76 protein-coding genes, 1 tRNA gene and 1 riboswitch are annotated in these 94,842 nt (G+C 73.5%); of the genes, 53 read left to right on the top strand and 24 right to left on the bottom strand.

Annotated features, from left to right (window positions below; genetic code table 11):
• Positions 1-45: 45 nt before the first annotated feature.
• Positions 46-966 carry a UTP--glucose-1-phosphate uridylyltransferase GalU gene (galU, locus tag ACFOVU_RS02545; RefSeq protein WP_378529626.1) on the bottom strand — a complete coding sequence of 307 codons (921 nt, stop codon included), beginning with the start codon at positions 964-966 and terminating at the stop codon, positions 46-48.
• A gap of 163 nt (positions 967-1,129) precedes the next feature.
• Here galU and ACFOVU_RS02540 point away from each other — a divergent pair, with 163 nt between their 5' ends.
• From ACFOVU_RS02540 to ACFOVU_RS02525, 4 genes are all read left to right on the top strand, one after another.
• Positions 1,130-1,705: a 5-formyltetrahydrofolate cyclo-ligase gene (locus tag ACFOVU_RS02540; RefSeq protein ID WP_378529625.1), complete on the top strand. Its 576-nt coding sequence runs from the start codon at positions 1,130-1,132 to the stop codon at positions 1,703-1,705.
• A gap of 167 nt (positions 1,706-1,872) precedes the next feature.
• Complete coding sequence (locus ACFOVU_RS02535) at positions 1,873-2,235, top strand: FmdB family zinc ribbon protein (RefSeq protein WP_378529624.1); 363 nt, start codon at positions 1,873-1,875, stop codon at positions 2,233-2,235.
• Positions 2,236-2,306: 71 nt separating this feature from the next.
• On the top strand, positions 2,307-3,026 hold the full coding sequence (locus ACFOVU_RS02530) for an RcpC/CpaB family pilus assembly protein (RefSeq protein WP_378529623.1): 720 nt from the start codon (positions 2,307-2,309) through the stop codon (positions 3,024-3,026).
• 94 nt (positions 3,027-3,120) lie between these two features.
• Positions 3,121-3,582, top strand: a complete 462-nt coding sequence (locus tag ACFOVU_RS02525) for an MscL family protein (protein ID WP_378529622.1) — start codon at positions 3,121-3,123, stop codon at positions 3,580-3,582.
• Between the two features lie 64 nt (positions 3,583-3,646).
• Here ACFOVU_RS02525 and ACFOVU_RS02520 read toward each other — a convergent pair whose 3' ends face one another.
• A complete protein-coding gene (locus tag ACFOVU_RS02520; RefSeq protein ID WP_378529621.1) occupies positions 3,647-4,783 on the bottom strand; it encodes a D-alanyl-D-alanine carboxypeptidase family protein in 1,137 nt (378 codons plus the stop codon).
• Positions 4,784-5,172: 389 nt separating this feature from the next.
• Here ACFOVU_RS02520 and ACFOVU_RS02515 point away from each other — a divergent pair.
• Positions 5,173-5,245, top strand: a tRNA-Arg gene (locus ACFOVU_RS02515).
• Between the two features lie 112 nt (positions 5,246-5,357).
• On the opposite strand, the gene ACFOVU_RS02510 is transcribed toward ACFOVU_RS02515, so the two are convergent.
• On the bottom strand, positions 5,358-5,840 hold the full coding sequence (locus ACFOVU_RS02510; RefSeq protein WP_378529620.1) for an Lrp/AsnC family transcriptional regulator: 483 nt from the start codon (positions 5,838-5,840) through the stop codon (positions 5,358-5,360).
• A gap of 99 nt (positions 5,841-5,939) precedes the next feature.
• On the opposite strand from ACFOVU_RS02510, the gene ACFOVU_RS02505 reads away from it, so the two are divergent.
• Entirely contained in the window at positions 5,940-6,569 is a 630-nt protein-coding gene (locus ACFOVU_RS02505) for a LysE family translocator (RefSeq protein ID WP_378529619.1), read from the top strand.
• 6 nt (positions 6,570-6,575) lie between these two features.
• Here the strand turns inward: ACFOVU_RS02505 and ACFOVU_RS02500 are convergent, their stop codons facing one another.
• Positions 6,576-8,459: a KedN5 family methylcobalamin-dependent radical SAM C-methyltransferase gene (locus tag ACFOVU_RS02500; protein ID WP_378529618.1), complete on the bottom strand. Its 1,884-nt coding sequence runs from the start codon at positions 8,457-8,459 to the stop codon at positions 6,576-6,578.
• Between the two features lie 638 nt (positions 8,460-9,097).
• Here ACFOVU_RS02500 and ACFOVU_RS02495 point away from each other — a divergent pair.
• Complete coding sequence (locus ACFOVU_RS02495; protein WP_378529617.1) at positions 9,098-9,541, top strand: DUF2000 domain-containing protein; 444 nt, start codon at positions 9,098-9,100, stop codon at positions 9,539-9,541.
• A gap of 48 nt (positions 9,542-9,589) precedes the next feature.
• Positions 9,590-10,399 (top strand): SAM hydrolase/SAM-dependent halogenase family protein, encoded by an 810-nt coding sequence (locus ACFOVU_RS02490; protein WP_378529616.1) that lies wholly within the window; start codon positions 9,590-9,592, stop codon positions 10,397-10,399.
• Positions 10,400-10,493: 94 nt separating this feature from the next.
• On the opposite strand, the gene ACFOVU_RS02485 is transcribed toward ACFOVU_RS02490, so the two are convergent.
• On the bottom strand, positions 10,494-11,759 hold the full coding sequence (locus ACFOVU_RS02485) for an activator-dependent family glycosyltransferase (RefSeq protein ID WP_378529615.1): 1,266 nt from the start codon (positions 11,757-11,759) through the stop codon (positions 10,494-10,496).
• Between the two features lie 238 nt (positions 11,760-11,997).
• Here ACFOVU_RS02485 and ACFOVU_RS02480 point away from each other — a divergent pair, with 238 nt between their 5' ends.
• Genes ACFOVU_RS02480 through ACFOVU_RS02445 form a run of 8 tightly spaced genes read left to right on the top strand, consistent with a single transcriptional unit; the run spans position 11,998 to position 21,412 of the window.
• Positions 11,998-12,435, top strand: coding sequence for a pyridoxamine 5'-phosphate oxidase family protein (locus ACFOVU_RS02480; protein ID WP_378529614.1), 438 nt, complete (start codon positions 11,998-12,000; stop codon positions 12,433-12,435).
• 36 nt (positions 12,436-12,471) lie between these two features.
• Positions 12,472-15,579, top strand: coding sequence for an amino acid adenylation domain-containing protein (locus tag ACFOVU_RS02475; RefSeq protein ID WP_378529613.1), 3,108 nt, complete (start codon positions 12,472-12,474; stop codon positions 15,577-15,579).
• 38 nt (positions 15,580-15,617) lie between these two features.
• A complete protein-coding gene (locus ACFOVU_RS02470; RefSeq protein WP_378529612.1) occupies positions 15,618-16,412 on the top strand; it encodes a class I SAM-dependent methyltransferase in 795 nt (264 codons plus the stop codon).
• 30 nt (positions 16,413-16,442) lie between these two features.
• Positions 16,443-17,240, top strand: coding sequence for a class I SAM-dependent methyltransferase (locus tag ACFOVU_RS02465; protein WP_378529611.1), 798 nt, complete (start codon positions 16,443-16,445; stop codon positions 17,238-17,240).
• The gene (locus ACFOVU_RS02460) at positions 17,237-18,496 is read left to right on the top strand and encodes a cytochrome P450 (protein WP_378529610.1); all 1,260 of its coding nucleotides are present in this window, start codon (positions 17,237-17,239) and stop codon (positions 18,494-18,496) included. Before ACFOVU_RS02465 ends, ACFOVU_RS02460 begins: the two co-directional genes overlap by 4 nt.
• Before the next feature lie 47 nt (positions 18,497-18,543).
• Positions 18,544-19,776 carry a cytochrome P450 gene (locus ACFOVU_RS02455; RefSeq protein ID WP_378529609.1) on the top strand — a complete coding sequence of 411 codons (1,233 nt, stop codon included), beginning with the start codon at positions 18,544-18,546 and terminating at the stop codon, positions 19,774-19,776.
• Entirely contained in the window at positions 19,773-20,261 is a 489-nt protein-coding gene (locus ACFOVU_RS02450; RefSeq protein WP_378529608.1) for a sugar 3,4-ketoisomerase, read from the top strand. Before ACFOVU_RS02455 ends, ACFOVU_RS02450 begins: the two co-directional genes overlap by 4 nt.
• On the top strand, positions 20,258-21,412 hold the full coding sequence (locus ACFOVU_RS02445) for a DegT/DnrJ/EryC1/StrS family aminotransferase (protein WP_378529607.1): 1,155 nt from the start codon (positions 20,258-20,260) through the stop codon (positions 21,410-21,412). Before ACFOVU_RS02450 ends, ACFOVU_RS02445 begins: the two co-directional genes overlap by 4 nt.
• Positions 21,413-21,431: 19 nt before the next feature.
• Here the strand turns inward: ACFOVU_RS02445 and ACFOVU_RS02440 are convergent, their stop codons facing one another.
• Both ACFOVU_RS02440 and ACFOVU_RS02435 read right to left on the bottom strand, forming a co-directional pair.
• A complete protein-coding gene (locus ACFOVU_RS02440) occupies positions 21,432-22,148 on the bottom strand; it encodes a class I SAM-dependent methyltransferase (protein WP_378529606.1) in 717 nt (238 codons plus the stop codon).
• 28 nt (positions 22,149-22,176) lie between these two features.
• On the bottom strand, positions 22,177-23,442 hold the full coding sequence (locus tag ACFOVU_RS02435) for an activator-dependent family glycosyltransferase (protein WP_378529605.1): 1,266 nt from the start codon (positions 23,440-23,442) through the stop codon (positions 22,177-22,179).
• A 265-nt stretch (positions 23,443-23,707) separates the two neighbouring features.
• Here ACFOVU_RS02435 and rfbA point away from each other — a divergent pair, with 265 nt between their 5' ends.
• Positions 23,708-24,580, top strand: a complete 873-nt coding sequence (rfbA, locus tag ACFOVU_RS02430) for a glucose-1-phosphate thymidylyltransferase RfbA (RefSeq protein ID WP_378529604.1) — start codon at positions 23,708-23,710, stop codon at positions 24,578-24,580.
• A gap of 79 nt (positions 24,581-24,659) precedes the next feature.
• On the opposite strand, the gene ACFOVU_RS02425 is transcribed toward rfbA, so the two are convergent.
• On the bottom strand, positions 24,660-26,012 hold the full coding sequence (locus ACFOVU_RS02425; protein ID WP_378529603.1) for a helix-turn-helix transcriptional regulator: 1,353 nt from the start codon (positions 26,010-26,012) through the stop codon (positions 24,660-24,662).
• A 539-nt stretch (positions 26,013-26,551) separates the two neighbouring features.
• Here ACFOVU_RS02425 and ACFOVU_RS02420 point away from each other — a divergent pair.
• The gene (locus tag ACFOVU_RS02420; protein WP_378529602.1) at positions 26,552-27,772 is read left to right on the top strand and encodes a methyltransferase domain-containing protein; all 1,221 of its coding nucleotides are present in this window, start codon (positions 26,552-26,554) and stop codon (positions 27,770-27,772) included.
• Positions 27,773-27,824: 52 nt separating this feature from the next.
• On the opposite strand, the gene ACFOVU_RS02415 is transcribed toward ACFOVU_RS02420, so the two are convergent.
• Positions 27,825-28,940, bottom strand: a complete 1,116-nt coding sequence (locus tag ACFOVU_RS02415) for a DegT/DnrJ/EryC1/StrS family aminotransferase (protein WP_378529601.1) — start codon at positions 28,938-28,940, stop codon at positions 27,825-27,827.
• A 295-nt stretch (positions 28,941-29,235) separates the two neighbouring features.
• On the opposite strand from ACFOVU_RS02415, the gene ACFOVU_RS02410 reads away from it, so the two are divergent.
• Positions 29,236-30,588: a nucleotide sugar dehydrogenase gene (locus ACFOVU_RS02410; RefSeq protein WP_378529600.1), complete on the top strand. Its 1,353-nt coding sequence runs from the start codon at positions 29,236-29,238 to the stop codon at positions 30,586-30,588.
• A 5-nt stretch (positions 30,589-30,593) separates the two neighbouring features.
• The gene (locus ACFOVU_RS02405; RefSeq protein WP_378529599.1) at positions 30,594-31,568 is read left to right on the top strand and encodes an NAD-dependent epimerase/dehydratase family protein; all 975 of its coding nucleotides are present in this window, start codon (positions 30,594-30,596) and stop codon (positions 31,566-31,568) included.
• Between the two features lie 54 nt (positions 31,569-31,622).
• Here ACFOVU_RS02405 and ACFOVU_RS02400 read toward each other — a convergent pair whose 3' ends face one another.
• Positions 31,623-32,348: an SDR family NAD(P)-dependent oxidoreductase gene (locus ACFOVU_RS02400; RefSeq protein WP_378529598.1), complete on the bottom strand. Its 726-nt coding sequence runs from the start codon at positions 32,346-32,348 to the stop codon at positions 31,623-31,625.
• A 70-nt stretch (positions 32,349-32,418) separates the two neighbouring features.
• On the opposite strand from ACFOVU_RS02400, the gene ACFOVU_RS02395 reads away from it, so the two are divergent.
• From ACFOVU_RS02395 to ACFOVU_RS02370, 6 genes are all read left to right on the top strand, one after another.
• On the top strand, positions 32,419-32,970 hold the full coding sequence (locus ACFOVU_RS02395; RefSeq protein ID WP_378529597.1) for a MarR family winged helix-turn-helix transcriptional regulator: 552 nt from the start codon (positions 32,419-32,421) through the stop codon (positions 32,968-32,970).
• A 217-nt stretch (positions 32,971-33,187) separates the two neighbouring features.
• Positions 33,188-33,295, top strand: a riboswitch (SAM riboswitch).
• Positions 33,296-33,383: 88 nt separating this feature from the next.
• Complete coding sequence (locus ACFOVU_RS02390) at positions 33,384-34,589, top strand: peroxidase-related enzyme (RefSeq protein WP_378529596.1); 1,206 nt, start codon at positions 33,384-33,386, stop codon at positions 34,587-34,589.
• Positions 34,590-34,665: 76 nt separating this feature from the next.
• On the top strand, positions 34,666-35,742 hold the full coding sequence (locus ACFOVU_RS02385) for an ABC transporter substrate-binding protein (RefSeq protein ID WP_378529595.1): 1,077 nt from the start codon (positions 34,666-34,668) through the stop codon (positions 35,740-35,742).
• 5 nt (positions 35,743-35,747) lie between these two features.
• On the top strand, positions 35,748-36,848 hold the full coding sequence (locus ACFOVU_RS02380) for a FecCD family ABC transporter permease (RefSeq protein ID WP_378529594.1): 1,101 nt from the start codon (positions 35,748-35,750) through the stop codon (positions 36,846-36,848).
• Positions 36,845-37,651, top strand: coding sequence for an ABC transporter ATP-binding protein (locus tag ACFOVU_RS02375; protein ID WP_378529593.1), 807 nt, complete (start codon positions 36,845-36,847; stop codon positions 37,649-37,651). Before ACFOVU_RS02380 ends, ACFOVU_RS02375 begins: the two co-directional genes overlap by 4 nt.
• Positions 37,648-39,648, top strand: a complete 2,001-nt coding sequence (locus ACFOVU_RS02370; RefSeq protein ID WP_378529592.1) for an FAD/NAD(P)-binding protein — start codon at positions 37,648-37,650, stop codon at positions 39,646-39,648. Before ACFOVU_RS02375 ends, ACFOVU_RS02370 begins: the two co-directional genes overlap by 4 nt.
• A gap of 37 nt (positions 39,649-39,685) precedes the next feature.
• Here ACFOVU_RS02370 and ACFOVU_RS02365 read toward each other — a convergent pair whose 3' ends face one another.
• Positions 39,686-40,456 carry an SDR family oxidoreductase gene (locus tag ACFOVU_RS02365; RefSeq protein ID WP_378529591.1) on the bottom strand — a complete coding sequence of 257 codons (771 nt, stop codon included), beginning with the start codon at positions 40,454-40,456 and terminating at the stop codon, positions 39,686-39,688.
• Positions 40,453-41,340 carry an NAD(P)-dependent oxidoreductase gene (locus tag ACFOVU_RS02360; protein WP_378529590.1) on the bottom strand — a complete coding sequence of 296 codons (888 nt, stop codon included), beginning with the start codon at positions 41,338-41,340 and terminating at the stop codon, positions 40,453-40,455. The genes ACFOVU_RS02365 and ACFOVU_RS02360 overlap by 4 nt, the downstream gene beginning before the upstream one ends.
• Positions 41,341-41,613: 273 nt before the next feature.
• On the opposite strand from ACFOVU_RS02360, the gene ACFOVU_RS02355 reads away from it, so the two are divergent.
• From ACFOVU_RS02355 to ACFOVU_RS02340, 4 genes are all read left to right on the top strand, one after another.
• Positions 41,614-44,835, top strand: a complete 3,222-nt coding sequence (locus tag ACFOVU_RS02355; protein ID WP_378529589.1) for an AfsR/SARP family transcriptional regulator — start codon at positions 41,614-41,616, stop codon at positions 44,833-44,835.
• 383 nt (positions 44,836-45,218) lie between these two features.
• Complete coding sequence (locus ACFOVU_RS02350; RefSeq protein ID WP_378529588.1) at positions 45,219-46,319, top strand: WD40/YVTN/BNR-like repeat-containing protein; 1,101 nt, start codon at positions 45,219-45,221, stop codon at positions 46,317-46,319.
• Between the two features lie 4 nt (positions 46,320-46,323).
• Positions 46,324-46,632, top strand: a complete 309-nt coding sequence (locus tag ACFOVU_RS02345) for a MoaD/ThiS family protein (RefSeq protein ID WP_378529587.1) — start codon at positions 46,324-46,326, stop codon at positions 46,630-46,632.
• An 895-nt stretch (positions 46,633-47,527) separates the two neighbouring features.
• The gene (locus ACFOVU_RS02340; RefSeq protein WP_378529586.1) at positions 47,528-47,659 is read left to right on the top strand and encodes a hypothetical protein; all 132 of its coding nucleotides are present in this window, start codon (positions 47,528-47,530) and stop codon (positions 47,657-47,659) included.
• An 85-nt stretch (positions 47,660-47,744) separates the two neighbouring features.
• Here ACFOVU_RS02340 and ACFOVU_RS02335 read toward each other — a convergent pair whose 3' ends face one another.
• Positions 47,745-48,518 carry a bestrophin-like domain gene (locus ACFOVU_RS02335; protein WP_378529585.1) on the bottom strand — a complete coding sequence of 258 codons (774 nt, stop codon included), beginning with the start codon at positions 48,516-48,518 and terminating at the stop codon, positions 47,745-47,747.
• Positions 48,519-49,249: 731 nt separating this feature from the next.
• Between ACFOVU_RS02335 and ACFOVU_RS02330 the strand changes: the two genes are divergently transcribed.
• Together ACFOVU_RS02330 and ACFOVU_RS02325 are read left to right on the top strand one after the other, a co-directional pair.
• On the top strand, positions 49,250-50,170 hold the full coding sequence (locus ACFOVU_RS02330; RefSeq protein ID WP_378529584.1) for an anti-sigma factor RsbA family regulatory protein: 921 nt from the start codon (positions 49,250-49,252) through the stop codon (positions 50,168-50,170).
• 429 nt (positions 50,171-50,599) lie between these two features.
• Entirely contained in the window at positions 50,600-51,805 is a 1,206-nt protein-coding gene (locus ACFOVU_RS02325; RefSeq protein ID WP_378529583.1) for a cytochrome P450, read from the top strand.
• 28 nt (positions 51,806-51,833) lie between these two features.
• On the opposite strand, the gene ACFOVU_RS02320 is transcribed toward ACFOVU_RS02325, so the two are convergent.
• The 6 genes from ACFOVU_RS02320 to ACFOVU_RS02295 all read right to left on the bottom strand — a co-directional run bounded on the left by ACFOVU_RS02320 (position 51,834) and on the right by ACFOVU_RS02295 (position 58,628).
• On the bottom strand, positions 51,834-52,778 hold the full coding sequence (locus ACFOVU_RS02320) for an oxygenase MpaB family protein (RefSeq protein ID WP_378529582.1): 945 nt from the start codon (positions 52,776-52,778) through the stop codon (positions 51,834-51,836).
• Between the two features lie 97 nt (positions 52,779-52,875).
• A complete protein-coding gene (ddaH, locus tag ACFOVU_RS02315) occupies positions 52,876-53,742 on the bottom strand; it encodes a dimethylargininase (RefSeq protein ID WP_378529581.1) in 867 nt (288 codons plus the stop codon).
• 239 nt (positions 53,743-53,981) lie between these two features.
• Positions 53,982-55,796: a phosphoenolpyruvate carboxykinase (GTP) gene (locus ACFOVU_RS02310; protein WP_378529580.1), complete on the bottom strand. Its 1,815-nt coding sequence runs from the start codon at positions 55,794-55,796 to the stop codon at positions 53,982-53,984.
• A 181-nt stretch (positions 55,797-55,977) separates the two neighbouring features.
• On the bottom strand, positions 55,978-57,114 hold the full coding sequence (locus ACFOVU_RS02305; RefSeq protein WP_378529579.1) for a DUF1996 domain-containing protein: 1,137 nt from the start codon (positions 57,112-57,114) through the stop codon (positions 55,978-55,980).
• Positions 57,115-57,223: 109 nt separating this feature from the next.
• On the bottom strand, positions 57,224-57,862 hold the full coding sequence (locus ACFOVU_RS02300; RefSeq protein WP_378529578.1) for a DUF4142 domain-containing protein: 639 nt from the start codon (positions 57,860-57,862) through the stop codon (positions 57,224-57,226).
• A gap of 154 nt (positions 57,863-58,016) precedes the next feature.
• A complete protein-coding gene (locus ACFOVU_RS02295) occupies positions 58,017-58,628 on the bottom strand; it encodes a hypothetical protein (RefSeq protein ID WP_378529577.1) in 612 nt (203 codons plus the stop codon).
• 477 nt (positions 58,629-59,105) lie between these two features.
• Between ACFOVU_RS02295 and ACFOVU_RS02290 the strand changes: the two genes are divergently transcribed.
• A complete protein-coding gene (locus ACFOVU_RS02290; protein WP_378529576.1) occupies positions 59,106-59,810 on the top strand; it encodes a hypothetical protein in 705 nt (234 codons plus the stop codon).
• The gene (locus ACFOVU_RS02285) at positions 59,807-61,285 is read left to right on the top strand and encodes an NADH-ubiquinone oxidoreductase-F iron-sulfur binding region domain-containing protein (RefSeq protein WP_378529575.1); all 1,479 of its coding nucleotides are present in this window, start codon (positions 59,807-59,809) and stop codon (positions 61,283-61,285) included. Before ACFOVU_RS02290 ends, ACFOVU_RS02285 begins: the two co-directional genes overlap by 4 nt.
• A 178-nt stretch (positions 61,286-61,463) precedes the next feature.
• On the opposite strand, the gene ACFOVU_RS02280 is transcribed toward ACFOVU_RS02285, so the two are convergent.
• From ACFOVU_RS02280 to ACFOVU_RS02265, 4 genes are all read right to left on the bottom strand, one after another.
• Complete coding sequence (locus ACFOVU_RS02280) at positions 61,464-62,621, bottom strand: anhydro-N-acetylmuramic acid kinase (protein WP_378529574.1); 1,158 nt, start codon at positions 62,619-62,621, stop codon at positions 61,464-61,466.
• Positions 62,622-62,645: 24 nt separating this feature from the next.
• Positions 62,646-63,458 carry a dioxygenase family protein gene (locus ACFOVU_RS02275; protein ID WP_378529573.1) on the bottom strand — a complete coding sequence of 271 codons (813 nt, stop codon included), beginning with the start codon at positions 63,456-63,458 and terminating at the stop codon, positions 62,646-62,648.
• A gap of 90 nt (positions 63,459-63,548) precedes the next feature.
• Positions 63,549-64,451, bottom strand: coding sequence for a universal stress protein (locus ACFOVU_RS02270; RefSeq protein WP_378529572.1), 903 nt, complete (start codon positions 64,449-64,451; stop codon positions 63,549-63,551).
• Between the two features lie 141 nt (positions 64,452-64,592).
• Entirely contained in the window at positions 64,593-66,248 is a 1,656-nt protein-coding gene (locus tag ACFOVU_RS02265; RefSeq protein ID WP_378529571.1) for a glycine/sarcosine N-methyltransferase, read from the bottom strand.
• A gap of 416 nt (positions 66,249-66,664) precedes the next feature.
• Between ACFOVU_RS02265 and ACFOVU_RS02260 the strand changes: the two genes are divergently transcribed.
• Both ACFOVU_RS02260 and ACFOVU_RS02255 read left to right on the top strand, forming a co-directional pair.
• Positions 66,665-67,978, top strand: coding sequence for an aminotransferase class I/II-fold pyridoxal phosphate-dependent enzyme (locus ACFOVU_RS02260; RefSeq protein ID WP_378529570.1), 1,314 nt, complete (start codon positions 66,665-66,667; stop codon positions 67,976-67,978).
• Positions 67,979-68,078: 100 nt separating this feature from the next.
• A complete protein-coding gene (locus ACFOVU_RS02255) occupies positions 68,079-68,789 on the top strand; it encodes a DUF6069 family protein (protein WP_378529569.1) in 711 nt (236 codons plus the stop codon).
• 29 nt (positions 68,790-68,818) lie between these two features.
• On the opposite strand, the gene ACFOVU_RS02250 is transcribed toward ACFOVU_RS02255, so the two are convergent.
• Positions 68,819-70,054: an ROK family transcriptional regulator gene (locus tag ACFOVU_RS02250; protein ID WP_378529568.1), complete on the bottom strand. Its 1,236-nt coding sequence runs from the start codon at positions 70,052-70,054 to the stop codon at positions 68,819-68,821.
• A 114-nt stretch (positions 70,055-70,168) separates the two neighbouring features.
• Between ACFOVU_RS02250 and ACFOVU_RS02245 the strand changes: the two genes are divergently transcribed.
• The 17 genes from ACFOVU_RS02245 to ACFOVU_RS02165 all read left to right on the top strand — a co-directional run bounded on the left by ACFOVU_RS02245 (position 70,169) and on the right by ACFOVU_RS02165 (position 94,780).
• Positions 70,169-71,308, top strand: coding sequence for a Gfo/Idh/MocA family protein (locus tag ACFOVU_RS02245; protein WP_378529957.1), 1,140 nt, complete (start codon positions 70,169-70,171; stop codon positions 71,306-71,308).
• A 32-nt stretch (positions 71,309-71,340) separates the two neighbouring features.
• A complete protein-coding gene (locus ACFOVU_RS02240; protein ID WP_378529956.1) occupies positions 71,341-72,822 on the top strand; it encodes a sugar ABC transporter ATP-binding protein in 1,482 nt (493 codons plus the stop codon).
• A complete protein-coding gene (locus ACFOVU_RS02235; RefSeq protein ID WP_378529567.1) occupies positions 72,819-73,925 on the top strand; it encodes an ABC transporter permease in 1,107 nt (368 codons plus the stop codon). The genes ACFOVU_RS02240 and ACFOVU_RS02235 overlap by 4 nt, the downstream gene beginning before the upstream one ends.
• A complete protein-coding gene (locus ACFOVU_RS02230) occupies positions 73,922-74,962 on the top strand; it encodes an ABC transporter permease (RefSeq protein ID WP_378529566.1) in 1,041 nt (346 codons plus the stop codon). The genes ACFOVU_RS02235 and ACFOVU_RS02230 overlap by 4 nt, the downstream gene beginning before the upstream one ends.
• Before the next feature lie 13 nt (positions 74,963-74,975).
• Complete coding sequence (locus ACFOVU_RS02225; RefSeq protein ID WP_378529565.1) at positions 74,976-76,181, top strand: substrate-binding domain-containing protein; 1,206 nt, start codon at positions 74,976-74,978, stop codon at positions 76,179-76,181.
• A complete protein-coding gene (locus ACFOVU_RS02220) occupies positions 76,181-77,047 on the top strand; it encodes a sugar phosphate isomerase/epimerase family protein (RefSeq protein WP_378529564.1) in 867 nt (288 codons plus the stop codon). The genes ACFOVU_RS02225 and ACFOVU_RS02220 overlap by 1 nt, the downstream gene beginning before the upstream one ends.
• A 138-nt stretch (positions 77,048-77,185) precedes the next feature.
• Positions 77,186-81,973 (top strand): ThuA domain-containing protein, encoded by a 4,788-nt coding sequence (locus tag ACFOVU_RS02215; RefSeq protein WP_378529563.1) that lies wholly within the window; start codon positions 77,186-77,188, stop codon positions 81,971-81,973.
• Between the two features lie 554 nt (positions 81,974-82,527).
• Entirely contained in the window at positions 82,528-83,160 is a 633-nt protein-coding gene (locus tag ACFOVU_RS02210) for a hypothetical protein (RefSeq protein ID WP_378529562.1), read from the top strand.
• A 682-nt stretch (positions 83,161-83,842) separates the two neighbouring features.
• Positions 83,843-85,024: an inositol-3-phosphate synthase gene (locus tag ACFOVU_RS02205; protein WP_378529561.1), complete on the top strand. Its 1,182-nt coding sequence runs from the start codon at positions 83,843-83,845 to the stop codon at positions 85,022-85,024.
• A gap of 155 nt (positions 85,025-85,179) precedes the next feature.
• On the top strand, positions 85,180-86,028 hold the full coding sequence (locus tag ACFOVU_RS02200; RefSeq protein WP_378529560.1) for an SCO3242 family prenyltransferase: 849 nt from the start codon (positions 85,180-85,182) through the stop codon (positions 86,026-86,028).
• A 109-nt stretch (positions 86,029-86,137) separates the two neighbouring features.
• The gene (locus ACFOVU_RS02195) at positions 86,138-87,019 is read left to right on the top strand and encodes a sugar phosphate isomerase/epimerase family protein (protein ID WP_378529559.1); all 882 of its coding nucleotides are present in this window, start codon (positions 86,138-86,140) and stop codon (positions 87,017-87,019) included.
• Entirely contained in the window at positions 87,016-87,921 is a 906-nt protein-coding gene (locus ACFOVU_RS02190; RefSeq protein WP_378529558.1) for an EboA domain-containing protein, read from the top strand. The genes ACFOVU_RS02195 and ACFOVU_RS02190 overlap by 4 nt, the downstream gene beginning before the upstream one ends.
• Positions 87,921-88,805, top strand: a complete 885-nt coding sequence (locus ACFOVU_RS02185) for a TatD family hydrolase (RefSeq protein ID WP_378529557.1) — start codon at positions 87,921-87,923, stop codon at positions 88,803-88,805. The genes ACFOVU_RS02190 and ACFOVU_RS02185 overlap by 1 nt, the downstream gene beginning before the upstream one ends.
• A gap of 4 nt (positions 88,806-88,809) precedes the next feature.
• A complete protein-coding gene (gene eboE, locus ACFOVU_RS02180) occupies positions 88,810-89,979 on the top strand; it encodes a metabolite traffic protein EboE (RefSeq protein WP_378529556.1) in 1,170 nt (389 codons plus the stop codon).
• Between the two features lie 121 nt (positions 89,980-90,100).
• On the top strand, positions 90,101-91,486 hold the full coding sequence (locus ACFOVU_RS02175) for a nucleotide pyrophosphatase/phosphodiesterase family protein (protein WP_378529555.1): 1,386 nt from the start codon (positions 90,101-90,103) through the stop codon (positions 91,484-91,486).
• A gap of 119 nt (positions 91,487-91,605) precedes the next feature.
• The gene (locus ACFOVU_RS02170; RefSeq protein WP_378529554.1) at positions 91,606-92,610 is read left to right on the top strand and encodes a sugar phosphate isomerase/epimerase family protein; all 1,005 of its coding nucleotides are present in this window, start codon (positions 91,606-91,608) and stop codon (positions 92,608-92,610) included.
• A 46-nt stretch (positions 92,611-92,656) separates the two neighbouring features.
• The gene (locus ACFOVU_RS02165) at positions 92,657-94,780 is read left to right on the top strand and encodes a PQQ-dependent sugar dehydrogenase (RefSeq protein ID WP_378529553.1); all 2,124 of its coding nucleotides are present in this window, start codon (positions 92,657-92,659) and stop codon (positions 94,778-94,780) included.
• Positions 94,781-94,842: the final 62 nt, after the last annotated feature.

Raw genomic sequence — 94,842 nt, 5'->3', positions numbered from 1 at the left:
AGGCCGCGTCTCCCCCGCCGTCCCGCACCCCGCCACCACCGCGGGTCAGGCCCCCGGTGCCCCCTGCTCCGCCACGAACTCGCGCAGCCACGGCAGGAACTCCGCGGCGAGGTCGGGACGGGCACATGCGAATTCCACCACAGTGCGGAGGTAGTCCACCTTGTTTCCGGTGTCATAGCGCTGGCCCCGGAACAGGACGCCGTGCACGGGCCCGCCGTCGTCGGGCTTGCTCCGGGCCAGCTCGCGCAGCGCGTCGGTCAGCTGGATCTCGCCGCCGCGGCCGGGCGGGGTCTCCCGCAGCACGCCGAACACCGCCGGGTCGCAGATGTAGCGGCCGATGATGGCCCAGCGGCTGGGCGCCTGGTCGGCGGGGGGCTTCTCGACCAGGTCGGTGACCACGACGACGTCGTCGTCCCCGGTGGGCTCGATCGCCGCGCAGCCGTAGAGCGAGACCTGCTCGGGCTCGACCTCCATGAGCGCCACGACGCTGCCGCCGTAGGCGGCCCGCACCTCGGTCATCCGCTTGAGGAGCGCTCCGCTGTCGCCGATGATGTCGTCGCCGAGGAGCACCGCGAACGGGTCGTCGCCGACGTGCGCGGCGGCGCAGAGCACGGCGTGGCCCAGGCCGCGCGGCTCCCCCTGGCGGACGTAGTGGATCTGGGCGAGCTCGCTCGACTCGCGGACGGAGTGCAGGCGCTGGGTGTCGTTCTTCGCCCGCAGCGCCTCCTCGAGTTCGTAGGCACGGTCGAAGTGGTCCTCGATGGAGCGCTTGCTGCGCCCGGTGACCATGAGGACGTCGTCGAGGCCGGCGGCGACCGCCTCCTCCACCACGTACTGGATCGCCGGCTTGTCGACGATCGGCAGCATCTCCTTGGGCGTCGCCTTGGTGGCGGGCAGGAAGCGGGTGCCCAGACCCGCCGCCGGCACGACGGCCTTGGTGACGAGGGCGCGTTGCGAATCTGTCATGTCGGCACTTTAGGACAGTGCTCCCGTGATCCCGCCCCGGCACGCGCCACCGACCTGTGGTGCGGTGCGAATCAGCCGGTCAGGGGCGTGCAGGGCACGAGAGATTCATCCGCCTTTCCGCCGGTGATCACCCGGTGCGGCGGGTGCTGGGACACTCGTGGGCATGGACACGCCGACGAAGCGCGAGACGCGCGCCCGGATCCTCGCCGCCCGGCGGGCGATGCCCGAAGCCGAGCGGGCGGCGGCCGGGCCCGCGATCCGCGACGCCCTCGCGGCCGAGCCGCTGCTCACCACCGGGGGCACGGTGGCCGTCCACGTCTCCGTGGGCACCGAGCCCGATACGCGCAAGCTGATCGCCACGCTGTGGAAGCAGGGGACCTATGTCCTGCTGCCGGTGGCCCTGCCGGACGGCGACCTGGACTGGGCGGCCTACGACGGCCCGGACTCCCTCGCCCCCGCGGGCCGCGGCCTGCTGGAGCCCACGGGGCACCGGTACGGCCCCGGCGCCATCCGGCGCGCGGCGGCCGTCATCTGCCCCGCGCTGGCGGTGGACCGGACCGGGGTGCGGCTGGGCCGGGGGGCGGGCTACTACGACCGCGCCCTCACGCGGGTCGGCCCGCACACCCTCGTCCTCGCCGTGATTTACGACACAGAGTTGCTGGACACGGTTCCCACCGAGCCCCACGACCGCCCCGTGCACGGGGTCGTCACCCCCGGCCGCGGCGTACACCTGTTCTGACCGGCGCCACCGGGCGTGACGCGGGGAACACCGGCGCCGCGGAGCGCGTTACACGCATCCGGCGGCGCCACCAGCAACGGCGCTCCGCCCCCGATGTCGCGGCCGTGCCGCCGAAGCGCGTACTATTTGGCAGTCGGCGGGTGAGAGTGCCAATGAGGAGGACCCCCGTGCCCACGTACCAGTACGCATGCACCGAGTGCGGCGCCCAGATGGAGGTCGTGCAGAGCTTCACCGATGACGCCCTGACGGTCTGCCCCGAGTGCCAGGGCCGGCTGCGCAAGGTGTACTCGGCCGTGGGCATCGTCTTCAAGGGCTCGGGCTTCTACCGCACCGACAGCGGCTCCTCCGGCTCGGCGCCGGCGGGATCCGCCAAGAACGGCGCGAAGAGCGACTCCGGCTCGGGCTCCGACTCCTCCTCGTCCTCGGGCGACTCCGCCTCCAGCAGCTCGTCGTCCGGCTCCGCCGACTCCGGCTCCTCGTCGAGCACCAGCGGATCGACCGGCAGCACGGCCAAGGCCGCCTCCGCCTGACCCCCGGCGCCGCCGCACGGCGGCTGTGGACAACCCGCGCACCCGCCGGGCCGGACTCCTAGCGTGGGGGCATGCCCTTCTCGCGTCCTCGCGTCCTGCCCACCGACCGCGGCACCGCCCCGCACAGGGCTGCGCGGGTGCTGGCCCGCTACCGACGTACCGCCGGGGCGGTGTGTGCCGTGCTGGCCGCGGTTGGTGCGGTGCTGCTGATCCGGCCGCCTCCGGCGGCCACCACCGACGTTCTCGTCGCGGCGCGCGACCTCAACGGGGTGGCGCCGATCGCCTCCGGCGACCTCGTCGCGCGGTCGCTGCCCGCCGCCGCGGTCCCCGATCGTGCCGTGCCCGCCGGGTCCGATCCCTCAGGGCGCTCCCTGGCCGGGCCCATGTCCCGCGGTGAGGTCCTCACCCGCACCCGCCTGGCCGATCCGCCCGCCGCCGCGCACGGGCCCGGGATGGTGGCGGCCCCGGTCCGCGTCGCCGATCCCGGCGTGGTGGCGCTGCTGCACCCCGGGAGCAGGGTCGACATCCTCGCCGCCGCGTCCGATCCGCTCTCCGCCGACCTCGGCGGCGGACCGGCCCGGCCGGCCGAAACCGTCGCCGCCGACCGCCCGGTGATCGCCGTCCCCGGCCGCGGCGGCTCGGGAACCGGTCCTGGCGGCTCCGGGGTCGAGGCGGGCGGCTCCGGGGCCGATACCGGGGGTCTCCTGGTCGTGGCCGTCACCCCGCGCGAGGCCCGCGACCTCGCGGGGTATGCGGTTGCGGGATCATTGTCCATAACCATTCGCGGTTGACCGGCGACCCTTCGTGGGTCGGCGCCGGACCGCGGACCGCGCCGCCGCCCCCGCACCGGCGGACGCGGCACGCACGACCCGAGGAGGGGCATCCATGAGCGGATTCAAGAAGTTCCTGTTGCAGGGGAACATGGTCCAGTTGGCGGTGGCGGTGGTCATCGGCGCACTGTTCTCCGAACTCGTCACCGCGTTCGCCGCGGGGTTCATCACCCCGCTGATCGGCGTCTTCGGCGGCGTGCCGACCTTCGGCGACCTCTACTTCGAGGTCAACGGCAGCCGCTTCCTCTACGGCCAGTTCATCGACGCCCTGGTCGGCTTCGTGCTGACCGCCGCGATCGTCTACTTCTTCGTGGTGCTGCCCATGACCAAGCTGATGGAGCGCTTCGCCTCGGAGGAGGAGGCCACCACGCGGCCGTGCCCGTACTGCCACAGCGAGATCAACAAGGCCGCCACCCGGTGCGCGTTCTGCACCTCCGAGGTCGCCGCGGAGACCCCCGCGGCCCCCGTGGCCTCTGCCGCCACCGACGACACCGCCAAAGCCCCGGCCGGTTCCTGAACCCGGACGGCGGTGCCGGCGGCCCCGCGGATGGGGCCGCCGGCACCGCCGGGGGCTCACGGCACTACTGCTCGGTCCCGTACTCCCAGTGCCAGGGCTCGAACGGGCTGGAGTACGCCCATGACGGATGGAACCAGCCCCACTGCTGGGAATTGCTCTCCAGCCAGTTGAACTCCGGGCTCCCCTGGTTCTGCACGCCGCCGCACAGGTCGACCGCCTGTCCCAGGCCGTGGTTGCTGGTGCCGGGCACGGCCGCGTTGCCCGGCGGCTGCTCGGCGTAGACCCGCTGCTGGTTGGGCAGGTCGCGGTAGGAGCTGGTCACGCAGATCGGCTTGCCGAAGTTCTCGGTGAACGCCTGGTTCATCGCCAGGAACTCCACGGCGGCGTCGGCACGCAGGAAGTGCCCGGGCTCGTGCAGCTCACACAGGGCCTCCGTAGGCAGCAGGCCGTTGGGGTAGCCCGACGCCGCCGAGCCCGCCTCGGGGTCGCACTCCACGCCGGCCATGTAGGCGTCGGGGTCGAGGCCGCGGTCCTCCAGCTCCTGCATCAGCGCGTTGGTGCTCTCCTCCGACTGCTCCCGCAGGGCGTCGAGCTCGCCCTTGAGCTCCACGCGCTCCAGCTGAGTCTGCGCCTGGAGGTTCTGCGCATCGGCGGTGAGGTCGCCCTGCTCCTCGCGCAGGGCGTTGGCCTCCTCCAAGAGGGCTTCCTTGTCGTCGGAGAGCTTGACGACGTGCGATTCCACCGCGAGGTCCTCGTTGAGCGAGCCCGAGGTCACCAGTGCGAGGGTGCCGCTGTCGGGCTGCTGGTAGAGGGTGCTGGCGAGCTGGGCCAGCGGTTCGCGCATGTCGGCGAGTTCGAGCTCGGTCTGCTGGAGGTCGTGCAGCGTGCCGATCAGCTCGTCCTGGGCGGCCTCAAGGGCCTCTTCGCGCTCGGTGTAGTCGTTGGTCGCGGCTTCGAGTTCTTCCTTCGCCGCCTCGGCCTGCTCGCTGAGGCTGTCGAGGTCGTTGTCCGCCGCGGCCGGCGAGGTCGCGGGCGACATGGCGATGTCGGCGCCGGGGACCAGTAGCAGTGCCCCGAGAACCGTGAAGATCACCGCCTGCGCGCTCCGCCGCCGTGCGGCCGGCGGCAGCGCCAGGAAGCACGCGATCCCGCTTCTCGGCACGCGGGATCCTTGCCGCGTCGAATCGAGAATGAACGGCACGAGATGTCCTCCGGCTGCCTGTTTCGGTCGTTCGCGTGGCCGCATCGCAAGGTACTACATGTCCACAACCGGACGTGTTGGACTGGTCGCGCTCGCGTGATGCATCTCGGACGCGGCATGCGTCCCAGGTAGCGGCCGATCACCCGCCGCCCATGGAGCCGCTGCTCACCAGGCGGCCACTGCAGATTCCCACTTACGGGCGACAAACCACCCGTACCACCCGCATGTGACCAGAGTCACCCATACGTTATGGCAACCCCGGCACCATGAAGGGTACTCAAATATGTGCGCCCTCGCTCGCTTCGCACGGGTTCCCCTGTCCCCACGGGCCTCAGGCGTTCCGACCCCGCACCCCCGGCGATCCTCCGCTACCCTGGTAGCCCGGACAGGGCCTCATAGCTCAGGGGACAGAGCACCGCTCTCCTAAAGCGGGTGCCGCAGGTTCGAATCCTGCTGGGGCCACACTACTTGACCAGGCAAAATGGGCCGGGATCGCGCGATGGCGCAGCCGGGGCCGCCTGCGTTGGGTCGCTCTGGCGGCCGCCCGGGGGTGCTCTCTCCCGGGCGCGGGCGCTCACGCGCCGGGGGCCGCCGGGTCGGCCGGGCCGCCGCGCCACTTCTGGAATATGAGGTTGGTGTGCACGAACGCGACCTCGTTGCGGGCGGCGAAATGCTCCAGGACGAGGGTCTGGAGTGCGCCCACGCTCTCGGCCGACACGCGCACCAGGAAATCGTCGGGCCCCGTGAGGTGGCAGATCTCGCGGACCTCGGGGCGCATCAGCGTATGGCGGATGAACGGCTCCACGAGCGCCTGGCGGTGGGGGTTCATCCGGACGGCGAGGAACGCCTCGACCGGGCGGCCTAGTTTCTCCTCGTCGACAACGGCGGAGAACCCCTGGATCACGCCGGTCTCGCGCAGCCGTTTCACGCGTGAGAGGCACGTCGACGCGGCGACCCCGGAGATCTCCGCGAGTTCCTTGTTCGTCACGCGGGCATTCTTCTGGAGCGCGCGTAGGATCTTCCTATCCACCGAATCGAGTTCAATCGGCTGGGACATGCCCCGAAGAATATGCGGCATCGCACCGAACCGGCAACGGAGCCGACCATACTGGGCCGCACCCGCCGACAAGGTATCGGTCCGCCCATGGAGTGATCTTTGCCCAGCAACGTCGCGCTTTTCATTTCGGTCACGCTGATCATGCTCGTCGTGCCCGGACCGGATTTCGTTATCGTCACGCGGAATTCACTTTCCGGCGGGAGATCTCAGGGATATCTGACCCTTATCGGAATATGCTGCGGCCTGGCCTTCCTGACCGTCCTCGCCGGAACGGGCGCCGCGGCGGCGATCGCGGCGAACGCGTCGCTGCTCACCGCCCTGCGGATCATCGGCGGCGCGTACCTGGCGCTGCTGGGCGGCTTCCTCGCCGTCGGCGCGCTGATCCGCGCCCGCGGGGGCACGCCGCCCCCGATCGAGGGCACCACCCCGCGGGCGCCGATCGCCCAGGGCTTCCTGAACAACATCCTCAACCCCAAGGCGCTGGTCTTCTACGTCACGTTCATGCCGCAGTTCGTCAGCCCGAACGGCTCCGCTCTCGCGCAGACCCTGATGCTCGGTGCCATGGTGGTCGCCTGCGCCGCCCTGTGGTGGAGCGTCTACGTCACCGCGGTCACCCGCATGAGCGCGCTGTTCGCCCGGCCGCGGGCGCGCGCGATCATCGATGTCGGCGCCGGGTCGGCGCTCGCGCCCCTGGGCATCTGGATGGCGCTGACCTCGGAGTTCGGGTGAGGGCGGTCAGCTCACCGCCCGGACCTTCGCGATGTAGTGCGCGGTCTCCTCGTGGTTGGTCGACGCCGCCAGCTCGGCGAACCCGTGGCGGAACGCGAACCGGAACCGGGTGTCCGCGCGCTCCGGGGGCTTGTCGGCGAGCGCGCCCGCCGACGCGGCCCGCACCAGGCCCGGGACGTCGTAGCGGTAGTCCCGGTGCACGACCCAGTGGGCCACGCCGTCGATGTCGCGCAGCCGGGCGTCGGTGAACCCGCGGCCGGCGGGCTCCGGCAGCGGGCGCGTCTCCAGGTCGAAGCGGGCCACCTCGGCGACCGCCTCGCGCCACGGGCCGGGGACCCGCCCCGCCAGCGCCTCCTCGCACCAGCGCAGGACCGTGCGGTCGAACTCCGCGGAGGTGAAGCAGTACTCCAGGGCCGGCGCCAGCGAATCGGGGTCGGCGGTGCAGTTCTCCGCCGACTGCGTGAGCAGCCGCGCCCCCGGCAGGTCCTGGACCTCGGCGAAGCCGGCCAGCGAGAGGATGGCCTCGGACTGGCGCATGCCGCAGACCTCGCGGACGACCGGGAACAGGTTGCGCAGCACCAGGTTCTCCCCCAGCAGCCGCGCCCAGAACAGGAAACGCTGCATGCGGAGGTTGTCGGCCAGGCTCATCCCCTTGTGGGCGAGCACGTACTCGAAGTCGTCGCGCTCGCCGCGCACGGTCACGAACCCGTAGAGGTCACGGCGCTCGGTGTAGTCGGTGTTGGGCAGGAGCAGCAGCGGGTAGGCGGCGATGCGCGACACGTACCGGGAGAGCTCGTCGTAGCCCGCCAGGAAGGACTCCGGGGTCTCGCCAGGTGCACCCCAGATGAGCTCGGCGTAGGCGTCGACCCCTTCGTCCGCCAGCCATTCGGCCAGCTCCTTCCACCGGTTGATCTTCATGTTGCGGCGGTTCATGCCGTCGAGCGCCTCGTCGTCGAGGGTCTGCAACGCGAGCGTGAACGAGCTCTGGAGGCCGGCGTCGCGCATGAGCCGCACGATGCGGAAGAACAGCGCGTTCTTGTTCTTGGCCCACGAGGTCTCCAGCGCGAGCGGGTACCCGTAGCGCTCCCTGACCTCGATCAGGGTCTCGACGAACGCCATGTCCTGGGGGAGCATCCCGAAGTTGGCGTCGCACAGGACGACGGTCTCGGCCCGCGCCTTGGCCAGCTCGACGAGCTCGGCGCGCAGCCGCTCGCGGGAGAAGCACCGCACCCGCTGGCCCACGGCGCCGCCCCAGTAGCAGAACGAGCAGTGGTAGGGGCAGCCCCGGTTGGTCTCCATCAGCGCGACGTCGTAGCGGAACCGCCCGCCGTCATCGAGCAGCGGGAGCACGCCGGTGAGGATGGGCGACGGGATCGAATCGAGGTCGTCGATCCGCGCACGCTGCGGGGTGGTGGCGACCGCGCCGCCGGGCCGCGGGAGGGAGATCCCGGCGATGGCCTCGAAGCCCGTGCCGTCGAGCACGGCGCCGATGATCTCCTGGATCGTGAACTCGCCCTCGCCGTTGACGACGATGTCGACCTGCGGGCAGGTGCGGAACACCCGTTCGGCCTGGTTGGCGACGTGGTTCCCGCCGAAGACGACCACGGCGCGGGGGTTGGCCCGCTTGACCGCCTCGGCCACCGCGGAGAACTGCCGGACGTTCCAGCCCAGGACGGAGAACCCCACCACGTCGGGAGCCCCGCTTTCCAGCAGGCGCACCGCCATCTCCCAGGGGGTGGCATCGCCCGGGAAGTTCTCGATCGACACCCGGCAGTCCCGGTTCAGGCGCTCATTGGCCTGGACCGCGGCCGCCATGTATCCGCTCGCGAGCGGCATGGACTCTTTCGACATGTGCCAGACACCCTGCTGGACCAATGTGACGTTGAGCATGGAGATCACACATTCGCGGACGGAGGTGAAACGCGCGCGATCGGTGCGCGCGCCATGCGGAAAACCCGGTGTTCCTGCGCAGTGCGGGACCGGCGGGAGGGCACCGGAAAAGAAAGGGACCGGAAGGCGGTTTTCGTTGTTCCTCGACGGCGGAAGGGCTAATGCGCGCCCACCGCGGTGCGGTGATTCACATACTCCGCGTATCCCCCACCGCGTGTCAACAGACGCGTCAAGGCCATCGGGCGAATGAACCGGGACTCCATCCCCATATGCACCGGGCGGGGCACTCGGCCTCTCCGTAATCCTCCGCATCAGAATGGCACGTGTGCGATTTACCGGTGACAGAACGCCACATCGGGTGGAATATCGCTCTTCGGCGGTGAATCAACGGATCACGGCGACCCCGGGCGCCGCCGAATATCATTCGCGGCATCCGCGGGATTCTCCGGCGATCATTGGAGAATGATCCGCCCTTCGGCGACCCGGGCGAATATCCTTCGATCCGCTTACGGTACGGCGCCGGGAACTGCCAGCCTGGGCGTGCGGCCGGTGACCGCCGTCCGCGCCGCCACCGCGAGGGCCGGTGTCCCGACACACGCCGGCCCTCGCGACCTCCCCGACCACCCATGGAGCCACCTGTGGACGAAGGCCGACCCGCACCGGCACCGGGCACCGCCGCCGAAGCGGACCCCGCCGCCTGCGTACTGATCGTCGACGACGCCCTGCCTCGCTGGCTGTCGGCGAACACCGCGGCCGTCCTGGGCGTCGCGCTCGGCGCGCACGGGCTGATCGGGCTCGGGCCGGAACTCCCGGACGCCGACGGCATCCTCCACCCGGGCATCGGCGACACCCCGCTGCCGGTCCTCGCCGCCGCCCGCGAACAGATGCCGTCCCTGCGGGCGAAGGCGCGCGAGGCCGGCCTGTTCGTCGTCGACTTCAACGATGCCGCCCGCCTGAGCCGCAACTACGGCGAGTACAAAGAGCGGCTGGCCGCCGGCTCCGCCGGGTACCTCGGCCTTGCCCTGCACGGCGGCAGGAAGGCCGTCCGATCGGTCTCCGGTAACCTGAAGAGCCTTCGCTGAGCGCCTTTTCCGGGCGCCGCCCCGTGATCACCCGGGAGGAGATCGGGATTGCCCGATAGCACGTGGATCACCTTCCTCACCGACTACGGCCTGGAGAACAAGTTCATCGGGGTGTGCCACGGCGTCATCGCCCGGATCGCCCCCGCGGCGCGGGTCCTCGACATCACGCACCTGGTCCCGCGGGGCGATGTCCCCCACGGCGCCGAGGTCTTCCGCCAGGCCGTCCCCTACCTCCCCGTCGGGGTGCACCTCGCCGTCGTCGACCCGGGCGTGGGCACCGGGCGCAAGCCCGTGGTCCTCGTCGCCGGCGACCACCTCATCGTCGGCCCCGACAACGGCATGCTCCTGCGCGCCGCCGACGAGCTGGGCGGTGTCGACGCCGCCTACGAGCTGGCCGATCCCCGCTACCGCCTGAGCGACATCTCCACGACCTTCCACGGCCGCGACATCTTCTCGCCCGCCGCCGCGCACCTGGCGGCCGGCGTCGCCCCGTCCGCCATGGGGCCGCCCATCGACCCCGCCGGCCTCGTCCGCCTCCCCGACCCCGTCCGGTCGGTGGACTCCGGTGTCTTCCGGGGCGAGGTGCTGATCGAGGACCGGTTCGGCAACCTCCAGACCTCGCTCGACTCCGCGTTCCTGCGCGAGGGAGGGGTCGGGATCGGCCACACGGTCGCGGTCGCGACCGCCCGCGGGAGCCGCGAGCTGCCGTTCGTCGAGACGTTCGGCAGCGTGGGCGAGGGCGAGGCGCTCGTCCACATCGACTCCGCCGACCGCCTGGCCCTCGCGGTCAACCTCGGCAGCGCCGCCGACCTCTTCGGGCTGCACGAGCGCGACACGTTCACCCTGCGGGCCGTCTGAGCGCGCGGGTCGTCCACCGTCCCCTGAATCGGACGCCACGGGGATTCAGGGGACCCGTACGGGTCGCCGCCGCTTGACCCGCCGCCATCCGCCGCTACCCGCCGCAGCGGCCGTCCCGGGTGAGCTTCTCCAGGATCGGGACCAGTTCCGCCGGCGACGGGTAGGCCAGCATCTCGTCGCGCAGGCGGCCCGCGCCCTCGGCGAACGACGGGTCCTCCAGCATCCGCGTGACCGCCGCGCCCACGTCGGCGGCGGCGAAGCCCGCCGAGGGCAGCGCGGCCCCCGCCCCCAGGGCGGTGATGCGGTCCCCCTTCAGCCGGGTGTCGAACATCTTCGTGAACAGCAGCTGCGGGACCCCGTTGACGAGCGCCGTGGAGAAGGAGCCCGCGCCGCCGTGGTGGATGACCGCCGAACAGGTCGGCAGCAGCGCGTCCAGCGGGACGAAATCGACCACCCGGACGCCGTCGGGGATCTCGCCGACCGCCCGCACCTGGTCGGCGGAGAGGGTGGCCACCAGCTCGACGTCCAGCGCGCCGACGGTGCGCAGCACGTCGGCGATCGCCGCGGTGGAGGGGCCCGAGAAGTAGCCGTCGTACTCGCGGCCGCTCAGCCCCATGGTCAGGCACACGCGCGGCCGCTCGGGCGGCGCGGTCAGCCAGTCCGGTACCGCGGCCGGCCCGTTGAACGGGACGTAGCGCACGGGGACGGTGCGGGAGCCGGAGCGTGTGCGGACCGGGGCGGGCAGCGGGTCGATCGTCCACTGGCCGGTGACGGCCTCCTCGTCGAACGAGCACCCGTGGCGCCGGAGCGCCTGTGTCAGCCAGTCGGTGAACGCGTCCGAGCGCTGTCCGGCGGGCTGCCGGCCGCGCAGTTCGCGGAAGCGTTCGCGCACCGGGGCCCAGATGTCCAGGCCCCACAGCATGCGGGCGTGTGCCGCGCCGCAGGCCCGCGCGGCCACCGCCCCGGCGTAGGTGAGCGGCTCCCAGATGACCAGGTCGGGCCGCCACGCGCGGGCGAACTCCACGAGCCCGTCCAGCATGGGCTCGTTGATCTGGCGGACCCCCATGTTGGTCATGACGTCGTAGCCCTCGCGGATCTGCGCCCAGCCCAGGGTCGCGGGGTCGGCGTCGAAGATGTTGACCGGCTCGTCGTCCTCCGCCGCCGACGCCTCGCCGATGTCGTCGACCTCGATGTCGCCGCCGACGGCCACGGCCGGCAGCCCCGTGTGCGCGATCGTCTCCGCCAGCTCCGGCTGGCTGGCGACGCGGACCTCGTGGCCCGCCGCCCGGAACGCCCACGCCAACGGCACCATTCCGTAGAAGTGCGACTTAACGGAAATCGTGGCGAATAAAATGCGCATTCATATCCCATCCCCGGATTGCAATTCGGCCAGGATACTGAATTAAACCCCTCACTGGAACCGAGAATCCGGAGACTGGGGTATATAGGGGCTTTCATTAGGGGTGACCGTCTCCTAGTGTCACCCCCGTGACTGCGTGGCGCGGGCATTCGTGTTCCCGTGCGCCATTATCTGCGGACGTTTATGCGCGGCGATTGCTTTCCGCCGCACCGGCTGGAGGATTGCGATGGACCTGGCGATGTCGAGGGACGAGCGCGAAGCGTTCCTGGCCGATGTGCACGTGGGCGTCTTCGGCGTGGCCGACCCCCGCGGCGACCGAGCCCCGCTGCTCGTCCCCGTCTGGTACGCCTACGAGCCCGGCGGCGGGATCACCGTCTTCACCGGCCGCGAATCCGTCAAGGCGGACCTCGTGCGCGCGGCCGGCCGGATCAGCCTGTGCGTGCAGGACGAGACCGCCCCCTACCGCTACGTCAGCGTGGAGGGGCCGGCCGTCATCGAGGACCGGGTCGACCCCGGCGAGCGCGCGGCCATGGCGCACCGCTACCTCGACCCCGTGACCGCCCCCGCCTACCTGGAGGCCAACAGCCACCAGCTGGAGGGCGACGTCACCGTGCGGATGCGCCCCGAGCGCTGGCGGACCGCCGACTTCAACGCGTTCGCCAAGGAATTCAGCTAGCGGCCGTCCCGGCTCCGGAGCAGAAGGAACCCTGACATGCCCTACCCTGACGACCCCCCGGCTCAGTCGCCGCCTCCCGTCGCCGGCGCCGGCGCCACCGCCACCCCCTACCCTCGCGAGTCCTGCCTGCACGACCTCTTCGACGCGCAGGCCCGCGCCCGGCCCGAGGCCGTCGCCGCCGTCCACGGCGGACGCCGCATGACCTACGACGACCTGCGGATGCGGTCGGACGCCCTCGCGGAGCGGCTGGCCGGGGCCGGGGTCCACAGGGGCGAGTGCGTCGGGGTCTTCGGCACCCGGTCCCTCGACGCGCTGGTCGCGTTCCTCGGCATCCTCAAGGCCGGCGCGGCCTATGTCCCGCTCGACGCGACCTCACCGCCCGCCCGGCTCCAGGCCATGGCCGAGGACGCCGGTGTGCAGGTGGCGGTGGTCCTTCCCGGGCACACCTGCCGGATCCGGCGGCTGCGCACCCGCATCGACCTCGCCGCGGTGCCCCTTCGGCCCACGGGCGCGCCCCGCCCCGGCACCGGGGTCACCGCCGGCGAATGCGCCTACACCATGTTCACCTCCGGGACCAGCGGGCGCCCCAAGCCCGTCGCGATCCCGCACCGCGGGGTGGTCCGGCTGGCGGTCTCCGACCCCCGGCTCCGGCCGCCGGGCCCCGGCGACCGGGTGCTGCACGCCTATGGCCTGTCCTCCGACGCATCCACGATCGAGATCTGGTCCGGCCTGCTCGGCGGAGCCCGCCTGGTGCTGATCGACCGCGAGGACCTGCTCTCGCCCGCTGCGCTGGAGGCCCGGCTGTGCGAGCACGCGGTCACCGTCGCCTACCTCACCACCAGCGTCTTCCACCAGGTCGCCAAGGCGCGGCCCGCGGCGCTGAGCGGGCTGCGCTTCGTCTCGGCGGGCGGCGAGGCCCTGGACCCCGGGCTCGCCCGCGCCGTGCGCGACGCCTGCCCCGGCGCGATGGTCGTCAACTTCTACGGCCCCACGGAGAACACCGTCGTCTCCACCGCCCACATCGTCGAGGACGTCCCGCCCGGCGCCACGGCCCTGCCCATCGGCCGCCCCATCGCGAACTCCACCTGCCAGGTCTGGCGCGCCGACGGCACCCCGGCCAGCCCGGGTGAAGAGGGCGACCTGCTGGTGGGCGGCGACGGCCTGGCCCTGGGCTACCCGGGCGACCCCCGGCTGACCGCCGAGCGGTTCATCGAGGACCCCAGACGCCCCGGCCGCCGCCTCTACCGCACGGGGGACCGCGCCGCCTGGCGCGCCGACGGCGAACTCGACTTCCGCGGCCGGACGGACCGCCAGGTCAAACTGCGGGGCCACCGGATCGAGCTCGACGAGGTCGAGGCGCGGCTGCGCGCCCACCCCGGCGTGGGCGAAGCAGCGGTCGACCTGGTGCGCGAGGCCGGCCGCGCCGACACGCTCATCGCCTACCTGACCCCCGCCGTTCCCGGCCGCGCCGTGCCGGTCGACGCGCTGCGCGCGGACCTCGCCGGGTGGCTGCCCGCGCAGGCGGTCCCCTCCCGGTTCGTCGAGATGCCGCACTTCCCGGTGGGCCGGGCCGGCAAGGTGGACCGGGCCGAACTCGCCGCCCGGGCGCACGCCCAGTCGCCCGCCGAGGCCCCGCCGCCCGGCACCGCCGCCGCGGGCGGCCCCGCCGGGCGCATCGCCGCCCTGTGGGAGACGGTGCTGCACCGGCGCCCTGCCCCCGGCGACGACTTCTTCGCCATCGGCGGCGACTCGCTCCTGGCGGCCGAGGTCGTCACCCGGACGCTGGCCGCCGAGGGCATCGACGCCCGGCACGGGACCGAACTCGTCCGCTGCCTGCTCGACAGCCCCACCCTCGCCGGATACGCCGAGGCCGTCGAGCGCGTGCGCACCACCGGGTCCGGCGACGAGGAGGCCGCGGTGGACTGGGCGGACGAGGCGCGTCTCGGGTTCGCCCTGCCCGCGCAGCGGAGCGGACCCGGGGCGCGGTGGGACCGGCCGCGCGACGTGCTGCTGACCGGCGCCAGCGGGTTCGTCGGCGCCTTCCTCCTCGACCGGCTGCTCGCCGGCACCGATGCGCGCGTGCACTGCCCCGTGCGGGCGCGCGACGCCGCACACGCCCGGCGCCGCGTGCGCGCCAACCTCGAACGGTACGGCCTGGACCCGGCGATCGCCGGCGACCGCGTCGTGTGCTTCCCCGGCGACATCGCCGCCCCCGGCCTGGGCCTGGCCGAACACCACTGGGCGGAGCTGTCGGACACCCTCGACCTCGTGGTGCACGCGGCGGCCCACGTCAACTTCCTCTACCCCTACCGCGCGCTGCGCCCGGCCAACGTCGATTCGGTCCGCGAGATCGTCCGCCTCGCGGCGCCGCGCCGGGTCCCCGTGCACTTCCTGTCCACCATCGCGGTCATCGCCGGGTTCGGCACAGCGGGGGTGCGCCACGTGCCCGAGGACCTGCCCCTGGACCACGCCGACCACCTCACCATGGGCTACGCGGAGAGCAAGTGGGTGGCCGAACGGGTGCTCCTCGACGCCGCGGACCAGGGGCTGCCCGTCGCCGTCTACCGCCCCTACGAGATCACCGGCGACGCCCGCAACGGCGCGTGCAACACCGAGACGGCGATCTGCTCGCTCTTCAAGACGGTGGCCGACACCGGCCTGGCACCCGACATCGCCCTGCCCATGGACTTCGTCCCCGTCGACCACCTCGCCGCCGCCGTGGTGCACATCGCCACCAGCAGCCGCGCCGGGAACTCCGTCTACCACCTGACCAACCCCGAGCCCGCCCGCTTCGCCGACATGCTGGACCGCATGCGCGCCGCCGGGTGCGAGATCGCCACGCTGCCCTACGCCGACTGGGTGGCCGAACTGGTCCGCCACGTCGCGGGCAATCCCACGAGCCCTACCGCGCCTTTCGTCTCCCTGTGCGTGGACCGGAGCAACAAGTCGGAGATCTCGGTCAAGGAGATGTACTTCGAGGAGCACTTCCCCGCGATCGGCCGCTCCAATGTCGAGCGCGCCCTCGCCGACAGCGGGCTGGACTGCCCGCCGGTCGACGCCGCTCTGCTCGACCGGTACCTGGAGTACTTCTTCGGCATCGGCTACCTCACCCGGCCGGAGGCCGCGCCCGCCGCCCGGCGGTGAGCGCGCCCGCCCCACTGCGACAGGAAAGGACCCGCTCCATGAGCGCACCCGGAGCCGCCCCCTCCCCCGGCGAGCCCGATCCGCCCGGCGGCGCCCCGGCCGGGGCCGCGCGGCCCTCGCTCGCCGAGATGTACGGCCACGCCTACCGCCGCGCCTACGAGACCGGCGCGAACGCGGGCGCCACCCTGCTGACCTATCAGCACAGGGACGGCTTCACCCACGTCCAGGACGTGGCGGAGTACTTCGCCGAAGCCGGCGAGTGGTGGTCGACCGACGTCCTGGCCTGCGGCATGGCCGCCGGGCGGGTGCTGGACATCGGCTGCGGCGCCGGGCGGCACGCGCTGGCCCTGGCCGCGGCGGGGCACGAGGTGGTGGGCGTCGAGCCGTCCGTCGACGCGGTGGCCGTCGCCCGCCAGCGGGGGGTCGACGCCCGCGTGGGCAGCATGCTGGAGCCGCCCGGCGGTATCGGCACCTTCGACACCCTGATGCTCGCCGGGGGCGGCCTGCACCTGCTCTACCTGCCCGAGCACGGCCGCACCGCGCTGCTCCGGCTGGCGGAACTGGCCGGCCCCGGCGCTCGGCTGGTCGGCACCTGCCCGGCGCCGCCGGAGCCCGAGGGACCGGAGGAGCCGGAGCACTCCTGGGACTACCGGCTGCGGGTGGAGCACGGCGGCGAGCGGACCGGGTGGAGCGAGTGGGGCGCCACGGTCCTGCTGCCCGCCGACCGCCTCGGCGCCCTCGTCGACGGCACCCCGTGGAAGATCGCCGAGGTCGTCCACGCCGAGCCACCGGACGTCCCCGGCTACGTCGCCCGCCTGGACTTCACCGGCTGACCCGCCCGTCCCCCATTGAGGAGCGCATCCGTGAGCGCCACACCGCCCGGAGGCCCGACGCCCGCAGGCCCGCCGCCGACGATGGCCGAGGTCTACGGAAAGGCCTACCTGCTGGTCGAGGCGGACGGCGAGCGGCCGGGCCGGACCCGGCTGGTCTATGAGATGGAGTCCGGCGCGACCTACAGCGAGGACGCCGCGGAGTACTTCGCCGGCCCCGAAGGGTGGTTCCCGCCCGATGTGATCGCCTGCCGCGAGGCCGCCGGCCGGGTGCTGGACATCGGCTGCGGGCCGGGCCGCCACGCCCTGGCCATCGCGGCCGCCGGGCACGAGGTGGTCGGGCTGGACGTGTCGGCGGACGCGGTGGCCGTGGCCCGGCGCCGCGGCGTGGACGCGCGCCTCGGCAGCCTCCTGGACCCGCCGGGCGGCATCGGGACCTTCGACACGCTGCTGCTGCTCGGTGCGAGTCTCGCGCTGCTGACCACCTACCCCCGCCTGCGCGCCGGCCTGGCGGCGCTGGCCGCCGTCGCCAACCCCGGCGCCCGGCTGCTCGCCTCCGATGTGGCGGTCGACACCGCGCAGGAGCCGTCCCGGCTGCGGGTGTGCATCGAGCGCGACGGCCGCCGCTCGGGCTGGAGCGCGTGGTCCGGGGGCGAGCCCTATATGGGGCCGGAGGACCTGGCGGGCGCGGTCGGCGGCACCGCCTGGCGCGTCGAGGACATCGTGTACCCGCAGGAGGAGGCGCGCGGCGGCTACCTGGCCCGGCTGCGCCTGACCGCCGATCCCGCCGCCCCTGAGGGCGGCCCGTCGCACCACGGAGGAACAACGTGAACACCGAAGCCCGCACGGGCGGCCCCGCGGCGCAGGAGGCGGAACCGGCGGCCGCGCACCCGGCCCGCGCCTTCCCGCTGCCGCCGCCCGGCGGCATGGGGCCGCCTGCCGAGTACGCCGAGCTCCAGCAGGGCTGCCCGGTGGCCCGGGTCCGGGCCATCCACGACGTGCCCGGCCTGGACACCACCGGCTGGTTCGTCACCCGCTACGACGACGTGCGCGACCTGCTCGCCGATCCCCGGCTGATCCGGCCCGACGTCAACGACTGGCCGGTCACCCCCGACGACTGGCCGCGGATCGAGCCCGACATGGTCACCCTCATGGAGCTGGAGGGCGAGGAGCACGCGGCCCTGCGCCGGGCGGTCGCCGATGCGTTCAGCGTCCGCGCGGTCCGCGGGCACGCCGAGCGCATCCGCGGCATCGCCGACGAGCTGCTGGACGCGCTGGAGGAGGGCGGCGGGCCGGCCGACCTCGTCGCCGGGTTCACCGAGCCGTTCCCGATCCGGGTCATGTGCGAGATCACCGGCATCCCCTACGCCGGCCACGAGACGTTCACGCGGCTGTCCAAGCACCTGCTGTTCAGCGTCGACCTCGACGATGACGACGACGACATCACCCAGGTGATGCGCGACCTCGTGCTGGAGTGGATCGCCCTGCGGCGGCGCGAGCCCGGCGACGACGTCCTCACCGACCTCATCGGGCGCTGCGACGCCGGCGAGCTGACCGAGGAGGACGTGGTCCGGTTCGGCCGGTCCATGATCATCGCCGGTTTCCTGCCCAGCACCATGTTCCTGGGCAACGCCGCGCTGGCGCTGCTCACCCGCCCCGACACGGCCTCGGCCCTGCGCGCCGACCCCGGCCTGATGCCGGGCGCCGTCGAGGAGCTGCTGCGCCACCTGCCCGTGCTCAACGGCAACGTGCTGCAACTGGCGACCGAGGACATCGAGGTCGGCGGGCAGGCGATCCGCGCCGGGGAGCTCGTCATCCCGGTCATCGCCGCCGCCAACCGCGACCCCTCGGTGTTCCCCGACCCCGGCCGCCTGGACCTGTCGCGCATCGACAACCCGCACCTCGCCTTCGGCCGCGGCACCCACAACTGCCTGGGCGCCCACCTGACCCGGACCAAGTTCGCCATCGGGCTGGGCCGGCTGCTGGAGCGCTTCCCGGAGCTGCGCCTGGCCGTCGGCGAGGACGAGATCCCCTGGCCCAGTGGGCGCAAGTTCTCCTCCCCGCTGGCGCTGCCGGTGCGCTGGTGACCCCGCTGCCCCACCCCGTCCGTGCCCCAGCGAACAGGAGCGCCGCGATGCACCCGCAGCCCGACCCCGCACCCCCCTCCGCCCCGCCGCCTGCGCCGGCGGCGATGGAGGTGCCCCTGCCCGCCCCGGGGACCATGGGCCCGCCCGCCGAATACGGCCGGCTGCGGCGCGAGTGCCCTGTCGCCCGCGTCCGGCTGCCCGTCGACGCCGACGGGTGGTTCGTCACCCGCTACGACGACGTGCGCGCGCTGCTGGCCGACGACCGGCTGACCCGGCCCGAGATCACCGAATGGCCCGTCCGCCCCGGGCAGGCCCCCTGGGACGGCCCCGGGCTGGCCACGATGATGGAGCTGGAGGGCGAGCGCCACACGGCCCTGCGCAAGGCCATCGCCGAACCCTTCAGCGCGCGCTCCATCCGGGCCCGGCGCCCGCGGATGCGCCGGCTGGCCGACGGGGTCCTCGACGCCTTCGAGCAGGGCGGCAGCCCCGGCGACCTGGTCACCGGGTTCGCCGAGCCGTTCCCGCTGCTGGTCGCCTGCGACCTCACCGGCATCCCCTACGACGAGGCCGACCGGTTCCTGGAGCCGGCCGACTCCGCGCTGGGCGCCATGATGACCCTGGAGCAGGGCCGGGAGGCGACCGGCGTGCTCCGCGGCTACCTGAGCGAGCTGATCGGCCGCAAGCGGCGCGAGCCCGCCGACGACGTGCTCACCGACCTCGTCCGCCGCTGCGACACCGGCGAGCTGACCGAGGAGGACGTGATCTGCTTCGGCCTGTCCGTCCTGGTCGCCGGCTACCGCACGAGCACGATGTTCATCGCCGATGCGGCTCTGGCCCTGCTCACCCGCCCCGACCGCCTGGCGGCCCTGCGCGCCGACCGCTCGCTGCTGCCCTCCGCAGTGGAGGAGCTCCTGCGGTTCCTGCCGGTGATGAACGCCAACGTGCTGCTCCTGGCGACCGAGGACATCGAGGTCGCCGGGCGGCCGGTCCGCGCCGGCGAGGCCGTGCTCCCCGCCATCGCCTCGGCCAACCGGGACCCCGAGGTGTTCCCCGACGCCGACGACCTCGTGCTCGGCCGGGACCCCAACCCGCACCTCGCGTTCGGGCGGGGCACGCACAACTGCGTCGGATCCCACCTGGCGCGGGCCGAGCTGGAGATCGCCCTGGAGGCGCTGCTGGACCGCTTCCCGGAACTGACGCTCGCCGCCGGCCCCGGCGACCTGCCGTGGGAGGACGACTCCCCGGCCAAGTCCCCGCTGTCCCTTCCGGTCGCCTGGTGACCGGCGGCGACCCGGCGGCCCCGTCTGCTCCGGCACCGGAGCCGGCCGCCGTGCACGACGTCGGGCGGATCGGCCGGATCCGCCCCTGCCGCCCCGTGCGGCTGTCCGAGCACGCCGACGACCGGGGCCGGCTGTCCATCGCCGAGACCGGGCGGGAGGTCCCCTTCGGCATCGCGCGCGCCTACTGGCAGCACGCCACACCAGCGGGCGCCGCCCGGGGCGCCCACGGCCACCGGCGGCTGGAGCAGGTGGTGGTCGCCGTCAGCGGGGGGTGCGACATCCTGCTCGACGACGGGCTGCGGCGGTGCCGGTACCGGCTGGAGGACCCGGCCGCCGGACTCTACATCGGCCCCATGGTCTGGCGCGACTACGTGGACTTCGCGCCGGGAACGGTGGTGCTGTTCCTGGTCTCCGAGCCCTACGACGAGGCCGAGTACCTGCGGTCCTATGACGAGTTCCGGCGCGCGGCGGCGGGGCTCCGGTGACCCGGCCCGCTGTCCCCTTCCTAGACCTGCGGGCCGCGACCGCCGAGGTGCGCTCCGCGGTCGACGCCGGGTACCGGCGCGTCCTGGACTCCGGGCGGTTCCTGCTGGGGCCCGAGACCGAGGCCTTCGAGGCGGAGTTCGCGGCCTACTGCGGGGCCGCCCACTGCGTCACCGTGGGCAGTGGCGGCGCCGCCCTCGAACTCGCCCTGCGCGCCCTGCACATCGGGCCCGGGGACGAGGTCGTCGTGCCCTCGCACACGTTCATCGCCACCTGGCTGGCGGTGTCGGCGACCGGGGCCGTCCCGGTGCCGGCCGAGCCCGGCGACCCCGCGCTGGCGGTCGCCGACCCCGGCCGGATCGACGCTGCGGTCACCCCCCGGACCCGGGCCATCGTCCCGGTGCACCTGAACGGGCACCCGGCCGACATCGACGCGGTGACCGACGTCGCGGAGCGCCACGGGCTGGCGGTGGTGGAGGACGCCGCCCAGGCGCACGGCGCGCGCTACCGGGGCCGGCGGATCGGCTCGGGGCCGCACGCGGCCGCGGTCAGCTTCTACCCGGGCAAGAACCTGGGCGCCCTGGGCGACGGCGGCGCCGTCGTGACCTCCGACGGCGAACTCGCAGATCGCCTGCGCGCGCTCCGCAACTACGGCGCGCGCGCCAAGTACGAGCACGCGGTCCGCGGCACCAACTCCCGCCTGGACGAGTTCCAGGCGGCGGTGCTGCGCGCGAAGCTCCCGCTCCTGGACGACTGGAACGCGCGGCGCTCGGCGGTCGCCCGCCGCTACCTAATGGAGCTGGCCGATGTCCCGGGGCTGGGCCTGCCGCGGGTCGCGCCGTGGGCGCGGCCCGTGTGGCACCTGTTCCCGGTGCGCCATGCGCGGCGCGATGCGCTGCGCGTGCTCCTGGCCGAGCGGGGGGTGGAGACCCAGGTGCACTACCCCGTTCCGGTCCATCTGAGCGGGGCCTACGCCGGCGCGGGGTGGCCCGCGGGGTCCCTGCCGCTGGCCGAGGGCCTGGCCGCCGAGCTGCTGAGCCTGCCGATCGGGCCGCACCTGTCCGGCGGCCAGGTGAGCGCCGTCGTGGACGCGGTCCGGGCGGCGACGGCGGCCGCACCGTCGCCGCCGCCCGAGCCGGGCCGGGCGCCGTGAGCCCGCCCGGCGCCGCGGCTCAGCCGGTCACGGCGACGAACAGGCCGCGCCCCGAGGGCCCGCCCTCGATGTAGTCGGCCGGGCAGCCGGCGGCCGCGAACGCCGCTTCGTAGCGCTCGCGCGTGAACAGCGTGATGGTGTGGGTGTCCTTGAGGTGGCGGGCGCCCGACTGCGGATCGGCGACGATGTAGTGCACCTCCATGTGGGTGGTGTCGCCCCGCCGGGTCGAGTGCGATACCCGGGCCAGCGTGCGGCCGCCCACGGTGAGCAGGTCGCTGCCCACGTATCCGGGCAGGAAGGTCTCGGGGAACCACCAGGGCTCCACCACGACCACCCCGCCCGGCACGGTGTGCGCGGCCATCCGGGCGACGGCGGCGGCGAGCTCGGCGTCGTCGGCCATGTGGCCGATGGAGCTGAACATGCAGGTGACCGCGTCGAATCGGGCGTCCAGCTCGAAATCGCGCATGTCGGCGCGGTGCAGCGGCACATCGGGCAGCCGCCGCCGGGCCAGGGCGAGCATGTCGCCGGACAGGTCCACCCCGGCGACGGTGGTGAACTCGCGCGCGAAGCAGCGCAGGTGGGCGCCGGTGCCGCAGGCGACGTCCAGCAGCGAGCCGGCGCCGGGGCGGCGCTCGCGGATCAGTGCGGCGACCTCGGCGGCCTCGGCGGTGTAGCCGCGGCCGCGGCCCTCGTAGACGGCGTCGTAGACCTCGGCGAGTTCGGCGTCGTAGCCCACTGGTGGCGTCCCTTCCGGTGTCGTGGGGTCACGCGCGCGCGGCGGCGAGCCGGGCCACGCGGCGTTCGATCTGCGTGACGACGTCGTTGGGGCTGGGCTGGGCGAGGATCTCCCGCCTCAGCCGCGCGCTGCGGTCGCGGAACGACGGGTCCGCCAGCAGCCGGACGACGCCCGCGCGGATACCGCTCCCGGTGATCTCCTCGCCTTCCAGGCACAGCCCGGCCCCCAGTTCCGCGAGGCGGCGGCCCTTGGCCGGCGCGTCCAGCAGCCACGGCAGCACGAGCTGGGGGACCCCGTTGAGCGCGGCGGTGAGGTGGGTCCCCGAGCCCCCGTGGTGAACGATGGCCGAGCACGAGGGCAGCAGGGCGTGCAGCGGCACGAACTCCACGATCCGGGTGTTGGCGGGCACGCGGGCCAGCCCCTCCTGCTGGTCGGCGGCGAGGGTCACCACGATCTCGGCATCGACGTCGGCGAGCGCGTCGACGACCTCGTGGACGGGAACCTCGTAGCCGCCGAGCCGGTCGGTCGCCGAGGTGCCCAGGGTGACGCACACGCGGGGGCGCTCCGGCGGCTCCCGGAGCCAATCGGGCACCCGGGCGGGGCCGTTGTAGGGCACGTAGCGCATGGGCAGGTAGTCGAGGTCGACGTCGAGCGCCAGGGAGGCGGGGTGCTGGTGGACGGTGAAGTGCCCGCTGGCCATGGCCTCGGTGAACCCCACGCCGTGGGGCTTGCCGGCCTCGGCGAGCCACTGGGCGAGCGGGTCCTCGCGCTGCCCGGGCGGCTGCTGCGCCATGACCCGCAGGTAATGGGCGCGCATCCGGCCGAAGAGGTCGAGCCCCCACAGCAGCCGGGCGTGCACGGCGCCGGACGCCTCGGCCGCGACGGCGCCCGCATACGTCATCGGCTCCCAGACGACGAGGTCGGGGCCCCACTCGCGGCAGAAGGCGGTGAGGTCGTCGGTCATCGTGTCGTTGATGATCCGCCACCAGTCGGGGACCAGCTGGGTGCCGTAGCCCCACTTCAGGTACTCCCAGGTCAGCTTCTCCGGGCGGTCCTCGTCGAGCTCGAACCACTCGGCCGCGGCGACGTCGTCGCGGAAGTCCGCCATGTCGTCGTAGAGGGTGTGGTCGGTGCCCACCGGAACGGCGGTCAGGCCGGCCTGGACGACCGTCGGCGTCAGTTCGGGCTGGCTCGCGATCCGGACCTCGTGGCCGGCCGTGCGCATCGCCCATGCCAGCGGCACCATGCTGTAGAAATGCGTTCTCTCCGAGAATGTGGCGAATACGACGCGCACGGAGCTGCCTCTCGATCGTCGGCGGCGGATGGGGAAACCGGATCATCGGCACGATAATGGCGGCTTCCGCACGGCTCCAACCCCTAGCCACCCCTCCTCACCTGCGGAGCAGGGGCCACTAGGGGCTGACACGGCGATTCGGCGGCAGTAATTTCCTCGATATCCGCATTCGGGGTCCGTGTCCACGCCCGGACGCGGCGACTGCACGAGCGCGCACGCCATCCCTTGGCGGGGCGGCCTTGTTCCCATTCCCAGGAGTTGTGCGATGAAGGGGATCATCCTCGCGGGCGGAAGCGGGACCCGGCTGCACCCGATCACTTTCGCGACGTCGAAACAGCTGATCCCCATTTATGACAAGCCGATGATCTATTATCCGTTGTCGGTCCTGATGCTGGCGGGGATCCGCGAGATCCTCATCATCTCCACGCCGGCCTCGGTGCCCGCGTTCCGTACCCTGCTCGGCGACGGCGCGCACCTGGGGCTCGACCTCACCTACGCCGAGCAGCGCGAGCCCGCCGGGATCGCCGAGGCGTTCCTCATCGGCGAGGACCACATCCGGGGCGGGCCGTGCGCGCTGATCCTCGGCGACAACCTGTTCCACGGGGTGAACTTCTACGCGACGCTCGCCCGCAGCCGGGCGGAGCTGGACGGCTGTGTGCTGTTCGGCTACCCGGTCACCGATCCGCACCGCTACGGGGTCGCCGAACTCGACGCCGGCGGCAAGCTCGTGTCGATCACGGAGAAGCCGGCCGATCCGCGTTCCGACTGCGCCATCACGGGGCTGTACCTCTACGACGACCGCGTGGCCGGCATCGCCCGGGAGCTGCGGCCCTCGCCGCGCGGCGAGCTGGAGATCACCGACGTCAACCGGGCCTACCTGGACGAGGGGCGGGCCGCCCTGGTCGAGCTGGGGCGCGGGTTCACCTGGCTGGACGCCGGGACGCAGGAGTCGCTGCTGGAGGCCGGCCAGTACGTGCAGATCCTGGAGCGCCGGCAGGGGGTGCGCATCGCCTGCATCGAGGAGATCGCGCTGCGGATGGGCTTCATCGGCGCGCAGGAGTGCGCGGAGCTGGGCGCGCGCATGGGGAACTCCGCCTACGGGCGCTACGTGATCGATGTCGCCCGCTCGCTGGGGTGACCGCGTGCGGGACTCCGCCCGGACCGCCGCGGGCCGCCGGGGCACGGCCCGCCCGCCTCGGTGCCGGACGGCACCTGCGTCACAGGGCCATCAGCTCGTCGCCCTCCAGGTCGTCGGGCAGGCCTCTGCGGTCGGTCACACCGAGCTTGCGGTAGGCACGGGTCAGGTGCTGCTCGACCGTGCTGACGGTGATGAAGAGCTTGCGGGAGATCTCGCGGTTGGTGTGGCCGCGCGCGGCGAGCTCGGCGACGCGCCGTTCGGCGTCGCTGAGCGCCCCCACCCCGCATGCGGTGTCGACGGCGCCGGCGCGGCCTGGGGAGCCGTCCTGCCCGGGGCCGCCGTCATAGGGGGCCGATCCGAGGCCGGCCTCGGCGCCGTCCCAGCCCGGGTGGGCGGTGCGGGTCTTCGGCGGGAACCCCTGGCCGGCCAGGTCGGCGAGGAGCGCCGCGCGGATCTGGGGGTGCCGGAACTCCCCCGCGTGCACGAGCCCGACCTCGTGCAGGGTGGTCAGCGCCTGGGCGGAGGTCCCCGCCGGGACCTCGAGCAGCCGGTCCAGCAGGGTCGCGCTCGCCAGGCTCGGCAGCAGCGCCAGCCCTTGGACGGTGCGGGTCAGCGCGGGCTCCACCCGGTGCAGCAGCGTGGTCACGGCCTCCTGGTAGTGGGGGCCGACGGTGACGGCCCCGTCGACCCGGCCCGGCGCCGCGTGCTGGTCGGCGATGAGTGCGTGGACGAGGAGGGGGTTGCCGCCGCTCACCCGGTGGATATCGGCCGACAGGCCGGGGTCCAGCCGCGGGTCGGCGCGCAGCAGCAGCTGCTCGACCCCGGCGCGGCTCAGAGGGGTGAGGCGGAGGCGGTGCAGGTGCCCTTGGCGGAGGGGTTCGGCGCTCCAGATCGAGGGGGCGGGCGGCGCGTTCTCGCGTTCGGCCAGCAGCATGAGCAGCGGCACCGAGTGCAGGCGGCGCATGGCGTAGACGAGGAACTGGAGCGAGACCCGGTCGATGTCGTGGACGTCGTCGACCTTCACGATCACGGGCGTGTGCTCGGTCAGGCGGGCCAGGATCCGCTGGAACCCCTCCAGCAGTTCCGGAGGCACGTCCACGGGTTCGAGCGAGCCGACGGGCGGGCACTGCGCCGCGTCGCGCCCGGCCCGGATGAGGGCGGTGGCGTCGTCGCGCAGGTCCGCGGGCAGCCGGGTCCACGACAGCAGCTGGCCGAGGGCGCCGAGGGGGATTCCGCGTTCCAGCCGCGAACAGCTCGCGGCAAGGGTGAGCGCGCCGTATTCCTCCCCGAAAGCCGCGACGTGATTCAGGAATTCGGTTTTTCCCTGCCCTTCTGCTCCCGTCACCAAAACGGCGCCCCCGTGGCCGCTTCGGCACTTTTTCAGTAAGTCGCCGACAAAGTCGGCCTGGGACGATCGTTCAATCGGATTCAATCTCAGGGCCCCCTTGATCAGGACTGGACCTCTACGGCACGAGTCACCTTACGTTGACAACCATAAAGGCGACTAGTCATATTTTGGGACGTTCTGACCGGTTTCGGCCGACATACGCGCGTACACTGGGACGACGGACCGGCGATCATCCCTGCTTCATACCCGAGCCCCTTAAGCGCGAGATGAGTTTGTTTGGGTTCGTTTCCACGTGGGAGTGATTGCGTTTGGCGCGACCACCCTGATCAGCAGGGGCGACACCCGCCCGGCACCCGTCCTGCCGATCGATGAAGTGTGACGCACATCACACACACCCTCGCCTCATGGGTACCCACGCCTGCGCAATCGTCGCACTTTCCACCGAAAGCACACGGCGGATGAACGCGAATCGGATCGCCGTTCCTTCGGGAAAAACCGTTCGACGGCGGGACGCCGATCCACGGAACCCGGTCCGCAAAACCGGCGATACGCACGGTCCACCACCCCCACCTCCACCCCTTAAGGGTTGCCGCAATCATCGAGCGATCACTACCGTATTCACCATGAATGCATGTCGCATATGCGGTGAAAAAAGCATTGTCGAATTCTTCGACTTCGCACGCCAGCCGCTCTCGAATTCCTTCGCGGATGCGGCCGCGGGCGGCCGGGAGTTCGCCTTCCGGCTCGCCGCGGGGTTCTGCACCGGCTGCACCATGGCCCAGCAGCTCGAAGAGGCGCCGCGCGACCGCGTGTTCCCCGCGGACTACCCGTACCGCTCGTCGGAGTCCGCCGGCTCGCGCCGGCACTTCACCGAGGCCGCCAAGACCCTCATCGCCACGGAGCTGACCGGCTCCGACCCCTTCATCGTCGAGATCGGCAGCAACGACGGCATCATGCTGCGGACCGTCAAAGAGGCGGGGATCCGCCACCTGGGGGTCGACCCCGCGAAGGACGCCGCGGAGCTCGCCGCGGCCGAGGGGGTCCGCGTCCGCGTCGGCCTGTTCGCCGAGCCCACCGCCCTGGAGATCCGCGCCGCGGACGGGCCCGCGAACGTCGTGTACTCCGCCAACACCATCAGCCACATCCCCGGCATCGAGAGCATCTTCGACGGTGTCCGGGCGCTGCTCGCCCCCGGCGGGGTCTTCGTGTTCGAAGACCGCTACGTGAGCGACATCGTCGAGAACACCTACTTCGACCAGATCTACGACGCGCACTTCTACCTCTTCGCGGTGCGCTCCGTGCAGGCCATGGCGGCGCGCTTCGGCTTCGACCTGATCGACGCCGAGCACCTGCCCGTCCACGGCGGATCCATCCGCTACACCGTCGCCCGCAGCGGCGAGCGCCGGCCCCGCGCCTCGGTCGGCGAGTTCCTCGCCAGGGAGCGCGAGCGCAACCTGTCCGACCCCGACGTGTACCGGGCGTTCGGCGCGCGGGCCCGGGCCACCTGCGGCAACCTCACCGCCCTGCTCCGGGACCTGCGCGCCGCCGGGCGCAGCGTGGTCGGCTACGGCGCCACCGCCAAGAGCGCCACCGTCACCAACTACTGCGGCATCGGCCCCGACCTGGTCCCGTTCATCTGCGACTCCACCCCGGCCAAGCAGGGCACGCTCACCCCCGGCTCGCACATCCCCGTGCGCCCTCCGGAGGCCTTCTCCCGGCCCTACCCCGACTACGCGCTGCTGTTCGCGTGGAACCACGCCGAGGAGATCATGGCCAAGGAGCGCGGGTTCCGCGACGCCGGCGGGAAGTGGATCCTCTACGTCCCCGACGTGCACATCGTGTGACGGCCGGCGGGGACGCGACCCGCCGCGCCCGCGCGCGGCGTCCCCTTCCGGCTCAGCCGACGTCGGCCAGCACCTCGCGCAGCGCGTCGATGACCCGCTGCTGGGTCCCGGCCGCCAGCGAGGGGTACATCGGCAGCGAGAAGATCTCCCCGGCGAGGCGCTCGGTGACGGGCAGCGACCCCGGCCCGTAGCCCAGGTGGCGGAAGCCGGCCGCCGTGTGCACGGGCCACGGGTAGCTGATGTTGAGCTCGATGCCGCGGGACCGCAGCTCGGCGAGGATCCGGTCGCGCTCGGGGTGGCGCACCACGTAGAGGTAGTAGACGTGCTCGTTGCCCTCGGCGACCGTCGGCAGCGTGAGCCCGGTCCCGCCGAGGCCCTGCGCGTAGCGCCCGGCCACCGCGCGCCGCGCCGCGATGTAGGAGTCGAGCCGGCCCAGTTTCCGGTACAGGATCTCGGCCTGGACCTCGTCGAGCCGGCTGTTGTGGCCGGGGGTGCGCACGACGTGGTTGCGGTCCTCCTCCATCCCGTAGTGGCGTAGCCGGCGCAGGGTGTGCGCGATGTCGTCGCGCGAGGTGAGCGCGGCGCCGCCGTCGCCGTAGGCGCCCAGCACCTTGGTCGGGTAGAAGGAGAACGCGGCGGCGTCGCCCATCCCGCCCGCTGTGCGTCCGCGGTGGCGGGCGCCGTGCGCCTGGGCGCAGTCCTCCAGGACGGCGAGGCCGTGGCGGCGCGCGATCCGTTCGAGCGGGGCCATCTCCACGCACTGGCCGTACAGGTGCACGGGCAGCAGGCAGCGCGTGCGCGGGGTGACCGCGGCCTCCACCGCTCCGGTGTCCATGAGGCAGGTGTCCGCGTGGACGTCGACGAACACCGGTGTGGCCCCCACCGCGTCGATGGCGAGCACGGTGGCGGCGGCGGTGTTGGAGACGGTGATGACCTCGTCGCCGCGACCGACGCCCAGCGCTTCCAGCCCCAGCTTGACCGCGTTGGTGCCGTTGTCCAGGCCGACGCAGTGGACCGCCCCGTGGCGCGCGGCGAACGCGCTCTCGAACCGCGTCGCGCTCGGCCCGAGGACGAGCCGCCCCGAGCTGAAGACCTCGTCGACCGCCGCGAGGATGTCCGCGCGCTCCGCCGCGTATTCGGCGGTATAGTCCCACACCGTTATCGCCACGAGGCAATTCCCCTTCGATTCCTGCTGCGTTTTCGCACCCGCCCGGGTGATTCCCGAACCACCGATCCACCGTGAGCTAAGCGCGGTTTTTTCCGTGCGCGCAACCCCTATCCGCCCACACTCCTGCGGCCCCTATCATCGTCCCTTCTCATGGACGCGCTCCCGGTGCCCGCCGGCATTTCCCACGGCCCCCGCATTCTGGGGGCGGCAGGGGCGTATAGGGGCTGTCCTGAAAACGGCCCGCGTGCAACAGTGGCGGTGATTCTGTCCCCATCGCCGGAACAATGGAGTTCGCATGCCCTTTCCCCGCGATGACTCCGTGCCGCGGGTCGCGGTCATCGGCTTCGGATACATCGGCTCCTGTATCGGCGTGACCCTGGCGGACCTCGGGATGCGGGTGACCGGAATCGACCGCGACGCCGCGACGGTCGAGGCGTTCGCCCGCGGGGAGTGCCCCGTTCCCGAACCCGGCCTGGCCGAGGCGGTCACCCGGCTGCACGGGTCGGACCGGCTCGCCTTCGCCACCGGGTACGCGGCCGCGGCGTCGGCCGACGTCGTCCTCATCACGGTCGACACCCCGGTCGACGACGCGGGCGGCCTGGTGCCCGGCCCGCTGGAGGCCGTCTGCCGGTCGCTCGCGCCCCTGCTGCGCTCCGGCCAGCTCGTGATCGTCAAGAGCACCGTTCCGCCCGGCTACACCCGCAACGCGGTGCTGCCGATGCTGGAATCCGGCGGCGGCCGCCACGGGACCGACTTCCACCTGGCGTTCTGCCCCGAGCGCCTCTCCGAGGGCACCGCCCTCGCCCAGATCCGGCAGCTGCCCATCGTCATCGGCGGGTGCGGCCCGGCGAGCGCGGAGGCGGCCGACGCGTTCTGGCAGGGGGCGCTCCAGGTGCCCACCCGCGTGTACCCGGTCCCCGAGATCGCCGAGCTCGTCAAGCTGGCCGACAACTGGTGGATCGACCACAACATCGCCATGGCCAACGACCTCGCCCGCCTGTGCGACGGCTACGGCGTGGACGTCCTCGACGTCATCGCGGGGGCCAACTCGCTGCCCAAGGGCAACGGCAACGTCAACATCCTGCTGCCCAGCGTGGGCGTCGGCGGGGCCTGCCTCACCAAGGACCCGTGGATGGCCGCGCGCTCGGCGCGCGACCGCGGCGCGCGGCTGCAGACGGTCGAGACCGCCCGGCGCGTCAACGACGAAATGCCGGAGTACGCCGCCCGGACCATCACCGACCAGCTCATCAAGCTCGGCAGGGAGCCGAGCGGGGCGGTGGTCGCCGTGCTGGGGGCGGCGTTCAAGAACGACACCGGCGACCTGCGCGCGACCCCGGCCGCCGGCGTGGTGGAGCGGCTGCGCGCCGCCGGGGCGCGGGTGCGCGTCTTCGACCCGCTGGCCGACCCCGCCGAGATCCGCTCGGTGTTCGGCCTGCCCGCCGAGACCGCGTGGACGGACGCCGTCGCGGGCGCCGACTGCGTCGCGGTGCTCGCCGGGCACACCCCCTTCCGGCGGCTGGACTTCGCCGCCCTCAAGGAGCGGGTGGCCGACCCCTGCCTGGTCTACGACGGGCGCGCATACTACCCGCCCGAGACCATCGCCCGCCTGCGCGAGCTGGGCTTCACCTACCGCGGCGTCGGGCGGTGAGGGCGGTGGGTTCGATCCGCAGGGCCGTTGTCACGGGCGGCTCCGGGTTCATCGGGGGCCACCTCGCCGAACGCCTCGCCCGCGAGGGCGCCGAGGTCGTGGTCTTCGACGTGGCGCCGCCGCCCCCGGAGGCGCTGAACAGTGGGGCGGTCGCCTATGTCAAGGGGGACATCACCGACGAGGCCGCCGTGGCCCGGGTGATCACGCCCGATGTCGACACCGTCTTCCACATGTCGGCCGTGGTGGGGGTGGACCGCTACCTGAGCCGGCCGCTCGACGTCCTCGACGTCAACATCCTGGGGACCCGCAACGTCCTGCGGCGGGCCCTGGACACCGGCGCCCGGGTGATCATGGCCAGCACCAGCGAGGTCTACGGCAAGAACCCCGCCGTGCCGTGGGCGGAGGACGACGACCGCGTCGTGGGCCCCACCTCGGCCGAGCGCTGGACCTACTCCTCCAGCAAGGCCCTGGCCGAGCACATGGCCTTCGCCCTGGCCCGCGGCCACGGGCTGCGCGCATCCGTCGTCCGCTACTTCAACGTCTACGGGCCGCGGCAGCGGCCGGCCTATGTGGTCAGCCGCAGCATCCACCGGGTGCTCAACGGGCTGCCGGCGGAGGTCTACGACAGCGGGCACCAGACCCGCTGCTTCACGTTCATCGACGACGCCGTCGAGGGCACACTGCGCGTGGCGGCCGAGCCCGGGGCGGCCGGTGAGTGCTTCAACATCGGGGGCCACCGCGAGACCACGATGGCCGAGGCCGTCGGCCTGGTCACCCGCCTCGCCGGCGCGGACCACCCGCCGCGGACCCTGGTGACCGCGACGGCCCTGGGCGACGGCTACCAGGACATCGACCGGCGCGTGCCCGACACCGCCAAGGCGCTGCGCATCCTGGGCTGGCGCGCCGAGACACCCCTCGACGAGGGGATCGCCCGCACCATCGCGTGGGCCCGCGCCGCCCCCGGGTGGCTGGCCTCGTGACCGGCCCGGCGCGGGCGCGCGCCGGGCCGGAGGGCGCAGAGGATCGAGGGGCGTTCAGCGGGTGGGGTGGGCGCCGCCGTTGACCGCGAGGACCTGGGCGGTGATCTGGCGGGCGGAGCCGGAGGCGAGGAAGTGGACGGTCTCCGCCACTTCATCGGGGGTCCCGACGCGGCCGGTCCGGGTCATGGCGATGAGCTGTTTGCGGCGCTCCTCGGACAGGCTGCCGCGGAAGAACTCGGTGTCGTCGATGAGGCCGGGCGCGACCACGTTCGCGGTGACCCCGCGCGGCCCGAGCCGGCCGGATTCGTAGACGTTCCAGGATGCGAGGGCCGCCTTGGCCACGCCGTAGGGGCCGGAGCCCTTGTCGGCGGCGATGGAGCCGATGCTGATCACGGACCCGCCGTCGGCGAGCCGGTCGCGCACGGCCTCGGTCATGAGCACGGCGGTGAGCAGGTTGGCGTCCATGTTGGCGCGCCAGTTCCCCGCGAGGGTCGCGAGGTCGCGCGCCGGCTCCCGGTCGAAGTCGGTGTTGCCGCCGGCGCAGTTGACCAGGACGTCGACCCGGCCGGGGAGGTCATCGGCGAACGCGCCGACCTGCTCGGGGTCGGTGCCGTCGCAGACGGCGGCGCTGACGCTGCCGCCCTCCTCCTTTGCCGCGGCCTCGATCGGGCCGCGACGGCGGCCGGTGATGATGACGGAGTCGCCGGATCGTGCGAACGCCGCGGTGATGGCCCGGCCGATTCCCGTTCCGCCTCCGGTGACGATGACGGTTCGTGCCATTTGGCCCCTCCTCAAGGTAGGGTTCAGACCTAAACGAAATATATCATTTAGATCTGAACGTAGGCCTTGCATGCCGAACGACCGCCTGGACCCCGACGACCCGATCGACGCCATCTCCCTGGCGTGGCTGCGCGAACGCCCGGAGACCCCCGTCACGAGCATCGGGATCGTCACCCGGATCTGGCACGCCGCCAAGCTCCTGGGCGAGGAGCGAAGACGCGTCCTCGCCGCAGCGGGGGCCGACCCCGCCACCCTGGACCTGCTCAGCGTCCTGCGGCGGAGCGGGCCGCCCTACCGGCTGACCACCCGCGACCTCGCCGAGCGCACCATGGTGACCCCCGGGGCGATCTCCCAGCGCATCACGCGCGCCGAGCGCGACGGCCTGGTCGAGCGCAGCCCGCGCGGCGACGGCTCGCGCGCGGTCGACGTCACCCTCACCCCGGCCGGGCACGACACCGTCGAGCGCCTGGTGGACCGGGTCCTCGGCCGCGAATCCGAGCTGGTGGCCGGGCTCGCCCCCGGCGACCGGGACGCACTCGACCGCCTTCTGCGCGCGCTCCTGGGCGACCTGCACACGGAACTGGGCACCGCGAGCCCCACCCAGGTCGGAACCGGCGGCTGAGGGGCGGCCGGGACCGCCCTGCGAAGGCGTTCCCGCTGCGGTCGGCGGACGCCGCGGACCGCGGTGACTGCGCCGCCCAAGGCGGCGTCGGCCGGCGGCTGGACGCGCTCCCACACCCCTGGAACCGGTCAACGGTCGCAATTCCTACCAAATGTGTCGCATTTGTCACCTTCAACCGGCTTGTGCGCGTTTGGCGAGATCGTTTACGTTCGTCGCAGGTCAAGAGTGCCAGCGCGAAGATCCGGCTTGCTGGCCGGCAACCTCCTGCACGGCGGGGTGCCTCCGGAGTTACGACCCGGCTGCGGGAACGCGGCATGCGTGCACGATCGGGGCACCCCGGACCGTCCGGTCCGCAGCCCCCGCCCGGCTCCTGCCCTCCCTCCCGCCTCCGGCACGATGAGAGAGCGGAGACAGTGAGCAGCGCGCACAGCACCGATGCCGCGGCGGGCGACGCCGCCGCCCCCGACACCGTGGGCGGCCTGGCCCGCCTCAGCACAGCCGTCGAGGCGGCCCGCAACGCCAAGCCCGAGTTCCCCCGCGAGGTCCAGGCGGCCTATGACGCCCTGTTCACCGTTGCGGGCCCCGTGGCAGCCCCGGTGCGCCGGGGCCTCGCCGCCCTCGCGGCCCGCCGGCACGGAGCGGCCGACATCGTCGCCCACCACGCCGGCCTCGGCGCCGACCCCGCCCTCTACGCCGACGAACCGCCGGCCGACCCCGCGCTGCGGGCCGCGGCCGAGCACGTCGACCTGCTGACCACCTCCCCCGCCCTGGTGCGGCGCGAGGACACCGACCGGCTCGCGGCAGCGGGCTGGACCCCCGACGAGATCATCGTGATCTCCCAGGTCGCCGCGTTCACCGCGTTCCTGGTGCGGCTCGTGCACGGCCTGCGCCTGGTCGACGGCGCCGCCCAGGCCACGGACGCCCCGCTGGAGCGCCCGACGCCGGCGCGCGGCCGGACCAAGAGCACCGCCACCACGGCGGCCAACGGCGCCGAGCGCCCGGTCGCCTACACCCAGGAGCTGCTGTCGTGGACCCCGTGGGTCCCGCCCGTGGAGCCCGGCGACCTCACCGACGAGCAGAAGGAGGCGTTCGCCGGCAAGACCAACGACGCCTACTTCCGGCTGCTGTCGCGCGCACCCGCCCTGCTGCGGGCGCGCACCGCGGTGGACTACGCCGTCTTCTACACCCGCGACGGCCTCCCGCGCGCCGAGCGCGAGCTCGCCGCGGCCGCCGCCAGCAAGGTCAACGACTGCGTGTACTGCGCATCGGTCCACTCGCGCAAGGCGTCGCAGATGTCCAAGCGGACCGCCGACGTCCAGCGCGTGCTGGACGCCTCGCTCCCCCGCGACCACGACTGGAAGGCGCTGGACCTGTCCCCGCTGTGGGACGGCCAGGACGCCCGCTGGTCCGCCGTCGTCGCCTTCGCCGCGGCGCTGTCGACCACCCCGGCGTCGGCCACCGAAGCGCACCTGGCCGACCTGCGATCGCACGGGATCACCGACGTCGAACTGGTGGACCTGGTGGGGTCGGTCGCGTTCTTCGCCTGGGCGAACCGGCTGATGCTCACCCTCGGCGAACCGTTCCGGCCGGGCACCGAGCCCGCCGCCGGCCCGGCCTGACCCGGCCCGACCCCGCCGCGCCCCCTGCCCCCGCGCCGGTCGTCCCACCCCGCACCACACCCGGAAGAGGCACCCCATGCCACAGATACGCCGCCGCACCCGACCATTCACCGCCCTCGCCGCCGCGGGCGTGCTCGCGACCCTCATCGCGGGCTGCGGCGAGGTCGTCCCCGAATCCGACGGCGCCGCCGCCGAGTCCATCACCGTGGTCGACGACGCCGACCGCGAGGTCACCATCGAGGGCCCGGTCGAGCGCGCGGTGGTCCTCAACAGCTACGGCAACGAGTTCGTGCGCGCGATCGGCGCGGGCGACACGATCGTGGGCGTCGACAAGGTCTCCGCCGAACGCCTCCCCTACATGGGGTTCGGCGAGGACGAGGTCGTCAGCGAGGACCTGTCGGAGATCAACTTCGAGGCGGTCGCCGAGCTCGACCCCGACGTGTTCATCCTCCCCCGCAACGGAGCCTGGGAGGAGGCCGCCGCCCAGCTGGAGTCCTTCGGGATCCCGGTGGTCGTGGCCACCGCCTGGGACTTCGACGTCTTCCACGAGACGATGGACCTCCTCGGCGAGGTCTTCGACCGCCCGGACCAGGCCGCCGAGGTCGCCGGGTTCTACGACGAGATCTTCGGCGTGATCGACGAGCGGGTCGAGGGCACCGAGCCCGTCCCCGTGTACTGGGAGACCGTCCAGCCCTACCTGACCGTGCTGCCCGGTTCCGGCTTCGACCAGATCATCACCGCGGCCGGCGGCGAGAACGTCTTCGGCGACGTCGAGACCGGCGGCGACGTGCAGTCGGAGACGACGGTCGACCCCGCCGCCGTGGCCGAGCGCGACCCCGCCCTGATCATCCACGAGTTCGACCCGGCCGCGGAGCCGACCGGCTCCGGCCGCTTCGACGACCTCGGCGACGACCTGCTGGGCCGCCCCGGCTGGCAGGACATCGCCGCCGTCCAAGACGGCGAGGTCTACGTGAGCAACGGGTGGGCCACCAGCGGCCTGTCCAAGGCCATCGGCGCCCTCTACCTGGCGACCTGGCTGCACCCCGACGAGTTCGCCGACATCGACCCCGAGGAGTACCTGCGCCGCTGGGTCGAGGACTACCAGCAGACCGAGTTCGCCGGCGCCGACGAATACATCCGGAAGGTCGGGTGACCGGTATGGCGACCACGACTCCACCGAAAGCGGCGGAGCCGGAGGATGCAACGGCCGGCGGCGCACGCGCCCCGAGGCGCCGGGGCGCGCTGCGCGGCGCCGTCCTGGCCGCGGGGGCGGCGGCCTCGGTCCTGGCGGTCGCATGGTGCGTGACCATCGGCACCGCCGGGATCACCGCCGTCGATGTGGCGAGCGCGGTGCGGCTGTCGCTCTTCGGCGGCACGCTCGCCGCCGACTTCGAGCGGTCCTACTCCATCATCACCGAGCTGCGCCTGCCCCGGGCGCTGCTGGCCTTCGCCGCCGGCGCCGCCCTGTCGGTGGCCGGCGCGGTCATGCAGGGCCTGCTGCGCAACCCGCTGGTCAGCCCGTTCACCCTGGGGGTGTCCCCGGCGGCGGCGTTCGGCGCCTCACTGGCCATCCTGCTCACCGGCGGCGCATCCGGGTCGGCGTCGTGGCTGGTGATCCTCAGCGCGCTGGGGACGGCGCTGCTGGTGTCGGCCCTGGTGCTGGGCCTGGCATCGGCGAAGTCGCTGGCCACCGCGACCCTGCTGCTGCTCGGCATCGCGCTGACACAGCTGTTCGAGGCCATGACGGCGGCGCTCCAGTTCGTCGCCGACGAGAACACCCTCCAGGCGATCGTGCGCTGGACGTTCGGGTCGGTCAACGACGCCACGTGGACCGAGGTGCAGATCGTCGGCGCGGTCGCGCTGCTCGCGCTGCCCGTCCTGCTGTGGTTCGCCAAGGACCTCAACGCCGTGGCGTTCGCGGGCGACGACGCGGCCAAGAGCCTGGGCGTGAACGTGACCGCGCTGCGCATCGGCCTGATCGCGCTGTCGGTCGTGCTCGCCGCGGTCGTGGTGTCCTTCTGCGGGGTCATCGGCTTCGTCGGGCTCGTCGGCCCGCACATCGCGCGCCTGGCGATCGGCGCCGACCACCGCTACCTGCTGCCGTTCTCCTTCCTCACCGGCGGGCTGCTGCTCCTGGTGGCGGACACGATCGGCCGCACGGTGCTCGCGCCGTCGGTCATGCCGGTCGGCATCGTGGTGGCGTTCATCGGCGCCCCGATCTTCATCAACCTCATCCTGACCCGGAGGGCGGCGGCGTGAGCGGCCTGGAAGTCTCGGCGGTGGAGTTCGGCTACCGGCGCCACCGCGTGCTCGACGGGGTGGGCCTGACGGTGGCCGAGGGCACGTTCTGCGCGCTGCTCGGCCCCAACGGCTCCGGCAAGTCGACCCTGACCAAGATCATCGCGCGGATCCTGGCCCCGCAGGCGGGGAAGGTGTCGTTCGACGGCCGCGACCTGCTGCGCACGCCGCGGCGCGAGCACGCCAAGGTCGTGTCCTATGTGCCGCAGTCGAGCGAGGCGCCGTTCGAGCTGACCGTCCAGGAGGCCGTGATGCTCGGCCGCACCCCGCACATGGGGCTGCGGCCGACCGCACACGACCAGGCGGCGGTCGACGGCGCCATCGGACGCCTGGGCCTGGCCGAGCTCGGGGAGCGGCGGCTGTCGGAGCTGTCCGGCGGGCAGGCGCAGCGGGTGCTGATCGCCCGGGCGCTGGCCCAGGAGCCGCGGGTGCTGCTGCTCGACGAGCCGACATCGGCCCTCGACCTGCGCTACCAGATCGAGACGTTGCAGATCGTGCGGTCGGTGACCCGCGAGCAGGGCGTCACCGCCCTCATCGCCATCCACGACCTCAACCACGCGGCGCACTTCTGCGACCAGGCGGTCCTGCTCAGCGGGGGCCGGATCGTCGCCGACGGGCCCCCGGCCGAGGCGTTCGACGCCGACGTCCTGGGGGAGGTCTACGGGCTGGAGGTCCGCGTCGAGCGCAGGGGCGCCGACGTGGAGGTCCGGCCGGCGGTGCTGGGCGACACGGCGGCGGTGGCGCCGCAGGGAGGAGGGGCGTGACCGGGACGGCCGGTACAGCGGACGCGGGCGCGGGCACGGGCACGCGCGGCCCCGAGGACCCCGCGGCGGCGGACGGCTTCGACGTCGTGGCCGTCGGCGCGGGCCCGCGCGGCGTCGCGCTGGTCGAACGGCTCGCCGCCCGCGTACCCGACGGCGACCCGCCGGTGCGGGTGGCGCTGATCGACGCGGTGGAGATCGGCGCGGGCGCCACTTGGCGCACCGACCAGTCCCCGCTGCTGCTGAACAACACCTACAGCGCGCACACCACGATCTTCACCGACCCCTCCACCCCGATGTCGGGGCCCGTGGTTCCCGGCCCCGACCTGGTGGAGTGGGCGCGCGACCCGCACGCCCCGCTCGGCCGCCCGGCGTGGGTGGCCGAGGAGGCCGCCGCCATCGAGCCGTGGTCCTACCCCTCGCGGCGGCTCCAGGGCGTCTACTACCGCGAACAGCTCGCCCGCGCCGCATCGGGCGGGCGGGTGCGGGTGACCGGCATCCTCGGCACCGCCACCGATGTCACCGCGGCCGCCGGCGGCGACCGGCGCACCGTGCGGCTGGCCGACGGCCGCGAGGTCACCGGCACCGTCGTCGTCCTGGCCCAGGGCATGGTGCAGGGGGCCCGCTCGGCGCGGACCACCGCCCTGGTCGAGGCGGCGCGCGCCGAGGGGCTGGTCTACGTCGAGCCGGGGATGCCCGCCGAACGCGACTGGGACGCCGTGCCCGCGGGCGAGACCGTGCTCGTCGCCGGCCTGGGCGCGAACTTCTTCGACGTGGTGGCGCTGCTGACCGAGGGCCGCGGCGGCCGGTTCGAGCCCGCCGGCGACCCCGGGCGCCCGGCGCGGCTGCGCTACCTGCCCAGTGGCCGGGAACCGCTGCTGGTGGCCGGGTCGCGGCGCGGCCTGCCCTACCGGAGCAAGGCCGTCTACCCCGACGGCTTCCCGCCGCGCTACCGGCCCGAGATCGCCACCCCGGAGTGGTTCGCCGAGGTGGCCCGCACCCCGTTGCAGGACTTCCGCACCGCCGTGTGGCCGCGGCTGGCGCAGGAGTTCGCGTGGGCGCACCTGTCCACCCTGCTGGCCCACCACCCGGAGGCGCTGCGGCCGGGCACCGCGGCCGGCCCGCTGCGCGACCGGCTGGCCGCCGCACCGGCCGGCGACATCGACCGCATCGTCGCCGACACGGTCACCGACCCCCGCTGGCACCTCGCCGTGGAACGGCTGGACCGGCCCGACCCGGCCGGCCCCCTCTCCGCCGAGGACTGGGACCGGTGGGTCGCCCACTACGTCGACCGCGAGCTCGACACCATCCACCGCCCGCTGGAGCACCCGCGCAACGCCGTGAACCGCGCCATGGCGGTGCTGCGCGGCCACGTGGCGCGCCTCGTGCGCTCCGGCGCCATCGAGGGCCGCAGCGTGGTCCGCGACGTCGAAGGGTGGTTCATGCCGCTGGGCCTGGCGCTGGCATCGGGGCCGCCGCCCGGCCGCACCGCCCAGGTCCTCTCCCTGGTCGACGCCGGCCTGCTGGCGTTCCTCGGCGAGGACTCCGCCATCGAGTTCGACCCCGGTGTGCCGGGGGAGCCGGCGGGCGCCGCCGGGCCCGCCTTCACCGGGCGCTCGGCGGTGCGCCGGCCCCCGGTGCGGGCGCGGGCGTTCATCGAGACGCGCATGTCCAAGGGCAAGGTGTCGGTGACCGCCGACCCGCTGCTGCGGTCGCTCCTGGACAGCGGGCGGGCGCGGCTGCACTCGCGGCCCAACGCCGACGGCACCCGCACCCACGACGCCAGCATCGACGTCACCCCGGAGGGGTTCCACCCGGTCGACGCCGACGGCGCCGCCGACGAGCGGATCGTGGTGCTGGGCATCCCCGCGGAGGGCGTCCAGCCGGGATCGGCCATCGGCGCCACACCCGGCGTCCCCTCGCCCCTGCTCGCAGGCGCCGACGCCGCCGCGGCCCACGTCCTGGCCCTGCGGCACCCCGCCCCCCTCGGCTCGCGCTGACCCCGGCCCCCGCCGGGGTCAGCGTGGCCCCGGGGGATCAGGCCCCGGCGACGATGCCCTGGGCGAGGCCGCCGTCGACGGGGAACTCGATGCCGGTGGTGAACGTCGCGTCGAACGCCAGGAACAGGACCGCCGCGGCGAACTCCCCGACGGTGCCGTGCCGCCGCATCGGGGTGGTCGCGTCGCCCTCCTTCTTGAAGGCGGCCCGCTCTGCGTCGGTCCAGGACGCGACGGCCATGGTCGGGGTGTCGATGTAGCCGCCGCTGACCGCGTACACCCGGACACCGCGGGGCAGCAGCTCCGCGGCGAAGGACCGGGCGAACGAGGCGACGGCGGCCTTCGCCCCGGAGTACGCCGACATCCCGGGGTAGCCCATCGAGCTCGCCACCGAGGTGCTGAAGACGATCGCCCCGCCGTCGGCGACCAGCGGGGCCAGGCGCTGCACGGTGAAGAAGGCGCCCTTGGTGTTGACGTCGAATGTCCGGTCGTAGCTCTCCTCGGTCACCTCCTCCAGCGTCTCGATGCTCGCCACGCCGGCGTTGACGAGCAGGAGGTCGACCGTGCCGAGCCCCTGCTCCACCGTGGCGCCCAGCGCATCGATGTCGGCCGGGCTCGCGATGTCGGAGCGGACGGCGTGCACCGCTGTGCCGCGCGTGCTGCGCACCGCCTCGATGTTGCGCTCGTTGTACCCCGTGAGCAGCACCCGGGCGCCACCATCGAGGAGCGCGTCGACCACGCCCAGCCCCATGCCGTGCGTCCCGCCGATGACGACGGCGTTCCTGCCCGCGTACCGGCCCGCCCCGCTCACTGCGCCTCCGCCCGGATCGACTCGATCGCGCGCGAGAGACTCGCGCCGCCGTGGCCCTCGGCCACCTGCCGGTCGATGATGTCCTTGAGCGGGGTGAGGCTGTCGAACGCGACCCCCTGCGCCTTTCCGGCGGCGAGGATGGCGGCGATCCCCCACTGGTTGATGTTGAGGGTCGACACGTCGGTGTCGTAGTCGCCGGCGTCGATCTCCCGGGCGAACTGCGGCAGGACCGCGGCGGCCCCCGCCAGCCACGTGACGAGGACGTCGGTGATCTCGGCCGCCGCGATCCCCGAGGACTCGGCGAGGGCGACGCTCTGGAAGAAGCCGCCGAACATGCCGTACATCCCGGCGAGCACCGCGACGTCGTACACCGATGCGGTCTCCGGGGCGGCGCCGACGTGCCGGCCGGGGCCCAGCAGGTCGAGGCTGTCGCGGTGGGCCGCGTAGGCCTCGGGGTCGCCGCTGAACAGGATCGTCGCGTCGGGGGTGCCGAGCGTCTCGGGCACCGCCAGGACCGCGGCGTCGATGTAGGTGCCGCCCTGCCCGGCGATCCGGGCCGCCGCCTTGCGCGCGAGGTCCGGCGAGCCCGATGTGACGTTGACCAGCACACGGCCGGCGAACGCGCCGTCGGCGGCGTCGAGGACGGCGTCCAGCGCGGGGTGGTCGACCACGACCGCGATCACCAGGTCGCTCGCCGCGACCGCCTCGGCGACGGTGGCGGCGACGGCCGCACCTTCGGCCGCCAGGGCATCGGCCCTGCCCGGCGTCCGGTTCCACACGGTGGTGGGGTGGCCGTCACGGAGCAGGCCCGCGGCCACCGCCCGCCCCAGGTTCCCGAGGCCGAGGACGGTGACGGCCGCCTTCGCCGTTGTATCCGTACCCATCGTGGTCCTTCCGTTCCCGGCGGCCGGTCCCATACCCGCCGCTCACGACGGACCCGACTCTGCCGGGCCACGCTGTCGGCCTGCTGCCGGTCCGCTGCCGGACGGGAAGGCGGCCGTGCCGCGGCGGCGCGCGAGGGGCACACGTCACGGCGAGCCGACGAGCGAGCGCAGGCGGCGCCGCCCCCGGCCGAAGGCCCACTCGCGGGGCCGTTGGAGCGGAGCGAGAAGGCGAGCGTGACCAAGAGAACACGTCGCGGCGCATATGCTCACGACATGCGATTCGGCGTGCTCGGCCCGCTCGACGTGCGGACGGCCGCCGGCTCGCCCGTCCCGGTCCCCCAGCTGAAGGTGCGGGCGCTGCTGGCCGCCCTGCTGGCGGCCTCCGGTCGCCCCCTTGCGGCGAGCCGGCTGATCGACGACCTGTGGGGCACCGACCACATGCCGCGCCATCCGGGCAACGCGCTCCAGGGCAAGGTCGCGCGGCTGCGGCGGGCGCTGGACGACGCCGAGCCCGGCGCTGGAAAGCGCGTGGTGGCGCAGGCCGGGGGCTACCTGCTGCGGACCGGCCCCGATGACGTCGACGCCTCCCGGTTCACCGACCTGGCCACGCGCGCCCGCGCAGCGGGCGATCCCGCGGCCCGGGCGGCGCTGCTCACCGAGGCGCTGGAGCTGTGGCGCGGCCCCGCCTTCGCCGACTTCGCCGACGAACCGTTCGCCCTCCCGGCCACCGCCCGTCTGGAGGAGGACCGGCTCCTCGCGTTGGAGGATCTCGCCGAAGCCCGGCTGGAACTGGGCGAACACGGTCCGCTGGCCGCCGAGCTCGGGGACCTGGTGGCCCGCCACCCCCGCCGGGAACGGCTCCGCGCCGCGCACATGCGCGCCCTCTACCGTGCGGGGCGCCAGGGCGACGCGCTCGCCGCCTACGCCGACCTGCGCCATCGCCTCGCCGAGGAGCTGGGCGCCGACCCCGGCGCCGACATCGCCGCCCTGCACGAGGCGATCCTGCGCCAGGACCCCGATCTGGCCGCCGCCCCCGGGCGCCACCGGACGAACCTGCCCGCGCCGGTCACCGACCTGATAGGCAGGGACGCCGACCTCGCCGGCACGCGGGAGCTGCTGGCGTCGGGCCGGCTGGTCACCTTCACCGGCCCCGGCGGGGTCGGCAAGACCCGCTTGGCGGTGGAGGCGGCGTCGCAGCTGCTGGACCGCTTCCCCGATGGGGTGTGGCTGGTCGAACTGGCGGGGATCGGCCCCTCCGACGAGGCGCAGGTGCTGTGCACCGTTGCCGAGACGGTGCTGGCCATCCTCGGGATCCGCGAGACCGGGTCCGGCCCGTCGCACGAGAACGGGCCGCGCGCCATGGCCGACCGGCTGGCGAACGCACTGCGCGGCCGGCGGCTACTGCTCGTCCTCGACAACTGCGAACACGTCGTCGCCCCCGTCGCGCGGCTGGCGGAGCGGCTGCTGCGCGGCGCCCCGGACCTGCGGATCCTCGCGACCGGCCGGGAACCGCTCGGGCTCAGCGGAGAGCTGGTGCGCGCCGTCCCGCCCCTGGACACGCCACCACCGGACGCCGGCAACGACCCGGCGGCGCTGCGCGCCTCCGGCGCCGTCCGCCTCTTCCTGGCGCGGGCCGCCGCCGCGTCCGGCTTCACGCTCGACAGCGGCAACGCCGCAGCCGTCGCCGACCTGTGCCGGCGCCTGGACGGGATCCCGCTGGCCCTGGAGCTGGCGGCCTCCCGGGTCCGGACGCTGGGCATCCACGGGCTGACGGCCCGGCTGGACGACCGGTTCGGGCTCCTGGTCGACGGCTACCGCGACGCCCCGGAACGTCAGCGGACCCTGAGGGCGGTCATCGACTGGAGCTGGGAGCTGCTGACGGCGGCGGAGCGCACCGTCCTGCGCAGGCTCGCGGTGCACGCCGACGGCTGCTCCCTCGAAGGGGCCGAAGCCGTCTGCGCGGGCGGCGGGGTGCGGACCGGCGACGTGCTCGAGCTGGTGGGACGGCTGGTGGACCGGTCGCTGGTCACCCTCACCGACCGTGCGTCCGGCCCCCGCTACCGGCTGCTGGAGTCGGTGCAGGAGTACTGCGCCGAGCGGCTGCGCGAATCCGGGGAGCTGTCGGCCGTGCGCGAGCGGCACCGCGACCACTACATCGAGCTCGCCGAACGCGCCCTGCCGCACCTGCGCGGCCATGACCAGCGCGCCTGGCTGGAGCGCCTGGACGACGAGAGCGCCAACCTGCGCCGGGCGCTGGAGCACGCCGTCCACGAGGGGGCGGCCGAGCCCGCATTGCGGCTGGTGAACGCGCTCGCGTGGTACTGGGTGCTGCGCGGCCGGCTCGCCGAGGCGCGCAGGTCGGCGGAGTCGGCCATGGCCCTGGAGGGCGGCGACCCCGCGGAGCGCGCGGCCGCGATGGCGTGGCGGGCCGGGTTCACCTACCTGGAGGGCGACCGCGCCGCCGGCGCCGACCGCGCCCACGAGGTCGCCGCCCTCTACGAGCGGGCCGGAACCCCGGCCGGGCGCGCCGCCGCCCTGTGGTTCCTCGGCTTCGCGCAGATGGGCGTCGACCTGGAGGGCGGCGAACGCCTGGTCGACCGGGCCCTTGCGGACTTCCGCGCGCTCGGCGACGACTGGGGCACCGCTGCGGCGCTGAGCCTGCGCGCACGGCACGCGCTGGCCCGCAGCGACCTGCCGTCGGCGCGCCGCGACGGGGAGGACAGCGCACGGCTCTTCGGCGGGCTCGGCGACCGCTGGGGGCAGGTGCAGACGGTGTTCCCGCTGGCGACGCTGGCCGAGATCACCGGCGACCATGCGGAGGCCGCCCGGCTGCACCGTGAAGGGCTGCGCCTGTCCGAGGAGCTCGGCCTGTGGACCGATGCGGTCAAGCAGCTGTGCGGGCTGGGCCGGATCGCGCTGCTGACCGGCGATCACGATCGTGCGCGGGCGCTGCACGAGCGGGCCCGCGGTTTGGCCGCGGAGCAGAACTTCCGGTCCGGGGAGGTGAACGCGGAGATCGGTCTCGGCCTCGGCGACCGGCGGGACGGGCGCCTCGACGCCGCCGAGGCGCGGATGCGCGGGCTGCTCGACTGGTTCCGCGCGGTCGACTTCGGGCCGGGCGGCACGCTGGTACTGGCCGAACTGGGGTTCATCGCCGAGCAGCGCGGCGACGCCGCGGCGGCCTGGAGGCTGCACCTGGACGGGCTGGCAGCCGCGCGCGGCCTGGGCGACCCGCGGGCCGAGGCGCTCGCTCTGGAGGGGCTGGCCGGTGCGCGGGCGCTGGCCGGGCACCCCCGGCACGCCGCCGTCCTCCTGGGTGCGGCGGCCGCGGCCCGCGCATCCGTCGGCGCCCCGCTGCCACCCGCCGAACGCGGCGACGTCGACCGCACCACCACACGGGCCCGCACAGCCCTGGGCGCCCCCGCCTTCACCACGGCCTTCACGACCGGCACCGGGCTCACCCCCGAAGCCGCCGTCGAAAAGGCCACCCCCTGAACCACCGACCGGCCGCCGCCACCCGAAAGCGGACCCGGAAGAGCGATGCGGAAGCGGCCGCCACGATGGCCTGCGGGCCCCCGCGATGGGCGAGGCCGGGCGCCGCTTCAGCGGGTCCGGGCGGGTTCCTGCCCTCCTGCTCAGGCCCACGTCGATGACGCGTCGTGCCCGGTCGCGCGCTCTACCGGGGTGAGGCGACCACCGCGGCCCCCTCCGTCCACGGCTCCGCTCCGTCCACGGGCCCGGTCTCGGGCCCGCGACATGCCGCGCCCCGCCGCAGCGCCTGCGGTGCATGGGTGCCGTGCGCATCGGTGCAGATGGACGGTGAAATGTCGCACAGGCGTGCGAGAGTGGGGGCGACAACTCGACTCCCGGAGGCCGTCATGGCATTTCTCCTGCTCATCGGGACCCGGAAGGGCCTGTTCACCGCGACCAGCGACGACCGGCGCACGTGGCGTGTCAGCGAGCCGCACCGGCTCGACACCGAGGACTACGCGAACATGTCGGGCGTCTACGCCATCGGCATCGACCCGCACACCCGGCGGATCCTCGTGGGCGCCGAGAGCTCCCACTTCGGCCCCAGCGTCTGGCACAGCAACGACCTCGGCGAGACCTGGCACGAGCCCGAGACCGCCCCCATCGCCTTCCCCGACGACGTCGACGCCGCATTCACCCGCGTCTGGCAGTTCGCCTTCGGCGCCGAGCCCGGCACCGTCTACGCGGGGGTCGAGCCCACCGCGCTGTTCCGCTCGACCGACGGCGGCCTGACCTACGAGCTGAACCGCCCCCTGTGGGACCACCCCCACCACGCCGACTGGTTCCCCGGGGCGGGCGGCGCGGCCGTGCACACCGTCCTGCCCGGCACGGTGCGCGCCGACTCCACCGACCCCCACTCCATGACCATCGCCATGTCCACCGGCGGCGTCTACCGCACCACCGACGACGGCGCCTCGTGGGAGCCCGCCAACAAGGGCATCAGCGCCGATTTCCTGCCCGACCCGTACCCGGAGTACGGCCAGTGCGTGCACAAGGTCGTCACCGACGCCGACGGCGTCTTCTTCACCCAGAACCATCACGGCGTGTACCGCTCCGCCGATCCCGCGCAGGGCTGGACCTCCATCGCCGAGGGCCTGCCGAGTGATTTCGGCTTCACGCTGGTCGCCCACCCGCACGTGCCCGGTGACGTCTGGAACTTCCCGGTCGTCAGCCAGATGGTGCACCTGCCGCCCGACAACCGCCTGCGCGTGCTGCGCACCCGCGACTCCGGTGCCACGTGGAAGGCCCACGAGGAGGGCCTGCCCACGGGCCCCTACTACGGCATCGTGCTGCGCGACGCCTCCTGCACCGACGGCGCGCGGGTCCCGGGCTTCTACTTCGGTACCCGCAGCGGCGACGTCTTCGTCACCACCGACGACACCGGCACATGGACCCCGGTCGCCGAGCACCTGCCCGATGTGCTGTGCGTGCGGGCCGTGGAGGTGTAGCGCCATGAGCGTCCTGGTCTTCATCCCCGAAACGCTGCGCCCGGAGTGCGACGGCGCCGCGCGTATCACCGTCTTCCCCGACGAAGGGCCCGCCGCGGGCGGCGTGCAGGACGTCCCGCTGCGCGAGGTGCTCGACGAGCTCACCCGGCTGCACCCGCGCCTGCGGGGCCGGCTGCGCGACGAGAAGGGCGCGCTGCGGCGCTACGTCAACGTGTTCGTCGACGACGACGAGTGCCGCGCGGTCGACGGCCTCGACACCCCGGTCCGCCCGGGTGCCGAGGTCCGCGTCCTCCCATCGGTCGCGGGCGGCTGACCGGGCCGGGTCGCGTGCCCGAAAGTCACGCGGCCGACCTGGTGTCCGGGTCGGACGCTCGGCGCGGGGCACGTGCACATCGGGTGCACCGTGCGTCACGGGAGGAAAAGGCGGGAAAGCGGCGGTGCGATGCGGTACCGATCCCGGCATCGTCGCCCGCCGCACGACCGCGGCGTGTTACAAGGTGGGAACCGAGTGAAACCGGCCGCACTGAGGAGCCGCGCTCTCCATGCCGCACGATCGCCCCGCATCCCGCCACCGTCCGAGGACCGGCGCCGTCCTCGTCGCCGCCTGCTGCCTGCTTCCGGCGGCCCTCATCGCCGGGCCCGCGCACGCCGGGGTCCGGGACGGTGCCGACGCCGTCACCGGCGACGGAAGCGCCGCCGGAACCGGAAGCGCCGTCGAGGCGGCCGCGCCCGGGGCGCCCCCGTCCGGACCCCGGCGCCCACCGTGCCCGCCCGTTCCGCCGCGGCCGCCGGTACCGCCCGAACCGGACGATCCGCACCACCCGCCGCACCGGCCGGTACCCCCCGATCCTCCGGGGCCTCCGGGACCGCCGCACCCTCCAGAACCGCCGGAACCCCCAGAACAGCCCGAACCCCCTGAACCTCCCGAGCCACCCGAGCCGCCCGAACCCCCTGAACCCCCTGAACCTCCCGAGCCACCCGAGCCGCCGGAGCCGCCCCTGCCCCCCGGGCCGGAGCCCCCGGCCGATCCCGGGCCCGAACCCGAACCGCCCCCTGAGCCGGAACCCTCCGCCGAACCCGGCCCGGACGCGCCGCCCGATTCGACGGAGGCCCCGCCGCTGCCGGAGGAGGTCCCCGACGCCCCCGCGCAGCCCGGGCCGGCGCCGGAGGCCGACGGACCCGGCCCGGAGCCCGAACCCGTCCTCGTCGTGCCGCCCGTCCCCCTGCCCGACCTCCGCGAGCGCAGCTCGCTCGACGGGTTCAACCCGTTGCAGATCATGGTGTTCGTGGTGCTGATCGCCGTGGCCGCCGCCGTTGGCGCCTCGCGCGCACGCCGCTGACCGCTGCGCGGGCAGGCGCCGCCGCCGGGGCCCTGCCCGCGCCGTTCACGCGCGGCTCCCGCCGCCTGCGCCGGCCGGGCGCCGCTCACGCTCCGGGCATCGAGGCGTCGATCCGGTCGAACCCGGCGAGCGCGTCCTCCATGGACTCCGGCCCGATGGCGAGCGCCCCCGCATACGGGTTGTCGAGGTAGAGCAGCAGGACCACGGTCGCCGCGACGAACACGAGGTTGAGCACCGACCAGAAGATCCGGGCGCGCGACCCCCGCACGCCCATGCCGAACGGCAGGACCACCACCGCGAGGGCGCTGATGGTGGCCGCGATGGTGATGATCCGGGGGATCTCACTCGCGGCGGCGTCGCCGCGCTGGACCCGCATCTCCGCGAGCCGGCCGGCTTCCTCGCGCGCGGTGAAGCGGTCCAGGGCCACGATGGGGTCGTCGGTCGGCACGGCGTTGACCGCGGCGCGCAACCGGTCCAGTGCGGCGTCTCCGTCAGGGCTGAGGTCGCGGTGGCGCATCCGCGGCCAGTCGCTCGCGATCGTGGTCTCGACGTAGTCGCGCAGGTCGGAGCGGATCCGTTCGCCGTCCTCGGCCGGCAGGGCGGCGGTACTCCAGTAGAGGGCCGTGGCCGCCGCGGCTTCGTCGACGGCGATGTCGGTCGCGCTCTGGTTGCCCTCCCAGCCGATGACCAGGCCCATGGCCATGGCGACGAGGAAGATGGACAGCACGCACGGGGCGATCAGGATGCCGATGGCACCGTCGGAGTCGGCGGTCGAGATCCCCACCTTGCGGGCGACCACCACCCCCGCGATGAGCAGGAGCACCAGGACGAAGAAGACGAGGAGGAGGCTGAGGGTCATCGTTCTCCCATGGGGTCGAGGAACGTCGGAAGGACATCAAGGGGCACCGGTGCCGCCGGCCCCGGCCCTGCGGCCGACCTGCGGAAGCGCCCGTTTTCCCCCTACCACGCCGATCCGGCCCTCTTCCGGCACTTCCGGCATCCCGCGGAGCGCGCGGCCCGGACCCGGTGAATTCGGTCGGCCATTGATCCCGATAAGCGAACACGCCGTTTTCCGCTGACGTCGGCGGACGGCCTGCATTCCCGATTCCGGGCACACGGCGATTTTCATCACAGGAGAACCTCCCGCCCCGGTCGCACGACGCCGCTCGTCGCGGGCACCCCGACGACCTGGACGCCAGGTGGCCGCGCAATTCGGCGGGCGCACATGCCCATAAGCCGGAGTCCGGAGTGCGACGGACGATGAATTTTCGAATTTCCAACCGGGGGGCCGGGCGGAATCGGTATCTTGACGGCTCTGTTCCCGCTCCGGGCGGCCTCCCCGGACCGTGGTGCCAGGGCCGGGACACAACTCGTCCATGAACACCCCAGACGCCGTTGAGGAGGCGTCCAGCATGGCGGCACAGACGCCCGAGTCGGCTTCCTCAGGCGGGAGGCGGCCGACGACGCGCCGCGCGCTGCGCCCCTGCGCGCCGGGCCCCCGGGGGCGGCCGTCGCCGCGGACCGGCGCCCGCGCCCCATCCTCCGGCGGCCGGCACCACCATGTTTGACCAGTCCACCCACCGTCGGCTCGTGCACCAGACCTGCGTCTACGGCTCGGACGAGGAGTTCCTGTCGATGGCGCTGCCGTTCATCGACAACGGCCTGGCCGCCGACGACCCGGTGCTCGCCGCGACCACCACGGCCAACGTCGAGCTGCTGCGCCGCGCGCTGGGCACGCGGGCGGGGCGCATCGACTACATCGACTCCCTGGCGTTCGGCCGCCGCCCGCCCGAGCGCCTGACCGCGGTCGACCGCTACTGGCGCCGGCACGCGCCGCGCACCGGGGGCCGCGTGCGGATCATCGCCGAGCCCATCTGGCGGGGGCGGTCGCGGCGCGAGGTCACGGCATGGACCTGCCTGGAGTCCACCCTCAACGTCCTCTTCGGCGGCCGCGACATCCAGGTCGTCTGCCCCTACGACTCCCGGGTGGTGCCGGAGCCCATCATCGCCGACGCGCAGCGCACCCACCCCGAGATCCTGGTGGGCGAGCGCACCATGGCGAGCGGCGAATACGTGCACCCCACGGTGTTCACCGCGAAGGGCCCGGAGCCGGAGTCGCTGCTCGTCCCCGCCAACCCCATGGGCGGCCGGTTCGACGCGGTCGACCTGGCGGGGGTGCGCGACGAGGCGATGTCGTACGCGCGGCGCCTGTACGTGCCGGGTGCGCGGGCGCGCGACCTGGTGTTCGCCGTCAACGAGGTGACCACCAACGTCATCCTGCACGGCGCGGGGTACGGCAACGTGTGGTTCTGGACCGAGGAGGACGAGCTGATCTGCGAGGTCACCGACGACACCGTGCACGGGCCGCTGGCACCGTTCGAGGGGTCGCCGCCGCCGCTGGACCAGCGGGGGCGCGGGCTGTGGCTGGTGCGTCAGCTGTGCGACCGGGTGCACATGGCGTCGTCGGACGGGCGGACCGTGGTGCGCATGCACATGCTGCTGCGGAGCTGAGCCCCTTCCGCCGTTCCGTCCCTCCCGTTCCGGCCGCGGCCCCTCCCCTCGGGAACGGGCCGATGTGCTGCCCCTCCGCGCGGACGTCAGGGTCTCGGAAGGCCACGGAAGGTCGCGGAATATCCGGAAAACGATCGCTTCTCTATATAATTATCCCAAGTGATCCACTGAAAGCAATTTCCCTCGTGACTCATTCCGACCGCGATGGGTCGATCAACTTTTTTATACGAGCAATCCCGTTATAACCGGCAAGGGAGATGACGACCGAACTACGGCGAATTATGGTGAACGGGACGCACCTGTTTTCACAGCCCGGATTCCGATGCCGGATTCCGGGCTCCCTCTTTCGCTTCCCCCTCACCCGTGATCGTGCGCGGCCGGGCATGATGGCGCGCGCCGCGCGGGGTCCCGGACGACAGGACCCAGCCCATGACGGCCGACCCCGAACCCTCCGCCTTCCCTTTTCCCAACGCCGACCCGCTCAGCGTTCCGCGTGCCCTCGGCAGGGCACGCACCGCCGGCGCACCCATTCGCGTGCGGCCCCCGTACGGGCGGCCCGCCTGGCTGGTCACCGACCACGAGGACGCCAGGACGGTCCTCGCCAGCCCCGACTTCGGACGCGACGCCGCCCGTGCAGGGATCCCCGATGACGACGTCCCCCGGATCACCCCCGTGGACCCCATCAGCGGTTCCATCCTGGCCATGGATCCGCCCGACCACACCCGGGTGCGCCGGCTGATCGGGCGCGTCTTCACGCCGCGCCGCGTCGAGGGGCTGCGCCCCCGCGCCCAGGGGATCGCCGACCGGCTGGCCGACGACCTGATCGCGGACGGCCCTCCGGCGGATCTGCTCGACCGGTTCGCCCTGCCGATCCCGTTGGAGGTGATCTGCGAACTGCTGGGCGTGCCCCACCAGGACCGTGCCCGCTTCGCCGCGTGGAGCGACGCGTTCCTCAGCACCAGCGGGCTGACGGTGGAGGACGCGCTGCACAGCCTGTCCCTGCTGAACGGGTACCTCAGCGGGCTGATCGCCCAGCGCACCGCGCACCCCACCGACGACCTGATCGGGGCCCTGACCCAGGTGCACGACGAGGGCGGGCCGGTCACCGCCGAGGAGGTGCTGGGCCTGGTGCGGGGCCTGCTGGTCGGCGGCTACGAGACCTCGTCCTTGCAGATCGCCAACTTCGTGCTCCTGCTGCTGCGGGGGGACGGCTACACGAGGCTGGCCGCCGATGCCTCGCTGATCCCGAATGCGGTCGAGGAGCTGCTGCGCTACGTGCCGCTGTCCCCGCTGGGATCGCTGCCGCGCTACGCGCTCACCGACGTGGAGGTGGGAGGGGTGCTGATCCGCGCGGGTGAGTCCGTCCTCGTGGAGCTGTCCGCCGCCAACCGCGATCCCGGGGTCTTCGACGACCCCGAGGTCCTGGATCTGGAGCGGCCGGCGGCGGGGCACCTCGGCTTCGGCCACGGCATCCACCACTGCGTGGGCGCCGCGCTGGCCCGGATGGAGTTGCAGGTGGCCGTGGGCACCCTGACCCGGCGGTTCCCGCACCTGGCCCTCACCGTCGCAGAAGAGGCGATCGAGTGGCGGGAGAACTTCATCCGCGGTCCGCAGCGGCTCCCGGTCACCTGGTAGCCGTGAACCCGCCTCGGTGCCGCCTGCGTCAGTCGGCGTCCGCGCCGGCCTTCTCGCGGAGCCGGGCGGGATCGACGCCGGCCGGCGGCCCGGCGCCCAGGTCGGCGACCGCGTAGCCCTGGGGGTAGCCGGGGTAGGTGCGGTTCTTGGGGTCGGCGGCCAGGCGCGAGACCCGGCGCGGGGGGAGCTGGGTCTCCAGGCGGCCTCTCACCACGAGCGCCCGTTGGACGGCGCGGACGACCCAGGCCGGGGCCGGGGCGAACCCGAACGCCTCCCGGGAGCGGTCGTCCAGGAGCGCCCGCACCGCCACCCCTGCCAGGGGGCGCACCGGTTCGGGGAACCACGAGGCGAACAGGTCCACCGTCGCCCCGCCCACGCGGGCGTTGGACTCCGCGAACCGGAAGTGCTCGCGCTCGTAGGCGTCCTTGAACGCCGCGAACGCCTCGAACGACGGCGGGATGTCCCGGATGCCCATCCGCCGCCCCACCTCGCTGTAGTAGTGGAAGGCCGCCAGCCGCTCGTGGCGGGTCAGCCGCCGCCAGCCGTACCGGTCGATCCAGTCCACCGGTTCGTAGACGAACGTCGACAGCACGTACCGCATGTCGTCGTTGGAGATCGCGAACCGGCCGTGCATGCGGTTGACGGAGCGCAGGGCCTCCCGGCCCCGGGGCGAGTCGTATCCGTGGGCGGCGATCTCGGCCATCAGCAGCGCGGTGTCGTCGTAGCGCTTCTGCGCCCGCAGCGCGAACTCACCCGTGGCGTCCAGCAGCCCCGATATCGAGGGCACGCAGTAGGTCTTGAACAGCGCGAGCTCCAGGGACCGGACGTAGTCCCAGGGGAACTCGTGCCCGGACGAGATGCGGTAGATCTCCTGGTGGTCGGCCTCGGGGTCCAGCGCGGCGATCCGGCGCAGCCAGTACCTCCGGTCGGCGCGGTGGGGGGCTTGCGGCACGGGGGCGGGGTGACGGGGCACGGTCGTTCCTCTCCTGGGTGAGCGCCTGGCCGGCGGCGGGCGCCGCCGGCCGTTGCTGTGCCCGATCGTGTCACGTACCGCGCCCCGCAATGGGCGGTCACGCCGCCCGGATCTCCTGGGTGCAGCACTTGGGGCCGCCGCCCGCACGGGCGAGTTCGCTGGTGTCGACCCCGATCGGGTGGTAGCCGCGCGCACGCAGGAGGGCGGCGAACCCCGTTGCCTGGCGGGGCAGGACGACGTTGCGGCCGTCGCCGACCGCGTTGAGCCCGAACACGAGCGCGTCTGCCTCCGCCACGCGCACGGCGTCCGGGAAGAGCAGCCCGAGCACCCGTTGCGCGGCGCCGGAGAACGCCCCCGGGAAGTAGGCGATGTCGGCGCGCCCCGACACGCGGCCGTCGTCGAGAACCGTGAGGGCGGTGTCGAGGTGGTAGAAGCGGGGGTCGACGAGCCGCAGCCCGACGACCGGGACCCCGAAGAGCTCCTGGGCCTCCATGTGCGCCGCCTGGTCGGTGCGGAAACCCGTGCCCGCCAGGATCAGCGACGACGTGACGGCGAAGTCCCCCTCCCCCTCGTGCACGGTGCCGGAGGGGTGCACGTCCAGGCCGCGGCCGCGCAGCCAGGCGAGGTGGGCGGCCTCCTCGGCGGTGCGCTCCGGGTTGCGGAAGCGCGCGGCGAAGGCGGTGCCGCCGACCACCACCGCGCCGTTGGCGGTGAACACCATGTCGGGCAGATCGGGGCGGGGGTCGAGCAGGCTCACCCGGTGGCCGAGCCGGGTGTAGACGTCGCGCAGGCGGTCCCATTGGGCGATGGCGCGGCCCCGGTCGACCGGGCGGCCGGGGTCCATCCACGGGTTGATCGCGTAGCGGACATCGAAGTGGGTGGGCGGGCACATCAGGTAGTGCCGGGGGGTGGCGGTTCGCTCCTGGGCCGCAGGGCCGGTCAGGGAAACGGCGGGTGTCGTCACGATTCGACGGTACGATCAGCGGTCTTGCCCGCCCAAGAGGCATTCATTGCACGTCGGCGGCCGATCGTTGCGTGGTCTGCGCCCGCATCGGCGGTTCCGCGCGCGGTGTCCGTTCCGGGTGCGGACGGCGCCCGCAGCGCGGAAAAAAGATGACCTGTTTCACACCCGCGCTGCTGCGGCCGGACGCGCCCCGGCCCGCCCGCCGCAGGACGGGCGGGGGCGGGCCGGGGGTGCTCCGGTCAGGCCAGGCGGTCGGTCAGTGCGCTGTACTCGTCCCACAGCGCGTCGGGCAGCTGGTCGCCGAAGGTCTTGAAGAACTCCGGGATGAGCCCGGCCTCGCGCCGCCAGGTGTCGCGGTCGACCGACAGCAGGAACTCCAGATCGCCGGGCGGCAGGTCCAGGCCCTCGGTGTCGATCCCGCCGGCGACCGGGAGCCGGCCGATCGGGGTGTCGACCGCGTCCGCCGTGCCCTGGAGCCGCTCCACGATCCACTTGAGGACCCGGCTGTTCTCGCCGAAGCCGGGCCACACGATGCGGCCGTCGTCGTCCTTGCGGAACCAGTTGACGTAGAAGATGCGCGGCAGCTTGTCCGCGTCGCCGGTGGCGCCGATCTTGAGCCAGTGGGCGAAGTAGTCGCCCATGTTGTAGCCGCAGAAGGGCAGCATCGCGAACGGGTCGCGGCGCAGCTCGCCGACCGTCCCCTCGGCCGCGGCGGTCTTCTCCGAGGCGACGTTGGCGCCGAGGAAGACCCCGTGCTGCCAGTCGAACGCCTCGCTGACCAGCGGGACCGCCGTGGCGCGGCGCCCGCCGAACAGGATCGCCGAGATCGGCACGCCCGCGGGGTCCTCCCACTCGGCGGCGATGGTCGGCGCCTGGCCGGCCGGGGTGGTGAACCGGGCGTTGGGGTGGGCGGCGGGCTCGGCGGACGCCGGTGTCCAGTCGCGCCCCCGCCAGTCGGTCAGGTGCGCGGGCGGCTCGTCGGTGAGCCCCTCCCACCACACGTCGCCGTCGTCGGTGAGCGCGACGTTGGTGAAGATGCTGTTGCCCCACAGCGTGGCGATGGCGTTGGCGTTGGTCGCGGCGCCTGTCCCCGGGGCGACGCCGAAGAAGCCGGCCTCGGGGTTGATGGCGCGCAGCCGCCCGTCGGCGCCGAACCGCATCCACGCGATGTCGTCGCCCACGGTCTCGACCGTCCAGCCCGGGATGGTGGGTTGGAGCATGGCCAGGTTGGTCTTGCCGCAGGCGCTCGGGAAGGCCGCCGCGATGTAGCGGGGCCCGCCCTCGGGCGGGGTGACCTTGAGGATGAGCATGTGCTCGGCCATCCAGCCCTCGTCGCGGGCCATGACCGACGCGATGCGCAGCGCGTAGCACTTCTTGCCGAGCAGGGCGTTGCCACCGTATCCGGATCCGTAGGACCAGATCTCGCGGGTCTCCGGGAAGTGCGAGATGTACTTGGTGGTGTTGCACGGCCAGGCCACGTCGGCCTGGCCCGGCTCCAGCGGGGCCCCGACGGAGTGGACGGCCTTGACGTAGTCGCCCCGCTCCTCGATCAGGCGCAGCGCCGCGGTCCCCATCCGCGCCATGATCCGCATCGACACCACAACGTAGGGCGAGTCGGTGATCTCGACGCCCAGCTGGGAGATGTCGCCGCCCAGCGGGCCCATGCAGAACGGCACCACGTACATGGTGCGGCCGCGCATGCTGCCGGCGAAGACGTCGGCGAACGTCGCCCGCATCTCGGCCGGGGCGATCCAGTTGTTGGTCGGCCCGGCGTCCTGCTCGCGCTCGGAGCAGATGAACGTGCGGTCCTCGACCCGGGCGACGTCGCCCGGGTCGGAGCGGCAGTAGAAGCTGTTCGGCCGCAGCTCCGGGTTGAGCCGGATGAACGTGCCCTGCTCGACCAATAGACCGGTCAGGCGCTCCCACTCCTCGTCGGACCCGTCGCACCAGACGATTTCGTCGGGCCGGGTCAGGTCCGCCACCTCGCGGACCCACGCGATCAACTCTCTATGGCCAGTGGGGGCGGCCTCATCACCAGGGACACTCACAGACACAGCGGCTCCTTTTCGTCGGTCTGCTCCGCATCATCGGTGATACCCACGTGATCAGGCCAGTTGGCCTAGACAAGAGGTAGAGACCAATGGTCTATTGCGGGCGACCGGGAGGAGGCCCCGGACACGACGGCGCCCGGCGGCCGGGAACACCCCGTTGGCCGCCGGGCGCCTACCGCGATCGTCAGCAGTCGCGTCCGCTGTTGATGCATTCGACCGCGGTGGCCATCAGCTCCTCCGGCATCACGTTGATGAAGTCGGAGTGGTCGGTGATGGGTTTGTGCTGCTCCTCAGGGAACCCGTCCACGGCGAAGTTGGTGCCCTCCGGCACTTCGTAGACGAGGGTCTGGCGGAGCTGCGGCACCGCCTGCGTGCCGCCGGGGCAGGCGCCCGATTCGTCGGGGAAGACGATGTGGGTGCGCTTGTCCTCGCTCGTGATGTTCTGGCCGTCCCAGCAGCTCGGGAAGTCGAAGGTCCGCAGCACGTCGCTGCCCTCGGGGCACAGCGGGTACTTGTCACCCGAGACCTGATCCTCGAACCCGGTGCAGCTCCACTTGGCGTTGGCGTTCTGGCCGTTGGTCGTGAACGCCCGCGCGTTGCCGGTGATGATCTGAAGGAACTGCGGCATCTCCGTGACCTCGGACACGGGGTTGCCGCGGAACTCCAGGGTCGCCTGCGACGGCGTGATGATCCGGCCGACGTTGCCGTCCAGGCCGCCGCCGGAGACGTCGGCGTCGGCGCCTTCCTGCGTGGTGTCGCGCAGCACCGGCCAGTAGTGCATGGACTGGTCGCCGTTGTCGCAGCTGGTCTCGCCCTGGAGGAGCAGCTGGTTGTTGCCGTCGACGTCCTCACTGAACTGGTTGACGTTCTGGTTGCCGACGTAGTCGTGTGTGTGCTGGGCCCCGTGCTCGACGCCGGGGGCGACGATCACGTTCTCGGAGTTGAACAGCCCGTTGGCGTTGACCCCGCAGTCGGTGACGAACGTCCCGGTGGAGCCGCCCTCCTGGGCTTCGGGCGGGGGCTCGGCCGCGCCGACCTGGGCGATGTCGATGAAGTCCTCTTCGACGGGCCCGTTGCCCTCGGGGCCGATCCCGCCGGCGTCGCCGCCTTCTCCGCCGTCCTGGCCGCCGTCGCCGCCCTCTTCACCGCCCTGCTGCGTACCGTCGCCGCCCCATGCGGCTTCGTTGCCGTCGTGGCCGTCGCCGTGACCGCTCTGGCCGAAGCCGACGTTCTGCGCGAGGGAGCCGCCGTCGTTCACGGGTGCCATGAAGATGATGCCGAGCACCAACGCGGCCGCCGCGGTGACCCCGATCACGGGCATGGCCCGGATCCCGTTCCAGGATCCGGGTCCCCGGCTCTTACGGTCGTTTCTCCAGGGTTCTCGCATCTCTCGCTTCTCCTCTCTCCTCCATCACGGTGATGAAGAAGGGTCAGGCCGGGCGCCGCTCGGGCGGCAGGGGTTCGGGCAACCTCTCGTATTCGACGAGCCCGGTGCTCTCCAGATGGGTGATGTGGCGCATGACGACCAGCAGGCCGCTCTGGATGAAGCTGCGGACGAGTTCGTTTCGGGTGCCCGCGCGGACCTCGGCCAGCGCCTCGTAGACCGACCCGTGCGCCGCACGGAGCCGGTTCACGAACACCCGGTCGAACTCCTCGCCGGACAGCCCCGACAGCTCGTCCATCCAGACCTGCTGCTGCGGGTTGGGCAGGCTGGGCAGGACGACATCGAGCTGCTCGGCGACGTCGCGGACCGTCTCGTCGAGCTTGATGTGGTCGGCGGCCAGCAGCGCTCCGACGTCCTTGACGTCGTCGCTGGCCGCGCGGTCCTGCGCCTGCTGGCCAACGGGGATCTCCCACAGACCCGCCTGCCTGACCTTGATCAATGCGTCGACATCGGCGGGCCCGAGGGGGCCGAATTCGGTCTGCTTCCAGTCCTGCCAGAAGACTCCTGAGACCGAGGTCGCCCCGTTGGGAACGACCATGAAAATGGTCAGCGACGAGACGATGAGAAACGCCACGACGCCCGCGAATTCGATGTACCTCAACGACCGGATCTGGAGCTTGCGCACTGGCCGTTTCCTTTCCGGGGGGTTTTCCGTGAAGCTCTGGGGGATCGGGGATATCGGCTGGTCAGAGCCTGATAAGTGCGGGTCGGGCACCGATCGGAACCGTTTCCGCGGTCACCGATATCCGGAGTCCGGCACACTACACGGCGGTCTCGCTCTAGTAACCCCCGCCGCTGTAGCCGTCTCCGCCACCGGTGGTGTCGCCACCGCCTTCGGCCTCGCCTCCCCCTCCCGCCTCACCGGCGGGCTCGCCTCCGCCGGTCCCCTCGACCATCTGGCCCTCGGGGGTCACGGCGTACCACTGGTCGCCGAACGCCTGTCCGTTGACGTCGCCGGGGGCGGCGTCGCCGGCGTAGCGGTACAGCGGCCAGCCGGCGATGGTGAGCTGCTCGGTGCCGTCCTCGCGCTGGGTCGACGCGAACAGCGCCTGCTCGACCCCATTGGCCGTGACCTCGCCTTCCGCCAGGACCGGGGGCCACTGTTCGGCGCAGTCGTCGGCGCAGTTGGAGGTCGGGGGCTCGGTGGAGTCCTCGGTGAAGACGTAGAGGGTCCAGCCCTCGGCGTCGGTGATGACCGATCCGAGGGAGGTCTCGGGATCGACGCTGATCTCCGTTGCGCCGCCTCCTCCCGCGGGGGCGTCCCCGGCCTCGCCGGCCGGAGCGGGGTCGCCGGTCGCCCCTGCGTCGTTGCCGTAGCCGCAGCCCGCGGCGGTGAGGATGACGACGGCGCCCCCGGTGAGCAGCAGGGTTCTCGTGGTGCGTGCGTCCACAGTCTCTTCCATTCCGGGCTTCGAGTAGGTGGCCCCTCGACGGGCCGTTATCGGTTGGAGATACGTAAGAGCGCCGCGATCGGTTCAATGCCGGCGGAAGAAGTTACACGCGGGTCTCGTGAGCTGGGCGTTCTCCGAGAAACATCTTTGTGAAGGGACGAAGGGCCCCTCTTGTGGCGCGTGAGGACGGACACGATTCAACGACAAAACCGGCGTAGCTGGTGCTAGTGTCGTCCAGCGCGCAGCCCTTCCATTCCATGAACCCCAGCGGAACAACGGTGTCCCCGCACAGGGCACCCATTCGAACCGCGACGGTGGAGGACGGACATGTTCGAAAGGCGCCAAACGCGGCCCCCACAAAACACCACTACAACCCCCACGGAAGCCGCCCCGAGAGACGTAGAGCGCTCGTTCCAGCGCCCATGGATATGGGCGGCGCTCCTGCTCGGAGCGATCGCCGCCAACAGCGTCATCGCGGTGGCGGCCCCCAACCAGGTCAACTTCCTCCGCATCGTCCAGGACTTCCTGTGGACGTACTCCGGGGTCTTCGCCCTGGTCGGGCTGACCGGCGCGGTCGTCTTCGGGCTCGCCGCCACCGACCGGCTCATGGCGACGATCCACGACCGCGTCTGGTTCCAGGTGGTCCACCGGTCGGCGGCGATCGCGGCGGTGGGCTTCCTCATCGCCCACATCACTTTGCAAATCGCTTACGGGGCCCCGCGCTTCTACAACGCGGTCGTGCCCATCGGCCTGGACGCATCGGTCCTCTTCGGGGTCCTGGCCTCCGACCTGCTGCTCTTCATCATCGCCACGGGCGTGTTCCGGTCCAGCTTCGTCGGCATGTCCCGCCCGTGGATGTGGCGCGCCCTGCACGTCTCGGCCTACGTGTGCTGGCCGATGGCGATGGTGCACGGGCTCACCGCCGGGCGGACCCCCGCCTGGTGGGTGATCCTCGGGTACACGCTGTGCATGCTCGCGGTCGCCACGATGCTCGTGCTGCGCATGGTCGTGAGCGTTCCGGAGCGCTCGGCGGAGCCCGAGCCGGAGCCCGAGGAGAAGCCGGAGCGCACGGTCACCGTGGTCCGCAACGGCATGGCCGAGGCGCCGGCGGAGCCCCAGCCCGCCATGGCCGAGGACGCGGAGTTCTGGGCCACGATCCGCGGAGGGAGCAGGAGCTCGTGATCTTCGAACCCGGTGAGGACGCCCTGGAGGTCCGCAACATCGGACCGGCCCGGATCACCGCCGGCCTCGAGACCCAGACCCGGCTGGGCATGGTCGAGCACCGGGCGGTGCACGGCACCCCGCCGCAGCTGCCGCCCGACGACCTCATGGCGCTCGCCGGGGTCGCCGACCTGCGCGGGCGCGGCGGGGCCGGCTTCCCCTTCGCCCGCAAGTACGCGGCGGTGCTGCGCTCCGCGCACCGCAAGCAGTCGCCGGTCCGGGTAGTGGTGAACGCCACAGAGGGCGAGCCCGCGGCGCGCAAGGATGAGATGCTCCTCACACGTACCCCGCATCTGGTCCTCGACGGCGCCGAGCTCGCGGCCTGGTCGCTCAACGCGCCCGAGGTCATCGTGGGCGTGGCCGACGGCCCGGGCGAGCGGTCGCTGCTGGAGGCCATCGACGAGCGCGACTCCGACCTCGCCTTCCACGTCGTGCGGGTGCCCGAGCGGTTCATCTCCGGCGAGGGCGGCGCCCTGGTCCGGGCGATCAACGGCCAGGTCCCCATCCCGCCGGGCCGCAAGGTGCGCGCCGCCGAGAGCGGCGTCGGCGGGGTGCCCACCCTGCTGTCCAACGCCGAGACCTATGCGCAGCTGGGCCTGGTCGCCATGCTCGGCGCCGACCTGTACACGGCCGTGGGCATCCCCACCGAGCCGGGCACGGTCCTGCTGACCGTCAGCGTGCCGGGCAACGGCGACCCCACCATCGTCGAGACCCCCACCGGGGTCCTGCTGCGCGACGTCCTGGAGCTGTGCGGCACGACCCCCGGCCGCGGGGTGCTCATCGGCGGCTACCACGGCGCGTGGCTGTCGGCCGACGCCGCCGACTCCGTGCGGGTCTCCCGGGCCGGGATGAAGGCGGCCGGTGCCGCCCTGGGTGCGGGGATCATCGCCCCGCTGAGCGAGGACGCCTGCCCCCTGGAGGAGACCGCGCGCGTGCTCCACTACATGGCCGGCGAGAGCGCCAACCAGTGCGGGCCGTGCTTTCGCGGGCTGCCCGAGCTGGCCCGCACCTTCAGCGAGCTGGCCGCCGGCGAGGGCGAGCCCGAGGCGGTGGTGAAGGCGGCGCTGATCGGCGAGGGCCGCGGCGCGTGCTCGCACCCCGACGGCACCGCCCGGTTCGCGCGGTCGGCGCTGGCGGCGTTCCCCGACGAGATCGCGATCCACGCGGCGGCGGGGTCCTGCAACCCCCGGACCAAGAAGGTGCTGCCGCTGTCGACCGTGACCACCGGGGCGTCGAAGATGATGCTCGACTGGTCGCGCTGCGACGGGCACGGCCTGTGCTCGGTCCTGGCGCCCGACCTCGTCCAGCTCGACAACAACGGGTACCCGCAGAAGACGGTCATGGCGGTGCCGGAGAAGTTCCGCGACACCGCGGAGAAGGCCGTGGAGATGTGCCCGGCGCTGGCCCTGCGGATCGACGACGCCACGGCGCACTGATTTTCCCGTTGTGTCCCTTGGTCCCCCCCGGGTTGCCGGGAGCGCTCGCCTTCTCACTCGGCTCCAACGGCCCCGCGAGTCGGGCCTGCGGCGATCGGCGGCGCCGCCTCCGCTCGTTCGGCGGCTCGCCGCTCGGGTTCCCCGGCGCGCATCGCGCCGGGGAACCCGGCGCGCGGGATCAGCCCGCGTCCGGGCCCAGGCGCAGCCGCAAGCCCCCCGGGTGCGGGCGCTCCGGCGGGCTGATCCGGCCCACCGGGGTGGGGCGGGCGGCCCCGGTGCACGACGGCACGGTCCCGGGGATGTCGTTCCAGGTGAGGAAGCCGAGCAGGGCGAAGAGGTAGGCCTCCTTGGCATCGGGGTCGATCCCGAGGGAGTCGGAGAAGCGCAGGGGGGCGGGGCCCAGCGCCGACCGCAGCGCCGCCACGAGCGCGGGGTTGCGCAGGCCGCCGCCCGAGGCGACGACCTCGGCCACCCCATGGCGCGCGCACGCGTCGGCGATGGTCGTGGCCGTGAGCTCGACGAGGGTGGCGAACACGTCGTCCCCGGCGACGTCGAACCCGGCCAGGGCCGCGTCCAGGTAGTCGCCGTGGAACACCTCCTTGCCGGTGGACTTCGGCGCGGGGCGAGCGTAGTAGGGGTCGGCGCGCAGCCGGGCGAGCAGCCCCTCGTGCACCCGCCCGCGCAGGGCCCGCCGGCCGTCGCGGTCCATGCGCTCGGCGCCGTCGCCGATGCTCGATGCGGCGATGTCGAGCAGGGCGTTGCCGGGGCCGGTGTCGAAGGCCAGCGGGTCGTGGCCGGGCGCGACGACGGTGAGGTTGGCGATGCCCCCGATGTTGAGGGCGGCGGCCGGTGCGCCGCGCCCGGCCAGCCAGAGGACGTCGAAGGTGCTGGCCAGCGGGGCGCCCTGGCCGCCGGCGGCGATGTCGCGGGCGCGCACGTCCGAGACCACCGGCACGCCCGTCGCCTCGGCGATCCAGGCGGGCTGGCCCAGTTGCAGGGTGCCGCGGGCGCGGCCGTCCTCGATCCAGTGGAAGACGGTCTGGCCGTGGGAGACGACGAGGTCCGCGGTGCGGCCGGGGCACAGCTCGGCGATGGCGTCCCGCGCGGCCTGCGCGAACGCCTGGCCGATGAGGGTGTCGAGCCGGCACACCTCGGCCATGGTCGTGGGGGCGGGCGGAAGGGCGGCGAGGATGTCCTCGCGCAGCGCGGGGGGATGGGGCACGTCGCGGTGGGCGATGGGGGTCAGCAGCACGTCGCCGCCCGCCAGCCGAAGGTCGGCGACCGCGACGTCGATGCCGTCGACCGAGGTGCCCGAGGAGAGTCCGATGACGATCATCCCGGAGTCCTTCCCCGCGGCCGGTCAGCCGAACTGGAAGGCGCGCTTGGCCAGGCCGTACCAGAAGCCGTCGATGACGCTGCGGGCGTTCTCGCCGCTGCTCTGCGCCGCCCCGAGGGCGACGAACAGCGGTGCCAGGTGCTCGCTGCGCGGGTGGGCGATCTCGGCGGCCGGGCCCTTCGTGCGCCAGTCGAGCAGCGCGTCGACGTCGCCCGACACCGCGGCGCGGGCCGCCCAGTCGTCGAACTCCGCCGACCACGAGGGCGCCGCCGCGTCGGTCCCCAGCGACATGTCGATGCAGGAGAGGTTGTGGGTGAGGAAGCCGCTGCCCATGATCAGCACGCCTTCGTCGCGCAGCGGGGAGAGCCTGCGGCCCAGGTCGAAGAGCTCCTGCGGGTCGAGGGTGGGCATGGAGATCTGGAGGACGGGGACGTCGGCGCCGGGGTACATCTCCTTCAGCGGGACGTAGGCGCCGTGGTCGAGTCCGCGGTCAGGCGCCTCGGCCACGGGCGCCGGGCCGCCACTCAGGAGGCGGCGCACCGATTCGGCGAGCTCCGGGGCGCCGGGCGCGGGGTAGGTGACCTCGTAGTAGCGGCGGGGGAAGCCCCAGAAGTCGTAGGTGAGCGGGGCGGTCGTGGTGGCGCCGATGGTCACCGGCGCGGCCTCCCAATGGGCCGACACGATCAGCACGGCCCGCGGCCGGCCGAGCCCCTGCGACCAGGAGGACAGCTGCCCGGTCCACAGCGGGTCGTCGGCCAGGGGCGGGGCCCCGTGGCCGAAGTAGAGCACGGGCGCCGGCGCCCGGCCCGCCGATGCGGGATGTGCGGTGTGGTCCATGGGGGCTCCCCTCGGCCCGAGACCAGGAATCAGTTTCCTGGAAAATCATTTCTCGGAAAGAGGATACTCCACAGCCGCGGGAGGGGGCCGTCAGTGGACGATCGCAACGGGACCGTGGGCCCCGTGCAGCACCGACTGGCTCACCGAGCCCAGGAGCAGGCCGGTGAACCCGCCGCGTCCCCGCGAGCCCACCACGACGAGGTCGGCCGGGGTCGCCGCCTCCAGCAGCGCCACCACCGGGTGGCCGCGCACCGCGCGGGGGTCGGCGTCGACATCGGGGTGGCGCCGGCGGGCATCGGCGATCTCCGCCTCGGCGGTGCGGCGGGCGGCGGCCTCCACCGCCTCGTCGTCGAACGCCTCAGGCGGCACCGGCCCCATCGACGAAGCGAAGGCCGCCATCGGCTGCCAGGCGCAGATGGCGATGACGTCGCTGCCGACGGTGTCGGCCTGCGCGAACGCGAAGTCGACCGCCCGCTTGCTCTGCTCCGACCCGTCCACGCCGACCACGACCCGCCCCTTCACCCCGTGCGCCTCCTCGTGCTTCTTGGGCAGCACGACCACGGGGACCGGGGCATGGGCGGCCAGCTCCACGCCGACCGACCCCACGAACGCGCTCGCCAGCCCGCCCAGCCCGCGCGACCCCACCACCACGGCCACCGCATCGGGCTTCGAGGCGGCGGCGAGCAGGGATTCGGCGGGGCGGGACTCGGCCAGCTCGGTGTCCACCCGCAGCTCGGGGAAGATCCGCAGGATCCAGTCGCGCGCGTAGTCCAGGAGCGCCTGGGCGTCCTGGTGGCGCGGCTGCGGCCGGTCGTCGTACTCGATGACCTCCCGCCAGGGCCCTTCGGCGTCGCGGGGCCACACGGCGGTCACGATGCGCACGCCCATCCCGGCCATCGTCGCCTGGTTGGCCGACCATTCGAGCGCGTAGCGGCTGGAGTCGGAGCCGTCCACCCCGACGACCACCCAGCGGGTCTCCGATGTCGTGTTCACCGCGGCGACCTCCTGCCCCGTCTTCCGGATTCCGGTTGCGGGGATGAGTACCCGAACGCGCCCGCTTCAGGCGCACGCAGCGCAAAAGGCCCCGGCACCGGGGGATCGGTGCCGGGGCGGGGCCGGCCGCCCGGCGGCGGGTCAGCTCCGGTAGTGGTGGATGCCCCAGGCGAGGGCGCCGGAGTTGCCGCCCTCCACCCAGTTGCGCAGCCCGGTCTTCATCCGCGACAGGTAGTCCTCGCTGATGCTCCCGGCCAGCGCGGGCTCGCGCTGCTCGGTCTCGGCCAGGACCCGGGCGTAGTGGGTGGGCAGGTGTTCGCTGAGGTCGTCGAACTCGACCTTGGCCAGGCCCAGCCGGCCCGCCTCGCGGTCGTAGAAGCCGGGTGTGCCCATGCTGTCCAGGTGCAGCCGCGCCAGGATGGGCCGTAGCGCCTCGGCGGGAGCGCCGTCGGCGGCCATCGGGTCGGTGAAGACGAAGTGGCCGCCGCTGCGCAGCACCCGCGCCACCTCCTCGAGCACCCGGGTCCGGTCGCCGCTGTGGAGCAGGGCGTCCTGCGACCACACGACGTCGAACCCGTTGTCCTGCGCGGGGATGTCCTCGAAGGAGCCGTCCACCACCTCGATGAGGTGGTCCAGGCCCGCCTCGCGGTTCAGCTCCCGGTTGCGCTCGTTCTCGACCTCGCTGAGGTTCAGGCAGGTGACCCGGCAGCCGAAGGTGCGCGCCAGGTAGCGCGCCGATCCGCCGTACCCCGACCCGAGGTCGATCACGTCGGTGCCGTCGGTCAGGGGCAGCTTGCCCGCCATGCGCTCCACGGTGCGCCGGCTGGCCTCGGCGATGTCGTCGCCGGGGCTGCGGTAGAGCCCGACGTGGATGTCGGTGCCGCCCCAGATGGAGTGGTAGAAGGTGTCGGCGTCGCTGGAGTTGTAGTACTCCCGCGCGGTCTGCACGGCCGCCGAGTAGGACTCCGCGCGCTGGTCGTCGCGGTGGTAGGCCTTCTCGGCGATGTGGATGAAGAAGTCGGGCTCGTCGCCCTGGTAGGTCTCCTGGAAGTCGCCGTAGGTGTCGACCTTCTGGAAGCCGACCTCGCGCATGAGCCGCCGCATGTAGTTCTTGCGCAGCGGGAACATGTTGAGGTGGTACTCCGAGGCGTCGGGGAACCGGTAGACGAACCGGGCCAGGCCCTCGTCGACGTGCTCGGGCTCGGCCGACACCTCCTCCCCGCAGTAGTAGTACGTGTGGGAGTTGCCGTACTTGCCGTCGAGCAGGGCGTCGTAGTTGCGCTGGTCCAGGATGAGCACGCCGTCGTGCTTGAGCATCGCGTAGAACTCCGCCAGCGCCTTGCGCCGGTCGCGTTCGGCGAACAGGTGGGTGAACGAGTTGCCCAGGCAGATGATGGCGTCATAGCTGCCGTGGACGTCCCGGTTCAGCCACCGCCAGTCGGCGTGGACGACGCGCAGGATGTGCCCGCCGAAGTCGAGGCCGTTGGCGAACGCCTTGGCCAGCATCTCGGGGCTGCCGTCCGCGCTGACGGTGTCGAACCCCTCTTCGACCAGGCGCACGGAGTGGAACCCCGTGCCGGTGGCGACGTCGAGGACCTCGCGGACCCCCCGCGCCTTCAACTGCTCGATGAAGAAGCGGCCCTCGCTGGCATAGCGCCGCTTCCAGTCGATCAGCTCGTCCCACTTCTCGACGAACCCCGTGACGTATTCCGCTTTGTAGTGGTCGGTGTCGCGAACGGCGAGCGGGTCATCCCCGAATCGCTGCTGATCCTGCCCGTTGATAGATCGACTCCTCACACTCGAAACACCCTCTCGCTGTGCACACACGACGCCGAGGGTGAAACCTCGCGCTTATATATTGAAAAGCACGACCCCCCGTGTAATTCAAGGGCGAAGTTCGATGTTTTCGATGTCCCCGCAGGTCAGACCGCGTAAATTCGATCATCGGCGCGACGCCGGAAGCCACCCCGAACCCGGCCTTCACACCCCGGCGGACGCCGCGGAAAAATTCCGGGAGACATCAGCGAATCGCATGGCGCAACCCATTGCGCAAAGCGCACCGCGAAATTATTCGACACGGCGGGGAAATTCCGGTGAATCATCTCCGCGCTACACTCGGCGCCCGTCCGATCGGGCGCACCCCCTCAGCACCCCGCCGCCCCGTGCGCGCCCTGTGCGTGTGCCGCGGCGCGGCGCTGCTGGATAATGCGGGGATGGCCATCAGCGGACGCGGCTCCCAGGACATCGCCGCCAGCATCGAACGGGAGATCGCGCGAGGGGACCTGCACGCCGGCACCGCGCTGCCGCCCATCCGCGACCTCGCCGGGGACCTCGGGGTCAACGCCAACACGGTGGCGGCGGCCTACCGGCTCCTGCGCGACCGCGGCCTCGTCGAGACCGGCGGCCGCAGGGGCACGCGGGTCCGCGGCCGGCCCGCCGGGCAGCCCCGCGAGACCGAGGCCGGGCGCGTCCCGCCGGGCACCCGCGACGCCGCCAACGGCAACCCCGACCCCCGGCTGCTGCCCGATCTCGGCGCCGCCCTCGCCGCGGTCGCCCGGCGGCGCACCGGGCACCACCCGCTCTACGGCGACCCGCCGACCGACCCCGGGCTGCTGGAGACCGCACACGCGGTCTTCGCGGCCGACGGGGTCCCCGCCGGCCACCTCACGGTCACCGCGGGGGCGCTCGACGGCATCGAGCGCCTGCTGCGCTCCTCGCTGCGCCCCGGCGACGCCGTCGCGGTGGAGGACCCCGGCTGGCCCGCCCTCTACGACATGGTCGCCGGCCTGGGGTTCAAGCGCCTGGGGGTCCCGGTCGACGACGACGGCATGGAACCCGGCGGGCTCACCGCCGCGCTGCGGGCCGGCGCCCGCGCGGTCCTGCTGACCTCCCGCGCCCAGAACCCCACCGGGGCCGCGCTCTCCGCCGAGCGGGCGGGCCTGCTGCGCGCCGCGCTCGCGCCCCACCCCGATGTCCTGACGGTCGAGGACGACCACGGGTTCGGGTTCACCGCGCAGCCGTTCAACGGGGTGCACGGCGCCACGGAGCGGTGGGCCGTGGTGCGGTCGGTGGCCAAGGGCTACGGCCCCGACCTGCGGCTGGCGATGGTGGCCGGCGACGCCGTGACGGTCGACCGGGTACGGGTGCTCTTGCAGGCGGGCGCCGGCTGGATCAGCCGGGTCCTCCAGGAGGCGTTCGTGGAGGTGTGGCGGCACGGCGGGGTCGTCCCGGGCGAGGTCGCGCACGACTACGACGAGCGCCGCGGCGCCCTGATCGACCGGCTGGCCGGGCTCGGGATCGCCGCCCGCGGGCGCAGCGGGGTCAACGTGTGGGTGCCGGTGGCCGACGAGGCCGCGACCGTCGCCGCGCTGCTGGCCCGGGGGTGGGCGGTGGCGCCGGGCCGCCGCTTCCGGCTGGAGTCCGCACCCGGCATCCGGGTGACGGTGTCGGCGCTGGACATCGCCGACATGCCCCGCCTGGCCACCGACATCGCCGCTGCCGCCCGTCCCTCGCGGCCGGCCGTCTGACCCCCCCTTGTGATGACTCGCCGCGATTGGGTGATTGCGTCTGGTGATCACGGGTATGGGGGCATCGACCGCATTCTGCGCCGTATCGGGGGGTACCGGCATGGGCGGATTCGAGAGTGAGCGACGGATCGACACCACCCGGCTGTGGTCGGGCGGGCTGGCCACGGCGGTCGTCGCCGGGCTGATCGCCCTGGTGGGGATGTTGCTGATCCGCGGGGTGCTGGGGGTGGCGGTCCTCGCGCCGCACGACGCCGGCGTCCTCGGCGGCGTGGTGGTGGGCGGCTACGCGCTGATGGCGGCCGTCGCGGCGCTGGCGGCCACGGGGCTGCTGCACGCGCTGCTGCTGACCGCACCGCGGCCGGCCACGTTCTTCGGCTGGATCGTGGGGCTGGCGACCCTGGTGGCGGCGGTCGGGCCGGTCACCCAGGACGCGCCGGCGGGCGGCCAGATCGCCACCGGCATCGTCAATGCCGTCACGGGCCTGGTGATCACGTCGCTGCTGGGCGGGGTCGGCGCCGGCGCGATGCGCCGCGCGCACGGCGGCCGGCCGCTGCTGCACGCCGAGGGCGCGCTGCCCGATGTCGGGTACGCGCCCGGCTGGGACGGCGTCCCCAGCGAGAGTGCACCGGTCGACGGCCGACCGGGCGGAAGCGGGGCGGGCGAGGTCCGGCCCGGCGAGGGCGGGGCGGTCTACGACGCCGGCCGCCGCGACGCACTGGACCACGGCGGCGCCGCAGCCCCTGAGGTCACCGGCGGCCCCGAGCCCCGCCGCCACTACCCGGACCCGATGGCCCCCGGCGGCCAGAACTGACGCACCGGCGTCCGGGAGCGGGCGGCGCGTCAGCCGCCGCTGACCAGCGCGTCGATCCGTTCGGGGCTGAGGCCGTACTCGATCACCATGACGGCGGCGCCGATGACGCCCGCGCGCTCGCCCATCTGCGATGACACGATCCGCAGGTCCTCGGTGGCCAAGGGCAGCGAGCGCTGGTAGATGACCTCGCGCACCCCGGCGAGCAGGTGGTCGCCGGCCAGGGCCAGCGAGCCGCCGATGACGATGATCGACGGGTTGAGCATGTTGACCGACGCCGCCAGCACCTCGCCGATGTCGCGGCCGGCCTGACGCAGGGAGAGCAGGGCGGCCACCGATCCGGAGCGGGCGAGTTCGACCACGTCCAGAGCGGTGCGGGCCTCGATGCCCTGCCCGGCCAGCTCGGCGGCGATGGCCGCGCCGCTGGCCACCGCCTCCAGGCACCCGGTGTTGCCGCACCGGCAGGGGTGCCCCGCTCCGTGGGGGACCTGGATGTGGCCCATGTCCCCGGCGGCGCCCTTGGCGCCGCGGTAGACGCCGCCGTCGCTGATGATGCCGCAGCCGATCCCGGTGGCGACCTTGACGAACATCAGGTGGCTGGCGTCGCGCCAGCGCGCGAAGTGCTCGCCCAGCGCCATGATGTTGACGTCGTTGTCGACCAGGACGGGGCCGGCGAAGCGCTGTTCGATGTAGCCGGGCACGTCGAAGTCGTCCCAGCCCGGCATGATCGGCGGGTTGACCGCGCGCCCGGTGGAGTACGAGACCGGGCCGGGCAGGCCGATGCCCACGCCGAGGACGTCCTTCTCGGAGCGCCCGGCGCGGTGCAGCAGCATCCGCCCGTGGTCGATCACCCAGTCCAGCCCGTTCACGGGGCCGTCGGCGATGTCGAGGTCGTCGTGGGTCTCGGCGAGGACCTGGCCGGCCATGTCGGTGAGGGCCAGCCGCGCCGCGGTGGCGCCGAGGTCGGCGGCGAGGACGACCCGGGCCGAGGGGACGAACGCGAAGGTCGTGGGCGGGCGCCCGCCGGTGGAGGCGGCCTCGCCCGCCGGGCCGATGAGACCCCCTGCGAGCAGGGCGTCGATGCGCTGGGTGACGGTCGATCGCGCGAGCCCGGTGACCCCGGCGAGCTCGGACCGGGTGCGCGGCCGTCCGTCGCGCAGCAGCCGCAGCAGTGTGCCGGCGCCGGGTGCGGCGGGTGCGGCGCCGGGGGAGACCTGTCCTGGGGTGGAGCGCAGCGCTCCGGCGGGGATCAGCGCATCTTCTGTCACGTGACCAGTGAATCACAGGAACTATTTCGAGTACGTCGACCAGCTATTTCTACTGAGAGTCGCATCTTCTGCTTGACGTCCGTCATAAGTCCGATTTACCTTCCCACCATGGCAGTGAGTCACATCACAGAACCGAGCGCGCCGCCGGAACCCGGTGCCGCGCAGCGGGGCGGCTACCGCGCCGCGGTCATCGGCACCGGGTTCATGGGACGGGTCCACGCCCGGGCCATCCGGGTGTCCGGCGGCCGGGTGGTCGGGGTCGCCGCGTCCACCCCCGAGAAGGCGGAGGCCGCTCTCGGCCCGCTGGGCGCCGAACGCGCCTACGCCGACGCAGCCGCCCTCATCGCCAGCGACGACGTCGATGTCGTGCACGTCTGCACGCCCAACCACCTGCACGCCCCGCTGTCACTGGCCGCCCTCGCCGAAGGCAAGCACGTCGTCTGCGAGAAGCCGCTGAGCACCGACGCGGACACCGCCGCCCGCATGGTCGCCGCGGCGGCCGACGCCGGCAGCGTCGCCACCGTCCCCTTCGTCTACCGCTTCCACCCGATGGTCCGCGAGGCCCGCGAGAAGGTCCGCTCGGGCGCGGTGGGGCGGATCACCCTGGCGCACGGCAGCTACCTCCAGGACTGGCTGCTGCGCCCCGGCGACGACAACTGGCGGGTCGACCCGCAGCTGGGCGGCCCCACGCGCGCCTTCGGCGACATCGGCTCGCACTGGTGCGACCTGCTGGAGTTCGTCACCGGCGACCGCATCGCCCGCGTGGCCGCGCAGACCTCCACCGTCAACGGCAGCCGCGGCTCGGACGGCGGCCGGCCCGTCGACACCGAGGACCTGGTCACCCTCCAGTTCACGACCCGCGCCGGCGTGGTCGGCGCCGCGGTGATCAGCCAGGTCTCGGCCGGGCGCAAGAACCGGCTGCTGCTGGAGGTCTCCGGCACCGAGATGACGCTCTCCTTCGACCAGGAGCAGCCCGAGCTCCTCTGGCAGGGCGGGCGCGAGCACAGCCGGCTGCTCATGCGCGACCCCGAGACGCTCAGCCCCGCCGCCGGGCGGCTGGCCCGCGTCCCGGCCGGCCACGCACAGGGCTACCAGGACTGCTTCGACGCGTTCGTGGCCGATACCCGCGACGCCATCGCCGGCGACACCCCCGACGGCCTCCCGGCCTTCGCCGACGGCCTGCGCGCCGCGCGCGTGGCCGAGGCCGTGCTGGCCTCGGCGCAGGAGGACACCTGGGTGGAGGTCGCCGAGTGAACAGCGCGCCCGCCGACGCCCCCCTGCTGCGCATGCGCGGCATCGGGAAGTCGTTCCTCGGGGTCGGCGTCCTCAGCGACGTCGACCTGGAGGTACGGGCGGGAGAGGTGCACGCGCTGGTCGGCGAGAACGGCGCCGGCAAGTCGACCCTGATGAAGATCCTGGCCGGGGTCCACCGGGCCGACGCCGGGACGGTCGAGCTGTCGGGGTCCGCGGTGTCCTTCGCCCACCCGGTGCAGGCCCAGCAGGCGGGGGTCTCCACCGTCTTCCAGGAGTTCAACCTGCTCCCGGAGCGCACCGTCGCCGAGAACGTGTACCTGGGCCGCGAGCCGCGCCGCCGCGGGGCGGTCGACGCCCGGCGGATGGCCGAGGACACCGCGCGGCTGCTCGAGGACCTCGGCCTGGGCGGGCTGTCCCCCGGCGCCCGGGTGCGCTCGCTGTCGGTGGCCGAGCAGCAGATCGTCGAGGTCGTCAAGGCGATGTCGCACGATGCCCGCATCATCTCCATGGACGAGCCCACCGCCGCGCTGGCCGACCACGAGGTCGACCTGCTCTACGGGCTGGTCCGGCGGCTGCGCGAACGGGGCGTGGCCGTGCTGTACGTGTCGCACCGGCTCAAGGAGATCTTCGACCTGTGCGACCGGATCACGGTCCTCAAGGACGGGCGGCGGGTCGACACCGTCGACACCGCCGCCACGACCTCCGACGACCTCATCCGGATGATGGTGGGCCGGCCGGTGAGCACCCTGTTCCCCGGCCCGGTCGAGGGCACCGCCCCCGGCCCGGTGCGGCTGGAGGTCACCGGCGGCGGCAACGACCGGCTCGACGGGATCGGGCTGAGTGTGCGCGGCGGCGAGATCGTCGGGCTGGCCGGCCTCCAGGGCAGCGGGCGCACCGAACTCGCCCACGCCCTGTTCGGCATCGACCGCTTCACCCGCGGGGAGCTGCGGGTCGACGGCCGGCGGGTCCGGCTGCGCTCCCCCAACCAGGCGGTGCGCGCCCGCATCGCGCTGGTCACCGAGGACCGCAAGGCCGAGGGGCTCGCCCTCAACCAGTCGGTGCTGGCCAACGGGCGGATGGTGCTCGACGCCGTCCGGCCCTCGGCCGCGCGGGCCGGCGCGCGCCGCCTGCCCGGGTTCTTCCGCTCGCTGGAGCTCGTCGCCCGCGACACCGGCCAGGAGGTCCGCTTCCTGTCGGGCGGCAACCAGCAGAAGGTCGTGCTCGCCAAGTGGCTGGCCACCGACCCCGCGGTCATGGTGCTCGACGAGCCCACGCGCGGCATCGACGTCGGCGCGAAGCGGGCCGTGTACACGCTCATCCGCGACCTCGCCAAGGCCGGTGTGGCGATCGTGCTCATCTCATCGGAGCTGCCCGAGGTGATCGGCCTCGCCGACCGCATCGTGGTGCTCCACGACGGCCGCATCGCCGGGGAGCTTCCCGGCGGAGCGGGCGAGGAGGACGTCATGACGCTGGCCACCGGCCACCACAACGGCGTGAGGAGGGCGGCCTCATGACGGCGGCCGGCACGGCGCGGCCGCGCCGCATCCCGCGGCTCGGCACCACCGGCATGGTCTACGCGGCGCTGGTGCTCATCGTCGCCGTCGGCGCCGCGCTGGCGGCGACCCGCGGGCACAACCTGCTGGGCACGGCCAACGTGGTCGACATGCTCACCCGGTCGAGCCTGCTCGGGTTCGTCGCGATCGGCCAGACCCTGGTCATCCTGTGCCGCTCGCTGGACCTGTCGGTGGGCTACGTCATGGCCCTGTGCAGCATCGTCGCCGCCACGACGATGGCCGGCGACCCGGCGCGCATCGGGCTGGGCATCGCCGCGGTCCTGGCGGTATCGGGGCTGATCGGCCTGGCCAACGGGCTGGTGGTCACCAAGCTCAAGGTGAACGCGTTCATCGCGACCCTGGGCATGGGCCTGATCATCAAGGGCTACCTCGACACGCAGTTCGCCGGTCCCGTGGGCGAGGTGCCCGCCGCGTTCCAGGCGTTCGGCTACACGCGCATCGGCTTCGTGCCGCTGTCGACCGCGGTGATGCTCGGGGTGGCGGTCGCGGCCGTCCTGTTCCTGCGCAGGACGCGGACCGGCTACCACATCTACGCGGTGGGCGGCGACGCCGACGTGGCGCGGATGTCGGGGATCCGGGTGGACCGGCCAGTCATCATCGCGCACGTCCTGTGCTCGATGGCCGCCGGGGCGGCGGGGCTGCTCATCGCCTCCCGGTTCGGCACCGGCAGCAGCCTCGTCTACTCCTCCGGCTACGACCTGGAGTCGATCGCCGCGGTCGTCCTCGGCGGCACCTACCTGATGGGCGGGAGCGGGGGCGCGGCCGGGACGGTCGCCGGGGTGCTGATCCTCGCGGTGCTCGACACGGTATTCAACATCATGGCCGTCGACCCGTTCTTCAAGGACGTCCTGCGCGGCGTCATCGTCATCGCCGCGGTGGCCATCTACGCCCGCCGGCAGTTCGCCCGCCCGCTCAGCCGGCCCCGGTTCGCCGGCGGCGGGGGCGGGAGCACAGCAGGGCCGCCGGGCCCGCAACCGCCCAGCGGCCCGGGCGCGGAGCAACAGCCACCACTGGAAGCGGCGCGGGAAGGGGGCCGGCCATGACGGGCACGGCCGTTCGGACGGGCCCCGGGGCCACGGCGCGCGACCTGGTGGGCCGGCTCGCGGGGGGCGGCAGCGGCACGGTCTTCGCGCTGCTCATCCTCATCTTCGCGGTCATCTTCACCCTCAACCCCTCCTTCGCGGCGCCGCCGTCGCTGCTCGCCTTCGTCAAGGCCGCCGCCCCCCTGGTGATCCTCGCCGCCGGGCAGTACCTGGTGATCGTCTCGGGCGAGCTCGACCTGTCGGTGGGCTCCCTCGTCGGCGCGCAGGTGGTGCTGGCGGCGGCGCTCATCGACGGCGAGGCGTCGCGGACGGTCCCGGTCATCCTGCTGATGATCGCCTTCGGGGCCGCCGTGGGCCTGGTCAACGGGCTGGTCACCACCCTGCTGAAGGTGCCCTCGATCATCACGACGCTCGGCACCATGCTGGTCCTCTACGGGGCGATCCGCCTGTGGACCGGCGGCGCGCCCACCGGCGCGCTGTCGGAGGAGTTCCGGCTGGCCGGCCGCGGCGGGATCGAGGGCCTGCCCCTCATCGGCCAGCTCCCCTGGGCGCTGCTCATCCTGCTGGCCGTCGGCGCCGCCGCGGTCGCGCTGATGCGCTCCCCCTTCGGGCGCACGCTCGTGGCCACCGGCGACAACGACACCGCCGCCGCGTTCTCGGGGGCGCGGGTGTGGCGGGTGCGCACCATGGCCTTCGTCGGCTCCAGCCTGCTGGCCACCCTCGCCGGGATCCTCATCGGCGGGTTCGCCGGGGTCACCGCCCAGGTCGGCGACGGGCTGGAGTTCGCGGCGATCACCGCCGTGGTGCTGGGCGGGGTCGTGCTGGGGGGCGGGCGCGGCACGGTCGTCGCCGCCATGGCCGGCGCGATCACCGTCGAGGCGCTGTTCACCCTGTTCAACCAGCTCAGTCTCCCGTCGACGATCCAGCCGACGGTCCAGGGCCTGATCATCATCGCCGCTGTCGCCTATGCGGCACGCGAGCGCTCACGACGAATTCCCGCACCGATCGAGGGGCCGCCCGCGGGCGGCCCCCGCTAGGAGGTCCGAGACGATGCGCATCCCCCGCGCCGCACTTGCCGGAGGCGCCGCCGTGAGCCTGCTGCTCATGACGGCCTGCACCACCGACACCCCCACCGACGCCGCCGCACCGGAGGAAAGCGCCTCCCCGGAGCAGGACTGGTTCGACGCCGAGGAGTACGAGACCCAGCTCGCCCAGCGCGACATCGAACCCGAGGGGCCCGAGGACGAGCCGTGGCTCCAGGCCATCGAGCCCGAGATGGTCGACACCGCCGAGTACCGGCTGGAGGGCGACGCCGCCGAGGAGCCCACCGTGTGCTTCTCCAACGCCTCGGTCTCCAACCCGTGGCGCGTGACCGGCTGGATCACCATGCAGCAGCAGGTGGAGGTGTTGCAGGAGAGCGGGGACATCGGCGAGTTCCGGGTCTCCGACGCCGCCGACGACGACAACCAGCAGATCTCCGACATCCAGGCGTTCGTCGACGCCGGCGACTGCGCCGCGATCATCGTCTCGCCCTCCACCACCGCCACCCTCACCCCCGCTGTCGAGGCGGCCTGTGAGAGCGGGGCGCCGGTCATCGTCTTCGACCGCGGCGTCAACACCGACTGCGCCGTCACCTTCATCCACCCCATCGGCGGCTACGCCTACGGGGCCGACGCCGCCGAGTTCCTGGTGGACGAGCTGGAGCCGGGCTCCACCGTCCTGGCGCTGCGCATCCTGCCCGGGGTGGACTCGCTGGAGCACCGCTGGGCCGCCGCCCAGCAGGTCTTCGGCGACAGTGAGCTGGAGGTCCTGGGCTATGAGTTCACCGAGGGCGACGGCGCCCAGATCAAGGACCTGGTCACCCAGCACCTCCAGCGGGGCCCGGTCGACGGCATCTGGATGGACGCCGGCGACGGCGCCGTCGCCGCCCTGGAGGCGTTCGAGGACGCCGGGCAGCCCTACCCGGTGATCTCCGGCGAGGACGAGCTGAGCTTCATGCGCAAGTGGCAGGAGGAGGACCTCACGGCGCTGGCCCCGGTGTACTCCAACTTCCAGTGGCGCACGCCCATCCTCGCCGCCGACCGGATCCTCGACGGCGAGGAGGTCCCCCAGGAGTGGGTGCTCCCGCAGAACCCGGTCACCGAGGCCGAGCGGGACGACTACCTGGACCGCAACGCCGACATGCCGAGCCTGCACTACGCCCAGTTCGGCGGCGAGGACCTGCCCGGGTTCCCCGAAGCCTGGCAGGACCGCTGATGCGGCGCGCGCTGGGCGTCAACACCTGGGTGTGGACCTCGCCGCTGACCGACACGGGGCTGGAGCGGCTGGCCCCGCGCATCCGCGACTGGGGGTTCGACACCGTCGAGCTCCCCGTGGAGGACATCGGCGACTGGACGCCCGCGCGCGCGGCCCGGCTTCTCGACGGCCTCGGCCTGTCGGCCACGGTGACCCTGGTGATGGGCGCCGGACGCGAACTCGTGGCCACCGACCCCGCGACCGCGGCGGCCACCCGCGACTACCTGTGCCGGGTGGCCGACGCCGCCGCCGAGGTGGGCTCCCCGGTCATCGCCGGGCCCGCCTACGCGTCGGTTGGCCGCACCTGGCGGCTGACGCCCGGACAGCGGAGCGCCTGCTATGCCGAGCTGGCCGAGAACCTGGCCCCGGTGGTCGAGCACGCCTCGGCCGCCGGGGTGCGGGTGGCGGTGGAACCCCTCAACCGCTACGAGACCAGCCTGCTGAACACGGTCGACCAGGCGCTCACCGCCCTGGCGGGGCTGCCCGCCGAGGGCTGCGGCCTGGCCCTGGACCTCTACCACATGAACATCGAGGAGACCGACCCCGCCGCCGCGATCCGCCGCGCCGCCGGCCGGATCGCGCACGTGCAGGTGTGCGCCAACGACCGGGGCGCGCCCGGCGCCGACCACCTGGACTGGCCCGCCATCCTTGCGGCCCTGGACGACAGCGGGTACACCGGCCCGCTGGTGATCGAATCCTTCACCGCGGAGAACGCGGCCATCGCCACGGCGGCGTCCATCTGGCGCCCCCTCGCGCCCACCCAGGACGCGATCGCCGTGGACGGCCTCGCGTTCCTGCGCCGACTGCACCACCAGGAGGACGGGTGATGCCCAGCATGTGATCCGCACGGGATTCCCCCCGGGCGGGAACGGCGCCCCAGGACGCCGCGACCGCCTGCCCGTCGGCGCCGGCACGCCGCACGGATGACCCTTTCCCACGTCTTCCCGACCGGTGAGGTTTCTTCCATGAGCGCACGCTTGCGACGCCTGCGATCACTCGGCGCCGTACTCATCTCCTGTCTGCTCCTGTTCGCCCTGGCCCCCGCCGTCGCCAACGCCGACACCGGCGACGAGCCCGAATTCCGCGCCCTGCTGTTCACCAAGACGGCGGGCTACCGGCACGAATCCATCCCCGCGGGCATCGCCCTGTTCGAACGGCTCGCGGCCGATAACAACTTCGCGATCGAGCACACCGAGGACTCCGCGGTCTTCAACGACGCCGACCTGGCCACCTACGACGTCGTCATCATGTTCCAGACCTCCGGCATGGTCTGGGAGGACGACGCCCAGCGCCAGGCGATCCAGGACTACGTCGAGGGCGGGGGCGGAATCGCGGCCGTCCACAACGCCACCGACATGGGCATCGAGAACGACTTCCCGTGGTGGGACGACCTGGTCAACGCCGGCGCCCACATGCCCACCCACTCCCCCGGGGTGCTGCCCGGGACCGCCAAGGTCGCCGACCGGGTCCACCCCTCCACCCAGGGCCTGCCGGCCGTCTGGGAGCGCGAGGAGGAGTGGTACAACTTCGACGTCAACGTGCGCGGCGACGTCCAGGTCCTGGTGACCGCCGACGAGTCCACCTACGACCCCGGCCCCGACGCCATGGGCCACGACCACCCCATCTCCTGGTGCCGCGACGTCGACGGCGCACCGATCTGGGCGACCTCGATGGGCCACCCCACGGCCGCCTACAGCGAGCCGGAGTTCATCGACCACCTGCTCGGCGGCGTGCGCAGCGCGGCGGGCGTGGTCGAGGCCGACTGCGGCGGCACCGTCTGGGACAACTACGAGAAGGTGTCGCTGGACACCGAGACCTACGACCCCATGGGGCTGGCCGTCGCCGATGACGGGCGCGTGGTCTACGTGCAGCGGCAGGGCCAGGTGCGGGTGTTCGACCCGGCCACCAACCTCAGCACCACCATCGGCACCCTCGACGTCTACACCGGCGGCGAGGACGGCCTGGTGGGGGTCGCGCTCGATCCGGGCTTCGCCGAGAACGGGCACCTGTACCTGTACTACGCGCCGGCGAGCGGGGACGATACCGACCCGGCGAACATGGTCAACCGCGTCTCGCGTTTCACCGTCACCGACGACGGCACCCGGCTCGACCCGGAGTCGGAGTCGGTCCTGCTGGAGATCCCGGCGCTGCGCGTGAACGAGCCCGGCCACACGGGCGGCGACCTGGAGTTCGGCCCCGACGGCGACCTCTACATCGGGGTCGGCGACGACACCAACCCCTTCGCCTCCGACGGCTACTCCCCCATCGACGAGCGGCCGGGCCGCGAGCCGTGGGACGCCCAGCGCACCTCGGCCAACACCGCCGACCTGCGCGGCAAGGTCCTGCGCATCACCCCGCAGGACGACGGCACCTACACCGTGCCCGAAGGCAACCTGTTCAACGGCGGCGCCTGGGACCACCTCTTCCCCGGCGGCACCTACGACCCGGAGCTGGCCCGGCCCGAGATCTACGCCATGGGCTTCCGCAACCCCTTCCGGTTCACCGTCGACCCGGTCAGCGGCGACCTGCTCGTCGCCGACTACGGGCCCGACGCCAACGCCGGCGACCCCGAACGCGGGCCCGAGGGCCTGGTGGAGTGGGCGTCGGTCAGCGAGCCCGGCAACTTCGGCTGGCCCTACTGCCACGGGCCCAACCTGCCCTACCGCGACTACGACTTCGCGACCGGCACCTCCGGCGACGCCTTCGACTGCGAGGCGCCGGTCAACGAATCGCCCAACAACACCGGCCTCACCGAGCTGCCGCCGTCGGTGCCCCCGGGCTTCCACTACGGCTACGGGCCCTCCGAGGACTGGCCGGAGCTGGGCGAGGGGCCGGCGGCGCCGATGGCCGGCCCGGTCTACCGCTACGACCCCGACCTCGAATCCAACCGGAAGTTCCCCGCCTACCTCGACGGCAAGAACCTCTTCTACGAGTGGGGCCGCAACTACATCAAGGAGGTCGGGCTCGACGACGAGGGCGGTGTCCTCGACGTCACGGCGTTCCTGCCCGACATGGAGTTCGACCAGCCGATGGACATGGAGTTCGGTCCGGACGGCGCCCTCTACCTGCTGGAATGGGGGGCCGGGTTCGGCACCGGCGGCGACTCCGGGCTCTACCGCATCGACTACACGGGCGGGGTGAAGTACCCGGTCGCGGTCGCCTCCGCCGACCCCGACAGCGGCGGCGCCCCGCTGGAGGTGCGGTTCTCCTCCGAAGGCAGCCACCACCCCGACCCCGGGGAGACCATCGCGCTGAGCTGGGACTTCGGTGACGGCTCCACGTCGACCGAAGCGAACCCGGTGCACACCTACACCGAGGCCGGCAACTACACCGCCCAGCTCACCGCCACCGACTCCGCGGGGCTCACATCGACCGCCAACGTCGCCGTCTCGGTCGGCAACACCCGGCCCGAGGTGGAGATCTCGCTGCCGCCCGACGGCGGGCTGTTCGAGTTCGGCGATGACGTGGAGGCCGAGGTCACCGTCACCGACGCCGAGGACGGGTCGACCGAGGACGGCGGCATCGACTGCGCCGACGTCACCATCACCGCGTCCCTGGGCCACGACGAGCACGCCCACCTGGTCGACCAGTTCACGGGGTGCGAGGCCACGGTGCCCACGCTCGCCGACGACGGGCACGGCGCCGAGGCCAACCTCTACTACGTGATCGCCGCGGAGTACACCGACAGCGGAGGGGCCGACGGCGCGGTCGCGCCGCTGACGGGCCGCGCCGAGGCGCTGCTCCAGCCCAAGCGCAAGCAGGCCGAGCACTACACCGCGGCCGAGGGGGTGAGCACGGCGCCGACCACCGACATCGAGGGCGGCGGCGTGCACCTGACGGGCATCGACGACGGCGACCACGTCGCCTATGCGCCGATGAGCCTGAGCGGGATCGACGACCTCACCTTCCGGGTCGCCTCCGGCGGGACGGGCGGGTCCATCGAGGTCCGCGCGGACGCCCCCGACGGAGAGCTGCTGGGCACCGCCGAAGTGGCGCCCACCGGAGGGTGGCAGACCTGGGACGACGTCACCGTCGACGTCACCGACCCCGGGCGCACCGTCGACCTGTACCTGGTGTTCAACGGGGCCGGAGCCGACCTGTTCACCCTCAACTTCATCGAGTTCGGCGGGCGGGGCGTCGCGGTCGACAGCCGGCCGCGGGTCACCCTGACCTCGCCGGAGAACGGGACGGCCTATGACAGCGGGGCCACGGTGGAGCTGTCCGCCGAGGCCACCGACGAACTGCACGACATCGAGAAGGTCGAGTTCCTCTCCGGGTCGACGGTGATCGGCGAGGACACGGAGGCCCCCTACGAGCTGGAGTGGGCCGCCCCCGACGGCCGCCACGAGATCCGGGCCCGCGCGACCAGCGACACCGGGGCCACCCGGGACTCGCGCCGGGCGGGGATCGTCGTCGGCGGCGACGCGGTGCGTCCGCCCTGGACGACCCACGCGACCGGCGAGGCCGAGTTCGCGCAGTACGGGGACGACGCCTGGACCATCGAGGCCGACGGCGCCGACATGTGGCAGGCCACCGACGAGTACGGGGCCGTCTTCCAGCCGGACGCGGCGGGCGAGGCGTTCACCGCGACCGTGCGGGTGGACGCGCTGGATGCGGCGCATCCGCGCGCCAAGGCGGGGATCGTCGTCCGCGAGGACATGACCCTGCCCGGGCAGTCGCCGGGCTACGTGGCCGTGACCACGACCGGCGGCGACGGGCCGGAGATGCTGTGGGACGCCGACGGCGACGGTCAGCTGGAGTCGTCGCAGTTCGGCGCGGCCGACGCCGGGCGTCCGCTGTGGCTCCGGCTGGAGCGCGACGGCGAGACCTTCACCGGGTCCTACTCCACCGACGGCGAGGAGTTCACGGAGGTCGAGCAGGCCACCGTGGCGGCGGCACCGGCGCAGCTCGACATCGGCATGGCGGCGACCGCCCACTCCACGGAGGAGACGGCCCGCGCCGAGTTCTCCGGCTTCCGGCTCGACAGCGGGCCCGAAGGGGAGGTCCCGGCCGTCACGGCGACGACCGACCCGGGCGAGCCGGACGGCGCCGAGGGCTGGTACACCTCGCCGGTCACGGTGACGCTGGCGGCCGACGACCCCGAAGCCGGGATCGAGTACCGCCTCGACGACGGCGAGTGGACGGGCTACGACGCGCCGGTCACGGTCGACCAGGACGGCGAGCACACCGTGGAGTACCGCGCCGGCAACGACGCGGGCACCTCGGAGACCGGGTCGCTGGAGCTGCGCGTCGACACCTCCGCCCCCGAGGTCGCCGTCACCGGTGTGGACGACGGCGGCGCCTACAGCGTGCGCGACGCACTCGAGGTCGAGGCGTCGGCACAGGACGAGACATCGGGCGTCGCGTCGGTGGCGCTCGCGCTCGACGGAGAGGAGATCGCATCGCCCGCGTCGCTCGATCGCCTGGAGCCCGGTGAGCACACGCTCACCGCGCAGGCCACCGACACCGCGGGCAACACCGGGGAGGCCGCGGCGGCCTTCGAGATCACGGTGACCTACGAGGAGGCCGGAGAGATCATCGACGGCTACCGCGAGGAGGGGCTGCTCAGCCGCGCCCAGGCGGAGCGGCTGCACGCCCACCTGGACACCGCCGAGGACTCCGCCGAAGGCGGCAGGACGGCCCAGGCTCGCAGCGCCCTGGACCGGTTCGACACGACAGCGGAGGGCGTCGACGACGACGCCGCCCGGTCGATGCTCCTGGCCGTGTCCGAAGCCCTGAGGACCGACCTCTAGCCAGGCGGGGAGCCCGCCCGCCGCGGGCTCCCCGCGCCCTCCCGCCCGCCCCTCCGGGGCGGGCGGGAGGGATCCCGACGACGAGCACCGGCCGTTAACACGGCCGCAACAACAGAACGTGACCGAGCGAACGCAAAACGATGGGCACACCCGGGGACCTCAGGGTCCCCGGCCGGACGGGGAGACGGGACAGGCAGGACAGACCGGACAGGCAGGGGAGACGGGACAGGCAGGTGGACCCGCCGCAAGGCGGGGCCGTGGTGCGGCCCGGCCGCACGGAGAGGGGTGGCGACATGGGAGCTCGATCAACGGACACCGGCACGACACCGACCGACCCGGCCGGCGGACCGCCCACCACACGCAAGCCGGGCCGCCGCCCGGCCAGAACCGGCGGGTCCCCGAAGCCTGAGGGGACCGGCAAGACGGCCGGGTCCGCCCGCGCAGCCGGATCCCGCAGGGCCGGCGGCTCCGGCAAGGCAGGCGCAGGCGGATCCGCCGCGCCCGCGACGGCGACGCCGGGCCGGGGGCCGGGCGCGTGGCGTGTCGCGGCGGCCGTGCTCGGGTGCCTGGCCGTCGCGGCCGGGGTCGTTGCGGCGATCGTGCTGACCCGCGAGCCGCCCCCGGGCCCCGATCCCGAACGCGTCGCCGAGCTGGAGGCGTCGGAGGACGCGCAGAACGTGGCGCAGGTCGAGGAGCTGGTCGAGCAGACCCGCACCGCCCACGACGACCTGGTGCCGGTGCTCGAAGGGCTCGACACGGCACTGCCCGCCGCCGGGGCGGCGGCCCCCGCGGACGGCCCCGGCGGTGATGAGGTGGCGGGCTGGCGTTCGACGGTCGACGACGTGGCCGAGACCTTCCAGGCCTCGCCCTCGGGCGACACCGGCCACAACGTCGCCCGCGGCGGTCTGCGCAGCGCGGTCGAGCTGCTGGCGTCCTCGGTGGAGGTCTACCAGAGCGCGGAGGACGCCGACGGCGACCAGCGCGACCACCTGCTGGAGGTCGCCGGCGACCTGCGCACCCAGGCGGTGCGCGCCTGGTCGGTCGCCGCGACCCAGCTCGACGTCGTCGCGGTCGAGGCGGGCCACGGCCACGTCCACATCTTCCTGCCCGCCCAGCCGGGCAGCGAGGCCCTCATCCCCGACTCCGCCCCCGAGGGCACCGACGCCCGCGAGGAGCCGACCTCATGACCCCCACGCACCCCTCCCCGGCACTGGCAGCGGGCCTCGCCGGGCGCCCGCCCCTCCCCACACCGATGGTCGTCCGCGCGCTACCGCACACCGCCGGGAGCATGACCGCGCCCGCGGCCGAAGAGAGCACGATGGCGGCCCTCTGCCGCCGCATCCGGCCCCCACGCTCCGCGCAGCATCACCCGGCCCGCCACTTCCAAGGCGTCGCCGGCCTCGGGCGCGACCTCTGTGACGGCCCTCCCGCCCTCAAGGCAGCACACCTCACCACGCGCCTCTCCCGGGCCTCCGCGGTCGGCAGCGCTGCGCCGCTGCACCGCGCGCCCTTCTGTCTCCCGGACTCCACCACCCAGGCCCGGGGCTCCGATCCGGTCCCCCACGCGGCCGCAACGGCCACCGCATCGGTGCGTCCCAGAGGGGACTTGCCGCTGTCGCGGCACCTCCATGCGTGTCCGCCGGACGCTGAGCGGCCGACCGGCGGCGCAGCGCGCTCGACCGGGCGCCGGGCGGTTCCGGTCGGTGCCACGGCTTCGGGAGGCGGCCGGACCGCCGAGGGCGGGATGCGCCGCCGGGGCACCCGCCCCGGAGACGGGACGCGGCCCCACCGGCGGCGAGACGGGGCGATCCTCCCGGGGGTCTTCGCCTCGATCGATCAGGGCGGTACAGCACGGCAAGGAGGCTCGGCATGAACGGCCGTATCGGTGTTTGGTTCATCGGCGCGCGGGGGTCCGTCGCCACAACGACGGTCGTGGGGGCCCTTGCCATCGGCGCGGGGGCGGCCGGGCGCACCGGGTGCGTCGCCGACCTTCCCGGGCCCGATGCGGCCGGGGCGCCGGATATCTCGGACCTGGTCTTCGGCGGGCACGACGTCACCGCCACCACGCTGCCCAAGCGCGCCGAGGCGCTGGCCCAGGCCGGCGTGGTCCCCGCGCACCTGCCCGCCGCCGTCGTCGACGGCCTCGCGGACGTCGACGCCCGGATCCGGCACGGCGTCCTCGCCGACCACGGGCCGCAGCGGGCCTCGGCCGACCGGATCGAGGCCGACCTTCGCGAGTTCCGGTCCGCCAACGAGCTCGACCGGGTCGTGGTCATCGACATCTCCAGCACCGAGCCGCCCCTAAGCGCCGCGGCCACCGCCGCAACGGCGTCGCCGGACGCGCTGGAGGCCGCGCTGGACGGCCCCGTCCCCGTGCTCCCCGCGAGCTGCCTCTACGCCTACGCGGCGTTCCGCGCCGGATGCGCCTACGTCGGGTTCACCCCCAGCCCCGGGCCGCGCCCGGATGCGATCGCCGCGCTCGCCGCCACCCGGGGCCTTCCCTGGGCGGGATCCGACGGCAAGACCGGCGAGACACTGCTGAAGAGTGCACTCGCACCGATGTTCGCGACCCGCGCGCTGCGGGTGCGCTCCTGGTCGTCGGTCAACCTGCTCGGCGGCGGCGACGGAGAGACCCTGGCCGACCCGGCGAACGCCGACAGCAAGACGGCGTCCAAGGCCCACGGCCTGCCGCAGATGCTCGGCCACGCCGTCGACGGCCCCCTGCACATCGACTACGTCCCGGACATGGGCGACGCCAAGACGGCCTGGGACCACATCTCGTTCGAGGGGTTCCTCGGCACCCGGATGACGCTCCAGTTCACTTGGGCGGGCATCGACTCCGCACTCGCCGCCCCACTGGTGCTGGACCTGGCGCGGCTGGTCGCGCGGGCCCACGAGGCCGGCGAGGCGGGCCCGCTGCCGGCGCTCGGGTTCTTCTTCAAGGACCCCGCGGGCACCGACGAGCACCGCCTCGCCGCGCAGTGGGACGCCCTGGTCGCGTGGTGCGCCCGCCTGGGCTCCACGACGGGCGGGACGGGGGTGACACCGTGACAGGCGCACGGCGGAACACGGAACGCGGCCGGCCGCGCCGCGGTACGGGGGACGGGCTCCCCGGGCCCCGGCGACTCCGTGGCACGGAGGGCTCCGCACCCGAGTCCCGGCGGCGCACGGGCCGCGCGCCGCGGTGGCGCGACCTCGTCGAGCTCGTGCGGCTTCCCGCCGCCCTCACCGTGCCCGGCGACACGCTCGCCGGCGCCGCGGCAGCGGGGTGGCCGCTCGGCCGGCGCACCTACGCGCTGCCGGTCGCCTCCGCCTGCCTGTACTGGGCGGGGATGGCGCTCAACGACTACGCGGACCGCGAGCTCGACGCCGTCGAGCGCCCCGAGCGCCCCATCCCCTCGGGCCGGGTGCGCCCGGGCGAGGCGCTGGCCCTGGCCGCGGGCCTGACCGCGGCGGGCGTCGCGGTGGCCGGTGCAGCGGGCGGCCGCCGGTCCGCGGGGACGGCGACCGCGCTGGCGGCCGCGGTGTGGGGCTACGACCTGGTTCTCAAGCCGACCCCGCTGGGTCCGCCGGGGATGGCGGCCACCCGCGCGCTCGACGTCCTCCTGGGCGCGGGGCCCCGTCCGCGCGCGGCGGCCCTGCCCGCTGCCGCGATGGCCGTCCACACCCTCGGGGTGACCACGCTGAGCCGTGGCGAGGTCCACGGCGGCTCCCGCGCCACCGCGGGCACCGCCCTGGCCGCCACGGCCACCGCGGCCCTGCTCGCGGCGTCCCCCGTCCACCGCGGCGCCGGCCGCCGCGTGCACGAACCCACCGTCGCGGCCACCGCCCTGTTCGCCACCCGATTCGCCTCGGCGGTGGGGGCTGCACAGGCCCGGGCGGCCAGCGACCCCCGGGCCGACACCGTGCGCTCGGCCACGGGGGCGGGCATCCACGGCATGATCCCGCTCCAAGCGGCCCTCATCGCCCGAACGGGGGCCCTGGCCCCCGCTGCCGTCCTGCTCGCCGCCACCCCCGTGGCGGCGGCCGCGTCGAAGGTGGTGTCGCCGACGTGAGACCGCCGACCCACACCCTGATAACCGCGCTCCCGGCCAAGGCCCGGGCCGTCCCGGTGTTCCCGCGCGGCGCAGGGGCGCCGATCCATCCCCGCGGAAGGGGGGCGGCATGACCCTGCGCCTGGGCTACGGGAGCAACGGGTTCGGCGACCACCGGCTCGACGATGCGCTCGCGATCATCGCCGACCTCGGCTACGAGGGCGTGGCCCTGACCCTGGACCACCCGCACCTCGACCCCTTCGCGCCCGATGCCGCCGCTCGCACCGCCGCGATTGGTGCGCGCCTGGCCGAGCTGGACCTGGCCGTGGTCATCGAGACCGGCGCCCGCTACCTGCTGGACCCGTGGCACAAGCACGAACCGACTCTCGTCTCCGGCACCGGCCGCGACCGGCGGGTGGAGCTGCTGCGGCGGGCCGTGCGGATCGGGGCCGATCTCGGCGCCGAGGCCGTCTCGTTCTGGTCGGGCATCCTGCCGCCCGGCGTCTCCCCCGCCACGGGGTGGGACCGGCTCACCTCCGGAGTGGCGGATGTCCTCGACGAAGCGGAGCGCGCCGGCGTGGTCTGCGCGTTCGAACCCGAGCCCGGAATGTTCGCCGCGACCCTCGCCGACGTCGCCGAGCTGCGCCGCCGCCTGGGCGACCCGGACCGGCTGCGGGTGACGGTCGACATCGGGCACTGCGTCTGCAACGAGCCGCTGCCCGCACCCGAGGCGGTCCGCCGCACGGGGGCGCTGATCGCCAACGTTCAGCTGGACGACATGCGGCCGGGCGTCCATGAGCACCTGGAGTTCGGCGACGGCGAGATCGACCTGCCCGGAGTCCTGGGCGCGCTGCTGGACACCGGCTACACCGGGCTGGCGTCGGTCGAACTCCCGCGTCACGGCCACGCCGCCCCGGCGGTCGCGGCCCGGTCACTGGCCGCCCTGCGCTCGGCGCTGCACCAGGCCGGCGACCGGGAGCGGGCCTCGGCGAGGAAGGGGGAGGCAGGATGACGCCGGAGGAGAGCGCGCGGGCCCCGCTGGACGGGGAAGCGCGCGGACGGCTGGATGCGCTGGCGCGCGAGATCGGCGGCGATCCGCGGCGGATCGCCGTGGTGTTCCCCGCTGCGGCCCGCCGGGTCGCACGGGGACCGGGGCCCAGCGGGGACCCCGACGGCATCGCCGGGCCGACGCTCGACGACCTCGTCCGCGGGGAACTGCTCGTGGCGCTGCGCGACGCCGTGCCGCCCGGCCGGCTCGCCGACGAGGTCGACGCCCTCTACCGGTTCGGCGACGCCGACGAGAAGCGGGCGGTCCTGCGCGCGCTGCCGCACCTCGGTGACGGGGTCCGCGCGGTCCCGCTGCTCGCCGACGCGCTGCGCAGCAACGACCCGAGGCTGATCGCCGCCGCCGTGGGCACCCCGGCCGCAGCGCGGCTGGACGCCGCCGCGTGGCGGCAGGCGATCCTGAAATGCCTGTTCACCGAGGTCCCCCTCTCCGGGGTGTGGGGGCTGCGCGAACGCGCCGACACCGACGCCGAGCTCGCCCGCATGGTCGCCGACTTCGCCGCCGAAAGGGCCGCCGCCGGCCGCATCGTGCCCGCGGACACGACCCCACTCCTGGCGGCCCACCCGGGCCCGCGGGCCGCCGTCGAGCGCCTGGGCCGAGCCACTGCCGCGCGTCCGAAGGACGGCCCGCTCCCCGCAGCGCCGGCCTCGCGTCCGCTCGGCGCACCGGGCGACGGCGGTCCCAGCACCCAGGACCCCGATGCCGCCGAATCCACGGCCGGCCCGCCGAGCACCGCCCGGCCCTCCGGCCGTGCGGCCGACCCGCCCCCCGGCAGGGCGGACACCGCCACCGGCCCCTTGACGGCCGCCGAGCACAGCGGTCCGGACGATCCCCTGAAGGAGGCGTGATGCGCATCTTCGACCCGCACATCCACATGCAGTCCCGCACCACCGACGACTACCAGCGGATGCACTCCGCAGGTGTGCGCGCGATCGTCGAGCCCGCGTTCTGGCTGGGGCAGCCGCGGACCGGGGTGGGGTCCTTCGTGGACTACTTCGACGCGCTCGTCGGCTGGGAACGCTTCCGCGCCGCGCGGTTCGGGATCCGGCACCACTGCGCGATCGCGCTCAACCCCAAGGAGGCCAACGACCCCCGCTGCGCCGGCGTCTTGGAGGTGCTCCCCCGCTACCTGGCCAAGGACGGGGTGGTCGCGGTCGGCGAGGTGGGCTTCGACTCCCAGACCGCCGAGGAGGAGAAGGCGTTCCGGTACCAGCTCGACCTGGCCGCCGACCACGGGCTGCCGGTCCTCGTGCACACCCCGCACCGCGACAAGGCCGCCGGCACCCGGCGCACGCTGGAGCTGGTCGCCGCCTCCGGCCTGCCCCCGGAGATGGTCCTGGTCGACCACCTCAACGAGACCACCGTCGCCATGGTCGACGACGCCGGCTGCACGCTGGGCTTCTCCATCTACCCCGACACCAAGATGGACCCGGTCCGCATGGTGCGCATCCTCGCCGAGCGCGGCCTGGAGCGCGTGGTGGTCAACTCCGCGGCCGACTGGGGGCACAGCGACCCGCTGAGCACCGCGCACACCGGCCGGGAGATGCTCGCCGCCGGGTTCGGCGAGGACGACGTCGACCGGGTGCTGTGGCGCAACCCGGTGGAGTTCTTCGGCCGCAGCGGGCGGCTGCTGCTCGCCGACGACGGCGACGACGCCGCCCCCGACCTCTCCGCCACCTACGCGGGCAACTCGATCCTGCGCGGCGCCCGCCCCGGCCCCGGGGAGGTGTGACCCGATGCGCCTGCGCCACCCCGACGGGACCGTGGTCCACCTCGCCTACTGCACCAACGTCCACCCCGCCGAGGACCTCGACGGCCTGATCGCACAGATCCGCACCTACGGCGGGGGCATCCGCGCCGCTCTGGACGCCGACCGGCTCGGCCTGGGGCTGTGGCTGCCCGCCCCCGCGGCCGCCGGCCTGGCCCGCGACCCGCGCGGGGCCGCCCGGTTGCGCGCCGCCCTCGACGCCGCCGGATGCGAGGTGGTCACGCTCAACGCGTTCCCCTACTCCGGCTTCCACGCGCCGACCGTGAAGCACGACGTCTACCACCCCGACTGGACCGAGCGCGCACGCCTGGACTACACGCTGGACTGCGCACGGGTGCTGGCGCGCATCATGCCCGACGACGCCGTCCGCGGCAGCATCTCCACCGTCCCCCTGGCGTGGCGCACCCCGTGGTCGCCGGGCCGGCACCGTGCCGCCCGCGACCACCTCGACCGGCTGGCCGAGGGCCTGTCCGCGGTGGCGGAGGCGGAGGGGCGGACGATCCGGGTGGGCCTGGAGGGCGAGCCCGGCTGCATCGTGGAGACCACCGCGCAGGCCGCATCCCTGCTGGCCGGGCTGCCCGGCGACCGGCTGGGCGTCTGCCTGGACACCTGCCATCTCGCCGTCGCCTTCGAGGAGCCCGGCGCCGCGCTGGACCGGCTGGGCGCGGCCGGGCTGCCCGTGGTCAAGCTCCAGGCGTCGGCGGCGGTCGAGGCGGCCCGCCCCGATGAGCCCGCAACCCGCGCGGCCCTCGCGGCGTTCGCCGAGGACCGCTTCCTGCACCAGGTGCGCGAGCACGCCGGCGGCGCGGCCACGGCGCGCGACGACCTGCCCGACGCCCTCGCCGGCGAGGCCCCGCTGCCAGGCGAGGGGCCGTGGCGGGTGCACTTCCACGTCCCCGTGCACGCGCCCCCGGCCGAGCCCCTGCGCGGCACCGGCGACCACCTGACCGCCACCCTCGGCCGCGTCTTCGGCGGCCCCGCCGCACTCACCGACCACGTCGAGGTCGAGACCTACACCTGGTCGGTACTCCCGCCCGCACAGCGCCCCGAGGGTCCCGAGGGCCTGATCGCCGGGATCGCCGGCGAGATCGCCTGGACCCGGGACCGCCTGACCGCCCTCGGCCTGGAGGCCCTATGACCGCGACCGCTCCCCAGCCCCGAGTCCCCTGGCGGCCGGGCCGCGCCCCGTCCGTCTCCGCGACCGCCGCACCCCCGCCCACCCCCGGTGGCGGCCGGGGGCCGTTCCCCAGGAGGTCCGCATGACACGACGGCTGCTCGTGATCGACGTCGTCGGGCTGACGCCCCGCCTGCTCGCCCACGCCCCCCGCCTGCGCGCCCTCGCCGACGAGGGCTGGCGGGCGCCGCTGGACACCGTGCTCCCGGCGGTCACCTGCCCGGTCCAGTCGACGTTCCTCACCGGGGCCCTGCCGCGCGACCACGGCATCGTCGGCAACGGGTGGTACTTCCGCGACCTCGGCGAGGTCATGCTGTGGCGGCAGCACAACCGCCTCGTCGGCGGCGAGAAGGTGTGGGAGACCGCCCGCCGGCACCGGCCCGGGTTCACCGCCGCCAACGTGTGCTGGTGGTATGCGATGGGCGCGTCCACCGACTGGACCGTCACCCCGCGCCCCGTCTACCACGCCGACGGCCGCAAGTCCCCCGACTGCTACGCCCGCCCGCCCGCGCTGCACGACGAGCTGACCGCGGAGCTGGGCCCGTTCCCCCTGTTCCAGTACTGGGGGCCGACCGCGTCGCTGGCCTCCACCTCCTGGATCGTGGCCGCCACCCGGCGGCTGCTCCCCCAGGCCGACCTGACCCTCTGCTACGTCCCCCACCTCGACTACGACCTCCAGCGGCACGGCCCCGACTCCGCGCAGGCCCTGGCGGCGGTGCGCGACGTCGACGCGGCGCTGGCCCCCCTCCTGGACGACGCGCGCGACCTGGGCGCCGAAGTCCTGGTGCTCAGCGAGTACGGGATCTCCCGCGCCCACCGGCCCGTGCACATCAACCGGGCGCTGCGCGAGGCCGGCCTGCTGGAGGTCTACACCCAGCACGGCATGGAGTACCTGGACCCGTGGGCGTCGCGCGCGTTCGCGGTCGCCGACCACCAGGCCGCGCACGTCTACGTCGCCGACCCGGCCGACGTCGCCCACGTCGCCCGGCTGCTCGCCGGCCTGCCCGGTGTGGACCTGGTGCTCGACCGCGCCGCCCAGGCCGATCACGGCCTCGACCACGCCCGCTCCGGGGAGCTGGTGGCGGTCGCCGCCCCCGGCGCGTGGTTCACCTACTACTACTGGCGCGACGACGCCCGGGCCCCCGACTTCGCCCGCGGGGTGGAGATCCACCGCAAGCCCGGCTACGACCCCGCCGAGCTGTTCCTCGACCCCGCCGACCCGGCCGTGAAGGCGCGCGCCGCACTCGGGCTGGCCAAGAAGAAGCTTGGGCTCCGCTACGCGATGAACGTGGTCCCGCTGGAGGCCGACTGGGTGCGCGGCACCCACGGCCGCCTGCCCGACGACCCCGACGACGGCCCCGTGGTGCTGTGCACCGACCGCGCCGAGGCGCGCGACCGCATGGCCGCCACCGATGTCCGCGACCTGATGCTCGGTCTCGTCGGTGTGCCGGCACCGGCGAGGCCGGCCTGACCCGCCCGGCCCTCGCGGCCCGGCCCCGCCCCTGCCCCCGACACCGGCCGACCGCCCCCTCCCCCGACCACCGACCACCGACCACCGACCACCACCCCATCCCTGGAGGTAGCACGACCATGGCCCGACCGATCACCCTCTTCACCGGACAGTGGGCGGACCTGCCGTTCGAGGAAGTGTGCCGGCTGGCGTCGTCCTGGGGCTACGACGGCCTGGAGATCGCCTGCTGGGGCGACCACCTGGACGTCCGCCGGGCCGCCGCCGACGACGCCTACGTCAAGGAGAAACTCGCGACACTGCACCGGCACGGGCTCAAGGTGTGGGCGATCTCCAACCACCTCACCGGCCAGGCCGTCTGCGACGACCCCATCGACCTGCGCCACCAGGACATGCTGCCGTCCCGCATCTGGGGCGACGGCGAGCCCGAGGGGGTGCGCTCCCGCGCCGCCGAGGAGATGAAGCTGACCGCCCGCGCCGCCGCCCGCCTGGGGGTGTCGACCGTGGTCGGGTTCACCGGCTCCTCGATCTGGAAGTACGTGGCGATGTTCCCGCCGGTCCCCGCCTCGGTCATCGAGGACGGCTACGCCGACTTCGCCGCCCGCTGGAACCCCATCCTCGACGTGTTCGACGAGGTCGGCGTGCGCTTCGCCCACGAGGTGCACCCCTCGGAGATCGCCTACGACCACTGGACCACCGAGCGCACCCTCGAGGCGATCGGGCACCGTCCCGCGTTCGGGCTGAACTGGGACCCCAGCCACATGGTGTGGCAGGACATCGACCCGGCCGCCTTCCTGTGGGACTTCCGCGACCGGATCTACCACGTGGACTGCAAGGACACCCGCCGCCGGACCGGCAACGGGCGCAACGGCCGCCTCGGCTCCCACCTGCCCTGGGGCGACCCGCGCCGCGGGTGGGACTTCGTGTCCACCGGCCACGGCGACGTGCCCTGGGAGGACTGCTTCCGCACCCTCAACAGCATCGACTACCAGGGCCCCATCTCCGTCGAGTGGGAGGACGCCGGAATGGACCGGCTCACCGGCGCCGCCGAGGCCGTCCGGTTCGTCCGCGCCAACGCGTTCGACCCGCCCGAATCGTCCTTCGACTCCGCGTTCGGCTCTGAGTGACGGAAAACCACGATCGGCCCCTGCGCCGACCGCTGAAGGGAACACCATGAACAGACGCGCCGGCCTCGCGGCGGGGGCCGCGACCGCCGTCCTCGTCCTGCTCGCATCGCCCACCCCTGCGCTGGCGGACCCCGCCGACGGCGCCCCGCCCGAGGACCTGTTCCAGAAGGTCACCCTCAACGACACCCCGGGCGAGCCCATCGACCTCGCCGTACTGCCCGACGACCGGGTGCTGCACACCACGCGCGACGGCCAGGTGTGGCTGCACGACCCCGAGACCGGGCAGAACACCGTGGCCGCCGAGCTCGACGTGTACAGCCACGACGAGGAGGGGTTGCAGAGCATCGCCCTCGACCCCGACTTCGGGCAGCGCGGCGGCCGGTCCGACTGGGTCTACCTGTACTACGCGCCGCCGATGGACACGCCCGAGGACGACCCCGCCACGCCCGACGTCAACGAGGGCGACGCGCCCATCACCGGCACGCCCGAGGACTTCGCCCCGTTCGACGGGGTGGTGCGGCTGTCCCGGTTCCGCTTCGCCGACGGCGAGATCGACCTGTCCAGCGAGCAGCAGATCCTGGACGTGCCGCAGAACCGCGGCATCTGCTGCCACGTCGGCGGCGACATCGTCTTCGACGACGACGGCCTGCTCTACCTGTCCACCGGGGACGACACCAACCCGTTCTCCTCGGGCGGCTACACCCCCATCGACGAGCGCCCGGACTCCAACCCCGCCTTCGACGCCCAGCGCACCGCGGCCAACACCGCCGACCTCCGCGGCAAGGTGCTGCGCATCGACGTCCAGCGCGACGGGTCCTACACGATCCCCTCCGGGAACCTGTTCCCCGAGGGCACCGAGGACACGCGCCCGGAGATCTACGTGATGGGGCTGCGCAACCCGTTCCGGATCGAGCTGGACCGCAATACCGGGGACCTGTTCGTCGCCGACTACTCGCCCGACGCCCCCGAGGCGGACCCCGCCCGCGGCCCGGCCGGCCACGGCCAGTGGGCCGTGGTGCGCGAGCCCGCCAACTTCGGCTGGCCCTACTGCGTGACACCGAACATGCCCTACATCGACTACGACTTCGCCACCGGGGAGTCGGGCGAGGCGTTCGACTGCGCGAACCCCGTCAACGAGTCCCCGCGCAACACCGGCCTGACCGAGCTGCCGCCGGTGGCCCAGCCGCAGGTCTGGTACGGCGAGAACGAGTCGGAGGAGTTCCCCGAGCTCAGCACGGGCGGCATCGGGCCGATGGCCGGGCCCGCCTACGACTTCGACGTGCGCAACACCCGGGGCCGCACCGCCGTGGGCTGGCCCGAGTACTACGACGGCATCCCGCTGTTCCACGAGTTCACCCGCGACTACGTGAAGGGCTTCCGCCTCGACGGCGACGGCGGCCTCGCCGGCATCGAGCCGGTGCTGCCCTCGTTCGTCTTCGACAACCCGATGGACATCGAGTTCGGGTCCAACGGGGCGCTCTACGTCCTGGAGTACGGCGACGGCTACTTCGCGGAGAACCCCGACGCGCAGCTGTCGCGGATCGACTACATCGGCAGCGACGGCAACCACTCGCCCGTGCCGCAGGTCGAGGCGAGCGCGACCAACGGGCAGGCCCCGCTGGCGGTGGACTTCTCCAGCGAGGGCACCGAGGACCCCGACGGCGACCGGCTCCGCTACGAGTGGCACTTCGACGACGACGGCGAAGTCGACTCCCGCGAGCCCAACCCCTCGCACACGTTCACCGAGAACGGCTTCTACAACGTGGCGCTCAAGGTGACCGACCCGCGCGGCCGGTCGGCGTCCGCGTCGGTGGACGTGGTGGTCGGCAACACGGCGCCTGAGGTGACCCTGGTGCGGCCGGCGGACGGCGACACGTTCTCCTTCGGCGACGCCGTGCCCTTCGAGGTGGAGGTGGCCGACGACCAGGAGGTGGACTGCAACCTGGTCACCGTCACCTACATCCTCGGACACGACGACCACGGCCACCCGCAGACGACGTCGAGCGGCTGCACCGGCACGATCCAGACGTCCGACCCCGAGGGCCACGACCCCGAGCACGACAACCTCCGGGGCGTCTTCGTCGCCTCCTACACCGACCCCGGCGGCGACGGCCTGCCTCCGCTGACCGGCACCGACGAGGCCGTGCTCGAGCCCGTGACGACTCCCTGACACCGACATCGACGACCCGCGCCGCGTGGGCGCCCGGCCGGCCCGCCGTGAACGGGCCGGCC

It is taken from the genome of Nocardiopsis sediminis (genome assembly GCF_042650565.1).
GTDB classification, from domain to species: domain Bacteria; phylum Actinomycetota; class Actinomycetes; order Streptosporangiales; family Streptosporangiaceae; genus Nocardiopsis_B; species Nocardiopsis_B sediminis.
Note: the sequence above shows the minus strand (reverse complement) of the source record. Positions and strands in the feature narration are given on the sequence as shown.

What these genes read in the sequence shown, in the direction of transcription:
- galU (WP_378529626.1), bottom strand. Translation starts at nt 966, where the DNA reads ATGACAGATTCGCAACGCGCCCTCGTCACCAAGGCCGTCGTGCCGGCG.
- ACFOVU_RS02540 (WP_378529625.1), top strand. Translation starts at nt 1,130, where the DNA reads ATGGACACGCCGACGAAGCGCGAGACGCGCGCCCGGATCCTCGCCGCC.
- ACFOVU_RS02530 (WP_378529623.1), top strand. Translation starts at nt 2,307, where the DNA reads ATGCCCTTCTCGCGTCCTCGCGTCCTGCCCACCGACCGCGGCACCGCC.
- ACFOVU_RS02525 (WP_378529622.1), top strand. Translation starts at nt 3,121, where the DNA reads ATGAGCGGATTCAAGAAGTTCCTGTTGCAGGGGAACATGGTCCAGTTG.
- ACFOVU_RS02510 (WP_378529620.1), bottom strand. Translation starts at nt 5,840, where the DNA reads ATGTCCCAGCCGATTGAACTCGATTCGGTGGATAGGAAGATCCTACGC.
- ACFOVU_RS02500 (WP_378529618.1), bottom strand. Translation starts at nt 8,459, where the DNA reads ATGCTCAACGTCACATTGGTCCAGCAGGGTGTCTGGCACATGTCGAAA.
- ACFOVU_RS02485 (WP_378529615.1), bottom strand. Translation starts at nt 11,759, where the DNA reads ATGCGCATTTTATTCGCCACGATTTCCGTTAAGTCGCACTTCTACGGA.
- ACFOVU_RS02480 (WP_378529614.1), top strand. Translation starts at nt 11,998, where the DNA reads ATGTCGAGGGACGAGCGCGAAGCGTTCCTGGCCGATGTGCACGTGGGC.
- ACFOVU_RS02475 (WP_378529613.1), top strand. Translation starts at nt 12,472, where the DNA reads ATGCCCTACCCTGACGACCCCCCGGCTCAGTCGCCGCCTCCCGTCGCC.
- ACFOVU_RS02470 (WP_378529612.1), top strand. Translation starts at nt 15,618, where the DNA reads ATGAGCGCACCCGGAGCCGCCCCCTCCCCCGGCGAGCCCGATCCGCCC.
- ACFOVU_RS02455 (WP_378529609.1), top strand. Translation starts at nt 18,544, where the DNA reads ATGCACCCGCAGCCCGACCCCGCACCCCCCTCCGCCCCGCCGCCTGCG.
- rfbA (WP_378529604.1), top strand. Translation starts at nt 23,708, where the DNA reads ATGAAGGGGATCATCCTCGCGGGCGGAAGCGGGACCCGGCTGCACCCG.
- ACFOVU_RS02420 (WP_378529602.1), top strand. Translation starts at nt 26,552, where the DNA reads ATGAATGCATGTCGCATATGCGGTGAAAAAAGCATTGTCGAATTCTTC.
- ACFOVU_RS02410 (WP_378529600.1), top strand. Translation starts at nt 29,236, where the DNA reads ATGCCCTTTCCCCGCGATGACTCCGTGCCGCGGGTCGCGGTCATCGGC.
- ACFOVU_RS02400 (WP_378529598.1), bottom strand. Translation starts at nt 32,348, where the DNA reads ATGGCACGAACCGTCATCGTCACCGGAGGCGGAACGGGAATCGGCCGG.
- ACFOVU_RS02395 (WP_378529597.1), top strand. Translation starts at nt 32,419, where the DNA reads ATGCCGAACGACCGCCTGGACCCCGACGACCCGATCGACGCCATCTCC.
- ACFOVU_RS02385 (WP_378529595.1), top strand. Translation starts at nt 34,666, where the DNA reads ATGCCACAGATACGCCGCCGCACCCGACCATTCACCGCCCTCGCCGCC.
- ACFOVU_RS02380 (WP_378529594.1), top strand. Translation starts at nt 35,748, where the DNA reads ATGGCGACCACGACTCCACCGAAAGCGGCGGAGCCGGAGGATGCAACG.
- ACFOVU_RS02360 (WP_378529590.1), bottom strand. Translation starts at nt 41,340, where the DNA reads ATGGGTACGGATACAACGGCGAAGGCGGCCGTCACCGTCCTCGGCCTC.
- ACFOVU_RS02355 (WP_378529589.1), top strand. Translation starts at nt 41,614, where the DNA reads ATGCGATTCGGCGTGCTCGGCCCGCTCGACGTGCGGACGGCCGCCGGC.
- ACFOVU_RS02350 (WP_378529588.1), top strand. Translation starts at nt 45,219, where the DNA reads ATGGCATTTCTCCTGCTCATCGGGACCCGGAAGGGCCTGTTCACCGCG.
- ACFOVU_RS02345 (WP_378529587.1), top strand. Translation starts at nt 46,324, where the DNA reads ATGAGCGTCCTGGTCTTCATCCCCGAAACGCTGCGCCCGGAGTGCGAC.
- ACFOVU_RS02335 (WP_378529585.1), bottom strand. Translation starts at nt 48,518, where the DNA reads ATGACCCTCAGCCTCCTCCTCGTCTTCTTCGTCCTGGTGCTCCTGCTC.
- ACFOVU_RS02325 (WP_378529583.1), top strand. Translation starts at nt 50,600, where the DNA reads ATGACGGCCGACCCCGAACCCTCCGCCTTCCCTTTTCCCAACGCCGAC.
- ACFOVU_RS02305 (WP_378529579.1), bottom strand. Translation starts at nt 57,114, where the DNA reads ATGCCCGTGATCGGGGTCACCGCGGCGGCCGCGTTGGTGCTCGGCATC.
- ACFOVU_RS02280 (WP_378529574.1), bottom strand. Translation starts at nt 62,621, where the DNA reads ATGATCGTCATCGGACTCTCCTCGGGCACCTCGGTCGACGGCATCGAC.
- ACFOVU_RS02275 (WP_378529573.1), bottom strand. Translation starts at nt 63,458, where the DNA reads ATGGACCACACCGCACATCCCGCATCGGCGGGCCGGGCGCCGGCGCCC.
- ACFOVU_RS02260 (WP_378529570.1), top strand. Translation starts at nt 66,665, where the DNA reads ATGGCCATCAGCGGACGCGGCTCCCAGGACATCGCCGCCAGCATCGAA.
- ACFOVU_RS02255 (WP_378529569.1), top strand. Translation starts at nt 68,079, where the DNA reads ATGGGCGGATTCGAGAGTGAGCGACGGATCGACACCACCCGGCTGTGG.
- ACFOVU_RS02240 (WP_378529956.1), top strand. Translation starts at nt 71,341, where the DNA reads ATGCGCGGCATCGGGAAGTCGTTCCTCGGGGTCGGCGTCCTCAGCGAC.
- ACFOVU_RS02235 (WP_378529567.1), top strand. Translation starts at nt 72,819, where the DNA reads ATGACGGCGGCCGGCACGGCGCGGCCGCGCCGCATCCCGCGGCTCGGC.
- ACFOVU_RS02230 (WP_378529566.1), top strand. Translation starts at nt 73,922, where the DNA reads ATGACGGGCACGGCCGTTCGGACGGGCCCCGGGGCCACGGCGCGCGAC.
- ACFOVU_RS02225 (WP_378529565.1), top strand. Translation starts at nt 74,976, where the DNA reads ATGCGCATCCCCCGCGCCGCACTTGCCGGAGGCGCCGCCGTGAGCCTG.
- ACFOVU_RS02220 (WP_378529564.1), top strand. Translation starts at nt 76,181, where the DNA reads ATGCGGCGCGCGCTGGGCGTCAACACCTGGGTGTGGACCTCGCCGCTG.
- ACFOVU_RS02215 (WP_378529563.1), top strand. Translation starts at nt 77,186, where the DNA reads ATGAGCGCACGCTTGCGACGCCTGCGATCACTCGGCGCCGTACTCATC.
- ACFOVU_RS02205 (WP_378529561.1), top strand. Translation starts at nt 83,843, where the DNA reads ATGAACGGCCGTATCGGTGTTTGGTTCATCGGCGCGCGGGGGTCCGTC.
- ACFOVU_RS02195 (WP_378529559.1), top strand. Translation starts at nt 86,138, where the DNA reads ATGACCCTGCGCCTGGGCTACGGGAGCAACGGGTTCGGCGACCACCGG.
- ACFOVU_RS02190 (WP_378529558.1), top strand. Translation starts at nt 87,016, where the DNA reads ATGACGCCGGAGGAGAGCGCGCGGGCCCCGCTGGACGGGGAAGCGCGC.
- ACFOVU_RS02185 (WP_378529557.1), top strand. Translation starts at nt 87,921, where the DNA reads ATGCGCATCTTCGACCCGCACATCCACATGCAGTCCCGCACCACCGAC.
- eboE (WP_378529556.1), top strand. Translation starts at nt 88,810, where the DNA reads ATGCGCCTGCGCCACCCCGACGGGACCGTGGTCCACCTCGCCTACTGC.
- ACFOVU_RS02175 (WP_378529555.1), top strand. Translation starts at nt 90,101, where the DNA reads ATGACACGACGGCTGCTCGTGATCGACGTCGTCGGGCTGACGCCCCGC.
- ACFOVU_RS02170 (WP_378529554.1), top strand. Translation starts at nt 91,606, where the DNA reads ATGGCCCGACCGATCACCCTCTTCACCGGACAGTGGGCGGACCTGCCG.
- ACFOVU_RS02165 (WP_378529553.1), top strand. Translation starts at nt 92,657, where the DNA reads ATGAACAGACGCGCCGGCCTCGCGGCGGGGGCCGCGACCGCCGTCCTC.